Below are 87,194 nucleotides of genomic sequence, written 5' to 3' on the forward strand. Positions count from 1 at the left end.
GCTCTAACGAACTTTGGGGCAGAAATGAGCTAGAGCTACTACTCTAATGATTCATTAGAACGAATAGCAGCGTACCGATGCGATCGCTGCCATTTTAAGAGGATACTTTATTGCTTGCTACTCATGGAAACAGGAACGTAATACTTTCTTGGGCTATATAAGGGGTTAAAGGAACGTTTTTGTGCCCAAGCAGCGGCCAATGAATACCTAGTCTAGAATAAAGACATTTAACCCGTTCCTACTCTCTCGTACTGGCCTTATACCTGAAATTACATTCACTCTCGATGGATATCCTATGCCGAGACTAATATTTCCAGCCGTTAAATTGTAACGATTTAGGGATAGGGCTGTAGCAAGGGTATTCGGTTTGTAAGCCGTAGTTAATAATCATTGAAATATCAACGCCGAAGGACCCTGCATAGTTTGCTCGTCTGAACTTCTGCGGATCGTTTTTGGCGGTTTTCTCAAGTACCATCCAGATCATATCTTCAAGGAACTCAGGGTGGCGCCTTGGATCGAGCGCCATTGTATCGCGCATACAGAACCAACTGCCACCCCCTAGTCGTTTTTGATTATAGGCATTGTCAAAATACGCAGTATGCAAACCTTGTAGGTAGGCGTTTAAGCGTATGGACTCCACGGTGTCCGTTTCATCTATGTGCTGCAAGAAGTAAGGCAGTTTGGTGATGTCTGCCATATCTTTCTTATCTATGTTCATCAGCGTGGGACTATTGTACTGCTCGTGTATCTCGCTCAGCAGTTGAGTGAGCTCAGGAGAGTGGGGTTGAGCTTGCACGCTCGCACAGGTAAGCAGTAGCAATGGTAAGACTGTTTTCATGGTCATTCTCCCTTTAGATACCTGATCATAATACCAGTATTTAGGCGGTGCATAAAGTTCTTTTTTATGCACCTAGTTAAGTATTATTCTTTCGAGTTTTGTGTGTATCTTGGCACCGCAGGATAGGCTTGGTCGGAGGTGACGTATTCCGTCCTTTCGGGTCTAGTGATCTCCTTTTCTACCTGCGACTTGACGGTCATTTCAATCATCGGCTCAGGTTTGATGATGGGTTTCTGCGCTTCCTCTTGTTGAAGTTTTACATCATCGGTAACCCCATCAAAGCGCGCTTGATTAAAGAGTCCGCCCGTTCCCTTGGTATGCAGCATCTCGGTGCGGGTGTGTGCCACGGTATCGACGGTACTAGCCCATCCTTTCTCCATCGTGTTGTTTTGCTCGGGTGTCAGTTCTGGTTGTTGGGTTGGGGTGGTGGTTTCATGCGCTTTCTCCATTGTTGCCACAATCTTCGCCGTGTCACCATCGAGTCCCGCCATGGTGGCGAACGCTTCAGTGCGAGTAAATTTTTGCCAGCGTTCTTTCGCCTCAGCAATATCTTCCGGTTGGTAAGCGGTCATTAGACGTTGAACGTCTGGTTGGTTTAATCCTATGTCTTTTTCCAAGTAATTCTGGAAGCCTTGAATAGAATTGGCCGTAAAGCTGGCACTGCCAGAGTCTAGGCGCGTTTGAGTATTCGAGAGGGCGTTCAAGTCCGATTGGCTTTGCAATGCACTTGCACCAAGAGACTTGGTGTTGCTGGCGTTAATCGCAAAATCATGCGCAAACTGCTCAACCGACGTTCGGGTGTCTTTATTGTCCACCTGCGTGCCGGCACTGGTCACGGCATTGGCCCCTTCGGTGTATTGCTGCGTGGCTTGCTCAAGCTGCTGCTTTTGCTCGGCATTCATATTGCTGTAAGCCGTACGTTCATCATCAGACCATTTCACGCCGCCACTGGCGCCCAAATTGAATGGCGATGCCCCTTTACCGGTGCCTACGCCGCCCTCGAAGCCGCCATAGACACTTTGCAGGTAAGCTTTTGATTGGTCTTTCGTCCAACCCGTTTGTTGAATCACGCTGTCAACCGCCGTTTGCATGTCATTCATACCTTGGCTGACTTGAGTATTAAAGCCACTGGTGCTGCCTTCACTGTAAGCCAGGTTTTTACCCACACTATCATGCCAGCGGTCGCTCAGCGCCGCGCCTCCTTGGAGGGTTTGAGCCAGTTGGGTGCTAGTTTGAGCAAGGTTTTGCTGCGTTTGATTGCGGGCATTCGCCACACTCTCTTGCAGCATGCTTTGCGTATTGGCGCTGATGTTGCCGCGACTGGTGGTTTGTGAGCTGTCGTAGGTGGTGCGCCCATCTCCGTGTTGTGTGGTCACCGAGCCGTCTGGGTTTTGGGTGTAGCTGTGACCTTGGTTGGCGAGGGTATTGGTATCAAACTTATTGGCATGGGTGTTGTTCATGCTGTGGTTGTCAATCTGCATACTGCCAAAATCCAGATTACCCGTGGACGCTGCCGCGCTCGCTCTGGCATTGGTCGAGTTAATCATGCTCGAGAGCTGGTAGTTCATGCTCGACATGACTTCTTGACCGCCTTTTAAAATGCCTTTGGCTATCATAGGGACGCCTATCATCAATATACCCGTGATCCAGGCGAAGCGGCTGTGAAGCTCATCCGCGGCGTTCGCGTTGGAGAGGACGAGCCCTCCGAACTTACCCGAGACATCCGTAGACAGAGATTCCAATCCCCAAAGCTGAAAGCCGTTGATGATGGCAAACAAGGCTGGCCAGGTGGCCAAAAAGGCAAACGTCCCAAAATAGTTTTTTAACACCATCATGGTCAAGCCAGGAATGACCGCGGCACCTGCAACAAAGAAGCCTAGGCACGCGAACAACATAAACATCATCGTATGGAGCATCGGCAAGTATTCTCTTGCCATCAAACCTAATGACGCCCACATTGAGGTGGTTTGCAGTTTATTGGTGGTATAAGCGTAATTGAGCGCAGCTTGCGTTGGGTCAAGGCTATCAAGGTTGTAGCGTAGCTCGTTCATCAGCATGTTTTGTTTGATGGTGCTGGACGCGCTGGTACTCATTCTAAAAAATTTGTCGTAGCTGCGGGTGAGTGACTGCACCACTTGCGGCTTATAACGGTCCGCGTCTTTGCCAAGCAATTGATGCGCTAACAAGCTCATGTTTTTATTGGCGGCATCATCAAAGCGCTGCTTGATGATAGGGTAAGCTTCTTCACATCGCTTGTAGGTGCTTCGGCCGCCGCCTTCATCAAGATAAAGGGCGCGCAACGGGCTTTGCCTAACGCCGTCTAAAAAGGCAAAAATATCAGGGGCGGTAAAGAGTTCATCCCAGGTGTATTTCCCATTGATTCTCACATCCCCAATCATGCAGTTATGAAAGTAGTCTCGCCAGAGTTTTTGCAGCGCCAGCTCATTAATCCTGGATTGTCTTGAGAGCTGATACAGCTCAGAGCCAAACAACATCCCAGTACGACCATAACGCTCATCGTCGGAGGTGGTGAAAATGCCTTCCACACCTTCGGCCATCCCCACCATGATAGAAGAGAAAAAGTAAGTAGGCACGGCCACGAGGTAAGGGACATTATCCACCTTGTAAGCCTTACCCGGTTGCGTCTTATCAATGATGAGCATGTCGGCTTTCATGTTGATAAGAAACAGGGGTACGGCAAAGAACACCACCATCCATTTGATGAGGTCTTTGGGGTTACGTGACAGCATGAAGATAAACAAACTGGTGATAAGCCCCAGCATCATGCACATCTGTAAGTAATCCCCAAAGGTATTGGTTCTAAAAAAAGTGGCCAGCGCATTAAAGGCTTTGTTGACCACTTCGCCGGAAGTGTAAGTGTAATATTCGAGTATCATAGGTCAGTTCCCATAAGCCGGGGTAGGTTTGGTGGTCGTGCTGATTTCTTTTGTGCTTTGCTGCGTGGTCTTTCTTTGCGAGTCAATCAGTTGATTGCGGTTGTTGAGCGCCTCAATGGCGTTCTCAGCCAGCCCCGCGGTAAAGCGTTTGGCGTTATCGATATCACGAGTGATGAGGGCGATGTCATCCTGGCTGTTGTTGGTGTTGGCCAAGGATTGGCGGGCAACATTTAACATGCTCACGAGGTACTGATTAAGCAGCTCCACCGCTATCATTCGCGAGTAGTTGCTGGTATCGGGGGTTTGATTGGCGGATAAGTCGTCAATAAAGAACTTGAGTACCGGCGTTTGAATCAGCTCCAGAAAACCCTCTTGTTGACGCGTGAGTCTTTGGTCGGTGGCTATCTTTTGCAGTATCGATTCCAGTTGTTTGCGTATCTGGTTTTGTATGCCGTTAGTTTGACTTATGGATAAGTTATTGCGCTTGGTAATGGTAATGCACGCATCTGGGTCTGTTTTGCGACACTGATAAACGTCAGCCTTGCCCCCTTCGAGCAGCACGTTGACGAGGTTGTTGTTGTCGGTCAAAAGGCTAGGGTAATAACGCGGATTGCCGTCTTTGTCGTACACGTAAGAGCCTGACAAACTCATCATGAATTGCGCTAGATTTTTGTCGGAGGACAAAAAAGCGTTATTCATGATCGCAGACCAGACCACGTTGTGATTGGTTTGGGTCATGTCTTTCAGGGCTGGATCCTTTTTGGCGTCCTTTAGCTGACCCGCTGCTTTGCCTCCTGCGCCACATTCCTGCTGCCCTTGAACCCAATCTGAGAAGGCGTTGTTTTGTGTACCAAGCGTCGCGCAGACATGCTTTTTGGTAGCAGGAGCGGCAAAGGCGGCCAGTCTACCGATGGACGCTTGCGCGGCTTCACAAGAGTTCACCGATTGATTGAGATATTTGTCGAGCCTGGCTTGGAGATTATCCAGATTTTGCTTGAGCTGCGGTGCCCAGGTTTGCAGGGCTAAGTTGACAATAAAAGGAGGGGCATTATGAATAATGGCTTTGCCCAGTTTCACCAGTTGGTCTGAGCTGATGTGTGAAAATCCCCCCATAAACATATCAATGCCAGTGCACCCGGTACTGATGGAGGGGACAGTGACGCTGACCAACTGTGCATCGACAATTTGATTACGCACAAACAAACTGCCACCGGTGTAGTAGTTGGCCGATTGCCCTTGGTAAGCCGTCGGGGTTGAGACGTTGGCGTTGTACCCTGAGTTATCAAAAAAGCGGGCCAGCGAGTGGTTGGTGTCGGCGTGACTTACGCCTGATAAGCTGATGAGAAATAAAGGAATAACTCGCTTATTCACCGCAACGGTGGACAAGTGGTGGAAAAGTGAGCGCTTCATTGGAGAGCCTCCTGCACTCGCGGATCGTTAAGGGCGTTCTGAATGCTTTGGGCAAGCGTGCTTTCTGGTACGTCTCCAATGCTCAGACGTGAGAACTTACGGCTGTTCACGTTCATTAAGAAGGTCGCAGGCATGACCGTTTTTCCCTGGCCTGGGAAAAAGGTCTTGCCTATCTCTGGTGTGACAGGGATAGGGACCTCAAACCCTGGAAGGCCCGGCCCATCAACAGAGAAGGCGTAAACCGGCAATTGAAATCGCTCGCCAAGACGAGTGATTTTAGGGGCGGTCTTATGGCAGTACGGGCAGGTGCTTTCAAAAAAGAACACTAGGGCATATTGGTTTTGCATGGCAGCGTGTGCGCTGGCGGCATGAATCAAAAAAGCAAGCACAAGGGTACGAAGAAATGGCATAGCGCCTCCTTACGTTTGGGTGGTTTTACATGGATTGAGTGGCTTTAAAAATCCGATTGCTCAAAGTGGGTGGCGACGTTGTAAAAGCGCCCAATTAAATCATTTTGGCTTATCCAGCCGTACGCCAGTGGCTTCATCTCTCCAGTGCTTGGATGCACCAAAATCAAGGCGGGCGTAAAAGGCACCGTGACTTTTCCCTGGTTGTGGCGGTTTTCTTTGAGGTGAGTGATGAAGGTTTCATCATTACTGATCCCAAGGAGCTCAAAATGGTATTGGTCAGCAAACGCTTGAATGGACGGGGCGAGTTGCTGGCTTAGCGCATCTTTTCCTTCATAAACAAAGAAAAAGCCCCATCCGTCTTGTTTCATCTTTTCAACCGCGTCGGTCTTCTTCTTATCCTCCAGTGCTAAATACACCTGTCTTGCCGCTTGCTCTGTCGGATGGTCTTTGGTGTAAGAGAACTCAGGTCTTTCGAGCAGCAGCGCTTTAAAGGTCATGCCTAATTGGTCGGTTTGGTCCGTGATAAAATGATTTAACGCTAAAAACTTCGCGAGCTTGTCTTTATCTTTGGGATGAATGGCCGCGTCGTTTTGCGCTTCAATATGCACAGAGTGAAACCAGGCCATCTGTTCGGTCGCCGATAACGTTTTAGGGCTTGATACGGTGGTTTGAGTGTTGCTTGGTAGCGGCTTAGGTTTGGGCGTTACGGGCATTGCCTTTGGCTCGTTGTACCAGCGCCACCCAGGAGGGGTTTCTTGAGCAAGAGCTGGATGGAGGTGAGTCAGCAGCGCTAGGGTAATGACGCAAAGCAGAGGTTTTTTCATCATCATAGACCTTGATTCCGTGGAGGCGGTTATCCGCCCGTGGCACTTTGAAGTCGTTTCTTGATTTCATCAAAGTTGGGGAGGTTGGTGTTGGCACGCATTTCCGGGTAGAACTCTTTAAAATCAATGTATTCAAAATTGATTTGACCCAGTTCTTCGGGCGTAATGGCGGCGCAGGTGGGATTTTTAGCACTGCCTAACCGTTTACCCAGTTGCTGAAGAGACCCTTGCTCTTGGATGATTTTGGCCAGCTTGTTGTCGTAAACGCAGTAACTGCGCTTTTTACGGGTGCAGACACCCAGCACTTTCTTGGCGCAGTATTGCCCCACGTACAGGGTTAAGCCTTTCTCTTTGGCTTCCCCCAGCGCTTCTTCCGCTTCGCTGCATTTCGCTCCCAATCCTTGCCCCCATCCTGAGTCTTTACAACAATCGTTGAAGCCCGCGAGTTTCTTACTGCACTTCATCGGCTTTCCCGTGAATATTTTGGGTGGGTCGCCGATGTCTTTCACGGCTTCGGCAAGCCCTGCCAGTGCCGCAACGGACTTATCAAAATTGTTATTCAATTTGGGCGCCTCCTCGTAACACTCCCCGTCAAGACAGAAGGAGTGCTCCCCACATTGCAGATCAGTGGCTCGGCATGTCTTCTCAGCACAACGCTTTGTGACCTCTTGCTCGATGCACACCCCATTTTGCTTAAGGCTGCAATGTTGAGTTTGAGTCGTACAGTCTTTCGGGAGGTTTGCGCAGGTATTAGGGCGGTCACAATGATGGTCTATCCGATATTTCCAACAATTGAGCGTGGTGGGAATGCCATTAATGGTGCGGGTGGCTCGACCTTCAATACATTGCTGGCGAGTGATCTTGCACGAGTTCATCAGGCGGCATTGTGTTCGCCAGGTCATGGTGTTTTTGATGCAGTTCCCTCCGGATAAGGAGAATCCGTTTGAGCAGCTCAAGGTGGCTTTTTTCGTTTGTGTGGTGGGTCGACAAATCTCGTAGCGTTTATGCCAGTATGCGCTCCATTGCCAGTTTAAGTTGATGGTATATTTTAAATCGCCAAGCGTGTAGCCTTGGTTGGGAGAGACTATCTTTCCATCCCAAAAATACGTGGTTTCTGATCCCGAAAAACCTCTTCTAGTCCCTGATTGCCTCACGTAATTGTCATTATTGTATCGGCATTGTGGGAGGGGGTGTTGGCAATCCCTCCCTTGTTGTGTCCAACCGGATGGACAGCGGTAGCTCACCTCACCGGTGCTCACGGAGGCAAAGGGGACTTTTGTACAAGGCACATTGTTATTCGTTGGACGATGACACTGTTTAGGAATGTGTTCGATAAGGCACTGGGAGCCGCTATCACAATCCACATAGGCATTTGAGAGGCCGTGAGTGATTTCATACGCATTCTCTTGGCCAAGTAAGGCAAAGCGCATCGCTGGGTCGCTTTTAACATCGGGGCGCCCTTTATTAAAATGGGTGTTGATGTCTTGAGCCAATCCATTGGTCACAAACTCTGTCCCTTTTTGTGCATTGATATCACTGTCTGACAGTCTTGACTCTTTTGGACTGCGGATCTCTTTTCGACACGTGGCGTCTTTGCAATAGTCATCGACATTGAGTGGAAGCGCATGAGGCGTGAGAGCTTGGTTTGCCGTTTGCTTCGCCCAATTGACGCTCTCGGTAAAGGTGTGTTGTTCGCTGGCAAGAGCGAGAGTAGATAAAAAACTGAGCGTGAGCGCAGCCCAGAGGTCAATGCGCATAAGGAGCACCTCATCAAAAGTTGGGGTGAGAGAGGGTTATTGGGCATAGAGCGTGCGCAACAGTGGGTGGATGTTTTGCTGCGCATCCCCGGCCGCGAGGTAATCCAGAGCTTGGTAAAGTGAAATGTTGCCGTAAAGGATGTCGTAGTCACTGGCTTTGCAAGGCTGCTTAGGTAAGCAACGGTTTTGTTTGACCGAAACAAAGGCCGGTACGCGATGAATATCAAATTGCTTAAACCAATCAGGGCTGATGGAAAAGCCGCTTTGAATGGGCGCCTTATTGGGGGAGCGTATCAAGGCCTCGATCCGCTTGGCAGTGGCCGGAAAACCTTCAGGTAAGACACCGCGTATCACCAGTGGCACGCCTAAGTGCTCACTTTGCATCAGAAGCTGTTTGAGCGCGGTCTTGGGCATGGTGAGTGAAACAAACACCATTACCCCTTTTGGGGCTTGGTCAGGGTGGCGCGTGGGCTTTTGTCGCCCCAATAAGGGGGACAGGCTCTCCTCTTTTATCAAATCTTGAACCTTGCGGCTGAGAGTCAGCGCTTCTTCTCGATAAGCCTGGGCTTTATTTTGTATGTCGTCCGTAGGCCACGTCTTCGCCGCCTCCGGTTGTTGAGTCATTTTTTGCTCAAGCTTGGCAAAAGCTTTGAGCTCTTGCTCAGTGTAAGCCTGGGTGGGTAACGCAATAAAAAAACACAGAAAAACAAGAGAGCGTCCAAAGGCGCTCTCAAAAGATGGAATGGTCATAGTAACCTCTTCTTTATGGCCGCTGAAAGGGTGGGTAGAGGGTGTGAGCGTTTTGGAAGCTGATTGACAGCACCTTACGAGCCTTGAGATCGCGACAAAACGAGAAGCAAAACTGCGAGAGCGGGAAACAGCAGTAAATGTGCTTGTTGTTGGCGAGCTCTGTTTTTAAAAAATCGGTAAGGGAGTCAGGGTGACTGGCAATAAATAGGTCCGTTTCATTTTTGTGGGGAAGAATGGGCATCATCGCGTCACCTTATAAAAAGACACAGTTGCGCTTTCGCCATTGTACAAAACCAAAGTTATCCCCTGTCACCGGGTTGTCATGGCCGGCTTCCCAGAGTGTGGTTGTCGTGGTGTACGGGTGACACCAGGCGGCATCGGGAATAGGTCCCGACATTTGATACCGATAACGAGATTTTGGCAAAATAGGATCGGGATATTGATAACAAATCGCGCCATCTTCGCCGCGCGTCTCCCAGATGATCCCTTGCCGGTGCAGTTTGTAGTTCAGCTTTTCCATCAAGAGTGTCGCCGCCTGGATGGGCGTGTCTCGATAGTTGGTGGTGCCGGTGAGCGGATAGGCACTGCCCTGTGAGCCTAAACACCAAAATAAAGCATCAATAGGTAAGGCAGCGTTAGTGGAGGTCAACAGGGCTTCGGGCACGCAAGCAAGCTGCGCAACCAAGTTACCAAACAGTAACGCTTCGGGATTGAGAATGAGGGATAACTCATCGTCGTCCCAAAGTGGGTCAATTTCCGTCATGTAGGCCACATCAAAAACGTCCGTGGCCATGCAGGCGGTGGATTGCATCAGTTGCAGCCAATAAATGACGGGGTACTTATACCAATGGGCGTGATAAAAGCCTCCGTCACTGCTGTCACTCTCACGGGCGGTCACGCGCCCACCGATACGCTGAGTGTTAGCGCCGGACATTTGCACGCCCATGTTCACCATACAGTAAGGGACGCGCGTGATATCGGTTAAGGCATAAGGCTCCCAATAGCCAATGTTGATGCCTATTTGCACAAAGATAGGCGGTGGTTTAGGGCAATAAGAGATAGGCAGTGTGGGATTGGGCGTATCGGGGTACTTAGAGGGCATGACGGTGGCTGAGCCTATCGTCATCGGAAACAAGCAATCCCAACAAATATCGGTCATGGGGTTAATAAAACGGCTTTTACACGCCGCACTGGCTGCTAGGGTTGATGGGGCAATAAAAACCAATAGGCAGCACAACAGTAAACGAAAGTGTCGTTGTGTCATGGGGTGTCCTTTTTCCACGCCGAGCGTGGTACTCCTTTTGTCTCGACAAGAGGCTTCGCCCCATTATCGCCGCCAAAAGCGAGCTTGGTTAAGAGAAAAAAGCGTCATACTGGAAGCATGATCAAGGGAGGTGCGCACTTCCAATGCGATGTCATTGTTATTGCTCTATCGCCAAGGGGTGCAAACCCGATACGTTCACCTCATCGATGCGCCAGCGCGTGCCTTCTTGGTAGGCAATCGCTGGGACGTGAGTAATGTTAAGCGATTGGGTTAAGTGGCCTTGCTGCGCAAAATACATTCTTGCGTCCAATAAGGTCGCCATTTTATTCGGGCTGCCTCCTGTCAGTACCCACTTGATTGGCTTGGCGTTTTGATACTCGCTAGCGAACCTTCGTTGCTGCGCGTCTCTGGCATCAAAAAAGACCAGCACCTTACTTAACTCAAATCGTGGTAGAACGTTTTGACCGTCGACCTTTGGCCAAGTGCGGGGTTCAAAGGGGTTCACTCTGGTGCCCGCTTTGGCAATCACGGCTCCTGTAGTGGGGGCGATAATGTCTTTAGGGAGGGTGATGCTTGGGTCAACGTAAAAGGTGCGGGGGTTGATCGTGGTGGTTAAGCCTGCAACGGGCGGTGGGTTTTCAATGCTTTGCTTGGCACGCTCCGTGAACTCGTTTTGCATGTCCGCTAATTGACCACTGGCCTCAAACCCTTTCAGTCTTTGGTCAATCCACTCCAGCATGTCAATCTCACCGATGGGGAAGATAGGGGCCACTTGGCCCAAGTTCTTTCCAGCGGCATTTGTCGTTGCCAGTCCAGCGACCAAAAGAAAAAGGGGGGATTTAAGCGCTCGCCCCAATGGCTTGATTAAAGGCGTCAATGTCTTTGCCATAAAAGTGCCTGGAGGTTTGCTCAATGGCGCGCTCCAGTGAGTGGCCTTGTTTATAAAGATTTTCACAATACTCAAACTCCTTAGGCTCGGTTGAGAACATGGCGCGTTTCACCGGAGAGGCGAAAAAGCGGTGATAGGTGACATGGCCACCCGCTTTGATGCGCGCACTGCTGTATCCCGCTTCGGCAGACGGAGCGAAACTTTTAATGAGGCGCTGCTCAAACGGTGAGAAGGCATCCGGGTTTTGGATCAGATACTCATCAAACCCTTCCCCTTGACGAAGAATGATGTGGATATCGGAGTTGTTGTAGCAGGCTTTTGCTTCCTCGTTGCTAAAGAAGTCTTCAATCCCTTGAGTCACTGTACAAAAAGCGCCGCCGAACTTACGGGCGGTGCGATAACCGGTGTTGATGAACTCCCTCGCTTGCTCGTTTGTCCCAGAGAGGAGGCTCCAGGCTTCTTCAATGATGCACAGCTTTGGGGTAGAGCGAGAGCCAGCCAGGTACATCTGCTGGTTAATCGACACCATCAACGCAAAAATCACGGGTCTGAGCACAGCAGGCGGAAACCCATCCAGCTCCAGCGTGGTGATTTCCACACTGGGGTCGAGCATGGAGGGCTTGTTGAACACATCTTTGTACATGCCGTCGGTGCAGAACTTTTTCAGTTGCACCGCAATGTCTTTGATGCGTCGGTCGCTTTCTTCTCCAGCAATCTCAATCAAGGCGTCTCTGACATCATCCACCAAGGCTTGATTACCTTTACGCTCCCATGCCGTCACTATCGCATCGCCTAAGACGCTTTGTTGAAACGCCGTCAGTGGGACGTAGGGTGACGCGATGGTGGCAAACAACGCCGTAATATTATCGAGCGCTTCCATCATGGGGTCGACCGGTCTACCGTCATCATCCACAAACTCAAACTCAGCACTTTGCATGGCGCCTAAATGCGTGAAGGGATTTAAGAAGATGTTGGCGTGCGTCATGTACGTCCCCCCAAGGCTGAGCGTCAATTTTTTATAGCTGGCCCCTTTATCGAGGATCCACACTTTACCGCCCATGGCGTAAACCGTTTCGGCAATCTCTTGAACCAGAAAGCTTTTCCCTGCGCCTGAGCCGCCAGTCAGTGCGATATTTTGGTTATCACTGCCACAGGTGAAAGGGTTAAAGAAAGAAATTTGCTGGCGCATCGTGGGCAGCAATACGCCGCCTTTTAACTGACAAAAATCCATGATGAGAGGGAAGAGGTTCACCAGATTAGAGCTTTTTAACGTGCGAACTCGGCCGGCTTTTTTACAATCGCCCCACAACCCTTCGCTCATCATAAAAGGCAACGTTGAAAGCAGCGCTTGCGGCTGATTCATTTTCAGGGGAATGATATCAAGGCCAGCATGGCTGAATGACTCCTTCGCCGCTTGGGTGTCTTTTTTCTGGTGGGTCTTATCGGTAAACAGGGAGACCGTGAGGACCATAGACGCAATGGTAAACTCTTTAGACAACAGACCTTTTTGTAGGGCTTTTCGCTCTTTGAGCTCATCTTCCGCCGTTGGAGCCAGCAGCGCCATTTGGCTGTTCACCGTCTTGGTTAAGTCTTTTATCTTATTATCGTTATCCGCATTTTGCTTACCGGTTGGCTCATTACGAAAGCTCAACGTGACGCGGTGAGGGCAAGTGATATTACGAGAAACGTTGCGAAGAGAAGAAAAGGCCTCAGGTAAGGCGTACAAGCGATAATCCCCAGGCAGACGAGAAAGTCCCAAATTGACCAGCCGTGTACGCACCTCCTCCCCTTGGTCATTGGTATGACGGGTGGCGATATGACCACGATGCGTTAACGCTTCGGTATCGGGAGAGAGGGCTTGCAGGTTCAAAGGCTCTAACGGGTTGTAGCCTTTTTCCTTTGGCCGGTCTTGGCGTTTATCAAAGTTTAAGATATCACTCACATCGGTCAGCAACATCTCAGGCGTGACGGGCAGTAAATCAAAACCAAGCTGCGCCAGTCCTGTCTCTAGAGTCATTCGCGCATCAAGCAGCTCTTGTGGGTCTTTTTCCGTGGTGGAGACAAAAAAGAACGCGTCGTAATCGCGCAAATCAAAGCGATTGTTTTTTTGTCGGTGTAAAAAACCGTGCTGCGCGGCGTAGTGGGCGTAAATGGCGTCATCGTTAGCCAGCTTCTGGCAGATACCGCCTCGCTGACTGAGTAGAGCTTGGTTTCCTTCGAGATAGTGCGCCACTCGGTTGTGACCAAACAGCTGCACTTGATAGTCCCATTTATCCCCTGCAGGCAAATCCCCCATGAGGTGGCTTAACGACTGAATTAAATCGTCGTTAGCGCCCCCAAGGACACTGATTTTAAAGCCAAAACCGCGAGAGTGGGTATTGTCGAACACCCGCTCAATGGGATCGTAGTCTCGATACGGCAGTTCATGGTGAAGGTGGTTCTGGGCTTGCTTGGCCTCTTGAAATAAGGCGGATAAGCCACTGCGTGAGGAGGAAAACATGGGGGACCCCTTTTTCTATTTTAATGTTAGGGGGCGTGACACAATCTTGGACCGCTTGATGGATTCCCCCCCTCATTGAGAGAAGGCTGAGACTGAATGTCGCGCGCCCATGATAAAAATGATGTTTAAGCTTCGTTTCTTTTTTTCCTAATCAATCTTTCCAAATCGCGCGCGCAGGGCGCCCAGACCAACGGCTATCGTCTAAGACAAAGTAAACATCCATCGTATCGATGTAGTGATTGTCTTTGTCGATGAAAGGGAAGACGGTGAGTTTTTTAACGTCTTCTTGGCTTCGCTCTGGCTCCCCCTCTCGATTGCGCCTTGGCAGTAAGGTAAAGGCGGAAGGTGGGGCGAGACGCGCTTGAGAAGAGACCGTGGCGTTACCACTGCCTCCGGTATAACCGTATACGTTGTCTCGAACTTCGTTCATGGTGACGCAACCTGAAACGCCGCCGACCTGATCGCAACTGTATTCGCTCTCAAAGCCCGCGCTACAACCGGTCAGACCTAAGAGTATCGATAGTGAAAACAAAGCGTGCCTATTCATGGTGATTCCTCACGCCCAAAGCCCACGCGGCTTAACCCTTGTTGGGTGATTTTTTGCGCTAATGGGTTGATGGGGGCGGTTTGAGTGGTTGGTGGAAAAGAGGAGGCGTTGGTGATGACATCCAAGAGCTGATTGCTGTTGGAGACTTGCTCACGCTGCTCATTCATGCGCGTTTCGTATTCATCGGCCAGCAATGGATCTAATGGAAAGCCTTCCAAAAAGACAATATTGACGATGGCACCAGGATTGACTTCCACTATCGGATGATAGAGTTCGGCCAGTTTGATGTAGTAGTCCGCCAATTTGCTGCCAACGCTCTCCGTGGCGCCGCCAAGCAGATTCAAGCCAATTTTATCGCTGTTGATGCTTTGACTTGGGCCGAGCGCCGTCGGTGTCGTGGTTTGTGCCAGCGCTTTACCTGCATCCCCTACGCCTTGCAAGATCCCCGCAATGCCGGCCATTTGAACGATCTTACCGTTTTTCAAAATGGTGGTACCGCGAATACCATTGCGACCAAAGTTAAACACGGTCGCATTGACGGGGATATCGAGAATATCGCCATTGGGTTGTATGCAGCTCATTCTACTGGTGCGAGCGACGCCGCGGCTGGATGAGATCTCACCGTAGACGGCGCCGGTGATCGTGCAATCCTTCAATTTAGAGGCCTGACCGTTGGGTAAGACCCCCTGATTGACTGTCTGAAAGACAATCGGTGAGGTATCCCCTTGTCCAGAGACGCCCCCATTAGCATCAGCGCCGCCGGTAATTACGGCGGTCACAAAGGTGCCGGTTGGCACGTAGTTATCGGTCGTGCGACGGGATTGTTTCTCCTCGACACTGGCTTGCCAGTGAAATTCAAAGCTATCAAAGGCATCACCACTAAAGGCCACATCATCTTGCTCTTGGTACTGGAACTCATTCACCTTGGCGTTATCCATGTTGCTATTAATGGCCGGTCTTGGGGGCAGTTTGTATTGGCCAAAGGTGTCTCCCTGGTTGGTCTCGATGCCGTGTTGAGTCGAAGGATCGCCTGCCTTGAGGGTTGAGGCTAATTGCGTCTCGAGCTGCGCCTTGAGCGCGTCAACTTCATCGAGCTTTTGTTGCATCTGCTGCTCAAGCTCTGTCAGTTGCGATTTTGTATCGCGCTCATTGGCCTTTTTAATGTTCTCTAACTCAGAGGTTAAGCTTTGTCCAAAGCGACTTAATGTGCCTTCAAACCGCGCTAAGCTTTGTTCTATTTGGTTGATTTTGTCTTGTTGAAACGTCAGGGCGGACTGGTTGTCTTTGTCGGTAAAATCATCGGTGACGACAGCGCCAAATCCGACATCTTGAATGCCCTTGCTTGGCGCTTGGGGAGACAGTGTTAACCGCCAAACAACAAAAGCCAGGGCGGTCAATATCAGCAATACCGTGAGCGTAATGGTGCGATTGCGCTTTCTTGTCACGGCATTGATCGTGCCGCCGTCTTCAAAGTCCCCGTCGGTGTCTTTGAAGACGCGTTTCTTAAAACGGCCCAAGGCGTCTTTTTGTTTATCGAGCATGGGTGGCGCCTCCTCCAGTAATGAGATAGAGCGTGGTAGTTTGCTCAGGTTTTAATTGATAGGCATCGAGCGCGGCTGAGCGTGCGGAATAGCTGTAGAACTGCGCGGTGGTCAGCGCCATGTCACTGCGGCTTTGATTTTTGAGCTGATAAACCACCCCAGAATAATGACGGCCCACGAAGACCGTTTGAGGGATGATGGCCAGTGACGCTTCATCTTTGGGTAAGGTTTTGGGGTCAACGTCGTGACGTTTAAAACCAGCAATGGGAGCGCCATCATGGACAAAACGTATCATGGCTTTGGTGAGCGCTGTCATGGCGGCGGGATAATCCGCCGCCTGCTCAATCGGGCTTTGCTGCTCTTTGTAATTTTGCGACCAAACAAACTCCGTGACCAAAGATGGTGTAGCTTTGGGGGTAATAAACAGCGCAAACAATCGCCCTTTCTCTGTCGTCAGGTGCGCGGTAAACGGTAAGGGAAGGTTAATTCTTAAGGTGATGGAGCCGGAAGCGTCTTTTTGGTTGCCCGTTGAGGTGCAAAACCCTTTCGGGCAGACGATCGAAATAATACGGTCATTGTTGACCAGTAAACGGTTCACGTTAATGGAAGAGAGTGACAAGGGGATCGTGTCGCCTTCGTCAAACTCATAGCTCACCATGGCGGCATTTTCAGCCAGGGCAAAAGAGGGGATGAAAAAGACCACCCAAAGCGCGATGGATAAAAAATAAGGGTGCCATTGCTGCGATGGGGTGAATGATTGCTCATAAAGATTCATCGGTGTTGACCTCGACTTCTTCAATGGAGAGTAAACCTATGACGCCTTGGTCATAGCTAAAGTTGACTTGATACCACTTCATCTCCGGATCTAGTGCGCGTTGGCCTACGTGCTTTTGGAGTTTCCCGTAGAGTTGTACTTGGAGAGTGTCGAGAGAAATTCGGACCGACTCGACAGAAAATTGGCTGCTGATGTTATCTTTTTTAACCACCGTGGCTTCTCGAAGCAGCTTAGGTTGAACGTTGTACCAGCTTGTCTCGTCTAAATATTCAAGTAACTGACCAAACTGACGTCCAACGCTTGCCGGCGTGATGTTGAGTTTCAGGTAGAGAAGATAATCCGCCATTTGCTCAAGATAAGGTTCATCGACCGCGCCATCCGAAACCGTAAAGGCTTGAGAGAGGGTGGGCGGGACTAGGGTTCGGCTTTGATGGGTAAGGGCTTGATAACTGGTGTAACCCAACACCAGGTTAGTGATAAGCATAACAAGAAAGCCTGCACTCAAAAAAAGATTGAGGAGGCTTTTGACGGCCAGCTTATCCCGTTTAACAAACGGATCCATGATGAAGGGTCTCCTTAGAAAATCCAGTAACGACGACAGGCTGAGGGGGTACGCTTAAAGAGGGTGGGATGGACAAAGGAAGCCCCCCACCAATAAAATGACAGGGTAACGATGTTGTCACCGTATTGCGCTTTGATGTAACGTAATCCCCCAAACCAAGCCAGCGAGAACGTCAGCCCTATCATTTCGTGTTTAAGCCAGAATGAGAGGCCAAAAATGCAGAGGGCAGGCACGAGTTCATCAACTGGGAACCCGAGCCAGCGACGACCTTTGTTCATGTGTTTTGGAATAGAAAAAAACTGATGAGGGTCTTCCATTGTGACTCCTTAGCCTAAGCCGACGAGTGGTGCTCCAACATTCCACAAGACTGAGCCGCCAATGAACCCGCCAACGGCCGCAAACCAGTTACGGCTCATCAGTCCAGTGACGACCGCCCCCGCAAGCCCAGTCCCCAGCATCGCGGTTTCAACCGCAGAGCCTTTGCCCGCCGAGTCTTTCATGGCTTGTTTACCTGACGCGAAGATATCGGCAGCCAGAGCGGGCTGAGTGATAAGAAGTGTCGAGACAGCAACGCCAAGCCCGACAAGGAGGGTGCGCTGGGTGCGTTTTTTCATAATAAGTATCCTTATTGAGTGATAAAATTATCATGTGCGTGGTCATGATGGAGGAAAAGGGAGTGCTCCCTACCACCTCCTTGCCTGATAGGCAGGGAGGAATGCTTATGTTGTCCTAGGTAGACCGTGTAGTGGTCTAATGATCTTGGACACCGGGCGACGTGCCAATGAAAGGGAGCGTGGGGAGAGAGGTTAAAATCAACATAGGCACGCATCATAAAGAAAACAGACAAGATTTCGCGTACTTTAAACCACGATTACGGCTCACATGTTACAGTTGAGCCCCATTTCTTCCTGATTACATTAAAGGCAACAAGGAAGCGTTTACAGACTTCAAACCGCGATTGCGACTGACGTGTTGTTTCCAATTTTGAGGGGTCATAAGGGTGTTTTTGAGTTTACGATAATGTTTTTTGCGAGCATTCTTTGATGGTGGAGGCGTGAGATGACGGACTGATTGGGTTTGTTTTTGAACCGAAACGAAATGAACGCCCTTCCAATAGAAAGGAAAGGGGAGGCGGTCAGTAAAAGGCAACAAAGCAGCAAATGCCATGTATTCACGCCCGACCGAGCCCAGTTCTTTGAAGCTGACAAAATCCCCTTGTTCAACAAAGCGGTCTAATAAACTCACCGCCTCATCTTCACGACAATATCCGTATACAATTTGCATTATTTAAACTCCTTTTAAGGACATTGTTTTGCTCTTTTAAAAGAACAAAACAATGGGCTCTCTCTCAAGAGCCGTGCTACAAACTGGCTTGTGCATTCTTGTAGTAGAATACGCACATCCAAAGGATGTGGTGTCTGGTATTCCCAAGTAACTCTGTTTAACCAATCAACCAGCGTGCTTAATTGAATAGAAAAACAGCCTTGGACGTCGCCCCAGATAAGGCTCCTGAACTTTTTAGGCATATTACGCAGGCCTGCGCCCATCTGCGGCGCTTTTTGCAATAGTGAAGGCAGCCACTCTTACGGTGATGCGGGTGTTGGTATGCAGATGGAATAAAAAGCCGACGAATGTGTTTTTCGACTTTGATTTCAAAGACTGCGATATCAACGTGGTCAGTATGAATCAACATCAATGGGGAAGACAATGTTTGAAAACACCGGAAACGCACAATGGACTTGGTTTTCGACACTCTTCTTTATTCAAATCACTCTCGTTTGAGACTATCCAAGAAGTAAGACCAAACAGATTTACGTGAGTGGTAATAAGCTGACATTACGCTTTATTGTTCCGTCGATCTTAACATCTCTATGAACAGTGGAAATCTTTTAGGGTTGTCATTATTAGATATCGATTCCCATGAGGTTTTTACTTCAGTGAAGCTTGGAATTATTTTTGTTTCGAGCCTGTCTACGTTCATGGGTGAGGCAAGCGGATTGTAAGAACCGCGCTCTATACAATATGCAACGTTATTAAACGTTTGACACCGATCTCCCACATCGTTAACCTGTAACGACACTGGCAAAATCCAGTGTCGGGTTTAGGACCCCGCTTTTGTATAGGGCACATTAGTGTCAGCTTCTGCTGGCCTTTTTTATGTGCGGCTTCGGCACACCTGAACATAGTCGTTTTACTTAAAAAACGTACTATCAGCATTATGGTGGGCTGGGCGAGGCAGCTTCGGCTGGCCGTTCCTATGCGCGGTAGTCCTAACCTTGTTCAGTTCACCACCCGAAGTTTAGGACCTTCTTGTGGTGATTTAATTAAGTCGCATAGGGGGCCATCATGCCTAATCTAACTATCGTTAATAAAGACATCCGCACACTCGATAATTTGTATTCGCTAAACGATCTGCACAAAGCGAGTGGTGGATACAATCGACATCGTCCAAGTCTTTTTATCAAGAATCAGCAAACTCACGAACTGGTTAATGAAATTGAGCAAAGCAGTAATTCCTGCTTTGCTATAAACACCAAACGTGGAGGGTTGAATGCAGGCACTTGGGTATGCAAAGAACTTGTTTACTCTTATGCGATGTGGATTAGCCCAAAGTTCCACCTAAATGTCATTCGTGCGTTCGACAGTATGCCCACCGCTCCAGCACTTCCAACTTCAACCGTTCCGCAAGACCTCTCCTTAAACGACTTAATTTTTGAGTTGGCGAAGGTGAAAAACGTAACAAGCCAAAAAGTTCATGTGCACTACAATTCCGTCTTCAACACCAATACTTGGTTCCAAGAGCATGGATTCGAACATGCGCTGGCAAAAAGAATACTTAAACAAGACTTGGTAAATGAGCTGCGCAGTCAAACTCCTGAACTACAATTGCTCAAGCAGCAAGCTAGAGAGAATGGTTTAGCATTAGTGGATGAAAGTGAATACCAAAGCTTCCAAGGCCGAATGCAAATGCAGCAAAAGCAAATCGAGAAGTTGGTAGATGATGTGATGGCGTTAAGCCGAAATCATAATTCGTTGATGAACAGGGTTATGTAAAAGTGGCGGCAAAAATGGCGGCATTCATTGTAAAACAGTGTTGTTTATGGAGATAAAACGTCAATTATCACTGTTTTTATATACATTTAATTTTAATTAACCTATTGATTTATAATGTGTTGTGTTCGTTTTTTCTAAGTTCTATGGAATGTCGTCTCAGTCGGCTATGGACAAGCACTCAGGTGGTGTTGCTAAGTACCGTGCTGCGGAAGGTAAAACTGTTTTACTTCCATACCGTGGTTCAGTTCATTACACGATTTCTGACATCCTTGGTGGTGTACGTTCAACTTGTACATACGTAGGCGCAGCAAAGCTTAAAGAGCTAACTAAGCGTACGACTTTCATCCGTGTACAAGAGCAAGAGAACAACGTATTCGGTAAAGAGTAATCTGAACGAGTTCGAATAGTTTGAAAATCAAGAGCCGCTTTTTTGCGGCTCTTTTTGTTTAAGCGGTGAACCAATTTATTTAGAACCATATTTGAGATCTGAATCATCACCAATTCATTGATACTTAAGGGTTACAGCGACTTTTTTGGGTAATATTGTTTTTTTATTTGTATTGTGAATGTTTGTTGAAATTTTAATCACTGTTCTTAGGTCTATATTAATTGTATCTAAGGAATAGGAACTAACTTATGAAATGCAATCAACTAAACTGGAGAGTCGCTCTCTTATTGGCATCAAGTATTATAATTACTGCTTGCGGTGGTGGCTCAAGTGATTCTACGAATTCTTCTATTCCTGAAAGTGCAGTATCGTATAAAGTCACATTTTCGAGCAATTGGACTTCGACTAGCTTCCCGACAAATTACCCTTCAAACTCCCACTTCTCACCACTTATAGGAATGACACATAATACATCAGCAAGCTTGTTTCAAAGAGGTAGTCAATCTAGCCCTGGTGTTGAAGAAGTAGCTGAGACTGGCAGCACTAATGTCATCAAATCAGAAATTGGGGATATTCAAAATTTAGGTAACAGCCAATCCTTAATTGAAGGAGGTGGACTTCCTAATGGACAGAGTCAATTAGAATTAACATTCGATATCGATGAAGATTTCCCTTTAGTTAGCATAATTACTATGGTTGCTCCCAGTCCGGATTGGTTTGTCGGTGTTGATAGCTTGAACCTTTACCAAAATGGAACGTGGGTAGATCAAGTTCAAGTAGACCTTAAGGTTTATGACTCGGGGACTGATAGTGGAGTTACTTTTGGGTCTGCTAATTCAGATAGTTCCCCGAAAATGAATATAGAGCTTCTTACATCCAATATTTCTGATACCGATTTTGTTGATGGAATTCATCGAACTACGGGGGCGTATATCGGTACATTTACCTTTAAGCGTCAGTGATGGTTCCTTTTTCGTGTAACTTTTTTGTTTGACGAGAGATGTATATTTTGTCCATGTACGATTGGTATAAAGATCAAAGAGCCGATTTCATCGGCTCTTTTTGTTTGAGGCTTAGCTGTCACTTAGGAGAGTACTGAATCCCTAGCATCTTCTACTTCTCACAATTCGAAGGAAACAGTGCTCGTTTCGCTTCTTCATCACGTTCAGTTTTAAATTCAACGCAAAAAGCCTCTGATGGTATGTCAGAGGCTTGATGGTGTTCATTGTGTAAGGAAGGCTAGGGAGCCTTAATGTTTACCCTATTAGAAGCGGAATTCAGCGCTTAGTGCGTAGCTGTTGTCTACGATTTTTGCTTCGTACATTGTGTATTCCAGTGCAACACGAACAGGACCTAGAGTAACACCCGTACCCACACCGTAGTAAATGTCATCTGTATCACCTAGGTTACTTTGGAAGTGACCGATACCTAGACGACCGTATACGTCAAAAATCGTAATAGGTAGTGTTAGTTTTGTACTTGCTAACCATGCGTCTGAATAAATGTGTTCGAAATCTTTGTGTGTATCAACAAAATCCGCGTATCCAGCTTCAACCGATAGTAGGTCGTTAATCTGGTAGCCTAAGTAAAGGCTGTAGCCGCTATTCTCATCACTGAAATCTGTATTGTCGCTTTCAGCTTGGTACTCAGAATATAGGTAGCTAGCACCAATATATGGGTCAGCGCTTGCTTGAGTTACGAAGAAGATAGCAGCGATAGGAAGAATAAATTTGTTCAGTTTCATGGTTTAAAGCTCTTAATATAAAGGTTAACTAATGTTCCCTAATCCGTCAGCGGGTGATGTGTCTACATCAATTCTTATGTCCTTATTGCAAGTGACTACAGGGAACGTTATGCCTTTCTCTCGTTTGCATGTCGCCCCTCACTTGCGGTGTGGAGCTATCATGCAGATTTTGTGATTCGCTGACATAACGTAAAGCTCACCAGTTCATAAAGTTTCATAACTTCAATATCAAGAAAATATAAAGTTAATCATTACAGTCATTTAGGCTCTATTTTTATTGACAAAATTTTGGGATAACTCGTATTAATTTTTGCTTGTTCTAAGTTATTCAGAATAACCGCCGTGAATTTTATGGAAATGCTTCTGAATGATGTCGGCTGAAACGAAAATTGTGAAAAATCACACACAACAGGTCGAAATTATCAGAAAAATCATTGGATTGAAGCTATGTTTAGACGATAAGAAGAGCCATAAAGAGTGAGTGAACGTGAATGCTTGAGAAAAACATCAGTTTTATCGTAGATGAGTGGCAGTTTATGCCTAACGAAGGGCAAATTCAGTTTGCTGATTCGTGTATTACGATTGATAACCGCCTCACTAAGTTGCTTGAGTTCTTATGTTTGAACCCGGGTTTGACTCATACGCGTGATGAGTTAATTGAGGAGGTTTGGAATGGCAGTGTATTAACTGATCAAGTTGTCACTCAGGCGGTATTTGAACTACGAAAAGTTCTGAAAACACACAGTAAAAGGACAAGCAGTTATATTGTTACCGTTCCAAAGCGTGGCTACCGATTTGATGGTGAAGTGAAAGTTGAGAAAGTAGAGCTCCAAAAACCTGCTCTCCAAAAAACTGAGCAGCTTGATGTTAATGAACGCCAAGCAACGCTTGAAACCCAAGAGTTTGTCGAAAGAGAAGGTCGGGAAGAGAGATATGTAAAGCCATCAGAAAATTCTCCAAGAAGTAGAAAGTTGCATTACATACTGGCGCTTTTGGCGGTTGTCATTGTTTTACAATCATCATATATGTGGTTTTCTCAGAACAAACAAAGTCCTTCGCAAGTAGGCTCGGCTCACTCATTAAGTCATTATGAATTTCGTTATGTTGTATTGAATGTAACGGAAGAGGTTAAGGCGCAGCCAGAGCTCTATGGAATCGTAATTAAACTGATTGAACATATTGGTTTTTATAGCAATATCAGAGTGGTTAAGTCTGATGAGCATAAGAAGTTGGCCGCGATTGAGTTTAATATCTCAACGGCAAAAAGCAGTGACGGCAAGAAAACACGTTTATTGGTGAAGTATGTTAACCGAGCGTCGGGAGGCGTGCATTTAAATCGTCGTTATTCCACCAACTTTGCTCGTTTCCATGAGACGTTTCCAGCGATGATCGACGATCTATTGCGTGCTATGTATATCGATGTGCCTGAAGAAGAGTTACAGCGCAATATTTCTGTTTTTCCTCAGGATAAAGAATCGGTCAAGGCGTTGATGTCTGCGACCGGGGTTTCTTACAGCACCGTGGATTTTGATATGGCGCTTAAGCATTTTCGAGAGGCCAGAGCGCTGGCTCCAGATAACGCTTATGCTATTTCGGTGAGTTACATAAGTGAAGTGCTGGCGGTTTTCTCTAAAGATGAGGAAAATATTCAACCTAGAATTAAGGCGTTGAACGAGCAATATTCCTCGTCTTTGTCTGCCATTCTTAAGCGAGGAAACAATCCTCGTGTTTGTGAAGCGAACGCAATATTAGCGCTGTCTCAAAGTGATCCTGATAAGGCGTTACAGATTTTGTTGTCGATTCCTTACAATCAACATACCCCTCTGACTTATCTGTTAATGGCTAAAGCAGAAGAGGCGCGTGGCCACATCACGGGCGCCAAAGAGTTGTATTTACAAGCGACACAAAATACTTCTTCACCGATTGCATTGACGCTAGCCGGTCCGTTGTTCTTTGACAGTAATTTAGACAAACTGATTGAACAACTTCAGGGCGTCAAACTCGATGTTGACGGTAAATAGTGAAAGTTAAAAGCAGACAAAAGCGGTAGCACTAGAATTAGCAGCCGCACTGGAAATAGCAATCGCACTAGAAACAGCAACTGAAACCTAACTAATGCGTTTCGCTTCTCTATTACATGATAAGGCCTCGGTTACCGAGGCCTTTCTGTACGTGGAGAGTTCTTCTTTAATACCTTAGTTACGCTTTTCTGCAACAGCAGAGAATTTGGGTAAGCAATTAAGTTGCCGCTTGGGTGTTTGATTAGAGTATGAAACATCTTAATCTCAAGGATCTTTCCTTCGATATCATCACCATCTGCAACAATTATTGAATCGCCAATTCGGTAAGGGAATACGAAGAAGATCAGAAAGCTCGCGGTGATATTACTCAGAATTGACCATTGGGCGATGAAGGCGACACCAAAAACCGTCACCAAGGACGAGATGAAAATGGTGAAGTTCCCATAGCCAATTCCACTGACGATGATATAGGTCGCAAACAACAGTATGAACGAGAAAATGTTGAAGCAGCGAATGATGAACATTGTGCGTGTCGTCGCGACAGACTTTACTGTGCAAGGTTGATAACGGTCGTCGAAATAAAGCGCTTGAGAAGCCAATAGGCAAGAATAAATACAAGGGCAAGCAGCAAATCATATTGCTTTAGTGTATTAAAAATGTGGACTAGAAAGTTCGGCATAACGACCTCAATTGTGATGAGCCGTTATTGTGCATAGTTGCTTGAATGTGCGCATCATCAAACGATTATCGTTTTATAATACGAGAAATGAATAGAAGCCGTTTTTGATTTCAATAAACCTTGTCGATATGGATTTTAGTAACAAGCTATTGATAAGTAGTACTTTATTTTTTGTTTATATTTTTATAACTGATATGTAAGCCTTCTGTGATGTCTGATGTCATTCAATTTGTAGAATAAGCGCTCCTTTGTTCATCATCGAGTTAGTCATGACAATCATAGTTATAAAGTTAGTGTTTATTTATATCCATAAAAGGCGAAAAACCAAGCAGTCAAAGCCGTTAGAAATGAGGTTCTTTTAAGATGCTGACCTTACTCATTACTCAATTTATTATTTTCTGGACAGTGGTTGGTCGTATTCGCGCAACGTCTGTTTCTACACGTTTGAAATCGAGAGTCGGTACTGCTTCTAAAGGCTTTAAAGGAAATAGATAAGAATTGCTTTATAACAGGCGAGCTTTATAACAGGCGAACTTTATAACAGGCGAACTTGATTGAAGGACGAGCTTAACTCACCAATCAAGTTCAGTTTTGACAATACGGCTCAGCACGGAACTGAGCTTCGTATTCATGTTCTGAACGCTTAACTGGTGAGTGTCGGTAATAGAGTTCTTGTTACTGTTACTGCTATTCAGCGAAGTTAGACGGGAATAACGCTCTAAGTGCCTCTTCATCACGTTCGGTTTTAAACTCAATGCCTTTGCCGATTTCGCGAGCACGCAGTGCAGCAGGGCGGGCGTTGATTGCATCGAACCAGCGCTTCAAGTTCGGGTAAGGTTCTAGGCCTTCTTCACCAAGCACGAAAGGTGCTTTATCAATCCAACCCCATGCAGCGACATCGACGATGGTGTACTCATTTCCGACGAAAAACTCACGACCCTCCATGTGTTTCTCTAACACTTCGTAGTGACGTTGTGCTTCGCGAAGATAACGATTTACCGCGTAATCTAAGCCTGCTGGTGCAGCATGACGGAAGTGTACTGATTGGCCTGAGTATGGACCAAGTCCGCTGGCGACAAACATCATCCAAGATAATAGTTCAGCTCTGTCTTCTGGCTGACCAGCTAGTTTGCCTGTTTTCTCAGATAGGTACAGCAGGATAGCGTTAGAGTCGAATACACGTTGTCCTTCATCTTCAATCGCGGGCGTTTTGCCGTTTGGATTGATCAAACGATATTCCGGTGTGTGTTGTTCGCCTTTTAAGGTATCGACAGGAACAAGTTCAAAATCTAGGCCTGTCTCTTCTAAAAACAGAGCGATCTTCATTGGGTTGGGTGTTTGGTGAAAATAGAACTTAAGCATGGGGTAACTCCTTGTATTGGTCATTCATTAAAGCACCACTTGAACGACCGTTCAATAACTGATTTTTGAATTTTCTGTGAATTGATCGATTTGATATCAAACTCTGTGCCTTTTGAACTGGTCATGTGAGCGTGAATGAGCGTGGACTGGTAGGGGGGGCGCGTTTTAAGTTGCTGAAATAATGAACATAAAACGCACGTTTAGATTCGAGGCTGAGCTTCGAAGCTTACGGATTTAGATGGAATAGGCAGGTGGGATGCGAAGTTAAATATTCCAAAGTAATTAAAGGAGCTCCTCATAACTCGAAGCTATCTGGATATTTGAGCTTACTCTGGCACATAAAATCGTGATCTGCAGCCACACCTTATGCAACAAATGAATATTAACCTCGGAGATTCTGGTGTGGTTCACGGTTTTTTAATCTTAGGGACTTACATTGGTGAACAAATCTGATGTGAACACTTAACGACACAGGATCTTTCCATGAAAAAGAACATTATCGCCCTCGCTCTTGGTGGCATGCTAGCCTTTGGCGCAACACCTTATTCTTTTGCTGCTAACGATGGTGCTGTACAGGCTTCTGCGGACTACGCGCAGTTGGTGACTAAGCGACAAGTTGTCGACCAACTACTTCTTGATGCGTTGCAGGCGTTTAAGTCTCCGGCAAGAATTTCACACGCGGGCTTCACGGCTAAAATGCCAAGCAACATGGAAATTGTGACCAACCGATTGTTAGAAGCGTACCAGTTAGAACCTTACCGTACTGACTTGTTGATCTCGGCAGCGAACGCTCAGATCTACAACAAGAATGCAGAGCGCGCTATTGAGCTGTTTGAGCAAGCATTGACGGTTGCGCCAGACGATGTCGACTTACATGCGTATCTTGCTGTTTGGCAAAGATTTGAAGGCAATGACAGTGAATCCAACAAGCACATGGAGAAACTGGAAAACCTGAACAAGGGCAAAGCCGAAGACACCAAGCGTATTTTTGCTACGGTCGACCGCGTGTTAGAAACACCACTGAAAGAGTCGGCAGACAAAGGTTTATTGGATGACCACGGTGCCATCGTCACTTTGGGCTACGCGCTTAACCCTGATGGCTCTATGCATCAAATCCTGATTGAACGTCTTGAAACAACATTAGCAATGTCGAAAGCGAACCCTGATGCGATGATCGTCTTAACCGGCGGCGTGCCTAAGAACCATAAGACAGAAGGCAAGTTAATGGCGGATTGGCTTATCTCAAAAGGGGTAAGCAAAGACCGCATCATTGAAGAGAACTACGCGACCAGCACGGTAGGCAACGCCTTGTTCAGTAGCTATGCGCTTGCTCGTCATGATATTAAACATGCGACCATTATCAGCTCGGCAAGCCATGTTCGTCGTGGTCAAACTCTGTTTGAGATCGCGAGCTGGCAAACTGGCCCTCAGGGCATTACCTTCGATACGGTTTCTTACCCAGACAAGCCGCTAGAAGATCTTAAGAAAGCGAGCAGTGGTGAGCTATTAGGTATCTACCGTGATGCTCTAAGAACTTATGGCATGTGGAGCTACCGTTCTTACCCATTGGAATCTCGTTAAGCCCAAGCATTATTTGCGTTTGGGAAAAGCACAGTTCGCGTTAAACCAAAGCTTCACTTGCTAGTACAATCGAGCACAGCTAGATGGTATGCTGTGCTCCTACTTAATTTAGTGTTTCAAAGGCAAAAAAATGAACCCGATTTTAGCAATGTTGAAAGAGAACAATATTAGCGACGAGCAGATCAGCGAGATTTTCAAGACGTTGACAGAGAACCCTCTTGCAGCAATGGCGACAATCAGCCAACTTGGTTTACCTCAAGACAAACTTCAAATGCTGATGGGTCAGGTAATGCAAAACCCTGCGCTAATCAAAGAAGCAGTTGAAGAGCTTGGCCTAGATTTTTCTAAGGTTGAAGCGGCTAAAGAGCAACTTCAAAAATAAGTGAATTTGAATGAGCTAATATCGAATTAGCTTAATCCACATTCAATAAAAAGGTCGTTTAAGTTCAGCAACAGGCTGTCTTAACGGCCTTTTTTGATCTTGGTGGCGATTTTTGACTTTGATTTGATTGCATCCAATCATCCTCGCCGACCTTATACATACCGACCATTCCAACACAATTGACAGCAACCTTGCCAAATATGTGCGACTACTGACAATTTACTTACTAGACTTAATTAACCTATGTGCGACCTGAGATGTGCACCTTGATGAACAGAGTTTTTGGATGAAGACAGCCCTAAATAATAGGGCTAGCCGATTTGGGCCATAAGCGCGGTTTGTCTATGAGTCACATTAAGGAAAAGAATAAGAGGGCAACAAACTAAGCCCTTTATTGAGCAGTGATTTATAGGAAATTAGTTATGAAGTATTTAAAGGAAACCGCTTTAGCGAGCCTTGTGCTGGCTGGGCTTGTTGGTTGTGGCGGTGATTCAGGTTCATCAAGCAGCACGACACCCATTGCTTTGAGCGTGAGTGATGCGCCCATTGATGATGTTAAAGACGTAACTGTGACATTCAGTAAGGTCGCTTTACTTCCTCAAGGGGGAGGTTCGCCACTGATTTATGATGTGTATAAAACGGACGAAAACGGCGATTACGTTGATGAAAATGGCGATCCATTGCCAGATGGTGAGGATCCGATTCCATTAAGTGTGAATTTGCTGGATTACCAAGGCAGCGAGGCGCTTCCTTTGATTGAAAATGAGGTCATTCCGGTCGGCAGTTATAAGTTGTGCGTGTTTGCGAATGATGGCGATCACCCGACAGATCCATCTTACGTGATAGAAAACGATGATATGACCCGTGAGTTAACAGTGAAAGGTGAAGGCGCGTGCCCGCAAGGTGTGGGTAAAGAAGATAACGCTGGCGTACTTTACTTTAATAACTCATTTAATGTGAACCAGCAAAGTAACGATCTTGTTGTCGAGTTCGATCTTCGACGCGGCCTAAAGAACAGTTCGACTTTCCCTGATTACACTATTCAAAGAACGTCTGTAAGCCTTATCAATACGGTTGAGACCGGAAATATTGAAGGTACTGTTGCGAAGCAAACCTTTGATGCTTGTAGGCTTACAACCGATAACACCTTTGTTCAGGCGGTCTACTTGTATGAAGGCAACATCGACAAAGATGACATGACACCGATTGGTGGTAGTGAGGAAGTAAAACCCGTCACTTCAGCTTCCGTTGTGCTTGGTGAAGACCAAACTAATTTTGAATTCTCACTGGGCTTTATTGATCCAGGTACTTATTCATTAGGTTATACCTGTACTGCGCAGCATGACAGTGATGAAGACAATGCAGCGCCACTAGCCGCTGGGTTCGCAATATACGAAGCTGAAAATGGTGTGCAAGTCACTGTTGGTCAAGACAGCCAAGTGTCATTCTAACCTTTATGTGAATGACGCTTTTTAATCAAAACGGCCTCTTATTTGGAGGTCGTTTTTGATCATGTCACTTAGCTAGTATGAATTTGATGTGCATTGAGTGTGACTCTAGGGAAGTGATAATGTAACGTTGTATCTCTTACTTGAACCTAGCGAAATGTACTCCGGCGTTGCTCATGAAATCTAGCTTAAGCATTCGATCTTACACCAAGCAATTTAATACTCATGCTCATGATGACCATCATCAATTGGTATTGCCGATCCAAGGCAGTATCAATATCGAGATGGTGGGGTATGTCGGCAAAGTGGCCGTGGGCGAATGTGTCGTAATTCCGGTAACCACTGCGCATGCGTTTAAAGCGGATGAAGCCGCGCGGTTTATTGTCGCGGATATGGCGGAGTTGCCGCAGCACTTGTTGGAGCATGAGCTCTCGGTTTTCACGATAACGCCACCTTTGATGAGCTTCTTGTTGTTTGTTGAGAAGCAGCTGGAATATCAGGTCGATAGTGGTATTGAGTCATCAATCGTGGAGGTGTTCTCACTGCTGTTAGAGCAACAACAAGTGAGCAAGAGCATCGACCCAAGAATCCGGGCGGTACAAAGGTTGATAGCGGATAACTACACGCAACCGTTATCCATTTCACAGCTTGCAGAAACGGCCTGTTTGAGTCCCACTCAATTTAAAAAACGCTTCAAAGAATGTCTGGGTATCAGTGCGCTTAAATACATCACTCGCTATCGTATGGAGAAAGCCCAAGCCTTGTTAACTCATACCGATTTACCGGTTCAATTGATTGCTGAAAATGTGGGCTATAGTGATGTGTCTGCTTTCAGTCGTCGCTTCTCTCAGCACTTTGGCATGTCTCCAAGGGCGTTTCTAGGCTCAATGAAAGACAGTCTTTAGAAACAACAATAGCGTCCTTTCGGCAAACTAACTTTTATCAATCTTCACTATTATCTATTTCAGAACTGAAAATTGGGTAATAGAAATGAATCTTGCCATCAATCGCGTTAACGAATTCCAAACGGGCACTTTAGCCATCTTGTTTGCTTCTATTTTATGGGGCACGACAGGCACCGCCGCAAGTTTTGCTCCTGATCTAAGCCCATTAGCAATTGGTGCTTTTTCTATGGGCGTCGGTGGCCTAATGCAAGCGGGCTTGGCGTATCGAAAAATCCTATTCGCTTTCGACAAACTTTTGCAGAACAAGAGGCTGTTGGCAGTGAGCGCGTTGGCTTTGGCGGTCTATCCTTTAGCTTTCTATTCTTCAATGAAATTATCAGGCGTGGCGATTGGTACCGTGGTTTCGATTGCAACCGCACCTTTCTTTTCGGCATTGTTAGAGTGTCTGATTAGCAAAAAGAATAATATCAACAAACGTTGGCTCACTAGCTTTTCGATTGGTGTGGTAGGTATTGGGTTGTTGGTGTTTTCAGAATCTTCAACGACGAATGAATCCGGTGATGATCTCAAGCTATTAGGTATTGCTTTGGGTCTACTCGCAGGGGTGTGTTACGCCATTTATTCTTGGGCGACAAAAGCACTGATAGACAAGGACATTGAGTCTCAAGCGGCGATGGGCAGTATTTTTGGCCTTGGTGCGATGCTGTTGCTGCCAACGCTCTGGCTTACGGGGGAGAACCTGTTTTCCTCGCAGATTAACGTATTAGTCATCAGTTATCTGACGTTAATCCCACAATGCTTGGGTTATATCGCCTTCAGTTTTGGTTTACGCCATGTGACTGCGAGTAGCGCCAATCTACTTACTTTGTTTGAACCAGTAGTTGCAGCGGTGCTTGCCGTCTGCGTTGTCGGTGAGCTGATTCCTTTTATAGGTTGGCTAGGTATGTTTCTGATTGTGCTGTGCTTGTTGATACAGTCGAAGTCATCTAAAGGAACGTTATAAGTATTTTTTTTGTCACGCCTAATTGAGATTTATTCATGCGTAATTCTTATAATTGAATAAAATCAGTATCTCAGTTGTGAGAGTGCTGCTACTATCGCTATCAATAGTCGGGGGGCATATACCTTATTTGGTGTTTGCTGAGATCGTTAGTCGAGACCCGTTGAACCTGATTCAGTTAACACTGGCGTAGGGAACTATAAGCACTCGATCTACGTCTGCACTCATGAAAACTTTTCATGAATCCAATGCGACTTCTCCTTCGATCGGTGTTCGTTCTCCTACGTCTTGTAAGATAGTAGGAGCGACAATGACACACAGTTCTATTTCAAAAGATTTAACACCAAAAACCTCAGTTTCACAGCACTCTGCTGATGGTTCGATTCGAACGAACACTCCGATTGTATTGACGATCGCAGGCTCAGACAGTGGCGGCGGTGCGGGTATCCAAGCTGATATTAAAGCTATGTCTGCTACAGGTAGTTTCGCTTGTTCGGTAATTACCGCTATCACTTCCCAGAACACGCAAGGCGTTTCCGCCATTTTCCCTATTCCACTCGACCATGTTGCTAGCCAGTTAGATGCGGTTTTCACTGATCTGAATATCGTGGCAGTAAAAGTCGGCATGTTGGCTGATTCTCAAATCATCAAAGTCGTCGCGGACAAAATCAAACAATACCAACCTAAACACTTAGTGATTGACCCTGTAATGGTCGCGACAAGTGGTGACCTGCTGTTAGAAAACTCGGCTATCACGACGCTAAAGCAAGAACTGATTCCGCTGGCAGACATCATTACGCCTAATTTACCTGAAGGCGCAGCATTAACAGGCAAACCGGTACCTGAAAGCGAAGCTGAAATGCAGGGCATGATTGAAGATTTACGCGCACTAGGTGCTAAAGCCGTTCTTCTCAAAGGCGGTCATTTAGAGAAAGATGAAAACAGTAACGATCTACTGATTCTCCCGACGACGTCTGCCTTGATTAGCGCGAAGCGTTTTCCAACCAAAAACACGCACGGCACGGGTTGTACGCTTTCGTCTGCTATTGCTTCTTTCTTAGCGCAAGGTAACACGCTGGCAGAAGCTGTTGACCTAGGCAAACAATACATTTCTCAGGCGATTGCTCACGCTGATGAGTTACAAGTCGGTCAAGGTCATGGCCCGGTAAATCACTTCTTCGCTGGACACGGTAATGTCCGTTAATACCGTTGGTGTTCAGCTCAGCAATGCCTCCTTACGTTATAACGACAGTGAGCACGTAACCTTGTCTGGGTTGTCGCTTAGCTTAAACGCAGGTAAGTGGACAGTATTGCTGGGTCGAAGTGGCTGCGGGAAAACCACGGTATTGCGTTATCTGGCGGGCTTGCTGGACGACAAGGTGGAGTGGCAGGGCACATTGGCAACGTCCGATGAATTGCCTTTAACCGATCGCATCGCTTACATGGCGCAGCAAGATTTGTTACTGCCATGGCTATCGGTCATCGACAATGTTTGCCTGAGTCATCGTTTTCAAAGTCCAGTCTCTGATAAAACACTGCAAACTAATCAAGCACTAGAGTTGTTAGCTGCGGTTGGTTTGGCTGATCAGGCGTCTACTATGCCGGATCAATTGTCTGGTGGTATGCGCCAGCGTGTTGCTTTGGCTCGCACCTTAATGCAAGACAAGCCAGTGGTGCTGATGGATGAACCGTTCTCTGCGCTGGATGCGGTAACAAGACACAAACTACAGAGCTTAGCGTGTGAGCTGTTAAGAGACAAAACCGTTGTGTTGATCACCCATGATCCACAAGAAGCGGTGCGTTTGGCGGATAACTTGTATGTGTTGCAAGGCATACCTGCGAATGCTCAGTCTTTATCTGTGCCTCTCACATCAACACCACGAGTGTTAGACGGTGAATGCGCTGAGTTACAACAAGCGATCTTAGATCAGCTGGAGCGTGATTATGAATGATCTAACGCGAAGCGAAGCTACTGATAGCTCCAAGATAGAAAACTCAATGGAAGAAAGTTCAACTAACACACAGATCACGACTAAGCGCCCTCGTCAGATGAATCCCGTTATGCGTTTGCTGATCAGCAGTGCTGTGATTCTCGGTTTATGGCAAATGGTGGTCGTTATCTTCGAGATGCCGAGCTTCATTCTGCCAGCGCCTGCAGAAGTCTTTATTAAGCTAATCGAACGTTACGATGTGTTACTCAAGCACACTTGGGTGACTGCGCAGGAGATCTTACTTGGGCTGCTACTCGGTTTGTCGATGGGGCTGTTTTTCGCCTTGCAGATGTTGATGTTCGAACCACTAAAACGCTGGCTGTTACCCATCTTAATTGCCAGCCAAGCGATTCCTGTGTTTGCGATTGCTCCAGTATTGATGTTGTGGCTTGGCTATGGCATCGCCTCAAAAGTGGTGATGGCGGCGATCATTATCTTCTTCCCTGTGACGACTTGTTGTTACGACGGCTTACGTAATACTCCGACAGGCTATCTCGATCTTGCCAAAACGATGGGCGCATCGAAATGGCAATTGCTGCGTTATATCCAACTGCCTGCTGCGCTGCCAACACTGGCGTCTGGCATTCGTGTGGCGGTGGTTATTGCCCCAATTGGCGCGGTCGTCGGGGAGTGGGTTGGTTCGAGTGAAGGGCTGGGTTACCTAATGCTACAGGCCAACGCGCGAATGATCATTGATGAGATGTTTGCGGCCTTGTTTATCTTGGCGGTGCTGTCTATCTCGCTCTACTTCATCACAGACAAGTTACTCAAAAAAGCTATCCCTTGGGAGAACCAGTAATGGTTCGATAACACTTGTTTAATAAAGCTTCGCTCACGCTATTTATCTAAACAAAACTTCGTTAAAAATTAGCTCTATAAACACAATAATAATATTCAAAAGGAAAGGTTAACTATGAAAAATACCAAATTGGTAGGTGCAGTGGCACTGCTTGCTTCGCTAGTTTCAGGTCATGCATTAGCGGATTCTGAACAAAAGAAACTGACATTGATGTTGGATTGGTTTGTGAACCCGAACCACGGCCCGATTGTGATCGCTCAAGAGCGTGGCTACTTCGCTGACCAAGGCTTAGAGGTTGAAATCCAAGAACCAGCAGACCCAAGCACGCCAGCGAAACTGGTCGCAGCAGGTAAGGTCGATTTAGCGGTAACTTACCAACCAAGTTTAACCATGGATGTGGCAGCGGGCCTTCCTTTAGTTCGTGCATCAACCCTTATCGCGACGCCACTAAACACACTAATGGTACTGGATAACGGCAAGAACGATTCGCTAGCGGATCTGAAAGGCAAGAAGATCGGTATCGCGATTGCGGGTAACGAAGAAGCGACCATCGGCACCATGCTAGCGCAAGAAAATGTAGCGTTTACAGACGTGCAAACCATCAATGTGGGTTGGGCACTGTCGTCTTCATTGGCATCAGGCAAGGTAGATGCAATCTGGGGTGGTTTACGTAACTTCGAAACTAACCAATTAGCCCTTGAAGGCTTTAAAGCAAAAGCATTCTTCCCAGAAGAGCACGGTGTGCCAGCTTACGATGAGCTTATCTTTGTTGCGAACGCAAAGCAGCACGATGATGAAGCGATCAAAGCGTTCAACAAAGCATTAGAGCAAGCAACAACTTACATCGTGAACCACCCACAAGAATCATGGAGCGAGTTTGTTGCGTATTCACCAGATACGTTGAACAACGAACTTAACCAACGCGCATGGAATGATACGCTGACTCGTTTTGCACTTCGCCCTTCTGCTGTTGACCTGAAACGTTACGACGATTACGCACAGTTCATGTTCGACAAAGGCATCATCAAATCACTACCAAAAGCCGCTGACTACGTACCGACTTTTGACTAAGGAATCTCATGAATTACCAAGACTTAATCCAAGCCTGTCAACAAGATTGGCAAGACTACACCGAACATGATTTTGTTAAAACGCTGGCGAACGGCACACTAGCGCAACCGTGTTTTCTGCATTACCTAAAGCAAGATTTTTTGTTTTTGAAGCAGTATGCCCGCGCGTACGCGTTAGCAATATACAAGGCTAAAACCTTGGCTGATATGCGCCGTGCATTGCCAAGTGTTCATGCGCTGTTAGATTCTGAAATTTCACATCACGTAACTTACTGTGGTCAGTGGGGTTTAACCGAATCTGACTTGGAAAATGAACCGGAAGATTTTGGTACAGTTGCTTACACACGTTATGTTCTGGATGCCGGCATGACGGGTGATCTTGTCGATCTTTATGCGGCACTGGCTCCGTGTTCCATTGGTTACGCTGTGATCGGTAAAGCGTTGTTAGAAAGCAGCGATACTGTTTTAGAAGGCAACCCATACGCGAGCTGGCTTCAGCTTTACGGCGGAGAAGAGTTCCAGTCTGGCGTTGCAACGGGCGCAGAATACTTCAATCAGCTGCTTGCTGAAATTGATATCAACAGCGAGCGCGGTCAAAACATCGTTCATATTTTTAAAACGGCAACGCGTATGGAAGTGGCTTTTTGGCAGCAAGGGCTGAACGCTCTTAATGATTCAACAGCGGCTTAGAGCGACTTTCACGAATAAGGATTTATCCATGCTAACTGAACAAATCATCCAATCGTTGCGCGCATTAAGAGAGCAAAAGCCACTGGTGGTGAACATCACCAACTACGTCGTGATGAACAATACGGCCAATGCGTTATTAGCGATTGGCGCTTCGCCTATCATGGCGCACTCGCAGCAAGAACTGGCTGAGATGATGTCTTTCTCTGGCGCGCTTGTGATTAACATTGGCACGTTAGACAGTGTTTGGACACCAAGAATGCGTTTCGCGGTTGAACAAGCGAACGCGAACAGCAAGGTTGTGGTTCTTGACCCTGTGGGTTGTGGCGCAAGTACGCTGCGTACCGAGACTTCTCGTGAAATTGCACGTTTAGCCGATAAGCTAATCATTCGTGGTAATGCGTCTGAGATTATCGCGCTAGCGGGTGAGCAAGCGCAGAGCAAAGGCGTTGATGCGCTGGATAGCAGTGATGCCGCATTAGGCGCAGCGCAATGCTTAGTCGCTGAATACGGTGCGAATGTGGTGATTTCTGGTGAGACAGATTACGTTGTCACTAAAGACAGTGTTGTGACGTTAAACAACGGACATCCAATGATGCCGTATGTGACAGGCATGGGTTGTACCTTAACGGCATTGACGGGCGCTTTCGCTGCAGTCGGTGATGACAGTGGTTTGGCTGCTGCAGCTGTGTTGGGTGTGGTTGGCGAAATCGCGGCTGAGAACTCACGTGGCCCAGGTAGCTTGCAAATGAACTTACTTGATGAGCTGTATCAATTGGATGAAGAGACGTTGATTCAACGTTTGAAGGTTCAGTAGATTCAATCTAGATCTGCATTCGTAGATTATTAAAAAGCCCTCAGCATATATGTATTGAGGGCTTTTCTATTGGTGCTTCAAAACCGTATTAACTCGTCGTCGTGTTAGTTATCTCGTTATATGAGCAATTGGCTTCGTTAGGTTCTAAATCGATTTACTTGGCTCTCTAGGTGATGAGCAACCTCGGTTAAGTCACTCGCGGCACCAGAAATGCTGCTGACCGACTCTTGGTTGCTTTGTGCGATGGTGTTTGCACCTTGCGCGTTTTCACCCAACGACTTGGTTAAGCAATCTTGTTCGTCAACAGATACTGCGATCTGGCTGTTGGCTTGATTCAAATCTTGGATGTGTTGGTTAATCACATGTAAGTTCTGAGAAGCTTGCTGTGCCTGAGTTGAAGCATCGGAAACCGTGCTGTGGCTCTCTTTGATCGACTCTAACGCATCTTTAGCCCCACGCTGTAACGAGGTGATGAGTTCGTCAATCTGGCTCGCAGAATCTTGAGTACGCTTAGCTAGCGTTCTCACTTCATCGGCTACCACGGCAAACCCACGGCCTTGCTCACCCGCACGTGCGGCTTCAATGGCAGCGTTCAATGCCAGTAGGTTGGTTTGCTCAGAAACACCTTTTATTACTTCAAGAATGGCACCAATGTTCATCGACTCTTTGTGTAGGTCAGTCACTTTTTGGCTGCTCACCTGCATGCTTTCATCGGCGCTGCCAATTTCATGCAGTGTTTTGTCTACTTCTTTGAGTCCCATTGCCACATTCTCGGTTGCTTGGTTAGCAACTTGAGACGCGTGGTTAGCACTTGCAGCAATTTCTGAAGTGCTGGAAGCCAATTGATCAACGGCAGAAGAGATATTGATCATTTCACTGTTCAATTGTGTTGCGTTGGTCGAGCTGTTGTTTGTCACTTGATTGAGTGACTCCGACATCTCACCAATACGCACGCTAGAGCGGTTCACTTGGCCAACAATATCGCGCAGAGATTCAATGGTGATCTCCATATTAGTCAGCAGTTCACCAATCTCATTTTTGCTCTCAATGTTCACTTCCACATTCAGGTTGCCCTGAGAAAGCTCGTTGGTGATCTGTTTAACTTGTGCGATGCCTTTGGTGATAGAGCGAGTCACCAACACGGCGCTCGTCATGCCAATCACTAAGGCAACACCCGTTAGCAAGAAGATGATTTGAATTGAACGCTTTTCACTGGCTTGCAGTACTGGCGTGAGCGCTTGTTTCTGTTGCTCGAGAATACTTTGAGCATCCGCGACCGCAATCGCTAAGCTGTCACCAATAGAGGCGAGAGTAGCGGTTCTTTGCGTGTTCTCAATTATCTGTTGATGAACTTGCTCAAAGCCTTTTGCATACGCTTCGCGTTGGTTCGAGAAGTCCTCAATCAGCTCACTTTGATAAGGCGATGATTTTAGAGACTCAATGTCGCCTTCAATACCTGGTAGCGCGTATTCAAAGATATCTTTACCCGCCTCATAGGTTTTAAGGTCATTGTTGTTTGAATAACTGAGTACGGTGATCTTGGCTGCGAGGAAATTCTCCATCAACATGCCTGCGTATAAGCTCGCGTTTGGATCGTTGTTGTTGTACGACTCATACAACAAGCTCTGAGCCGCTTTCAGTGCGTTGGTTTCTCGTTGGACCATCTCAACGTTGACCAGTTGGTCTATGAGAAGCTCACTCTGTTTCATTGAACCATAAGCCACATCAAACGCCGCAACACTGTCTTGCACTAATTGCAGGCTAGCTAGGCTATCGGTTTTGGTGGTGGATTGGATTAAGTTGTTGAGCAGTTCATCAATCGCAAGTTTGCTTGATTGATAATTCGTTTCGTACTGTTCATCCAATGACTCTAAGTAACGTTCAGAGGCTAAACGCATCTGAAGAAAGTGCACTTGAATGTTGCTTGATAATGTCGCTTTTTGGCTGAGTTCACTGTATTGGCTAAAGCCGTTCGACAAGGTTTGGATACCTTTGTAACTCACAAAGCCTGAAATGACGAAAAAGAGCAAGCAGATGGCATAACCCAGCTTGATCTTGAGCGCTATAGAAAGGTGGCGCATAACTATCCCTATATTTACCTGATTCCTTCACAGCAGAGTATTTCATAAAACAGCGTTCTGGGCATGCTTGAAGTGAATACTTTGTGTAATAAGTAACGCTTTAGTTAAAAAGTTCAGGTTTTTCGGCATGCTTTCAACGAGTTGCGTATTTGATGGTGCGTGTGTAATTGAGCTAATTTAGTATTAACTTCCATGCACATGATGCGATTTGTCGGTAAAATAGTACAACGCCAATTTTAGACATCGACTCCAAAGGTACGATATGAACCCTTATAAGCTCTATTTAGTAACGGATGACCAGCAAGATTTAGAAACGCTTAAGTTTGTGGTTGAACAAGCGGTCGCGGGTGGCGTCACTATGGTTCAAGTAAGAGAGAAACATGGGGATGTAAGAGCCTTCATTGAACGAGCACAAGCCGTAAAGTCGATTTTGGTTGGCTCAGGTGTTCCGCTGATCATCAATGACCGAGTGGACGTTGCATTGGCTGTCGACGCCGATGGTTTGCACTTAGGGCAATCGGATATGCCTGCAGAGTTAGCACGTCAGTTGATTGGTTCGGATAAGATTCTTGGGTTATCGATTGAAACTGAACAACAGCTACAAGAAGCCGATAGCTTGCCGATCGATTACATTGGCCTCAGTGCGCTTTTTACCACACCGACCAAGACGAATCTAAAGAAACATTGGGGTTATGAAGGCATTCAAATGGCTTTGGAGACAACGAAGTTGCCGATTGTGGGTATCGGCGGAATTAACGAGTCGAACATTCCGCAGTTAGTTGAGAGCGGTATTCATGGGTTAGCACTGGTATCTGCGATATGTCACGCTGAAGATCCAAAACAAGCGACGCGGGATCTGTTGTCTCTGATGGGAGAGTGAAGGGGTTATAGACTAGAAAACAAATGAGGTTAACCATTTGTTTTCTAGTTAAAGAACAGGCTCATAGAAAGGCTAAATTGGCCTATCGCTTGAGCTTTTAAGACAATTTATTTAATACACAGTTTGGTTTACTGAGCGCATAAAGCAACAGTACCGATGATCATAAGAACGATCGCGGCATACCAGCCGTATTGTGCGGTCTTATCAGCAACAAACACCTTAATGTAGTTGAGCTCTTCATGAGCCATTGCGATGAAGTCCGTGTAGTTAATCGATAACTCACGGCTAGCTTCTTTCAAGTCTTGCTGAAGTTTGTTGAAAGCCTCATCGATGAAGCCTTTTGATTCTGAAACAGACGGAGTAGCAGCCAAAGTTAGGCTATTCCAAACCGCCATACGCGATTCATATTCGCTTTCACTGACACAATTAAGTACGCGTAAATCATACTCTCGTTTGTTACGCTCTTTACCCATTTTCTCAGGGCAAATATTTCTTAAAACGTTCACGACAAATTTTCCAAAAGGTTCATTTAGATATAAAAAAGCACTCGAAGAGCGCTCATAAACTGGGTGCGAATCAATATTCAAAAGTGATCTATTTGAAACCGGCATAAGCGACTGTAAGACAGAGCGTTTATCTGGGAGATTTGAAGTTGGGTCAGTGGTGTTAAAGAGCGATTTGGGTTTGTCGATATCAGTTTGATAAGACAAACCCTTTGGGATCGCATACTAGTTATGTCACTTTGGGATATCAACTAGGGTGTTTTATCCACACGACAAAGAAAATTATCGGCACGAAAAGCGGAAATGAGGTAGTGCTGGAGAAAACACCACCGTTATTGACTTAGGATTCAGTTGCTGAAATAGGCTGAACTCAAGAATTGGGGGAGGCTAGTTGGCTTGCCATTGATTGTTCTCTAATGAGTGGCCTTTTAGTTTTTCAAGTAAACTTGTTAACACTGGCCCATTGATGTGGCTGCGAGACACCAAACAACCCACTGGAGTAATCCAACCACCATGCTCGTGTGCCACTGGCAGTGCTACGAGATCGCCTTTTTGAATGCCTTCCATCACCATCATTTCAGGCACATTTGCCCAGCCAACGTTCTGTTCAACGAGATCGATGATCGTTTTGTGGTTGTTGGCATACCAAAGCATCGAGCTAATACCGTAGGTGAACCACAGTTCGCGCTGCTTTGAACTGCGATGCACACATTGGCGGTAACGCTTTAGATCTGAGTCTTGTACTACCGACATTTGGCTGAGTTCGTGAGTGGCGGAGCTAACTGTAAGAAAGCGGGCTTGGCCCAGTAAGAAGAAGTCCATATCCACTTTAAGTTCACCATCCGCATAGATGATGCCAATCTGCGCTTTGCCGCGTCTTACGAGGTCTTCCACATCGAAGGTTGAGGCCGTAATAATATCGAAGTGCGTGATTGGGAACTGATCGGCCAGTGAGCTGATTATCTTAATGAAATTCTTATCTATGATGCTTTCATCAACCGCAATGATCAGTTCGTGCTCATCTTCTTGTGTGAGCGATTCTACTTTTTGGTCGAAGTACTTTTGTTGGTCGAGAATCGACTTAGCGACAGGTAATAACGCTTTACCTGTGTTGGTCAAAACGGGGATGTTTTTCTCTCGGTTAAATAGCTCTTGGTCGATGGCAATTTCTAGGTTGGCGATCGACTGGCTGACTCCAGACTGAGCGCGTTTCAGTTTGCGAGCGGCGGCAGAGAAAGAGCCACTTTCACACACAGTGACGAAGACTTTTAATTGCTCAAAACTGTACATGTTATCTCTCGCTCAATACCAAAGGGGGTAATAACTCCTAGGCTATCACTATTCGTGATGGCTGTTAACTTTCTCTTATTATTTCAGGTGACATAATCTCGACCAATCCAGCACGTAATAGATTATTTAGAGGAATGTATGAGTACGTTAGAAAGAGTGTTTCACTCTGTGTTATTTGAAGTATTGGCCGTCACACTATCAATTATAGGCTTAGCGATATTTACCGATCATGATGTGAATGCCTTATCAGGAACCATGATAGTTGTTGCGACCATCGCGATGATTTGGAACTACTGTTTCAACCGCATTTTTGATCGCTACTTCACGGGTGAAAAATCAAAGCGTTCACTCAAGTTACGTGTTTTTCATGTTGTGCTATTTGAGGCAGGCTTGCTGGTGGCGACGATCCCAGTGATGGCTTACTTACTTGATGTGGGGATTTGGCAGGCATTTTTAATGGATATCGGCGTGACCATTTTTATTACCATTTACGCGTTTGTGTTTAATCTGATTTATGATCATATACGAGCATTCTGGGTACGCAGAGCGGACTTAGCCGTTCAGTAATCTACCAAGTCAGTAAACACGAGTTTGGCTACTAACCGTTTGTTTATTCGTTATTTTGACGGAGACATCCGGTTAGTAGGTCTAGGTAACGCGGCGTTTGTTCTGCTATCTTAAAAAAGGTGATAATTTGAGTTCGTGAACGAATAGATAAGGGAAAGGATGCCAAATACCCCTCAGATAATGACAGTTGTCGATAAGAAAGAAGTCGAATTGTTCGCGGAACTGTTCAAACATATTGATGGTGAAATCTACACCTTACTACGCAGTGCCCAAATCCCTAATGATATTCTCACCAGTAATGACCATTACGATTATCTCCCTGAGACAACGGTTAAGAACGTGGTCAAGATTATGGGGGAATCTGCGTCGAGAGAAGAGTTTTCGCTGTTTATGTGGAGTTTTTGCAAGCAAACCTATGTGCCAAGGTTTGTGGCTAAGCTAAGCCAGCAGGATTCATTGAAAAACGCGCTAGACCAATTTGGTGAGCAGTTGAAGCTCGTATCCAATGGTGCGAATGTCTATACCAAGCAATCCGGAGGCAAGTGGTGGTTGGTTCGCGAGAAGCCATTTACTAACGCACCTTGGTTTAAGTTCGCTGAACTGTTCTCTGTTATTTTCATCAACGAGCTACTTTCAGTATTAACGCAAGGTCGTTGGAAGCCGTCTGAGGTTGGCATTCAGAATGGCGATCTCGAATGCTTTCAATCTCTACCACAAATGGGCAGTGCTCAGTTTTATACGCATAGACCGGTCACTGCCTTTGAGATCCCTGAAGACATCATGCTTGCACCGATTGTTTTACCCAAAATTGCTCAAGTATCAGATCTCACTAAGCCTTTACCTAGCTCATTCCTGAGCGCTTTTAAGCTTGTTATTAAACCTTATCTCACGATGGGGAAACTCCCAATTAGCTTAGCTTCTGAGATTCTGAATATTCATGTCAGAACAATCCAGCGTCGATTGGAAAGTGAAGGGGTGGTCTACAAAACCTTGATTGAAGAGATGGTTCTTGAGCAGGTCTTGGAGTTGCTAGAGCAGTCCGATCTATCGATCACGCAAGTGGGCGCGAAGATGGGGTATTCCGATTCTTCCCACTTTACCCGTGCCTTCAAACGACAGATGAACATGACGCCAAGACAGTACCGAAAAGAGCACAGCTAACGTCGGTAAGCAGCAGTACCAAGCTACCAGTAAGAGCTTCGGCAATAACCGCTCCGCAGCGAAACTCTAGCCAGTAAGTAAAAATTCCAGCCAGTAAGCAGAAACCGTAGCCTGAACGCATAATTATTTATTGTCACCAAATGGCCATTTATCAACCTTGAACACTGGCAGTATCACTACTAAGTTATTGAATGTTGATGAGTTGTTTTTGCCTCGATTTTTTCCCGGAATTTTGATTAGATTTTTGTGATTATCGCGGCTAACAAAAACACCTTTGAAACCTCATGACACTCATTAGTAGTTACGGAATCGTTATGGGAAGTGGACGCCACTCATAAACGGAATCAAGGTGTATAAATGAAAAATGCAGGCTTAAAACTCTCTGTTGTTGCTCTTTCGTGTTCATTTGCTCTTTCTGCAAATGCCGCATCAACGCTATTTACTAACGTCGATGTATTCAATGGTACTGAAAACAAATTGTACGAAGACCATCATGTATTAGTCGAAGATAATCTTATCAAACAAATCTCTGCGAGCCCGATAGAGGCTGGCGAAGCTGTAGTGATTGACGGCGAAGGCAAAACGTTAATGCCGGGTCTGATCGATGGCCATGCTCACGTCATGATTAACTATAATTTTGGTGACATCGAAACTAATAAAGACCTCACTGACATTTCAATTCATGCGACTCAAGTGGCTAAGCGCTACTTAGATGATGGTTTTACCACTGTTCGTGATATGGGTGGTCCAGCCTTTGGTCTAACTCGTGAAATTGAGGCGGGTAACGTTGTCGGCCCTCGAATTTATCCTTCTGGTGCATTTATCTCTCAAACATCGGGGCATGGTGATTTCCGAGATCGAAGTGACCCAGGTTTTACTCCGAATTCTGTGGGTGACATTTCTAACTTTGAACGTATGGGGATTGGTGCGGTTGCCGATGGCGTACCAGAAGTGTTGAAAGCGACACGATTGAACCTACGAAATGGCGCGACTCAAATCAAGATCATGGCTGGTGGCGGTGGTTCATCTCGATTTGACCCAATAGATACGACTCAATACTCGGTTGATGAGACATGTGCGATTGTTGAAGCCGCTAAAGATTGGAATACCTATGTCGCGGCACACACTTTTAACGATCGATCGGTAAATCGATTATTGGATTGTGGCGTTAAAAGCTTTGAACATGGGTTCTTTATTAATGATGAAACGATGAAGAGAATTGCCAAAGAAGGCGGATATGTTGTTCCTCAAATGTGGGGATTATCGCCAGATTTAGCGAAAAACCCGTTAATGCCAGCTGAGAAATTGCCAATGGTCGCCCAACTTCAAGAAGAATACGGTGATTACGGTAAACGATTGTTAGAAAACAATGTGAAGGTCGTTTTCGCCTCTGACTATGTAGGAGCAGATTCCGATGCAGAGCGAGCTCGTCGTTACGAAATTTACTGGCGCACACAAGCTTTCGGCAGCAACTTTGAAGTATTGAAACAAATGACTTCAACGGCTGGTGAGATGTTGGCGATGTCAGGCCCTAGAGGCACCACACAAGGGAAATTAGGCGTTATTGAAAATGGAGCGGTTGCAGATATCTTATTGATTGATGGTAACCCATTGGAAGACATGGCAGTGATAGGCGCGACTCCGGAATGGTTTGACGCTGATCCTGAATACAAGACCATCGACACTATCAAATTGGTAATGAAAGATGGCGTTGTATACCGCAACGAAATGTAATTTCTGATTCGATTTTTAATCATTTGGTAGGGGAGCTTTTCCTCTACCTACTTCCTTTTTGTTGTGTTTGGTTGGAGTAGATTTTGATGGTTGATTTAAAATCAATATGCTCATTTTTGATGTTCTGTTGTTTGTCATTTTCATCATTGGCTAGTGAAATAAAAGTGACGTACTGGGATGAGTTAGTTCCGAATATGGAGTTAATGGAGGATCCATTTCAAAAGTTAGATAGAAATCAGATGTTTGACATGGCGACTATTGCTCGCTTTAAAGAGGCTCAGTCTAAAGACGGTTTTGTGGCAAGTGACGAAGCAACGCAAGAAATCGTTGAAGTGACAGAGAGGTTGAGAAAACAAAACGTCGATGTTGAAGCGTTATTTGTAGCTCGCGAACAGATTATGAAGCAACGAGAAGCGTTGGGTTCGAAACCCAATACTGAAGTGGTAGGTAGTAAACATCGCATCCCTGGTTACATCACGCCGATTGAAATGGATGGCACTAAGGTGACCAAGTTCTTTTTAGTACCTTCTGCTGGAGCCTGTATCCACACTCCACCACCTCCAGCGAATCAACTGGTGTTGATAGACTACCCGCAAGGCATTGAATTGGTGAGTTTAATGACACCGGTTTGGGTTGAGGGGCAGTTAACAGGGCACCAATCGAAAGAAAATGTGAATTACTCTGACGGCGCAGCCAACGTGCAGTCGGTCTATGCTATGAAAGCGGACGGTATAGAACAGTATCAACCCTAGCTAGTGCGTCTAGTTGAATACAATCTATTGTTGGAAGTATCTAAATCACTCAGTGTCATCAAATGACAATTTTCAATGTGAGTAATGAATAGAATAAAACTAACTTAAAAAGCACTGGTGACATGATGAACTCAAGATTCTCTAAAATAAGTATGGCTATTGTGATGGCGGCTAGCCCAATGAGCGGCGTTGTTTACGGCGCTAACTTTGAAGGCCCAGATTCTGTTGAAAATACAATTGCAGAGCAGAAAGCACAAAAGAAATCTTGGAGGGAGTCATTAGCTGAAGATGGTTTTACATTTGGTGCAGATTACTTTGCTTTGGGGCTGACCTCTGGGGATGGGGTTGGCGGCGATAGCGTTGATGCATCGTCGGGTGTGGCACGATTATACGGTTCATGGCATCTATTGGGAAAGGGCACACAGAACTCAGGTAGCCTGGTTTGGAAGGTGGAACATAGGCATGCTTATGGTGATACTGCGCCAAAAGACTATTCATTCGGCCCTCTTGGTTATGTCGGTGCAATTGGCCCTGCATACAGTGACCAAGGGTTCCGTGTTACGGACTTAAATTGGAAGCAAAAAATCAACGATGGCAAAGGCACTATTGTTGTTGGTTGGCAGGATGTAACGAACTATGCGGATGTTTACGCTCTAGCAAGCCCGTGGTCTGGTTTTACTAACTTGGCATTCTCGACAGGCTCTGGTGCGATGGGCTTACCTGATGACGGTGTATTGGCCCTTTCTGTTGGTCATATGCTAGGCGAAAACTTTTATGTGGTCGGTGGTATCGCTGATGCAAATGGTCAGTCAGATGATATTTTTGATGGCTTTGATAGCGCTTTTGGTAGTGATGCGTCTTACTTTACAACACTTGAATTAGGTTGGACGGCTTCACAAGAACTGATTTATACCGATAACTTCCATGTGACGTTCTGGGACTTTGGTGACGATACTCGCCACAGTAATAGCCTTGCTGCGGAAGGTGGCTCGGGCGTTAACTTCTCATGGAGTCAGTTCATGACTGATCAAGTTATGCCGTTTGTGCGAGGTGGTTTCTCAGAAGGGGATGTTGCCCTTTACGATAAATCGATTTCTGTTGGTATGGGTTACTTTGGATTAGGAAAACCAACCAACAATTTAGGCGTGGCACTTAATTGGGCAGAAGTGAATGGTGATTCTTTTGCGTCTGATGCGAAAGCAATAAGTGGTAATACAGAGCAATGGACGGCTGAAATTTACTACAACATGCAACTCAACGATTTCATCCAAGTGACACCTGATATTCAATACATTAAAGATCCTGCGTTCTCCAATGAAAGTAGCGCTTGGGTGTTTGGTGTTAGAGCGAGAGTCTTTATCTAACTTCTCTGTTTGTTAATCGCTGAAACGTAAAGAATAGATGTAAAAGTGAACCTGTTTGGCTCACTTTTTTGTCTTAGGTCTGTATCAAAAGCGGCTATGCTTTTTCGGCTTTGGGCGTGTCATCGAGTGCGAAGTAGATCTTTGAAACAATAATCTCTGCGACCAAAATCGTGAATACCACAGCGAAGAACGCTACGACACCATTCCATGGGCCTGTAAAGTCTACCTTGTCGCCAAACAAGATATTGATGGCTTCCAACATTACAAACTTAGAACCTACTAAGATGACGTAACTGGATAAACCACGATAAATCTTAGGCGCAGTGCCGGGTTTAGACTTGAAGTAATCTGCGAGCCTATGTTCTAAGCCAATAGACAGTTTGAGCAGGAGTTGTAGCAGAATCGCAGCTGCAAATGAGATAGTGAAAGACTCGATATTGACGAAGTCCCAGTATTCATCAAAAAAATTAAGAACGGTTAAATCAACGAGTACGGCGAGCGTGTAACCGACAAAGAGTCGTTGGGGCGTATTAAATCCATATACTTTTTCTATATTGCTCATCTACTTCTTCCTGAGTAAAGGGTTATAAAAAACTTAGGAGTTAACCCTATAATTTTCAACCACTTATTGTTTTATATGCGAAACAGGTCTTAAAGTCAGTTTGGCGCATTATGGTAAGTAAGGGTTTTAAGAATGATCCAAGATAAGACTCCAATTTAGGCAGAGGCGCATATGATTATTCATTTTAGAATCCAAGACGTAGAAGAACTTTGGGGAGCCATCGATTTAGCAACGCTCTTGCAGTTGGAACTGAGAGCAGTATCAACCACACCGTTAACTCTCTGATTGAATTAGTTAAGTTACTAATTACACTTAAAGCATAAGTTTGAATGGAGTCAACTTAATGCTTTCACCCCTATCGCACTATCCCCGTTCTATTATTCTGCTCTTAATGGGCCTCAGTTCTTCCTCGGCCTATGCATCCAATGAATTGATTCAGAACCGCTTAGAGAAGATATTTTCTGTATCAATTGCGCTGACTGACAGCGATGCCATTTCAATTGGCTTTGTGGATTTTGATCCTAATTCGTTTATCAACTTAAACGACAGTGGTTTTGGATCCGATAAAACCATCGATACTCGAAGCCAAGTGAGTGTGGGCTCCATCCCTTACTCTTCCGTGATTAAAACGGATGACCCTGACTTCGACCTTATTTGGTCTGTGCGAGGGTCTTATGCGCTTTCTGAACAGGATATTGAGATCTCATCAGATGTGACTCCTGACCGTCGTGTTAACCCAAATGAAGACTCGGTATTGGGCCTGTATGGCTTTTTCGGAGGGCAAAACCATTTAAACCAACATTGGTCTATCGCCTATGGCTTAGGCACTCACTTGCTCTATTACCGCAATAAATACGAATACAACAACAGCTACTCTCAAGCATCTCAATCTCAGCTAGACGGCTACGCGTTGAATACATCAGCATGGGCGCTTGTTGCAGAACCTTCAGTCAAACTTCAATACTTGCAACCAAAGGAGTGGGGCAGTTGGAATGTGTCTTCCAGAGTTCGTTACTTTTATGGAACAGGCTGGGGCGAAGCGAACGATGGCGATATCGGTAACCCAGAAGGGATGCGATTCATTAATGAACTCGAGTTTAGGCAAAATGTAGCGCTCGATGCTTGGTCGCTGAATAACCCTCAAATCCACTATAACTTAACAAGAATCGATGTCGCGGGTGATTTGACTGCTCCTTTAGATACGCACTATTACTATGAATTCGGGGCCGGATTAGTATTTGATGTGCCTTATGACTCTTACTTTTTTGACAACTTCGGAATTGGAATTAACTTCAATTATGGCAGCTCGTTGAGCGGTGGTAGCTTGTTGTTCTTACTCAATAATTAGTTGTTCCCGATTAATAACTAGCTCTTTCTATTAAAGAACTCGTTTCTTCTGATCAATAGTTAGTATAAGCCTATGCGCTTAATGTTCGACATGTAATTTGAATTTGTATGTGTCGTAAAATGGTAAATATCTTAGTGGAAACTTAGCCATCATAGTCATTCGCCCATCACTAGAGCAGACTATGAATAAGTTAAGTTTTGACCGAAAAATGCCGCTATACGTGGTGTCCACACTTGCCCTTAATATGGCAGTTAGCTTGTGGTTATTGAGTATGGCTTCTTCGGCAGTCATGGCTTTTTCTGTATGCGCGTTGTTTTTTCTCAGTACCCTCATTACTGCGCGCCTATATCGACATGAAATGGCTCAAAGCAAGAATAGCTTGTCGGAAGCGATCATTGATGGCGTCGCTGGTTTTATTGTCCTCGATAGTCAATTGAGGGTCATACAAGTGAATCAACAGTTCTCTCGGGTTTCAGGTTATGCCTTTAATCAAGTCGAGTCTCGCCCGATTTCTGATCTCTGTTTTATGAATAACAGTAGTTTAATATCGACCATTACTCGCTCACTCAAGGAAAACCAGAGATGGAAGGGTGAGTTGAGTGGAGTCAGTCGACTTGGTGAACATTTTACTGTGAATGTGGTTGTCGAAAAGTTAGTTGAAATACTGTCGCACAATAATAAATATGTGGTGACCTTTACGGATATTAGTCGACGTAAAGTATTAGAACGTCGATTAAGAATGTTGGTGGACACAGATTCTCTCACCGGGTGCTGGAACCGCCGCCGTTTTGATAAAGATCTTAATCATTATTCAAACTTAGCGGAGCGTTATGGTTACACGCACTCTTGTTTGGCGTTGATCGATTTAGATCATTTCAAGGCCATCAATGATAATCATGGTCATGACCAAGGTGATTCAGCGCTGAAAGAGGTCGCTGAACTGTTGAGAAATAACAGTCGAGACACTGACATCGTCGCGCGAGTCGGCGGAGAAGAGTTCGCTATCTTGATGCCTGAAACCAATTTAGCAGAAGCGTTTGAGGCGATGTATCGATTGAAAGAAGTGATTACCAAAGGAACAACATTGAACCTGACTGTGAGTAGTGGTGTGTCTGAAATACAGGCGCAAGCCGAAGCGACCTATCGCAGTGCAGATAAGGCACTTTATCGCGCCAAAGGTAACGGGCGAAATAGAGTGTGTAGCTCGAGCTCAGGCTGTGCTACTCCAATTGCCCTTGGTTAGATGCAGGCTGTGCTTGGTTGATCAATCGAGCGGAGTCTAAGCCGATATCGATCGTTGGTAAATCTTCGGCGTAAGACCAGACACCCGTTTAAAGGCTCTCGAGAAATGCGAGATGTTGGTGTAACCGAGCTGGCTAGAAATGTAGGTCAGCGTGTGACCTTCTTCCATCAGTTCACATGCTACTGAAAACATCAGGTTCTCTTTGATCTTTCGATATGTGGTGTTTTCATTTTTGAGTTTGCGTTGGAACGTTCGCACCGAAAAGTTGAGTAGCTCAGCGGCTTCTTCAAGAGAGAGATCTTGTTCTTTCATGTACGGCTTTAGAAGTTCATAAACGCTATCGGTAAAGCTGGTATGCCACTCAATCAGTGTCGGTTTAGCACTGAGTTCTTTAGAGGTTAGGCGAATTGGGAGTTGTAAGATTTCTTCAGGAATAAGTACAGCCGTCGACGACTGATCAACAAACAGTTGGCAGCTACTTGGTACCAGTGTTTTGACGACATCGATGTCATGTCCTTGCAGACGCACCTTATTAGGTAACCATGGGGATTGGGATAAAATGGTTATTAATTCAATGATATATGTAATCGCAAAAGCTTCCCCCCATTGAAACATAGGGGAATTGTCTTCGGGGGCGGTTCGACAAAACCAGCTCTGACCGTGTTCTTGAATAAACTCGACTTTGCTGCCTGGGGAGTCGTAGGCAAAGATTGAATTGATCTGTTTTAGTGCATCACCAATGGTTTCGAATTCGGTAAATTGATGCAAGACATTTGGGATGATTCGACGTCGAAATGCGAGTCCAAGAATATCGGTGAACCGAGATACGCCGAGTTGTGCCGATGTAAGATAAATCAAACGCTTAATGGATTCCGATGGCACAAAATCACTTTCTGATTCGATAAGGTCGGGTGGTAAACCGGAATCTTTAAGCAACAGATGTAAATCAAAACCATAGTCAGAAAAAACCTGAACCAGAATCTTGGCGTAGTTCGTTTGAATTACCGGGACTTGGTAGTGACTAGAGGTCATTGGAATACAATCCTGTATATATTGTTGCATTATTAGACGTGCATATCATTTGCAACGTTTTGTTTACTAAATCTAACCCTATTTACTTGAGTTTTCCATCGCTGGGTTTATTTTTAAAGTATTAATTTTGTTGATGTTAGTTATCTAGAAGGGAGTCCCATGTCAGAAACCAAAGGGAATAAGCAAGAAGCCAATGAAGAAGTTGGCCAGTAAGAAAATGGAAAAGACAAAGTAAGAAAGGTCACAAACTATCTATTGTTGTTTGTTGCATTCATGTTGATCTTCAGTGTCATTTCAGACCGAATCATCCCTATTACTGATAATGCTCGTGTAAAAGGTTATATCGTTCCAATCAAGCCAGAGGTGTCGGGTAAAGTACTCGATATACTGGTTCAACCTAACCAACTGGTTAATCAAGGCGATAAGTTAGCCATTTTAGATGAGTCTGATTACCAAATAGCCGTACAACAAGCCGAGCAAAATTTAGAGATTGCAGGCCAAAATGTCGGTGCTCAAACCGCGAGCATTGCTTCAGCTCAAGCAAAACTCACTTCAGCGATTGTTGAAAGACAAAACACCAAACTGCAAGCCAAGCGTGTCTTAGAGATGGCAGACAAAGGTGTGGTTTCTAAATCAGATGCAGATAAAGCGCGAGCAGCATTAGCGACCTCTCGAGCAGCTGTTGTGAATGCAGAGGCTGATCTTGAAGGTGCGAAGCAACAAATGGGTAAAGAAGGCCAAGAAAACAGTCAAGTGAAAGCGGCGTTGCTGGCACTTGAACAAGCTCAATTGAACCTAGAGCGCACCGTGATTACCGCGCCGACACAAGGTGGTGTTTCTAACTTTAGCCTCTCTGAAGGTTTCTATGCATCAGCAGGGCAAGCAATCATGACCTTTGTTTCAACCGAAGATATTTGGATTGAAGCTTATTATCGAGAGAACAGCCTAGGTAATGTAACGGTTGGTGATGAAGTTGAAGTGGCGTTAGATTTCGCACCGGGCAAAGTGGTAAAAGGGCGCGTAAGTAGTATCGATTGGGGTGTTGATTGGGGGCAAAATGACCAAGCAGGTAAGCTTGCTCAAGCTAGCCAACAAACGGGTTGGTTGCGCCAAACACAGATGCTTCCCATCACCATTGAATTTGATAATGAAGAAGTGACAGGCATGCTCCGAGTGGGTGGCCAAGCGGATGTGATTGTTTATAGCGGTGGCAACTTTGTGTTCAACGCGATAGGCAAAGTATGGATTCGTCTGATTAGCGTATTGTCTTATGTCCGATAAGCCGATTCCTGACCAACAAACACAGCAACGGATCCTGCGATTTACGGTCGGGGTCACGTTGGCTGTTTTCTTGGCGGCGTGGATAAACTGGCCACTTGCGTTTGTGGCGCCAGTGTTCACAGCTAAGTTCTTAATTGATAAACCAAATCTCCATAAGGAAACGGTCTACGAATTGCTTTTGGCCGTTGTGGTGACGATGGGGTTAGGTTTATTGCTGTCGCGAGGAATTACCCATTACCCAATCCCATTGCTGATTTTAGTGGGGTTAATGATGCTTTGGGGTTACTACTTGTTTGTCGACCCTAAATGGAACCTTTTCGCCACCATATTGTTGATTGCAGTCTTGATGTTGCCATTCATGGCGATTGATAACCCTGGCGTTTCGGTAATGCTGGCCTCTGGCTTAGCAACTTCTGGGGTGGTTTCAGTGATGATCTTTGCGTTAGTGCATGTATTTTTCCCTGAGCCTAAATCGGAGTTCTCAGGCTTCGCTGCTGTGCCACTCGAAAAGAAACAGCGTTGGTATGCAGCCTTTAGGGCGATGATTATCTCCTATCCAGTGGTATGTTTTTTCTTTATCTTTCAAATATCTGAAGCTTTATTGACAATGATGTTCATTGCGTTGTTATCGTTGATGATTACGTCAGAGAAGTCGATAAAGTTGAGTGCTTTTCTAGTGATAAGTAACGGTATCGGGGGATTGCTCGCGATAGCGGCTTTTTCAATCCTTTCGATTGTTCCTAATATTATCTTCTACTCTTTATTCATAGGCTTGGTCGCTATTGTGATCGCCAAGAAGATCTACACGGTTCCCGAAAAAGCGCCGATTTTCGCCACTGCATTTAGTACGTTGTTAGTACTTGTCGGTAGCACTTTGATGAGCTCAGGCGACATCGATAGCAACACTCTTATACGCATATTCCAATTAGTGTTAATTGGTATATATATGATTTTGGCTTCTTTATTCCTAGAAACTCGGAATTGGAAGTTCCTACAAAATCAGCCTTAATTATGTCTTACAAGGACGTCTCATGAAGTTAACCGATGATTTTTCAAAACAGGCGATAGACGCTGCCATCAAGATCGCAGCAATTGCCATGCTCGTGTATTGGTGTTTCTCGATTTTACGCCCATTTATTCTATTGGTTATTTGGGGGGCGATCATTGCGACTGCGCTCTATCCAGTTGCTGTCGCGATTTCAAATAAGACGGGAATGTCGAAAGGAAAAGCCAGCGCATTACTGAGCTTTATCGGAGTACTGTTACTGCTCATTCCTTTAGTTGCGCTCTCTTCCGGTATTTACACCAGTGCTTCGGACCTAATGACAGGGCTACAGGACGGAACCTTGTCTCTGCCGAAACCCAAAGAGTCCTTGCAAGATATCCCATTAGTTGGCGAAAGAGTTTATGCCGCCTTGGTCCATGCTTCTTCGAATATAGAGGGCGTGTTTATCACGTATGCAGACGAACTTAAGGTATTTGCTTCTAAAATGGCCTCGATCTTAGGCTCATTGGGCGGTGGTTTTGTCCAATTTATTATCTCAACCATCATTGCAGGTGCGTTCATGAGTAATGCCGAAAAATGTCAAACCGGTGTGACTCACTTAGTGGTTCGTTTAACGGATGGCAAAGGCGTAGAGCTTGTGCAGTTATCTAAATCGACTGTGCGCAGCGTTGTGCAAGGTGTGATTGGTGTTGCTGTGATTCAATCTATCATGTCGGCAATTGGTTTGGTCATCGCGGGTGTTCCAGCCGCGGCATTGTGGGCGCTAGCGGTGTTACTGGTCGCTATTATTCAGTTGCCGCCGATTCTTGCTTTGTTACCTGCCATTATTTACATGTTCAGTGTTGAATCGACACTGGCGGCGAGCTTATTCTTAGTGTGGTGTATTTTGGTAAGCGGCAGTGACGCTATCTTGAAGCCAGTACTATTAAGTCGAGGCTCTCACATTCCAATGTTGGTTATTTTACTCGGCGCACTGGGCGGAATGGCGATGTCAGGAATCGTCGGTCTGTTTGTTGGTGCTGTGATACTGAGTTTAAGCTATGAGCTGATGATGGCGTGGCTTGGGCTTGAAGAGAAAAACCAACAAGAAACTGAGAAAAAACCAGCAGAGGCAGAGGAAAAATAGATGAAGCCAGTCTCTAAAGACGACAACTTCTACTTCTTATTCTATGCACTGTTGGTGTTGTTTTTTGGTTGCGCGGTGATGCAGCAGTTTTATCCGCAAGGCCAGAAAACAATACTATTTCTCATCATCATTACTCTGGCGAGTTCAATTGTTGGTATCCATAAAGAGCGAGCTTTGTATCGCTCTTGGTATGGGCTGTTATTGATTACGGCATTAGTGTCTGGTGTGTTTTCGTTTTTGGAAGGCTATAACCTGTCGATAGTGACGCTATCAGCGTTGGCTGTGTTCTTGTTTTCACACATTTACTCGGCGTTGAAACAGGTGATGAAAGCCAAAACGGTAACACCCAATCACATTATCGGCTCGATCTGTATTTACTTGTTGTTGGGATTCGCTTGGTCGACCATCTACTTGTTGATTTTAGAAATATTCCCCAACGCCTTTAATGGGTTAGAAGAGCAAATCTGGCTAACCAATTTGTTTAATGCGATGTACTTTAGCTTTATCACGTTGACTACGGTTGGTTATGGTGACATATCACCGGCATTACCTATTGCTCAGTTCTTCGTGTTTATGGAATCCATTATCGGCAGTTTTTACTTGGCCATAATGGTGGCAAGTTTGGTGAGTATTCGGCTTACACAGTCTCAATCCCAATAGAGCGGATACAAATAATAGATCATATACAAACAAGCCCGGCAATTGCCGGGCTTGTTCTGTTTTACGCTTTTTAAAGTCAAACCTAGCTTTGAGATTGAACTCCCTATGGGCTACGAATCTTATGCCTTAGTGTGAGCTACAAACCTTAAGCTTCAGTGCCTTGTATCTTCTCTAATTCATCGATGGTCGTTTGTGACACAAGCTGACCATCCATGTAATAACTAACGTTTTGACCCTCTTTGATACCTGTCAGAGTTGCCGTTTCGCCAGAGGTATAGACGATGTCCATTTGAACCGTGTTTTCGTCAATCTTAATCATCTCACCCGTTTCAATCGTGCGATTATTTGAAATTGGGCCTACAGGGGCTTCTTTCAGGCTTGGGTCTAGGTCGTCGTTCACTTCGAAGTGTGTATCTGTTTTTGTATCAAATACGTGTGGCGAGCCACTGATTGGGTTTTTACCTGTCCAAAATTCAAGTGAGTTGAATACGACATAGTCGGCTGCGGTTGTAATACCGTACACAGGCGCTAATAAGAAGTTTACACCTGCACGAGCATAGCGGTTATCGACAACTTCAACGTTAAATTTCATCACTTTCCCTGTTACGGCGTTGCTGCCGATACAACCAGTTAGCGCAGAAGCCAAAACCGTTAGTCCTACAATTTTAAGTGCAATCTTTTTCATTTTAGTACCTGTATAAGTTAGAAGTCTGTTTTGTTGGAACAGGTGTAGTATGGTTTTTATTCGATTCAGAGTTTTACCATTTAACGCCACTGACGATAGAAAATTGGTTATGTACTTTAAGCATCACAAGCTAGATCTAGAAAACCAGACATAGAAAAGCTGGCTACAAAAATCGGAGCATAAAAAAAGCGCGACCTAATAGGGCGCGCTTTTGAGTATTTGGATAAGTCGTAATGAAAACAACGACTCCAATACAGAATTACTTCATCACATATGAATAGGCCGATACGACAAGCCAGCGGAAAAATCGAAATAAAAGGGTAGTGGCTTTAACGGTAAACTTGGCGATTGATACCGTTGCTTCTGCACCAACGCTAACGCACTTATGCAGATCGGATTCTTTGTATTCTGAATAGGTCATATGGTTTCTCATTTCTCGCTGTTGTCTTTCATATGTAAGTAATGACTCCTGTCTGGCGATATACCCTGTGCGACTAATGTACGAATATTCATCGATAGAAACTTACCATTTAATGCCAAGTAGTGTAAAAACTAGCCAAAAGATAACGTGTTGAGAGAAATTAAGTACGTACCTAGATGTAACCTATCAAGTTACCGAAAAAACGAGGTTATATAGTGGTATGATCGCGGGCTCAGCACCATAAGTGATAAAGAATAGGAAACAGAATGACTCACCTTACCGATCAGCAAGAAGCTGCAATGGCGACGTTTAAGGAAAACTTACACCTTCCAAATGGTGGTTTTCATAAGCTGATTATCGATCTAAGTAAGGAATATCAGCTGCCATTTCAAAAGGTGCGCGCCGTTTTAAAGAAAGCTCAAAAAGACGTGGAGCGACAGATACGAGAAGACTTTACCAGTGTTGATGACACGGTACTGAGCCAAGCCAATTGGGTAAATATCATTAAGTCGAAACTTGTTGAGCTAGCGGAAGAAAACCAAACAGTCATGGATAAGCTTCGACAAAACCTGAAGTATCAAAAAGTGTTGTCGGCAACCAATGGTTCAATCACAAGTGAAGATGAACGTGATGAGTTGATTGAAGAATTGATTCAAGCTTATGAAAAAGAGGTATTCAAACCTTTACTGGCTATGCTGCATACAACAAAGCTGTATTGGAAATTAATGCTGGTGGATGAGACATGTAAGATGAATGAGGAGAATCGTGAGAAATTCAGTGATTACCCTCAACACATGCAAGCTGCAGAACACTTATATACTCTTGATCAGAAGTTAAGGTCGATACCGTTAACGCAATGATAATGACTCATTGGTGATTCAGAGTTTGATATAAGTTGGTTTCAATAGAAGTACGATAACCTAGCTAGCGTTAGCCGCGTGTGAAATGCAAAAAGGGCTAGGTTTCTGTTCTGTTTTACTTCTACTCTATTTTGTTCTGCTAGAGCGAATTGAGGGTGACATCTTTTACATCTTTGGGACTAAACGGTGTTTCTTTTTGTAGCCTATGGGAAATGCTATAGGAGTGTGAAATGTCCTAGGGTGTTTCCGTTGCCTGAAACAATAGTTCCGATGCTTTCTCGTTCATTAAATTCAAAATCGATGAGATAACTGTGATGTTGTAGCTTGGGCAATATGTGGCGGTGGAGTATATCGCTATTGAGCTGTCGAATCTCTGTGACCCATGAAATTTCTTCTTTGTGTAAGTCTATTTTAATCTTGAGCATTTATTACCTTTTAGTTTATTGACTGATTTGTCGCGTGATAGTTGGTACCAATGGGTTTGTCGTGTTGTTCTGCGTGACATAACTGTGCCTTGTGTTTATTACATTTATATTTAAGTGATCGATCTATTTTGACTTCGCTAGCAAAAGAGCGAATGACGATAGATCGGTAGTGAGGATCGAATTTAAAAGCTATTGAATGACTATCTAGGTGAAAGCTGACGCAGAGATGGTGTAACGAGGAAATCGAGAACTGTCTTTGAGGAACTTGGACTTACTTTAGCATTAACAGCTCTATAGATTAGAGCCAAGTGGCGCACTATACGCCTAGTTTTTTGAATTGCAACTCTATTTTTAATTAAATATTAAAAATATTTTTGATTGATTTGCCGTCGCTTGTTGAGAGTTAAATGAGCGAAGGACCGATAATTCACCATGATACCTGACCGATGTTTGGCTTTGCACCGCTTTGTGTTCTTTGTCATTAGTGGTTTTATTTGTTCAGCTAATTTAGTGATGATTAAGTCTCTGTTATATATAATCTTTACATTGTAAATTTCAATTCGTGACTCTGAGATTTAGCGTTGTAATTACAGGGTTTTCGAGCACTTTTCCCCATCAGTTTATTCTTCAGATTGATGATCATTTTCCTCTTCGCGTCTTTTTGTTATTTCTGATCCCTAGTATCTCTCCTGACTACGCAAAATATGAATACTCACTTTTACGTTTCTGAATAATAAAGTTGTTGTGCCGCCAGTTTAACACAAATATAATTGATAATAGTTCTCAATTGCGTTACGGGTTTGTTATCAAAGCAATGACAGACTTTAAATTATCGTTATTTAGCCGTTGTGTACGCACCATACTCGCCTATGAGTAATGTGACTTTCATTGTCATGAGTGGTGGTTAGTATCAATGGCAAAGGAAGAAACATGAAGAAAACAATCAATTCAGTTCGCCAGTTGTTAAGCGGGCTTGCCATCGTTCTTGCATCATCATTACTGATGACCGCTCAAGCGAAAACCGTGACCATTGAACACGTAAAGGGCACGGCGCAGTTTACTGAAGTACCACAGCGCGTTGTGGTACTTGGCTTTGGTAGCTTGGATGTGCTTGATCAAATTGGTGTACAGCCAGTTGGTGCGCCTCATAGCTTGCTGCCCGATTACCTAGCTTCGTACAAAGAAACGACAGCAAATACAGGATCATTGAGTGAACCTGATTTTGAAGCTATCTACATGTTGAAGCCTGACATCATTATCGCGGAAAACCGCATGCTTAAGGTTTACGACAAGCTGGCACAAATCGCTCCAACGGTCATGTTCTCTATTGAAGGTGATAAATACTGGGCTGATGCTCAGCAAAACTGGCGCGCGCTAGGTGACATCTTTGGTAAGCAAGCTGAAGTAGAAGCGATCATCAAAGAGACTCAAGCGTCTATCACTGCGGTAAACGACAAAGTCGCGTCTGACGAAACTTCAGCAATGATGCTGATGAACAACGGCAACAACATTGCGATGTTCAATAAGGGCAGTCGCTTCTCGATCATTTTTGATGATTTTGGTTTCGAGGAGTCAAAGAGTGCGACAGTGGCTCCAATTAAAGGGACTCACGGCAACCTAATCTCGTTCGAATACATTGCTGACGCAAAACCTGAAGTGCTTTACGTTCTTGACCGCGAAAAAGCGATTGGCAAATCAGAAGGTCGCGCACAACAGCTGTTTGATAACCCATTAGTTGCGGCGACACCTGCAGCGCAGCAAGGCAACATCGTTTACCTTGATTCAAGTGCTTGGTATTTGGCGGGTGGTGGCGTGACAGCGATTCACAGAATGCTTGGCGACATTGAACGAACGATTCAATAGTCATCAATCATCAGATTTTTGGGCTTATAAGAGCGTTCTTATAAGCCCTTTTTCACTTTTCATACGGACTCAAAGAGCCCTACCTTTAGTATTATTTCTATGTTGAAACCCATTGCCGCTGCTGTATTTCTTGTTGTGTTATGCGTTATGTCATTGATGATTGGAGTCGCTGAGATCAGTTTTAGCGACTTCTTCAATGGCAACCAACACGCCAACTCTATTTATGTTGTCAGTCGAATCCCTCGACTGTTCGCGATTGTGCTTGCCGGTGCGGGCTTGAGTGTCGCTGGCTTGATCATGCAACAGATCGTGCAGAACAAGTTTGCCGCGCCTTCGACTATGGGCACCATTGACTGCGCCATGCTTGGGTACATAGTCGGTATTCTAGTGCTAGGCAATACAGCGCAATGGAGCTACTTAGGCTTTATCTTCGCGTTTGCAGTGTTTGGCACCATGCTATTGGTCCGCTTTCTACAACACCTTAAGTTTAAGAACGCGGTATTGGTGCCTTTGATTGGCATCATGTATGGCAACGTTGTTTCGTCTCTAACAACCTTTATTGCTTATAAGTACGACTTAGTACAAACCATGTCGGCATGGACAATGGCGAACTTTGCGAGTGTGTTGCAAGGCAGCTATGAAATTCTTTACCTCGCAGTGCCTGCTTGTGTGTTGGCTTACTACTTCGCGAGTCAGTTCAGTGCGGCGAGTATTGGCGAGAGCTTTGCGAAAAACATCGGCTTGAATTACCAGAAGATCGTCTTCATTGGTGTTGCATTGGTCGCTATCTGTGCCTCTTCTGTAGTGATGATCGTCGGTGTTATCCCATTCCTTGGCCTTATCGTGCCGAATATCGTGTCGCTGATGATGGGCGATAACATGAAGAAGATTCTGCCTTGGACAGCCTATTGGGGCGTGATCTTGGTATTGGCTTGTGACTTGTTAGCTCGAATCGTCATCTTCCCTTATGAGATTCCAATCTCGATGGTAATCAGCATCTTTGGTGGCTTGATTTTTATCTACCTAATCATGAGAGACAAGTCGAATGCGTGATTCAGTAAAAATTGCGATTCTGGCCATCGCGTCTTTGTGTATGGCGGCAGTATTTGTGGGGCAGGGACTTACGTGGGATAACTATGAGTTCTTCTTGTCTCTGCGACTACCTAAACTACTGTCAATTGTGTTGGCGGCGGTGGCGATTTCTGCATCGTCATTGGTGTTCCAAACCATTACTAATAATCGAATTCTAACCCCATCCATCTTGGGCTTTGATAGCTTGTATATGCTGGTTCAAACGGTACTTCTGTTTGTGTTTGGCAGTACCAGTTTCTGGGTGATTGATTCAATCGCAAACTTTTCGATGTCTGTAACTGTGATGATCTTGTTCTCGTTTGCTCTGTTCCATTTCTACTTTAAGAGCAAGCGAAATAACGTATTCACACTGCTTTTAATAGGCATCGTGTGTGGCAGCGTATTCTCGAGCTTAGCGAACTTCCTTGCGATGTTGATTGATCCCAATGAATTTGCGGTGCTGCAGAATGTGATGTTCGCAAGCTTCAATAACGTGAAAGGTGAACTGGTTTACCTCAGCCTTATTCCATTAGGTTTGAGCTTGCTTGGCCTGTGGTTGTTAGCGCCTAAGCTTGATGTACTTTGGCTTGGTGTTGATAACGCTACAAGCTTGGGTGTGAACACCAAACGACTGACTCAGATTACTTTGGTGATTGTGTCGGTAATGGTGGCAGTATCTACGGCTTTGGTTGGCCCAGTGCTGTTCTTTGGTTTAATCACCGTGAGTTTAGCTCGCCAGATATTCCGATCTTATCAGCATCGTGTGCTTATCATCGCAAGTAGTTTGTTAGCGGTAGTGCTCTTGGTTTCAGGCCAATGGTTTATCGAAAAAGTAATGGCGTTTGAAACCACAGTGAGTGTGATCATTAACTTAGTCGGTGGTTTGTATTTTATGTTCTTGTTGTTACGCACCAGAATTCAGTAAAGGTAGTAAGTAGTGATTAAATTAACAGGTTTAACTAAGAAGTATGGCAAGTCACTCGTGGTTGATGATGCCAGTGCTATGTTCCCTAAAGGAGAAGTGACTTCTATCATTGGCCCAAATGGTGCGGGTAAAAGTACGCTACTTTCAATGGCGAGCCGCTTAACCGAAAGTGATGCGGGCGAGGTCGTTATCGGCGATAAATTACTGGCTGAATGGGATACCAAAGAGCTAGCCAAGCACCTTGCCGTGTTAAGACAATCAAACAACATCAATATGCGATTTACGATTCGTGAGTTGGTCTGTTTTGGTCGTTTTCCGCATTCACAGGGTCGCTTGAAAGACGAAGATCATAAGATCGTCGATACAGCGCTAGAGCACCTTGGCATTACCGACATTCAAAACAAATACCTTGATGAATTGAGTGGCGGTCAGCGTCAAATGGCGTTTATCGCGATGGTTGTGGCGCAAGATACAGATTACGTGTTCTTAGATGAGCCTCTGAATAACCTAGATATTAAACACTCGGTTGAAATCATGCAGACGCTGCGTCGCTTAGCGCATGAGTTTAATAAAGCGGTGGTGATCGTGATTCACGACATCAACTTTGCTTCTTGTTACTCAGATAACATTGTGGCGATGAAGAAGGGCCAAGTGGTTAAGTCGGGTAAGGTTTCGGAAGTGGTTGAAAAATCAGTGATGGAGTCGATCTACGAGATCCCATTTGAGATTCGTGAGTTCGATGGTGTTCGAATCTGTATGTATTATTCTGGTCGTTAGGTTACTGGGTCTCTAGCCTGCTTAACCCCCTAGTTGCCGAAATGAAAAGAGCTCCCATATGAGGAGCTCTTTTCGTATGGTTCATATGTCCAAGACAGCATATTCCCTCTTGTGTTATACGCTAATCTCTGCCGTATTTTTGACATCAGACGAGGATCAAACCGTTAGTTTGATGTCACTCGAAGATCGACTCTTCATTTTTAACAATCATTTGTCATTTTCATGTTGAGAGGTACGAAAACCCATCTACACTATGTTTATAACTGTTTGATTTTTATACGAGGTGTCAATGAGTCGTAAACCTATAGTGTTAGTCGTGGATGACACCCCAAGTAACTTAGATGTGTTAACGGCAATCCTCAAAAATACCTATCAAGTTAAGGTCGCGATTAACGGTACTATCGGTATCAAAATAGCGAAGATGGTGCCGCAGCCAGATCTTATTCTCCTTGATATTATGATGCCTGACATCGATGGCTACGAAGTGTGCCGTCAATTAAAAGCTCAGCCAAATACTGCGCATATCCCCATTATATTCGTTACCGCGAAGATTGGCCCTGAAGCCGAAGTAAAAGGCTTGTCCTTAGGTGCTGTTGATTATTTAACGAAGCCAATTACACCTGAAATTGCACTACAACGTGTAAAAACCCATATTGCTCTTTATGACCAGCAACGCGCGTTGTTTAGTCAGGTGAAAGAGAAAACCCAAGAGATCAATCTCGGCAAACTGGAAACGCTCAACATATTGGGTAGAGCGGCTGAATTTAAAGATAACGAGACGGGCATGCACGTTATGCGCATGAGCCATTATTGCGAGATATTAGCCAAAGCCTTGGGCATGACAGACGAAGATGCCGAGACTTTGCGTGATGCAGCGCCAATGCATGATATTGGCAAGATTGGCATTCCTGACAGTGTGTTACTGAAACCAGGGAAATTGGATGCCGATGAATGGATTACCATGCAGAAACACGTCGAGTTCGGTGTTGAAATCCTTGGTAGGCAGGGCGATTCCAAACTGATGCGTATAGCCATTCAAGTCGCGCAGTATCACCATGAAAAGTGGGATGGCAGTGGCTACCCAAACCAGATAGCCGGCGAAGATATTCCATTGGTCGGACAAATTGCGGCCGTTGCTGACGTATTTGATGCCCTGACAGCAGAGCGTCCTTATAAGAAGGCTTGGAGTGTCGATGAGGCGCTGAGCTTGTTTGAAGAACAGAAAGGCAAGCATTTTGATCCGACTATCGTCGATATATTTTTTCTAAAGTTACCTGAGATTCTAGCAATTAAAGAGAAATTTAGAGATGAGTGATCGTTGGGTTGTACTGATTAGTCGTTACGTTAAATCCCTATTTTTGCTCATTGCCTTGGCGAGTTTTGTGACAAGCGTGAATGCAGAAACGGCACCCGATCAAGAAGAAAACCGATGGCAAGATACTAAACTTGAAGTGACATTCATTGCGCTGTCCAGCCATTATCCTTACTCATTTATCGGTGACGATGGAAAAGTTGATGGCATCATTCGTGACTGGGCTAATGATCTTGAAGAGCGATTTAAAGTCAAAGTTAATTTCATTAGCGTGGACTCTCACTCTGAAGCAAAGCAAGCTCTGTTAGACGGAAAGGGAAACGTATTTCCTTTTCAACAGTTTGATCCAAGTGCCGGAGGACGCTTCCTTCAAACCGACCCCTATATTTCATATCAAATTGCCGTCATTCTTCCTACCGAAGATCATCTCAATAATAAAATAGAGCAAGAGGCCAAAAGGCGAATTGCCATGGTACGAGAAAGTATCGACCTGGAGCGTTCTGGTGTGCAGCTTAGCTCTATTGAGGCGGTTGAGTTTGATACTTCCATTGATGCTATTCGAGCTTTGGAGGATGGTTCTGTTGATGGCCTGCTGGCTGAACCTGTGACCACAATGGATCTTGCTCATAAAAGTGGTGTAGAAAATCTAGCGGTTAATTACGTACTCGATCGTTGGAAAAATATAAAGGCGGCTATGGTTGTTCGTTCTAGCGACATTGAATTGCTTAGCTTATTGAATCAACAAATTGAGACGTTTGATATAAGTAAAAAGAACCGAATTCTATCTAAATGGTTAGATGGTTCGCCTTACCGCTCTCCAGTGAAAGGTGTATTTGGCTTCGGGAATCCACCTTACATGTACCCAGATAGCACGTCAGTAGGGCTAGAGCATGACCTGATGCAAAGAGCTTTGAATGATATGGGCTTTCGGCTTGGTGACGTTGTCACTCTTCCTCGAAGTGCTGCTAGGCAAGCTATCGATAACAACAACTCAATATCATTTGTTTCAGGCGTTCAACTTGACGACCCTTCGTTGCACTTCGTCAGTGATAAGGTTATGGATGTTGATTTTGTCCCTGTCTCATTAAAGAGGCGTAACTTGGATTTAAAGTCAGCAAAGAATCTGTCATTGGGTGCTTTGCTATTTGATGAAACATCACCAATTAAAAACTCGGTAGAAGTACTGAATAGCCAATTGAGTATTGAACGTACAGAAGATCTCGATAGCTTGGAATCAGCGTTCTCCCAATTGAGAGCTCAAAATGTAGACTTATTGATGGTAGAAAGACGCGTGTTAACTTGGTTTGTGACTAACACGCGGTTTATTGAAATGCGTGAAATTGAGCTGCATGAAGAATATAAAGTGAGCTACCCCATCTATGTTGATTTTAGAGGCTCTGAATTAAGAGATCGCTTTAATGCTGCATTGAGAAATCTCAAGAATGAAGATAGCGATTTCGAACAAATTCTTAGAACACAAGTTAAGAACGATTTGACTCCGGTTCTGAAGAAAGCCGATATTATCGCTCAGGTATCCGCTTATTTTATCGTAAATGACCGTTTTGAAGAGTTGCCTAAGATTTTTGATATATTTGATGCAGATAATACTTTCACTGTGATCACGGCGCTCGCAGACAATAATAAACGACCGCTTGAATCTTGGTTTTTAGGCGATGTATCAACGCCATCATTGGAGAGAAAAAACACGTCTAAGCTGTCATCGGTGACGAAAGGCGCTGGATATAAAACACAAACGGGTAGCAGCAATGCCGGGTTTATGACGTTCTATTTTGATGTGGATTCAGTGGAAGGAAACTATGTTTATTTTCCTGCGATTGAACAATTTAATACCTTTGGAGAAGGAGCACAGCGCTATATCTCAGATATTTACCAATCAAACAACTTGACTGGCGAACTTCTGAACCTCAACCAAAATGAACGTCAATGGGTAAAGTCTAATCCAGTTTTGAAAATCGGTATTGATCCTAACTCTTTGCCTTATGAGGCCGTGTCGGGCTCCGGGGAATACATCGGGATGATCGATGATTACCTTAAGCTGATTGAACAGAAAACAGGCTTACGCATGAAGCATGTCGATGTCGGCAGTTGGCAAGAGACTCGACGACTCGTGGATCACAGACAAGTGCACCTTGTCTCCGCTGCGGTGGAAAATCGTTCACTTGGCGAAAACGTGAAAGCGGGCAAACAGTTATTTTCTAGTCGTTTGGCCATTGCCTCTAGGCGAGATGTGAATAGCCTTGTCTTAGAAGAAGCTGCTGGTTGGAAAATCGGTATTTTAGAGGGAGGCGCCAACACAGAAGCCATCGTAGACAGTTACCCAGATATAAACTGGTCTCTTGTAGCAGCAACTAATGATGGCTTAGAACGGGTCGATTCTGGTGACCTTGACGCTATAATTGATACCGTTGACATCCTCAATTACTTGATCGATTCATTTGGCTATCGAGGGATTGGTATTATTGGTCGATTGGATTTCTTTTTGTCGCCAACGTTCCATGTCATCAAGTCAGAACCCTTACTCTTGTCTATTGTGAACAAAGCAATTGGCAGTATTTCCGCTGAAGATCACCAAAAAATATCCGCTAAATGGGCTGCGCCAAAATCGATCGAGAAAGTTGATTATGAGTTGGTTTATACCATTTCACTTTTTTCGTTGGTGATCGTCTTAATCATCGTATTTTGGAATAGAAAACTCACAAAGCAAATAGCGATTGCCAATGACGCGACAGAAGCGCTTCGCAAAGCACAACATCAGCTTTATAACATTTTGAACACTTCACCAATAGCAGCGAGTGTGGTTGTCGAGGAACAGGTTCGTTATGCGAATGATACTGCGAAGCGTCTGTTTGGAGTAGAACGGACAGAGTTGAACTCTATAAATGTTGAAACTATTTATAACTCTTTGTCTGATCGTGATTCGCTATACAAAGAGCTCAACCTCAAAGGTAAAGTAGTAAACCGAGAATTAGTGCTTAGGAAGTTTGGTGGAAGTAGTTTTGTGGCTCTTGTTAGTTACTACTTGCTTGAGCTTGATGGGGAAGTAGCAACACTATTTTGGGCATTCGATATTTCAGAAATGAAACGCCTAAACGAACAACTTGAAGAAGAGAAACAGAGAGCCGATCTAGCTAGCCAAGCTAAATCGGAATTCTTAGCCAATATGAGTCACGAAATTAGAACGCCAATGAACGCAATAATTGGTTTGTCTTATCTGGCCATTGGCGAAATATCTAATCCTGTTGCTCGAAACTATATTGAGAAAGTGCACCGTTCGGGGCATTCACTGTTAAGCATCATTAACGACATCCTCGACTTCTCTAAGATAGAGGCGGGACAGCTTGTCATTGATAGCATCCCATTTGATCCCGTGACGACATTCCAAGATGTCATTGAGTTGATGGAATCGAAAGCGGATGAGAAGCAACTTAAGTTGTCTATGTCGATAGATCCAGAGCTAGATACTCCGTTGATTGGCGACCCGTTAAGACTATTCCAAGTCATTCTTAACTTGATTGGTAATGCCATCAAATTTACATCGCATGGGAACGTGACTTTGAATGTTACTCATCTCGAATCCAATGATCGCAGCGTGAGTATGAAGGTGGTTGTTTCCGATACAGGGATTGGCATTTCAGAAGAAAATAGGCACAAGCTCTTTCAAGCATTCAGTCAGGCAGATAGTACTACCACGAGAAAGTTTGGAGGTACTGGCTTAGGGCTAAATATCAGTCAAAAGCTCGTGCAAGCCATGGGCAGTAAAATTTCAGTCGAAAGTGTTTTGGGTAAGGGCAGTGAGTTCTTTTTCGTTCTCACTTTGCCTAGGTCAGATTCAGAAGAACTGGCGCACTTTAAATCACAAGAGCTCAAGTTGGATTATCACATCGAGTTCAAAGGGCAAAAGGTATTACTGGTTGAAGACAATGAATTAAACCAAGACCTAGCATTGGCATTTTTAAAGCGATCGAAGTTGAACGCTGACTTGGCCGAGAACGGGAAAGAGGCGGTAGTGCTAGCCGAAAATAATGACTATGAAATGATTCTTATGGATCTTCAAATGCCCGTAATGGATGGCTTTGAAGCGACGCGTCAGATCCGTGAGTTTGATACGCAGGTTCCTATTATCGCGATGTCCGCCAATGTGTTTGCTGATGCGAAGCAAAGAGCAAGAGACGCAGGTGTAACGGACTTCTTAGACAAGCCGATTATCATCGATAAAGCGACTTCTTTGATCATCAAATACATCGTGCCGGAGGTGATGGTAGAAGGGAAAGTAGCGTCGTTAGATAGGCAGGCAGAACAACTCGAAGGTCTAACAAGTCAACCTAACAGCATTGATGTGATCAGTGTGTTTTCTCAGCAACGATTTGAACAGCTCACTCATCATGATGCGGAACTACAAAATAAACTGGTTGGGAAGTTCCATAGCAGTGCGCCAAGTATGATGGTTGATGCGTTTGATAATTTGGCACAAGACGATTGGATTACGCTTGAAAGAAACCTGCATACATTGAAAAGTATGGCAGCGTCGATTGGCGGCCTCCGGTTTGCTGATTTGATGGGAGAGTTAGAAGATAAAGCTCACAATCGTTTGTGTGATGAGCAAGCCCTCAGAGAAGGTGAGGCGAGGTTAGTTGAGCTTATTACAGCAACGGAAAGCCTGATTGTGAAGCCACAAGTAGAATACATGAGTGAAGCGAGTGCGATGGGAACCGTGGTCAAAGAAGATCAAAGGGTTAAGCTGCTCTCGCTGCTGGAAGCTTACGATAACGATGCAACGCAATACGTGGCCGAGTTACTTGCAGAGTATCCAAGTTCTGCTGCGCTTAACGATGTACAACGTGCGTTAGATAATTATGACTTCGAGCGAGCGTGTGAGGTTCTCCACACCTTGGAATAAGCCGCTTTGCTTCGTCGGTATATTACAGTTGCTGTCTTATCGCGATTACTGTCTGAATAACAAGCACTTCAGTATTAAAGCCTTTAACCTTTTGGGTTAAAGGCTTTAAATTGAATCAACTAATCAACGCTTCTAACCACTCACGTTTTGTTTGATAAGATCGATAACTGTATCGTATCGGTGCGGCAGTTTTCTGTTTCGTTTTTGAACCAGATACAGTATTTCCTCAACCTCTACTTTGGGTGGCACAACGTGCAACTTGTCTCTTTCTGGGAAGTGCTCAACGGCGCCAGCCGGTAAGACGGTAAAGCCTAACCCTTTCGATACTGGCAGCAAGATCTGGTGAAGCTGATTGATGTAGCCAGATCTTGGTATTTCATTAACGTTGATGTTCGCGAGATCCTTGTCTCCACACAGATCGAAATACAAAGACAGGTAGTGAGCAGAATCTGGGTGCGCAATCAGGCCAATGTCATGAAGTACTTGCGGCGTTATCTCTAAATCAACAAAGCTGTGATGGACAATAAGACACAGTGCTTCTTTACCAATGACTTGGCTCTGATAGTAACTGTCGTTTGGGGAGTGCCTAACAATGCCGATATCGGTGGTGCCTTGGATCAGGTCGTTCAATATCTTTTTGTTTGGAGCGGCTTCTAAGTTAATGCTCAGATCTTGGTGTTGCTGCTGAAGTTCAAGAAGCTTGGGATACAGACGTAAAGAGAGTGAACCAGAGCAAGACAGGTGACATTGCCCAGCATAAGGATTATCAAAACTCAGAGATTCGAATAAATCTTCTTGGTCTTTTTCTAGCTTGAGCGCATAGCGATACATAATCCGACCCTGTTCGGTCAGCTCGAAGCTTTTATTTTCTCTCGATAACAGGTCACAATTGCAAGCTTGTTCAAGCTTCTTGATGTGCTGGCTGACCCCTGGTTGTGTCATGTACAACTTTTCTGCGGTTTGGGTGAAATGTCCAACTTCAACCAGAGTCTTAAATGTATTGAGCCAAAGTGGATTGATCATACTCACCTTCAAATGCTAAAGCTTATAAATAACAGAAAATTATTATTATCTTAAGTAATGATAATTTCAACTCTAGCGTCTTAAGTAACGTTAATCAAAGTCATATGGTGGTAACTATTGATATTGCTCTATTGGCCGCTTTGTAGAGTTGCTATGAGTAACAAAGTGTTGCGACTTTGTTGATTATTTGGTCTATTGACCAACTGTGCTCATATTTAGGAACGAAGATGAATAGAAATGTTTGGCTGCTCTCACTGTGTCAGGCCTTGTTGATGACGGGTAACATATTACTGATCTCGGTGATTGGCTTGATCGGTAAGCAGATTGCGCCCAGTGTGAGCATGATTACCTTGCCGGTTGCGCTGCAGTTTTTGGGTTTAATGGCAGCCACTATTCCTGCGTCTTTAATTTCAGGCAAGTTAGGGAGAAAGCGAGGATTTAGCATTGGTAATGTGGTTGGCATTACAGGAGCTAGTCTTGCCACCTACGCACTGTCTCAGCAAAATTTCTATCTGTTTTGTTTCGCCACGTTCTTACTTGGAATAGGCATAGGTTTTGGCACGCTTTATCGTTTTGCTGCTATCGAAGTGTGTGACGAAAATGCACGCCACCGTGCGATTTCAATATCAATGGCTGGTGGCGTGTTGGCGGCGGTACTCGGGCCTAACTTAGCGATCATGTCTCAACAATGGTCAGCAGATGGCTTGTACATTGGTGCTTTTGCTTCTTTGATTGGGTTGAATATTCTTGCGTTACTCATCTTACAAACCATTCAGTTTCCTAAAGTCTCTTTTAATAGTCAGGCTCCCAAAGCCGATCCTTTAGGTGTGATCGTTAAAGCACCGAACTTTATTGGTGCGGTCTTTGCGGCCATGGTTGCTTACGCCGTAATGAACATTTTGATGACTGCAACACCATTGGCAATGATTGGCTGTGGTTTTGACTTTACGAAAGCTGCTGGCGTGATTGAGTGGCACGTGTTGGGCATGTTTGTACCTGCATTTTTTACCGGATCACTTATCGAGAGGTTTGGCTCAAGAATGATGATCTTGGCAGGCGGGATTCTGTTCGTCGTCTGTATCGCGATTAACATTCATGGCGAATCTATTTGGCACTTCAGAGCGGCTCTAGTTGTGCTTGGTGTGGGTTGGAACTTCATGTTTATCGCGGCAACAGGTTTGTTTAGTCAGTCCTACCAATCGCAGAATAAAGCTAAGGCACAAGCGTTTAATGAATTTATTGTCTTTGGCTGTGTGACTATTACAGCGATGCTCTCTGGTTGGCTAGAATCGACAGCAGGGTGGCAGAACCTCAATATCTACGTATTGCCATTCGTGTTAGCTGTTATCTTGCTGTTCGCATTTAGTGCTCGTAAATCGCGTATTCAAAAGCAGCCTGTGTAATGGCTCATCGAATGGTGGTTCAGTAAATTCGTTACTGTGATTAGAACCCTAGTATCTCGAACTACGACCAATAAAAAGCCCTACCAAATCGGTAGGGCTTTTGCTTACGGCTTAAATAATAACGTTTCCTTAAAACTGCTGTCTTGGCTCATGCTCGAAGACAACAGTGCTTAAGCTTGCTTGTAAGTACGCGTGATAGAGCCGCGTACTTATTTTGATGGTCTATCGTTTAAGACCTAAGACCTAAGACCTAAGACCCAAGATGAGCTACAGGTCGACCAAAATTGTCTTAGTTGTAATCCCACCTTGGTCATCGATTATCTTCAGTGTCACCTCGTGCTGTCCGTATGAAGGGAAGATTGAAGTGAATGTGCGACCTCGTTTCACCTTTCCGTTTGGAAGTGTCCACTCGGTATCAACAACACGACCATCGCTGTCTGAACTTGTAGACCACATGGTTACCCAGCGACCCAAGTGAATGTACTTTGCACTCGCTTCTGGAAGGGCGTTTGGAGATTCAACACTCACTACGGAGCTAAATGAATCGGTAGCGCCTTTGTCGTCAACAACAGTCAAGTTCACCGTGTATTCACCGGCTTGTTCGTAAGACCAAGTTGGTGCCACTTCGTTACTTGTTGTGCCGTTGCCAAAGTCCCATAAGTAACTGGTGATCTCACCGTCTTGATCAGAACTGAAGTTACGTGCAGAAACGTTCAGGCCAGTGACATTGAGCTCGAAGTTCGCAGTAGGGGCGACGTTGTGTTGGCTTACTTTCGATAAGCGAACCACGCCGTATTCGTTGTTGTCACTCTGATTCACAATATCAACGGCTAAGCCAAACTCCGTTAGAATACGCCCTGAATCAGGCGCTTGTGGAGAGGTGTAATCTTGGTCGTCAGAGAAGCTAGCATTGCCAACCAAACTGGTATCTTCAAGTACATCATCGTCGCTGTTCACAAGACGCATTGGGGTATGATCTTTGAGTGAAAACGCAGCATCACGAACTTGATAACGAGTTTGAGCGACTTCACCGGATTTTTCCCAAGTCATGGCATTCTGGTCTGCATCGACCACGCCTAACCAACCTTCACCTGGGTGTTTGCCTACCCAGTTATCAGTCAGCGACTCGTCTACGTACCAAATGATCAAACCTGGATCGAATGAGATGAGTTGGCCCATGCGTTTGATGTTGGCTAGGCCTTCATCAACGTCCATGTGGCTACGCCATTGCAGTAGGTAGTAGTGTTGCGCTTGGTGGAATCCATTACTTAGCTTGTAGCCATTTAGGGCGAAGGTGGAGTTGCTTTCTCCATCGTCTATTGAGGTTACTTCACCATCCACGACCACACTGAGGTTATCCAAATAGAAACCTTCCATAGCCAAGCCACCATCGGTGATGTACTCAAACGAAAGCTCTACTTCTTGGCCTACCCATTGTGATACGTCAAACTCAGCGTCAATCCACCCGCCAGATTCGCCGCCAATAGCAGGAACGAGGCCTGTATTGTATGGGTCATCCATTGAGGTGATGTTGCCAGCTATTGCTTGTCCGTTGATTAGTACGCGAGCGAAGTCGTAGTCTTTCTCTATTTCATACCACGCTTTGAACGAAAGCAATGCAGAATCACCCGCTGGAATCACCAACTTGCGAGTCATGCTGTTTTTCAGGTCATCGCCTTTTTGAGAGTGGAACGAATACTCACCAGCAAACGGTTTTAAACCTTCGATCTGTTTTTCTGGAAGATCCACTTTAATCATGTTCGGACGGCTGTTATCCGTGGTTTGGAACAGCGTATAAACCTGTGGGTTGTCTTCTAAATCAGCAATTGAGATCTGGTCATCGTTAACCCAGCGACCACCAATCGATTTTTGTAGGAAGTGCTTTGCCCAAGAGCTGAATGCCGTTGGTTGTGTGCCACCAATTTTGCCAGCCCAGCTGCCTGAAGACATGATTGACCAGTAAGATACTGGTTCACCCTTGCCTGTGTATTGCGTGTCGTACTCGTCTGGTAAGCCTAAATCATGGCCATACTCGTGAGCACAGACACCAGCTGCTGCATCAATCGGTTGAATGGTGTAATCAAATGCCGCGTATTGGCCACCAAAGCGGTCGGGAAGCGAGCTAGAGGTACCTTCAAGCACATGTGTGCGACCAAGGTTGAATCGGTGAGACCAGATAGCATCAGGGCCTAATACGCCACCACCGGCTTCTTCGCCAACAGATGCGTGGAATACCATTAGGTGATCAATCACACCATCCGGTTCACGGAAGTTTCCGTCACCGTCGTAATCGTAACGATCTTCGATGTCGTAATCGGATAGGTTGATATTCGGGTCTTGAGCCAATTGATTCAGTGCTTCACGAACCAGTTCTTGTGCGTTTAAGTCGTTGTCGGTCGTCGGGGAGTTACCACCATAGAATGACGCAGGCTTAGAGGCGCGATACCAACCTGCCGCTTGACCTGCAACGCTGTAACTATCACCTGATTCGCTTTGGTAATACTGACGCATCGAGATTAGGTTTTCGCCATTTGGCCCTGTGTAGCCAGAATTTGAAAACAACAACTCTTGATAATGTTCAGGGTTGTAGCTCTCGTAGAGCATTTGCGTGTGCTCTTCGGTCAGCTTGTTATTATCCCAGTTCAAATCAGGGAAATCGACCAACAGAGCGAGTACTTTATCGGTACGCTTGGTGCCGACTTCTAAAGCAAAGACACTCGCTTTTTTAACACCGGATCCTTTTTCGATGGCTTTGAGTATTTTCGCTCGTTGCTCAAGTGCTTTTTTACCGAATTGAGCGTCGCCTTTAAAACCGGAATTGATCTTATTTTTTAAGTAACGGTCAAGTGCGTCGTGTTTTGCCACATCGGTTGCATCTTGGTCGACTAAGCCTTGTCTAACTAGCATTTCAATAAGTTTGTCTTCATTAACAACGCCTAAATCAATAGGTGTTTTTGCATAACTACTGACGCTAAATAGAGTAAGCATTGCTGAAGCCAACAATGTTTTTCTCATCATTTTCATTATATTTCCTTTTTATATTTCCATGTCGATATCAGTATCAACTGCCTTATTCGAATCAGTTGTCCGAGTCTGGCCTAATACACTCTTGTGGTGTCTTATTTAACTGACGTGTGTTTGCTGTATGTTTCGTACTTTCCATCTTTTTTATACTTTCTATTTCTTTTGTATTGGTTGTCTCTTTTCTATTTTTTGAATCAAACTGAGTGCTCTTTACTTTTTTAGCGTTGAGATAGATACGCAAAGCTTCTTGATTGCCCTCATAGGTTAAGCCTGGACAGATAACGCCTCGTTCAATCAATGACTTCAGCAATAGTTCGTCGTTCTCAAAAGTGGAAGCCTGTGACAGTGAGGGAAAAATGAGAACCATTAAAGCCATTGTTTTTCTAGGTATTTTTGTAAGAGTCTCAGTTGTAACAGGCGCTGCTATAAGGAACATATTCATAAGAGCCATCAGTTTTGATTATGTAACAAAATATATTTATAAAATTGACCAATCAAATGGATAATTATTACAAGTAATTGTTCGTTCCGATTTCAACATTTAAAGTTAATATCAAATAAGGGGTGTTATTTATTTTATTATCAGCTATTTAGTGGGTTTTGTTGAATGAATAGTTGATAGTTTGGATTTTTAACAACATTAGTTGGGAAGTGGTTATTATCTTGAGAGCGCTTTATACAAGGTATGGAGTGATAATAATAATATATGTGTTTTATTATCTGTGTTTAAAAAATGAATTTAATAATTGAGTGTTTAGTAAATACTCATGCTGAAATTATTTTCACTCGAAATATCAATAATTGGGGTGTTGAGAATGATTTTCAGTGTTTCAAGGGCGTGAAATTTAACAATAGCGGAGGTGATAGGAGCACCAAGTCGTAAAAAAGAGCCCGTATTTGAGCTCTTTTCCTTTTATTCTCGTTGGCGCTTTACTTATGACTGAGAGACATCACGATAAAAATAACGTTCACAAGTACGTGGATTCATGCGCTTAATGACGTTTGATATTAAGGCGATAACCAGCACTGAGAATACTAACCTTCCCCAAAATATGGTGTAAAAATCAGCCCCAATTAACATGATCAAAAGTGTATCTTCAATCAAACTGTGGAGTAGATTGAGCAGCATGATTGCGGTGAATACATCCCTCGCCGAGATATGTCCCTTTTTAGCTTCATTGATCAATAAGCCGCCGCCAAACGAAAGACCAAGCGTGATTCCAATAATGGTTAGGTTAGTCGCGTCCTTGCTGATTCCGAGTAGTCTCAAGAATGGTCTTAACAATATTGCCATGAGCTTTTCAACGCCGAGAATCTTTAAAACCTTGAGTAGCAGTAATAGAGCTGAAATCACGATGAAGATAACGGCAAAGCTCTTTAGCTGCTCAATAGCCCATCCAAGATAGCTCGAGTCTCCAGATACTTCAGGCTGCCAAAGCACGGTTGCTGGGTAGTTGAGCAAATCCCCGTATTGATAACTGAGATTGAGTAACCATGCCAGCACCAAGCTACCACCGACTCTCACTGATAGCGTAGCCAGCCAACTCACACCCGCCTTTTTAGCTATTGCACCCTCAATCGGTAATGAATGCGCTAGTAGCATCATGCTGCCTAAAACCGAGGCTTGAGCAACCGTTAAGGGAGCATCGGAATTAATAAGAATAATCAGCCCCGCATAGATGTTAGTGAGTATGGTTGTTGCCCATACCAAGCCCATTTCTTTCGGTAATCCGACGCTTTCCATTATTGGGCTTAGCCATTCGCTAAGAATCACGACGCCGCCAAGCTCTTCAACGACCTTTATCACGATGATGATTGGAATCATGATTCGGAAAAGAGTCGAGGTGACATCGAAAATCTCTCTGAGGAGTTCTTTAAAAAATTGATAGATTGATTTCATAGTTACGACCATGGTTCGATTGTTTGGAATGAGAAGATCTTACCTTGATTATTGTGATGGTTATTTCAAAATCTACATCAATATTCGACTCAAATTTTTTATTTGTCGTAGTATTCGAAATTATTATTCACAAAATTAGAGTATTGAGAAATTATGGAAATTGATCGTATAGATAGAAATATTCTCGTTGAACTGCAGAAGAACAACCGAACCCCAAACCTCACATTGGCTGAGATGGTTGGGTTATCGCCTCCGGCTTGTTTAAAGCGAGTGAAACGATTGAGAGAGGAAGGCGTGATTGTGAGTGATGTGTCTATTATCAACCCAGAGCTTACAGGCAGCAAGATGACTTTGGTTGTGTCCGTAGAAATGGAACGAGACCGAGGGGATATTTATCAAATCTTTCGCCATTCTATTTCTAAGGCGTCAGAGGTCACGCAGTGCTATCAGATATCGGGCAGTTTTGACTTTATGTTGATTGTGACGGTCAAAGACATTCAAGCCTACGAAGATTTTGTTGAACGAGTACTGCGCAAAGATTTAAACATTCGCAAGTTCCATACCTCTGTTTCTATGAGAACCGTGAAATTTACCACTGCGGTTAACTTAGATGAGTCATGACCGTGAATTTGAGAAGAGAAAAGAAAAGGCGTGAAGCTTTGAGCTTTGTGAGGTGTCAGGCGTATTTTTGTATAAATAGCAGGCATTTACATAAAATGTGACGTTCACATTTTGTCATAACTTTAATAATTGTATATATTCCTCGCCTAAAACAATAATTAACAAAAGTTAATATAAATGACTGTCAGTTCATCTTCTCAATCTCGTGAAACGCTTCTAAGCGAAAACGAACAACTTGTCTCGACTACCGACCTTAAAGGTGTGATTACTTACAGTAATGATGCTTTTTGTCGCATCGCAGAATACAGCCAACAAGAGTTGCTAGGGCAACACCACAATATCGTGAGGCATAATGATATGCCGAAAGCGGCTTTTGCTGATATGTGGGTTAACCTAAAGCAAGGTAAAGCATGGCGCGGTATCGTAAAAAATAAAACCCAATCTGGTGGTTACTACTGGGTTGATGCTTACGTTACCCCTATTTATGATGGCGGGAAGGTGAGTGGCTACCAATCGGTTCGTGTTAAGCCTAAAAACGAATGGGTACAAGTCGCGGATAAGGCTTACCAAAGCTTATTGAAGGCTGAGAAGTCGGGTCGTCAATGGTCGTTGCAGATCAGTGACAGTGTTCGTTATGCAGTGTTACTCGGTTCTTTAGCCGCACCTTTGATTTCAAACCTAATCGAAGTAGGGCAAGTATCGCAATGGTTGTTGAGCCTACTTCCTGTTTCCGCATTAGCATTGCTTTTCCGACAAGAGCTCATTGATACTCCATTGCAGTTAAAAAAGCTGCAATCTAAATTCGATAGTGTCAGTCGCCTTGTCTATTCAGGTAATAGTCAGTTCTCTGTTGCCGATTTTCACTTAAAACTATTGTCTGCACGAATCCGCACGGTACTAGGTCGCATGACAGACTCAGCCAAGCCACTACAGGATTTGGCGGACAACCTGAATTCCACGTCATTTGAAGTATCTGAAGCTTTAGATCAACAAACAAAAGACATCCTTCAAGTACGAGAGGCGACTGAAGAGGTTGAAGTCACCGCGAACGAGGTCTCTTCTCGTACAGAAGAAGCGCACCAGATTGTTGATGTGACTTTGCAAACCTGTGCTGGTGCTAAAGAGAGCATTAATCAAACCCATCGAAATTTAGAAAGCTTAGCTTCACAGGCTGAAAAGGCGACTCAAACAACTTACCAATTGAGCGATCAAGCGCAGAGCGTAAGCAAGATAATGGAAGAGATTGGTGGAATCGCCGAACAAACCAATTTGTTGGCACTAAATGCAGCAATTGAAGCGGCTAGAGCGGGCGAGCAAGGACGAGGCTTTGCCGTTGTTGCCGACGAAGTACGTGCGCTATCGGGTCGTACGTCAAAGGCGACGGTTCAGATCAAAGAGAGTATCGACACCATGCTAGCGACGATTGAAGGCTGGCAAAAGGATATTCTAGCGAACCGAGAGCAAACGGACGCGTGTGGCGATGTTGCGAAGGTGAGTGCAGATCGCTTATCTGAAGTCGAAACTTTAATGCAATCGATGAACGATTTAATGCAGTCGGTTGAAAGCTCCGCGCATAAACAGCGTCAGCTATCGAGTGATGTAAACCTGCATATGCAGTCTATCGCGTCTACTGCAGAGCAAAATTTAGTGGCAACGCATTCCGTGAAAGACCACTCCACTGAGCTAAAAGAGCAAGTGAATGAGTTCTATCACTTGGCGAAGCGCTTCGAAGAGAAATAGCTGCCAAATTCAAACCCGAATGAGAAATTAAGAAACAAGAAAGAGCCTTGCGAAGCTAGCAGGGCTTTTTTGTGAGCCAAAAGAACAGATAACAGATTAACAGGCAATAGATACAAAAAAGCCCTACTCAAAAGAGTAGGGCTTTCTATTATGTGCTTAGAAATCAGCTAACGGATTAACAGACTAAGCAAGAATCTCTTTCGCTGTGTTTACTACGTTTTCAGTAGTGAAACCGAACATCTTGAATAGCTCGCCTGCTGGTGCAGATTCGCCGAACGTTGTCATGCCGATGATCTTGCCACCGAAGCCAACGTACTTGTACCAGAAGTCAGCGATGCCAGCTTCTACTGCGATACGTGCTGTAACGTCTGACGGAAGTACAGACTCACGGTATTCAGCGTCTTGCTTGTCGAATGCATCAGTTGCAGGCATAGATACTACGCGTACCGCTTTACCTTCAGCGGTTAGTTCAGCAGCAGCGCTAACCGCTAGCTCAACTTCAGAACCCGTTGCAATGATGATTAGCTCTGGCTTGCCAGCGCAATCTTTCAGGATGTAACCACCCTTAGCGATGTTTGCCACTTGCTCAGCGTCACGATCTTGTTGTGCAAGGTTTTGACGAGAGAAGATAAGTGCAGAAGGACCATCTTTACGCTCGATTGCCAGTTTCCAAGCAACAGCAGACTCAACTTGGTCACATGGACGCCATGTGCTCATGTTTGGAGTCAGACGTAGAGAAGCGATCTGCTCAACCGGTTGGTGAGTAGGACCATCTTCGCCTAGGCCGATAGAATCGTGCGTGTAAACTTGGATGTTCTGAGTTTTCATCAGAGCAGCCATACGCATAGCGTTACGCGCGTATTCCATGAACATTAGGAACGTTGCGCCGTATGGTACGAAACCACCGTGCAGAGCGATACCGTTCATGATAGCCGTCATACCGAATTCACGTACACCGTAGTGGATGTAGTTACCAGAGAAGTCATTTGCTTCAAGAGACTTAGAACCAGACCACATAGTCAGGTTAGAAGGCGCAAGGTCAGCAGAGCCGCCCATGAATTCAGGTAGCATAGCACCGAACGCTTCTAGTGCATTTTGAGATGCTTTACGTGATGCGATGTTTGCTGGGTTAGCTTGAAGATCAGCGATGATTGCCGATGCTTTCTCTTCCCATTCAGCAGGAAGATCACCGTTTACGCGGCGTTTGAATTCAGCTGCCAGCTCAGGGTATGCTGCTTCATAAGCTGCAAGTTTCTCGTTCCACGCTGCTTCCTTAGCTGCGCCTGCTTCTTTCGCATCCCACTCTGAGTAAACTTCCGACGGAATTTCAAAAGGACCGTGCTCCCAACCTAGTTGCTTACGAGTTGCTGCGATTTCATCAGCGCCTAATGGTGCACCGTGACAGTCGTGCGTACCTGCTTTGTTTGGAGAACCAAAGCCGATTACAGTTTTAGTACAGATTAGAGTCGGACGAGGATCCGCTTTAGCTGCTTCGATAGCCGCGTTGATAGCGTCAGCATCGTGACCATCAACTGCTGGGATTACGTGCCAGCCGTAAGCTTCAAAACGCTTAGGAGTATCGTCAGAGAACCAACCTTCCACTTCGCCATCGATAGAGATGCCGTTGTCATCCCAGAAAGCAACCAGCTTACCAAGACCTAGCGTACCCGCTAGAGAACATGCTTCGTGAGAAATACCTTCCATCAGACAGCCATCACCCATGAATGCATAAGTGTAGTGGTCTACGATGTCGTGGCCTTCTTTGTTGAACTGTGCCGCAAGAGCTTTTTCAGCCATCGCCATACCAACAGCGTTGGTGATGCCTTGACCTAGAGGACCAGTCGTTGTTTCGATACCTGGTGCGTAGCCGTACTCTGGGTGACCCGGAGTCTTAGAGTGCAGTTGACGGAAGTTCTTAAGGTCTTCAATTGAAAGCTCGTAACCTGCTAGGTGAAGCAGAGAGTAAATCAGCATTGAGCCGTGGCCGTTAGACAGGATAAAACGGTCTCGGTCAGCCCACTCTGGGTTTGACGGGTTGTGGTTTAGGTGAGAGCGCCAAAGTACTTCAGCGATGTCAGCCATGCCCATAGGTGCGCCAGGGTGACCAGAGTTTGCTTGTTGTACGCCGTCCATGCTTAGAGCACGGATCGCGTTAGCTAGATGTTTGCGGTTCATAATTGCTTCCAAAATTGATTCGAAATTAAAAATTCGTGGATAGATGTAAAAGAGGAACGAAATTCGTTCCTCTTATTTATTCGGTAGTGATTACAGCTTAGCTGCGATCATGTCTTCTAGTTTGCCTTGGTCTACGGCGAAGTTGCGGATGCCTTCAGCTAGCTTCTCTACAGCCATTGGGTCTTGGTTGTGATCCCATAGGAACTCAGCGTGAGTCATTGCAGCAGGACGCTCTTTAGTACCGTTAGAGTCGATTAGCTTCTCTACTACTTCGCCTTCAGCTGCTTCTAGGTCAGCTAGAAGTTGAGGAGCGATAGTTAGACGGTCACAGCCAGCAAGTTCAAGGATCTCGCCGATGTTACGGAAGCTTGCGCCCATAACAACAGTCTTGTAACCGTGCTCTTTGTAGTAGTTGTAGATGTCTGAAACAGAGATTACGCCTGGATCTTCTGAAGCTTCGAAATCACGACCTTCTTTCGCTTTGTACCAGTCCATGATGCGACCAACGAAAGGAGAGATAAGGAATACACCCGCTTCAGCACAAGCACGAGCTTGAGCGAAAGAGAATAGAAGCGTTAGGTTACAGTTGATGCCTTCTTTCTCTAGGATTTCAGCCGCACGGATGCCTTCCCAAGTAGAAGCCAACTTGATAAGGATGCGGTCGTTAGTGATGCCAGCGTCGTTGTACATTTTGATAAGTTGACGAGCTTTAGCAACGCTGCCTTCCATGTCGTAAGAAAGACGAGCATCTACTTCAGTAGAGATACGGCCAGGTACAACGTTAAGGATTTCTTTACCGATGTTCACGTTAAGCATGTCACAAGTGTCTTGAACTTGTTGTGCTTTATCAGCGCTTTGCGCTTTAGCGTATTCGATAGAAGCATCGATTAGAGGTGCGTACTCAGCAATTTGAGCGGCTTTAAGAATTAGAGATGGGTTAGTTGTTGCATCTTCCGGAGTGTACTTGCTGATAGCTTCGATATCGCCAGTGTCAGCTACAACAGTTGTTAGTTTACGAAGTTGCTCTAATTTATTGCTCATTTTGATCATCCTATGTATCGCAGAACACCCCTTTAATGGGAGAGGTGTGGGCATTTGCAAGCGAACTAATGAAGTTCCTCATGGTTGTACCAGTGAGCCTAACTTACATTAATTTAAATTTTTCTCCGAACGAACATTTGCACAGAACATTTGTTCGCTCGATGAGTAAATGATGTAGCCATATTTATCCGATCTAGCCCCAAAGTCAACGGTAAATAGTGCTGTATGGTGACTTCAGTCAAATATATTTCGCTCTAGTAATCATGGGGTATGCAAGCAAACGTTTAACGAACAAAGTGAGGTGAATTAATCAACAACAAAACTATGGTTATGATGCTGAGCAAATGTTCCTTGTTGTTACATATGTTCAGGGTGTAAGCTTGTGTATCACTTACTGAGCTCTCCTATATTAGGAAGTACAGCAGGTAAAATAATTGTTAAATATTGGTTGAGTGGTATATGAGTAAGAATATCCAAGATGTTTCCGAAGAAAACACTGATCTCCTCACTGAAGTAGCCGTTGCTTACTATCAAGATGGCGCCACACAAGAAGAGATCTCTAAAAAGTTCTCTATCTCTCGTGCAAAGGTTGGTCGAATGCTCAAGCAAGCCCGCGATGAAGGGATTGTCGAGATCACCGTGAAATACCACCCAGTATTCAGCGCGAAGATCGAACAACGTCTCATCGAAAGGTTTGGTGTTAAGCGTGCACTGGTTGCATTAGACCAACCGAATGAAGAGAAGCAACGACTACAAGTGGCTGGTTTAGTATCTAACTATCTGACTAGCACCTTGAAAAACGGCATGGTAGTCACGGTTGGCCAAGGTCGAAACGTATCGTCTGTTGCTCACCATACTGGCGTAATTACCCCACGTGACTGTAAATTCGTATGCGGTATCGGCGGTATTCACCCAAGAGGCGGTATGTTTAACGCCGACCATATATGCAGACAACTAGCGAAAAAGTACGGCGGATCTTCTGAAACCTTGTACGCGCCTGCTTATGCTGAAAACAAAGCACAAAAATCCGCGTTCATGGAAAACAGTACTGTTAAGCAAACACTCGATCTAGCTCGTAAAGCGGATGTCGCATTAGTGGGTATCGGTGATATGAGTGAAAACAGCTATATGGTCGACTTAGGCTGGTTTACCGCGGGTGAGGTAGTACAGTCTCGTTTACTACAAGGTGTCGTCGGTGACTTTGCTGGCTATGACTTTTTCGACGTTCACGGTAAAGCTGCAAATACAGTAATGAGTGACCGTGTGATTGGTTTGGCCTTGGAAGAGTTCCGCCCTATCGCTGATGTAATCGCCATCGCTGCCGAGAACAGTAAACCATTAGCTTTATTAGGCGCGTTAAGAACTGGCGTAGTTGATGTGATTGCGACTAGTGTAAGTAATGCTTTAACGGTACTTAACTTAGATGAGCAAATAAAGTAAAGGTTTCAATAACCTATTCCTTACGCGTTCGATATTTTGAATATTAAATATGTCTAATTAAACTATCTAGTAGTAGATGATTATTTATATCCACCTATTATAACTATATTTTATTTGGTTATAAAGTATGGTTATAATTTATTTTAGTATAAATAATATTTATGGGTTTAGTTAGAAAGTTAATTGGTTAATATTATTTTATATTGATAAGGTCTCGTTTCATTTAACGAATGAATTGTCTATTTCTGAGACATTCGACTAACGAGATTACCCTAATGAGGACAAAATTAATTTGTATATTTATTACAGCACTTATTGCTGTTTTCTCTGTACAAGCAACGACTTTACCTGCGCCGACCTGGCATACGATGACCTTTATTGATGGTAGTACAAAAGAGCTGCGACTAATGGGTTCCCAGTATATGTTCTGGTACCAAGACTATGATGGTTACATATATGTTCAGAGTACTGATAATCAATGGTATTTTGCCAAATATGAAACAAGTAATGGCGGGGCTGGCAGAGTCGTTTCTACTGGGGTGTTGGCTTCGGGTGAAGCTGACGTACCAGTTGAGTCAAACATAAAAAATCTGAAAATTGATCCAATACACATCAATGAATCTTTTGACTCACCTGCTGCAAACCTTAAAAGATTCAGCCCAATAGAAAATCAACGCTCACTTCTAAAAAATCCTTCGAAAAAAAGAATCACTGAGCAAGCTTTGTTGGTAATACAAGTTAGCTTTTCAAACGAACAGATAGAAAATGACTTTCAGTCGACGATATTTGGAGAAAACCAACAAAGTGTTCAAGATTATTTCCTTAAAAATAGTTATGGGAATTATAAAGTTGTTCCGGCCAAAGAAAACGAAGGAACAAAAAATGATGGCGTTATTAATGTCATGTTGGATATAGAACATCCAAATTGTCACTCTAAGTCTGATAGTAATTGCCAAAGTAAACTTAATGATGTGTTCGCAAAGGCGTATGAAGCGTTAGATGTTAATTTTAACCTTTCTCAATACGACTACAACAATGACGATAGTATCTCCCCACAAGAACTGTCCGTAATGTTTGTGTTTGCGGGCAATGACAAATCTAGTGGGACACGTAAAACCCCCACTATTTGGCCGCACAAGTTTGTTCACCGAACTGTCGAGATAGACGGGAAGCGTATTAGCACGTACTGCCTATTCGCAGATTATCAAGATGACCACCAATCAACCATGGGGGTTATTGCTCACGAGCTTGGACACTTGATGTTAGGGCTGCCGGATCTATATTCTTATAAGCATGATGCTTCGATTGGACATTGGGGACTAATGGGAGGTGGCAGTTGGGGCAGTAAACCCAGTGACCAGTATGCTGGCGAAACTCCCGTTAACATGTTGGCGTGGAGTAAAGAGGCCTCAGGTTTTTTAAAGCCGAAAGTACTCTCTAATAACGGCAATGTCGAAATAGACACAATCAAGGGCGAAAGCGTTATTCATCTTGACCCTTACCTCAAGCAATTTGGCCCCCGCGCTTACGTTGAAAATAGGCGCAAAAATAATTACGACCAGGCGCTTCGTGGAGAGGGATTGTTAATAACATCTGTGAATATAGATAACCAATTCAACAGTTCGGGTCCAATGCAAGTGCAGGTTTTCCAAGCCGATGGAGAGGGGTTACTCGAAAGTGGCCTTTCATCTGGAGATAATGGTGATGTTTTCCCAGGTAGAGAATCGGTTGCTAATCTCTCTGATGAGTCCGAACCTTCCTTAATGACGATTACTGCTGGAAGAAAGACTGATATCTCAATAACCAATATTGTCAGTGATGATACCAAAGCGAGTTTCTCTTTATTAGTGCCTAACTCAAACAATAAATCATCTTGGGTAACTTCTTTTGGAAGAACTTACCCACGTTACAACGCGAATAGCAATGTTCTAGGTTTTTCCATTGATGTGGTTAACAGCAAGCAAGACATTGCGGGGATTCATTTCTACGCAAAAGCAACGAGCGTCGCGATGCCTATGTTCTATCGCTTGCTGGAATATCCATATCAATCAAGATTCGGTAAGGCAGTTATTGATGAGAATGCCGCTCGATTGCTACACCGAGGCGTCGCTCAGCAAGGTGGCGGACAAATCATATTTGACGAGAAAATTAAGCTTGGTCTGGGTGCTAAATTAATTGTCTTAGAGATTGAAAATGGAACTCCTGAATACTCAACACAGTTTTTAGATGCGTATTTGGGTGACGGACAAAGAAAAAGACAGTTTTCGGGGACCATTTCTGATTACAAAACTCGAGGTTTGAGCCGTGGGTTTGGTCAGAATTTCCCTTTTGCAGTACTTTTTAAACTGCCGATACAAGACAAACCTATTGCCGTCGACGATAGGATATCGACCGATGAAGACATCCCTTTTATGCTCAATCTGTTGGCGAATGATATCAATCTACCGAAGCCCAATAATTATGTTGTAGAACTAGGGCGGAAGCCGATCAAAGGTGTGATAAAAGATGGAACTTACTTCCCGCTAGCAGATCAGTTTGGTCGCGACAGCTTTACATATCGCTTGGTAGGTGGACTTGGGGATAAGACGGACTTTGTTTATGTGGACGTTGATATCAAACCTGTGAATGATGCTCCTCAGTTAACGCTCGATAGGTTAAATGCAAAGTCTGAACCTGGCGAAACCGTGACATTTACAGTGACCAATATTACCGATATTGATTCTTCGGAGCATCAAATCACGTGGTCTCAAGTAAAAGGCCCAAGGTTATTGTTAAATGGCGCCCAATCTAAAGCCCTAAAAGTGACGGTACCGAGTGATACTTTGGAAGGAGAGCAATACATATTTGTTGTTCTGGTGGAGGACGCATCAGGAGGTTACGTAAAGCAGTCCGTAACGGTTGATGTGCGAAGAAAGCAAGTATCACTCTTGGGCGTTAAATCTCTACAAGTAAAATATGGCGATAAAATCGATTTGGTTCCCAATATTAGCGGTGAGGTTGATATATTATTTATTTTTGAATCCCCGCGTAATGGCATTGCAAAAGTTGTCGATAATAAGATCATTTATAATGCGCCTACTCAACGTAAGTTGGCATTATACGACACTATTAAATACAAGGCTTTATCAGCCGATGGTGGTGAATGGATTGGTTCGTTTGATATAGAAGTTTTACCAAATCTTTCAAATGATTCCTCTGTGTCAATAACTCAAAGCGATTCATCAGGAGGAAGTTCCTCATTACCTATTCTTTTAATTCTGTGTTTACTCTTCCGATTGAGAGTACAGCGATAGAATAAAGTGACAAAAAAAGAACTATATTGATTAGCTATTTTTTGTCCAGTTTTAAATTTTGACTCCAAAAAATGAAACAAACTGTCGTATTTGTGAATCAAGGTTTACATTTGTAGGTATTTAGTTTTACTTGAGTGCAATCTCGATCACAAAAATGGACAATGCTTAGTTTGGGCAACTTTTGAACTTTAGTATTATAAATGTTAATTATTTACATAAGTTTCAAATCTTTTATGCACTACTAAGGTTGCGAGTACATAGGTCTTGGTTAAAATTTTTTGATTATTACTTTCCCTAGAGCGGGTGTTGTGCAAGGGCCTGTGGTACACGAATGATAAGTGAGATATGTTGTTTGTAAAAGTATATAAGGATTTGAGAATTAGTTGTTGGTAAGAAAAGTGTATTTATAATTTAGATGAATATAAGAATTATTTGTGATGACATAGATAATGTTACTGTATCTGAATGACACTATTGTTATTTTTACACTGATTGTTAATAATTCAAATTTATTTTTTGGGCCGCGATGCTAAGCGGTGTATAAAGGAAAGGGAGCCCGTTTGGGCTCCATTTTTGATTTATCGTGTTATTTGGTATCTAGGTAGAACAACCAACCGCTTACACTGTTGGTTCAGGTAGTGGCTTTGTTACGTAATTAAATTTAGAGATAGAGCTACCCCGTTTCGTGTATTTCTTAGTCAATACGACAAATTTCAGGCATACCTAACCCAGTAAGCTTGTTCAACGCTTTTATCATCGCGTAAGTTTCACCCTCCTGGGCATTGTAATTTCTTA

General features: G+C 44.7%; 70 protein-coding genes, 5 pseudogenes and 1 riboswitch. Of the genes and pseudogenes, 40 read left to right on the top strand and 35 right to left on the bottom strand.

Annotated features, from left to right (window positions below; translation table 11 throughout):
- Nucleotides 1-304 precede the first annotated feature (304 nt).
- From AACT19_RS17790 to AACT19_RS17870, 17 genes are all read right to left on the bottom strand, one after another.
- Nucleotides 305-838, bottom strand: coding sequence for a hypothetical protein (locus AACT19_RS17790; RefSeq protein WP_076647784.1), 534 nt, complete (start codon nucleotides 836-838; stop codon nucleotides 305-307).
- Between the two features lie 83 nt (nucleotides 839-921).
- On the bottom strand, nucleotides 922-3,735 hold the full coding sequence (gene traG, locus AACT19_RS17795; protein ID WP_076647787.1) for a conjugal transfer mating-pair stabilization protein TraG: 2,814 nt from the start codon (nucleotides 3,733-3,735) through the stop codon (nucleotides 922-924).
- Nucleotides 3,736-3,738: 3 nt separating this feature from the next.
- Nucleotides 3,739-5,145: a conjugal transfer protein TraH gene (locus tag AACT19_RS17800; RefSeq protein WP_076647789.1), complete on the bottom strand. Its 1,407-nt coding sequence runs from the start codon at nucleotides 5,143-5,145 to the stop codon at nucleotides 3,739-3,741.
- A complete protein-coding gene (gene trbB / locus AACT19_RS17805; RefSeq protein ID WP_016800100.1) occupies nucleotides 5,142-5,555 on the bottom strand; it encodes a type-F conjugative transfer system pilin assembly thiol-disulfide isomerase TrbB in 414 nt (137 codons plus the stop codon). The genes AACT19_RS17800 and trbB overlap by 4 nt, the downstream gene beginning before the upstream one ends.
- A gap of 44 nt (nucleotides 5,556-5,599) precedes the next feature.
- Nucleotides 5,600-6,385: a type-F conjugative transfer system pilin assembly protein TraF gene (gene traF, locus AACT19_RS17810; RefSeq protein WP_083717893.1), complete on the bottom strand. Its 786-nt coding sequence runs from the start codon at nucleotides 6,383-6,385 to the stop codon at nucleotides 5,600-5,602.
- Nucleotides 6,386-6,408: 23 nt separating this feature from the next.
- On the bottom strand, nucleotides 6,409-8,136 hold the full coding sequence (gene traN, locus AACT19_RS17815; RefSeq protein WP_076647791.1) for a type-F conjugative transfer system mating-pair stabilization protein TraN: 1,728 nt from the start codon (nucleotides 8,134-8,136) through the stop codon (nucleotides 6,409-6,411).
- 36 nt (nucleotides 8,137-8,172) lie between these two features.
- Nucleotides 8,173-8,886, bottom strand: coding sequence for a type-F conjugative transfer system pilin assembly protein TrbC (trbC, locus tag AACT19_RS17820; protein WP_076647794.1), 714 nt, complete (start codon nucleotides 8,884-8,886; stop codon nucleotides 8,173-8,175).
- Nucleotides 8,887-9,139: 253 nt separating this feature from the next.
- The gene (traU, locus tag AACT19_RS17825; RefSeq protein WP_016800096.1) at nucleotides 9,140-10,150 is read right to left on the bottom strand and encodes a conjugal transfer pilus assembly protein TraU; all 1,011 of its coding nucleotides are present in this window, start codon (nucleotides 10,148-10,150) and stop codon (nucleotides 9,140-9,142) included.
- A 157-nt stretch (nucleotides 10,151-10,307) separates the two neighbouring features.
- The gene (gene traW / locus AACT19_RS17830; RefSeq protein ID WP_076647800.1) at nucleotides 10,308-11,039 is read right to left on the bottom strand and encodes a type-F conjugative transfer system protein TraW; all 732 of its coding nucleotides are present in this window, start codon (nucleotides 11,037-11,039) and stop codon (nucleotides 10,308-10,310) included.
- A complete protein-coding gene (gene traC / locus AACT19_RS17835; protein WP_076647803.1) occupies nucleotides 10,990-13,539 on the bottom strand; it encodes a type IV secretion system protein TraC in 2,550 nt (849 codons plus the stop codon). The genes traW and traC overlap by 50 nt, the downstream gene beginning before the upstream one ends.
- Nucleotides 13,540-13,690: 151 nt before the next feature.
- Nucleotides 13,691-14,086 (bottom strand): type IV conjugative transfer system lipoprotein TraV, encoded by a 396-nt coding sequence (gene traV / locus AACT19_RS17840; RefSeq protein ID WP_016800093.1) that lies wholly within the window; start codon nucleotides 14,084-14,086, stop codon nucleotides 13,691-13,693.
- On the bottom strand, nucleotides 14,083-15,627 hold the full coding sequence (locus tag AACT19_RS17845; RefSeq protein ID WP_076647806.1) for a TrbI/VirB10 family protein: 1,545 nt from the start codon (nucleotides 15,625-15,627) through the stop codon (nucleotides 14,083-14,085). The genes traV and AACT19_RS17845 overlap by 4 nt, the downstream gene beginning before the upstream one ends.
- Complete coding sequence (traK, locus tag AACT19_RS17850; protein ID WP_083717894.1) at nucleotides 15,617-16,402, bottom strand: type-F conjugative transfer system secretin TraK; 786 nt, start codon at nucleotides 16,400-16,402, stop codon at nucleotides 15,617-15,619. The genes AACT19_RS17845 and traK overlap by 11 nt, the downstream gene beginning before the upstream one ends.
- Nucleotides 16,389-16,964: a type IV conjugative transfer system protein TraE gene (gene traE / locus AACT19_RS17855; protein WP_057623490.1), complete on the bottom strand. Its 576-nt coding sequence runs from the start codon at nucleotides 16,962-16,964 to the stop codon at nucleotides 16,389-16,391. Before traE ends, traK begins: the two co-directional genes overlap by 14 nt.
- Nucleotides 16,965-16,978: 14 nt before the next feature.
- Complete coding sequence (gene traL / locus AACT19_RS17860; protein WP_076647809.1) at nucleotides 16,979-17,281, bottom strand: type IV conjugative transfer system protein TraL; 303 nt, start codon at nucleotides 17,279-17,281, stop codon at nucleotides 16,979-16,981.
- 9 nt (nucleotides 17,282-17,290) lie between these two features.
- Nucleotides 17,291-17,578 (bottom strand): type IV conjugative transfer system pilin TraA, encoded by a 288-nt coding sequence (gene traA / locus AACT19_RS17865; protein ID WP_016800088.1) that lies wholly within the window; start codon nucleotides 17,576-17,578, stop codon nucleotides 17,291-17,293.
- 298 nt (nucleotides 17,579-17,876) lie between these two features.
- Nucleotides 17,877-18,248, bottom strand: a complete 372-nt coding sequence (locus tag AACT19_RS17870) for a hypothetical protein (RefSeq protein ID WP_076647812.1) — start codon at nucleotides 18,246-18,248, stop codon at nucleotides 17,877-17,879.
- 1,062 nt (nucleotides 18,249-19,310) lie between these two features.
- Between AACT19_RS17870 and AACT19_RS17875 the strand changes: the two genes are divergently transcribed.
- From AACT19_RS17875 to AACT19_RS17885, 3 genes and pseudogenes are all read left to right on the top strand, one after another.
- Complete coding sequence (locus AACT19_RS17875; RefSeq protein WP_017101260.1) at nucleotides 19,311-20,018, top strand: KilA-N domain-containing protein; 708 nt, start codon at nucleotides 19,311-19,313, stop codon at nucleotides 20,016-20,018.
- A 130-nt stretch (nucleotides 20,019-20,148) separates the two neighbouring features.
- Nucleotides 20,149-20,406, top strand: a pseudogene (locus AACT19_RS17880) (IMP dehydrogenase); the annotation flags it as partial.
- A 248-nt stretch (nucleotides 20,407-20,654) separates the two neighbouring features.
- On the top strand, nucleotides 20,655-21,368 hold the full coding sequence (locus tag AACT19_RS17885; protein WP_019350644.1) for a spondin domain-containing protein: 714 nt from the start codon (nucleotides 20,655-20,657) through the stop codon (nucleotides 21,366-21,368).
- A 302-nt stretch (nucleotides 21,369-21,670) separates the two neighbouring features.
- On the opposite strand, the gene AACT19_RS17890 is transcribed toward AACT19_RS17885, so the two are convergent.
- Nucleotides 21,671-22,150, bottom strand: coding sequence for a porin (locus AACT19_RS17890; RefSeq protein ID WP_017094086.1), 480 nt, complete (start codon nucleotides 22,148-22,150; stop codon nucleotides 21,671-21,673).
- 491 nt (nucleotides 22,151-22,641) lie between these two features.
- Here AACT19_RS17890 and AACT19_RS17895 point away from each other — a divergent pair, with 491 nt between their 5' ends.
- Nucleotides 22,642-24,171 (top strand): winged helix-turn-helix domain-containing protein, encoded by a 1,530-nt coding sequence (locus tag AACT19_RS17895; protein ID WP_076647818.1) that lies wholly within the window; start codon nucleotides 22,642-22,644, stop codon nucleotides 24,169-24,171.
- 131 nt (nucleotides 24,172-24,302) lie between these two features.
- Here the strand turns inward: AACT19_RS17895 and AACT19_RS17900 are convergent.
- Nucleotides 24,303-24,850, bottom strand: a pseudogene (locus AACT19_RS17900) (mechanosensitive ion channel domain-containing protein).
- A 363-nt stretch (nucleotides 24,851-25,213) separates the two neighbouring features.
- Here AACT19_RS17900 and AACT19_RS17905 point away from each other — a divergent pair.
- Nucleotides 25,214-25,345, top strand: coding sequence for a hypothetical protein (locus AACT19_RS17905; RefSeq protein ID WP_267240634.1), 132 nt, complete (start codon nucleotides 25,214-25,216; stop codon nucleotides 25,343-25,345).
- 192 nt (nucleotides 25,346-25,537) lie between these two features.
- Here AACT19_RS17905 and AACT19_RS17910 read toward each other — a convergent pair whose 3' ends face one another.
- Entirely contained in the window at nucleotides 25,538-26,212 is a 675-nt protein-coding gene (locus tag AACT19_RS17910) for a glutathione S-transferase family protein (protein ID WP_076647821.1), read from the bottom strand.
- 483 nt (nucleotides 26,213-26,695) lie between these two features.
- Between AACT19_RS17910 and AACT19_RS17915 the strand changes: the two genes are divergently transcribed.
- The 11 genes and pseudogenes from AACT19_RS17915 (at nucleotide 26,696) to thiM (ending at nucleotide 36,892) form a co-directional block, all read left to right on the top strand.
- On the top strand, nucleotides 26,696-27,793 hold the full coding sequence (locus AACT19_RS17915; protein ID WP_076647823.1) for a YdcF family protein: 1,098 nt from the start codon (nucleotides 26,696-26,698) through the stop codon (nucleotides 27,791-27,793).
- Nucleotides 27,794-27,923: 130 nt separating this feature from the next.
- A complete protein-coding gene (locus tag AACT19_RS17920; protein ID WP_009844829.1) occupies nucleotides 27,924-28,175 on the top strand; it encodes a DUF2999 family protein in 252 nt (83 codons plus the stop codon).
- Between the two features lie 422 nt (nucleotides 28,176-28,597).
- Entirely contained in the window at nucleotides 28,598-29,626 is a 1,029-nt protein-coding gene (locus AACT19_RS17925; protein ID WP_076647826.1) for a DUF4382 domain-containing protein, read from the top strand.
- A 173-nt stretch (nucleotides 29,627-29,799) separates the two neighbouring features.
- On the top strand, nucleotides 29,800-30,528 hold the full coding sequence (locus AACT19_RS17930) for a helix-turn-helix domain-containing protein (protein WP_076647829.1): 729 nt from the start codon (nucleotides 29,800-29,802) through the stop codon (nucleotides 30,526-30,528).
- An 85-nt stretch (nucleotides 30,529-30,613) separates the two neighbouring features.
- Nucleotides 30,614-31,531 carry a DMT family transporter gene (locus AACT19_RS17935; protein WP_076647831.1) on the top strand — a complete coding sequence of 306 codons (918 nt, stop codon included), beginning with the start codon at nucleotides 30,614-30,616 and terminating at the stop codon, nucleotides 31,529-31,531.
- Between the two features lie 98 nt (nucleotides 31,532-31,629).
- Nucleotides 31,630-31,741: riboswitch (TPP riboswitch) on the top strand.
- A 97-nt stretch (nucleotides 31,742-31,838) separates the two neighbouring features.
- Nucleotides 31,839-32,732: a bifunctional hydroxymethylpyrimidine kinase/phosphomethylpyrimidine kinase gene (gene thiD / locus AACT19_RS17940; protein WP_076647834.1), complete on the top strand. Its 894-nt coding sequence runs from the start codon at nucleotides 31,839-31,841 to the stop codon at nucleotides 32,730-32,732.
- Complete coding sequence (locus tag AACT19_RS17945; protein WP_076647837.1) at nucleotides 32,722-33,480, top strand: ABC transporter ATP-binding protein; 759 nt, start codon at nucleotides 32,722-32,724, stop codon at nucleotides 33,478-33,480. The genes thiD and AACT19_RS17945 overlap by 11 nt, the downstream gene beginning before the upstream one ends.
- Nucleotides 33,481-33,583: 103 nt before the next feature.
- Nucleotides 33,584-34,318: pseudogene (locus tag AACT19_RS17950) on the top strand (ABC transporter permease); the annotation flags it as partial.
- Nucleotides 34,319-34,432: 114 nt separating this feature from the next.
- The gene (locus AACT19_RS17955; RefSeq protein ID WP_017081987.1) at nucleotides 34,433-35,389 is read left to right on the top strand and encodes an ABC transporter substrate-binding protein; all 957 of its coding nucleotides are present in this window, start codon (nucleotides 34,433-34,435) and stop codon (nucleotides 35,387-35,389) included.
- Nucleotides 35,390-35,397: 8 nt separating this feature from the next.
- A complete protein-coding gene (gene tenA / locus AACT19_RS17960; protein ID WP_076647843.1) occupies nucleotides 35,398-36,078 on the top strand; it encodes a thiaminase II in 681 nt (226 codons plus the stop codon).
- Between the two features lie 28 nt (nucleotides 36,079-36,106).
- Nucleotides 36,107-36,892: a hydroxyethylthiazole kinase gene (gene thiM / locus AACT19_RS17965; RefSeq protein ID WP_076647846.1), complete on the top strand. Its 786-nt coding sequence runs from the start codon at nucleotides 36,107-36,109 to the stop codon at nucleotides 36,890-36,892.
- Between the two features lie 137 nt (nucleotides 36,893-37,029).
- Here thiM and AACT19_RS17970 read toward each other — a convergent pair whose 3' ends face one another.
- Entirely contained in the window at nucleotides 37,030-38,973 is a 1,944-nt protein-coding gene (locus AACT19_RS17970; RefSeq protein ID WP_076647849.1) for a methyl-accepting chemotaxis protein, read from the bottom strand.
- 262 nt (nucleotides 38,974-39,235) lie between these two features.
- On the opposite strand from AACT19_RS17970, the gene thiE reads away from it, so the two are divergent.
- On the top strand, nucleotides 39,236-39,853 hold the full coding sequence (gene thiE / locus AACT19_RS17975; protein WP_076647852.1) for a thiamine phosphate synthase: 618 nt from the start codon (nucleotides 39,236-39,238) through the stop codon (nucleotides 39,851-39,853).
- Between the two features lie 128 nt (nucleotides 39,854-39,981).
- Here thiE and AACT19_RS17980 read toward each other — a convergent pair whose 3' ends face one another.
- Nucleotides 39,982-40,326, bottom strand: coding sequence for a thiamine-phosphate diphosphorylase (locus tag AACT19_RS17980; protein ID WP_076647855.1), 345 nt, complete (start codon nucleotides 40,324-40,326; stop codon nucleotides 39,982-39,984).
- A 417-nt stretch (nucleotides 40,327-40,743) separates the two neighbouring features.
- Nucleotides 40,744-41,646 carry a LysR family transcriptional regulator gene (locus tag AACT19_RS17985; RefSeq protein ID WP_076647858.1) on the bottom strand — a complete coding sequence of 301 codons (903 nt, stop codon included), beginning with the start codon at nucleotides 41,644-41,646 and terminating at the stop codon, nucleotides 40,744-40,746.
- Nucleotides 41,647-41,784: 138 nt separating this feature from the next.
- Between AACT19_RS17985 and AACT19_RS17990 the strand changes: the two genes are divergently transcribed.
- From AACT19_RS17990 to AACT19_RS18010, 5 genes are all read left to right on the top strand, one after another.
- Nucleotides 41,785-42,213, top strand: a complete 429-nt coding sequence (locus AACT19_RS17990) for a PACE efflux transporter (RefSeq protein ID WP_017077482.1) — start codon at nucleotides 41,785-41,787, stop codon at nucleotides 42,211-42,213.
- 180 nt (nucleotides 42,214-42,393) lie between these two features.
- The gene (locus tag AACT19_RS17995) at nucleotides 42,394-43,374 is read left to right on the top strand and encodes a helix-turn-helix domain-containing protein (RefSeq protein WP_004731624.1); all 981 of its coding nucleotides are present in this window, start codon (nucleotides 42,394-42,396) and stop codon (nucleotides 43,372-43,374) included.
- A gap of 357 nt (nucleotides 43,375-43,731) precedes the next feature.
- Complete coding sequence (locus AACT19_RS18000; protein ID WP_076647861.1) at nucleotides 43,732-45,108, top strand: metal-dependent hydrolase family protein; 1,377 nt, start codon at nucleotides 43,732-43,734, stop codon at nucleotides 45,106-45,108.
- An 86-nt stretch (nucleotides 45,109-45,194) separates the two neighbouring features.
- The gene (locus tag AACT19_RS18005; RefSeq protein ID WP_054542561.1) at nucleotides 45,195-45,860 is read left to right on the top strand and encodes a DUF3299 domain-containing protein; all 666 of its coding nucleotides are present in this window, start codon (nucleotides 45,195-45,197) and stop codon (nucleotides 45,858-45,860) included.
- A 164-nt stretch (nucleotides 45,861-46,024) separates the two neighbouring features.
- Nucleotides 46,025-47,224: a carbohydrate porin gene (locus AACT19_RS18010; protein WP_017086380.1), complete on the top strand. Its 1,200-nt coding sequence runs from the start codon at nucleotides 46,025-46,027 to the stop codon at nucleotides 47,222-47,224.
- A 94-nt stretch (nucleotides 47,225-47,318) separates the two neighbouring features.
- Here AACT19_RS18010 and AACT19_RS18015 read toward each other — a convergent pair whose 3' ends face one another.
- Nucleotides 47,319-47,786 carry a hypothetical protein gene (locus tag AACT19_RS18015; RefSeq protein ID WP_017086381.1) on the bottom strand — a complete coding sequence of 156 codons (468 nt, stop codon included), beginning with the start codon at nucleotides 47,784-47,786 and terminating at the stop codon, nucleotides 47,319-47,321.
- 343 nt (nucleotides 47,787-48,129) lie between these two features.
- Between AACT19_RS18015 and AACT19_RS18020 the strand changes: the two genes are divergently transcribed.
- Entirely contained in the window at nucleotides 48,130-49,134 is a 1,005-nt protein-coding gene (locus AACT19_RS18020) for a Solitary outer membrane autotransporter beta-barrel domain (RefSeq protein ID WP_076647863.1), read from the top strand.
- Between the two features lie 181 nt (nucleotides 49,135-49,315).
- The gene (locus AACT19_RS18025) at nucleotides 49,316-50,377 is read left to right on the top strand and encodes a sensor domain-containing diguanylate cyclase (RefSeq protein ID WP_076647866.1); all 1,062 of its coding nucleotides are present in this window, start codon (nucleotides 49,316-49,318) and stop codon (nucleotides 50,375-50,377) included.
- Between the two features lie 36 nt (nucleotides 50,378-50,413).
- On the opposite strand, the gene AACT19_RS18030 is transcribed toward AACT19_RS18025, so the two are convergent.
- Entirely contained in the window at nucleotides 50,414-51,409 is a 996-nt protein-coding gene (locus tag AACT19_RS18030) for a helix-turn-helix domain-containing protein (RefSeq protein WP_076647869.1), read from the bottom strand.
- A 159-nt stretch (nucleotides 51,410-51,568) separates the two neighbouring features.
- Between AACT19_RS18030 and AACT19_RS18035 the strand changes: the two are divergent.
- The 4 genes and pseudogenes from AACT19_RS18035 to AACT19_RS18050 all read left to right on the top strand — a co-directional run bounded on the left by AACT19_RS18035 (nucleotide 51,569) and on the right by AACT19_RS18050 (nucleotide 55,482).
- A pseudogene (locus AACT19_RS18035) lies at nucleotides 51,569-52,690 on the top strand (HlyD family secretion protein).
- On the top strand, nucleotides 52,680-53,699 hold the full coding sequence (locus AACT19_RS18040; protein ID WP_076647872.1) for a DUF2955 domain-containing protein: 1,020 nt from the start codon (nucleotides 52,680-52,682) through the stop codon (nucleotides 53,697-53,699). The pseudogene AACT19_RS18035 and the gene AACT19_RS18040 overlap by 11 nt, the downstream one beginning before the upstream one ends.
- Nucleotides 53,700-53,721: 22 nt before the next feature.
- Nucleotides 53,722-54,822 carry an AI-2E family transporter gene (locus AACT19_RS18045; protein ID WP_017090544.1) on the top strand — a complete coding sequence of 367 codons (1,101 nt, stop codon included), beginning with the start codon at nucleotides 53,722-53,724 and terminating at the stop codon, nucleotides 54,820-54,822.
- The gene (locus AACT19_RS18050) at nucleotides 54,823-55,482 is read left to right on the top strand and encodes a potassium channel family protein (protein WP_004731606.1); all 660 of its coding nucleotides are present in this window, start codon (nucleotides 54,823-54,825) and stop codon (nucleotides 55,480-55,482) included.
- A gap of 145 nt (nucleotides 55,483-55,627) precedes the next feature.
- Here AACT19_RS18050 and AACT19_RS18055 read toward each other — a convergent pair whose 3' ends face one another.
- Nucleotides 55,628-56,167: a DUF3332 domain-containing protein gene (locus tag AACT19_RS18055; RefSeq protein ID WP_076647875.1), complete on the bottom strand. Its 540-nt coding sequence runs from the start codon at nucleotides 56,165-56,167 to the stop codon at nucleotides 55,628-55,630.
- 259 nt (nucleotides 56,168-56,426) lie between these two features.
- On the bottom strand, nucleotides 56,427-56,588 hold the full coding sequence (locus AACT19_RS18060) for a hypothetical protein (protein ID WP_162838714.1): 162 nt from the start codon (nucleotides 56,586-56,588) through the stop codon (nucleotides 56,427-56,429).
- Between the two features lie 266 nt (nucleotides 56,589-56,854).
- On the opposite strand from AACT19_RS18060, the gene AACT19_RS18065 reads away from it, so the two are divergent.
- Complete coding sequence (locus AACT19_RS18065; protein ID WP_076647878.1) at nucleotides 56,855-57,448, top strand: hypothetical protein; 594 nt, start codon at nucleotides 56,855-56,857, stop codon at nucleotides 57,446-57,448.
- Between the two features lie 215 nt (nucleotides 57,449-57,663).
- Here the strand turns inward: AACT19_RS18065 and AACT19_RS18070 are convergent, their stop codons facing one another.
- Nucleotides 57,664-57,873 (bottom strand): hypothetical protein, encoded by a 210-nt coding sequence (locus AACT19_RS18070; protein ID WP_004731601.1) that lies wholly within the window; start codon nucleotides 57,871-57,873, stop codon nucleotides 57,664-57,666.
- Nucleotides 57,874-58,803: 930 nt separating this feature from the next.
- Between AACT19_RS18070 and AACT19_RS18075 the strand changes: the two genes are divergently transcribed.
- The 6 genes from AACT19_RS18075 (at nucleotide 58,804) to AACT19_RS18100 (ending at nucleotide 68,739) form a co-directional block, all read left to right on the top strand.
- Nucleotides 58,804-59,736, top strand: a complete 933-nt coding sequence (locus AACT19_RS18075) for a siderophore ABC transporter substrate-binding protein (protein ID WP_004731599.1) — start codon at nucleotides 58,804-58,806, stop codon at nucleotides 59,734-59,736.
- A 99-nt stretch (nucleotides 59,737-59,835) separates the two neighbouring features.
- Complete coding sequence (locus AACT19_RS18080; RefSeq protein WP_076647881.1) at nucleotides 59,836-60,789, top strand: ABC transporter permease; 954 nt, start codon at nucleotides 59,836-59,838, stop codon at nucleotides 60,787-60,789.
- Nucleotides 60,782-61,732 carry an iron chelate uptake ABC transporter family permease subunit gene (locus AACT19_RS18085; protein WP_076647883.1) on the top strand — a complete coding sequence of 317 codons (951 nt, stop codon included), beginning with the start codon at nucleotides 60,782-60,784 and terminating at the stop codon, nucleotides 61,730-61,732. The genes AACT19_RS18080 and AACT19_RS18085 overlap by 8 nt, the downstream gene beginning before the upstream one ends.
- A 12-nt stretch (nucleotides 61,733-61,744) precedes the next feature.
- On the top strand, nucleotides 61,745-62,509 hold the full coding sequence (locus AACT19_RS18090) for an iron ABC transporter ATP-binding protein (protein WP_017094730.1): 765 nt from the start codon (nucleotides 61,745-61,747) through the stop codon (nucleotides 62,507-62,509).
- A gap of 289 nt (nucleotides 62,510-62,798) precedes the next feature.
- On the top strand, nucleotides 62,799-63,824 hold the full coding sequence (locus tag AACT19_RS18095; RefSeq protein ID WP_076647886.1) for an HD-GYP domain-containing protein: 1,026 nt from the start codon (nucleotides 62,799-62,801) through the stop codon (nucleotides 63,822-63,824).
- A complete protein-coding gene (locus AACT19_RS18100; RefSeq protein ID WP_076647889.1) occupies nucleotides 63,817-68,739 on the top strand; it encodes an ATP-binding protein in 4,923 nt (1,640 codons plus the stop codon). Before AACT19_RS18095 ends, AACT19_RS18100 begins: the two co-directional genes overlap by 8 nt.
- Before the next feature lie 132 nt (nucleotides 68,740-68,871).
- On the opposite strand, the gene AACT19_RS18105 is transcribed toward AACT19_RS18100, so the two are convergent.
- The gene (locus AACT19_RS18105; protein ID WP_017094732.1) at nucleotides 68,872-69,762 is read right to left on the bottom strand and encodes a LysR family transcriptional regulator; all 891 of its coding nucleotides are present in this window, start codon (nucleotides 69,760-69,762) and stop codon (nucleotides 68,872-68,874) included.
- A gap of 227 nt (nucleotides 69,763-69,989) precedes the next feature.
- On the opposite strand from AACT19_RS18105, the gene AACT19_RS18110 reads away from it, so the two are divergent.
- On the top strand, nucleotides 69,990-71,165 hold the full coding sequence (locus AACT19_RS18110; RefSeq protein WP_054545657.1) for an MFS transporter: 1,176 nt from the start codon (nucleotides 69,990-69,992) through the stop codon (nucleotides 71,163-71,165).
- 267 nt (nucleotides 71,166-71,432) lie between these two features.
- Here the strand turns inward: AACT19_RS18110 and AACT19_RS18115 are convergent, their stop codons facing one another.
- From AACT19_RS18115 to AACT19_RS18125, 3 genes are all read right to left on the bottom strand, one after another.
- The gene (locus AACT19_RS18115) at nucleotides 71,433-74,189 is read right to left on the bottom strand and encodes an immune inhibitor A domain-containing protein (RefSeq protein WP_076647892.1); all 2,757 of its coding nucleotides are present in this window, start codon (nucleotides 74,187-74,189) and stop codon (nucleotides 71,433-71,435) included.
- Nucleotides 74,190-74,244: 55 nt separating this feature from the next.
- A complete protein-coding gene (locus AACT19_RS18120) occupies nucleotides 74,245-74,580 on the bottom strand; it encodes a hypothetical protein (RefSeq protein ID WP_106408126.1) in 336 nt (111 codons plus the stop codon).
- A 543-nt stretch (nucleotides 74,581-75,123) separates the two neighbouring features.
- The gene (locus AACT19_RS18125) at nucleotides 75,124-76,089 is read right to left on the bottom strand and encodes a hypothetical protein (RefSeq protein WP_029222432.1); all 966 of its coding nucleotides are present in this window, start codon (nucleotides 76,087-76,089) and stop codon (nucleotides 75,124-75,126) included.
- Between the two features lie 153 nt (nucleotides 76,090-76,242).
- Between AACT19_RS18125 and AACT19_RS18130 the strand changes: the two genes are divergently transcribed.
- Nucleotides 76,243-76,710 carry an Lrp/AsnC family transcriptional regulator gene (locus tag AACT19_RS18130; RefSeq protein ID WP_076647895.1) on the top strand — a complete coding sequence of 156 codons (468 nt, stop codon included), beginning with the start codon at nucleotides 76,243-76,245 and terminating at the stop codon, nucleotides 76,708-76,710.
- A gap of 177 nt (nucleotides 76,711-76,887) precedes the next feature.
- Nucleotides 76,888-78,450, top strand: a complete 1,563-nt coding sequence (locus AACT19_RS18135) for a methyl-accepting chemotaxis protein (RefSeq protein ID WP_076647898.1) — start codon at nucleotides 76,888-76,890, stop codon at nucleotides 78,448-78,450.
- A 183-nt stretch (nucleotides 78,451-78,633) separates the two neighbouring features.
- Here the strand turns inward: AACT19_RS18135 and tkt are convergent, their stop codons facing one another.
- A complete protein-coding gene (gene tkt / locus AACT19_RS18140; protein ID WP_004731573.1) occupies nucleotides 78,634-80,625 on the bottom strand; it encodes a transketolase in 1,992 nt (663 codons plus the stop codon).
- A gap of 90 nt (nucleotides 80,626-80,715) precedes the next feature.
- The gene (tal, locus tag AACT19_RS18145) at nucleotides 80,716-81,666 is read right to left on the bottom strand and encodes a transaldolase (protein ID WP_029224345.1); all 951 of its coding nucleotides are present in this window, start codon (nucleotides 81,664-81,666) and stop codon (nucleotides 80,716-80,718) included.
- Nucleotides 81,667-82,125: 459 nt separating this feature from the next.
- Here tal and AACT19_RS18150 point away from each other — a divergent pair, with 459 nt between their 5' ends.
- Nucleotides 82,126-83,106 carry a sugar-binding transcriptional regulator gene (locus AACT19_RS18150; RefSeq protein WP_004731570.1) on the top strand — a complete coding sequence of 327 codons (981 nt, stop codon included), beginning with the start codon at nucleotides 82,126-82,128 and terminating at the stop codon, nucleotides 83,104-83,106.
- 275 nt (nucleotides 83,107-83,381) lie between these two features.
- Entirely contained in the window at nucleotides 83,382-86,399 is a 3,018-nt protein-coding gene (locus tag AACT19_RS18155) for a M6 family metalloprotease domain-containing protein (RefSeq protein ID WP_076647901.1), read from the top strand.
- A gap of 694 nt (nucleotides 86,400-87,093) precedes the next feature.
- Here the strand turns inward: AACT19_RS18155 and AACT19_RS18160 are convergent.
- A pseudogene (locus AACT19_RS18160) lies at nucleotides 87,094-87,194 on the bottom strand (IS5/IS1182 family transposase); the annotation flags it as partial.

It is taken from the genome of Vibrio sp. 10N.222.47.A9, assembly GCF_963872585.1.
Taxonomy (GTDB): domain Bacteria; phylum Pseudomonadota; class Gammaproteobacteria; order Enterobacterales; family Vibrionaceae; genus Vibrio; species Vibrio splendidus.

Excerpts from the sequence above, each read along its gene's own strand:
- trbC (WP_076647794.1), bottom strand. The coding sequence starts at position 8,886 with ATGACCATTCCATCTTTTGAGAGCGCCTTTGGACGCTCTCTTGTTTTT.
- AACT19_RS18025 (WP_076647866.1), top strand. The coding sequence starts at position 49,316 with ATGAATAAGTTAAGTTTTGACCGAAAAATGCCGCTATACGTGGTGTCC.
- AACT19_RS17945 (WP_076647837.1), top strand. The coding sequence starts at position 32,722 with ATGTCCGTTAATACCGTTGGTGTTCAGCTCAGCAATGCCTCCTTACGT.
- AACT19_RS17935 (WP_076647831.1), top strand. The coding sequence starts at position 30,614 with ATGAATCTTGCCATCAATCGCGTTAACGAATTCCAAACGGGCACTTTA.
- traG (WP_076647787.1), bottom strand. The coding sequence starts at position 3,735 with ATGATACTCGAATATTACACTTACACTTCCGGCGAAGTGGTCAACAAA.
- AACT19_RS17970 (WP_076647849.1), bottom strand. The coding sequence starts at position 38,973 with ATGCGCCACCTTTCTATAGCGCTCAAGATCAAGCTGGGTTATGCCATC.
- AACT19_RS18010 (WP_017086380.1), top strand. The coding sequence starts at position 46,025 with ATGGCGGCTAGCCCAATGAGCGGCGTTGTTTACGGCGCTAACTTTGAA.
- AACT19_RS18060 (WP_162838714.1), bottom strand. The coding sequence starts at position 56,588 with ATGACCTATTCAGAATACAAAGAATCCGATCTGCATAAGTGCGTTAGC.
- AACT19_RS18080 (WP_076647881.1), top strand. The coding sequence starts at position 59,836 with ATGTTGAAACCCATTGCCGCTGCTGTATTTCTTGTTGTGTTATGCGTT.
- AACT19_RS18020 (WP_076647863.1), top strand. The coding sequence starts at position 48,130 with ATGCTTTCACCCCTATCGCACTATCCCCGTTCTATTATTCTGCTCTTA.
- AACT19_RS18135 (WP_076647898.1), top strand. The coding sequence starts at position 76,888 with ATGACTGTCAGTTCATCTTCTCAATCTCGTGAAACGCTTCTAAGCGAA.
- traK (WP_083717894.1), bottom strand. The coding sequence starts at position 16,402 with ATGAATCTTTATGAGCAATCATTCACCCCATCGCAGCAATGGCACCCT.
- AACT19_RS17905 (WP_267240634.1), top strand. The coding sequence starts at position 25,214 with ATGCTGACCTTACTCATTACTCAATTTATTATTTTCTGGACAGTGGTT.
- AACT19_RS17885 (WP_019350644.1), top strand. The coding sequence starts at position 20,655 with ATGAAATGCAATCAACTAAACTGGAGAGTCGCTCTCTTATTGGCATCA.
- traA (WP_016800088.1), bottom strand. The coding sequence starts at position 17,578 with ATGAAAAAACGCACCCAGCGCACCCTCCTTGTCGGGCTTGGCGTTGCT.
- traF (WP_083717893.1), bottom strand. The coding sequence starts at position 6,385 with ATGATGATGAAAAAACCTCTGCTTTGCGTCATTACCCTAGCGCTGCTG.
- tkt (WP_004731573.1), bottom strand. The coding sequence starts at position 80,625 with ATGAACCGCAAACATCTAGCTAACGCGATCCGTGCTCTAAGCATGGAC.
- AACT19_RS17890 (WP_017094086.1), bottom strand. The coding sequence starts at position 22,150 with ATGAAACTGAACAAATTTATTCTTCCTATCGCTGCTATCTTCTTCGTA.
- traC (WP_076647803.1), bottom strand. The coding sequence starts at position 13,539 with ATGTTTTCCTCCTCACGCAGTGGCTTATCCGCCTTATTTCAAGAGGCC.
- thiM (WP_076647846.1), top strand. The coding sequence starts at position 36,107 with ATGCTAACTGAACAAATCATCCAATCGTTGCGCGCATTAAGAGAGCAA.
- AACT19_RS17930 (WP_076647829.1), top strand. The coding sequence starts at position 29,800 with ATGAAATCTAGCTTAAGCATTCGATCTTACACCAAGCAATTTAATACT.
- AACT19_RS17985 (WP_076647858.1), bottom strand. The coding sequence starts at position 41,646 with ATGTACAGTTTTGAGCAATTAAAAGTCTTCGTCACTGTGTGTGAAAGT.
- AACT19_RS17995 (WP_004731624.1), top strand. The coding sequence starts at position 42,394 with ATGACAGTTGTCGATAAGAAAGAAGTCGAATTGTTCGCGGAACTGTTC.
- traE (WP_057623490.1), bottom strand. The coding sequence starts at position 16,964 with ATGGATCCGTTTGTTAAACGGGATAAGCTGGCCGTCAAAAGCCTCCTC.
- AACT19_RS17790 (WP_076647784.1), bottom strand. The coding sequence starts at position 838 with ATGAAAACAGTCTTACCATTGCTACTGCTTACCTGTGCGAGCGTGCAA.
- AACT19_RS18030 (WP_076647869.1), bottom strand. The coding sequence starts at position 51,409 with ATGACCTCTAGTCACTACCAAGTCCCGGTAATTCAAACGAACTACGCC.
- tal (WP_029224345.1), bottom strand. The coding sequence starts at position 81,666 with ATGAGCAATAAATTAGAGCAACTTCGTAAACTAACAACTGTTGTAGCT.
- thiD (WP_076647834.1), top strand. The coding sequence starts at position 31,839 with ATGACACACAGTTCTATTTCAAAAGATTTAACACCAAAAACCTCAGTT.
- trbB (WP_016800100.1), bottom strand. The coding sequence starts at position 5,555 with ATGCCATTTCTTCGTACCCTTGTGCTTGCTTTTTTGATTCATGCCGCC.
- traW (WP_076647800.1), bottom strand. The coding sequence starts at position 11,039 with ATGGCAAAGACATTGACGCCTTTAATCAAGCCATTGGGGCGAGCGCTT.
- AACT19_RS17870 (WP_076647812.1), bottom strand. The coding sequence starts at position 18,248 with ATGCAAATTGTATACGGATATTGTCGTGAAGATGAGGCGGTGAGTTTA.
- AACT19_RS18115 (WP_076647892.1), bottom strand. The coding sequence starts at position 74,189 with ATGAAAATGATGAGAAAAACATTGTTGGCTTCAGCAATGCTTACTCTA.
- AACT19_RS17875 (WP_017101260.1), top strand. The coding sequence starts at position 19,311 with ATGCCTAATCTAACTATCGTTAATAAAGACATCCGCACACTCGATAAT.
- AACT19_RS18055 (WP_076647875.1), bottom strand. The coding sequence starts at position 56,167 with ATGAAAAAGATTGCACTTAAAATTGTAGGACTAACGGTTTTGGCTTCT.
- traV (WP_016800093.1), bottom strand. The coding sequence starts at position 14,086 with ATGAATAGGCACGCTTTGTTTTCACTATCGATACTCTTAGGTCTGACC.
- AACT19_RS18085 (WP_076647883.1), top strand. The coding sequence starts at position 60,782 with ATGCGTGATTCAGTAAAAATTGCGATTCTGGCCATCGCGTCTTTGTGT.
- AACT19_RS18015 (WP_017086381.1), bottom strand. The coding sequence starts at position 47,786 with ATGAGCAATATAGAAAAAGTATATGGATTTAATACGCCCCAACGACTC.
- AACT19_RS18105 (WP_017094732.1), bottom strand. The coding sequence starts at position 69,762 with ATGATCAATCCACTTTGGCTCAATACATTTAAGACTCTGGTTGAAGTT.
- AACT19_RS18040 (WP_076647872.1), top strand. The coding sequence starts at position 52,680 with ATGTCCGATAAGCCGATTCCTGACCAACAAACACAGCAACGGATCCTG.
- AACT19_RS17800 (WP_076647789.1), bottom strand. The coding sequence starts at position 5,145 with ATGAAGCGCTCACTTTTCCACCACTTGTCCACCGTTGCGGTGAATAAG.
- AACT19_RS18005 (WP_054542561.1), top strand. The coding sequence starts at position 45,195 with ATGGTTGATTTAAAATCAATATGCTCATTTTTGATGTTCTGTTGTTTG.
- AACT19_RS17990 (WP_017077482.1), top strand. The coding sequence starts at position 41,785 with ATGAGTACGTTAGAAAGAGTGTTTCACTCTGTGTTATTTGAAGTATTG.
- AACT19_RS17955 (WP_017081987.1), top strand. The coding sequence starts at position 34,433 with ATGAAAAATACCAAATTGGTAGGTGCAGTGGCACTGCTTGCTTCGCTA.
- traN (WP_076647791.1), bottom strand. The coding sequence starts at position 8,136 with ATGCGCATTGACCTCTGGGCTGCGCTCACGCTCAGTTTTTTATCTACT.
- AACT19_RS18130 (WP_076647895.1), top strand. The coding sequence starts at position 76,243 with ATGGAAATTGATCGTATAGATAGAAATATTCTCGTTGAACTGCAGAAG.
- AACT19_RS18155 (WP_076647901.1), top strand. The coding sequence starts at position 83,382 with ATGAGGACAAAATTAATTTGTATATTTATTACAGCACTTATTGCTGTT.
- AACT19_RS17920 (WP_009844829.1), top strand. The coding sequence starts at position 27,924 with ATGAACCCGATTTTAGCAATGTTGAAAGAGAACAATATTAGCGACGAG.
- AACT19_RS17925 (WP_076647826.1), top strand. The coding sequence starts at position 28,598 with ATGAAGTATTTAAAGGAAACCGCTTTAGCGAGCCTTGTGCTGGCTGGG.
- AACT19_RS18095 (WP_076647886.1), top strand. The coding sequence starts at position 62,799 with ATGAGTCGTAAACCTATAGTGTTAGTCGTGGATGACACCCCAAGTAAC.
- AACT19_RS18125 (WP_029222432.1), bottom strand. The coding sequence starts at position 76,089 with ATGAAATCAATCTATCAATTTTTTAAAGAACTCCTCAGAGAGATTTTC.
- AACT19_RS17980 (WP_076647855.1), bottom strand. The coding sequence starts at position 40,326 with ATGGGTAAAGAGCGTAACAAACGAGAGTATGATTTACGCGTACTTAAT.
- AACT19_RS18050 (WP_004731606.1), top strand. The coding sequence starts at position 54,823 with ATGAAGCCAGTCTCTAAAGACGACAACTTCTACTTCTTATTCTATGCA.
- AACT19_RS18075 (WP_004731599.1), top strand. The coding sequence starts at position 58,804 with ATGAAGAAAACAATCAATTCAGTTCGCCAGTTGTTAAGCGGGCTTGCC.
- AACT19_RS18110 (WP_054545657.1), top strand. The coding sequence starts at position 69,990 with ATGAATAGAAATGTTTGGCTGCTCTCACTGTGTCAGGCCTTGTTGATG.
- traL (WP_076647809.1), bottom strand. The coding sequence starts at position 17,281 with ATGGAAGACCCTCATCAGTTTTTTTCTATTCCAAAACACATGAACAAA.
- AACT19_RS17915 (WP_076647823.1), top strand. The coding sequence starts at position 26,696 with ATGAAAAAGAACATTATCGCCCTCGCTCTTGGTGGCATGCTAGCCTTT.
- AACT19_RS17845 (WP_076647806.1), bottom strand. The coding sequence starts at position 15,627 with ATGCTCGATAAACAAAAAGACGCCTTGGGCCGTTTTAAGAAACGCGTC.
- AACT19_RS17910 (WP_076647821.1), bottom strand. The coding sequence starts at position 26,212 with ATGCTTAAGTTCTATTTTCACCAAACACCCAACCCAATGAAGATCGCT.
- AACT19_RS18000 (WP_076647861.1), top strand. The coding sequence starts at position 43,732 with ATGAAAAATGCAGGCTTAAAACTCTCTGTTGTTGCTCTTTCGTGTTCA.
- traU (WP_016800096.1), bottom strand. The coding sequence starts at position 10,150 with ATGACACAACGACACTTTCGTTTACTGTTGTGCTGCCTATTGGTTTTT.
- AACT19_RS18065 (WP_076647878.1), top strand. The coding sequence starts at position 56,855 with ATGACTCACCTTACCGATCAGCAAGAAGCTGCAATGGCGACGTTTAAG.
- AACT19_RS18070 (WP_004731601.1), bottom strand. The coding sequence starts at position 57,873 with ATGCTCAAGATTAAAATAGACTTACACAAAGAAGAAATTTCATGGGTC.
- AACT19_RS18100 (WP_076647889.1), top strand. The coding sequence starts at position 63,817 with ATGAGTGATCGTTGGGTTGTACTGATTAGTCGTTACGTTAAATCCCTA.
- AACT19_RS18150 (WP_004731570.1), top strand. The coding sequence starts at position 82,126 with ATGAGTAAGAATATCCAAGATGTTTCCGAAGAAAACACTGATCTCCTC.
- tenA (WP_076647843.1), top strand. The coding sequence starts at position 35,398 with ATGAATTACCAAGACTTAATCCAAGCCTGTCAACAAGATTGGCAAGAC.
- AACT19_RS17895 (WP_076647818.1), top strand. The coding sequence starts at position 22,642 with ATGCTTGAGAAAAACATCAGTTTTATCGTAGATGAGTGGCAGTTTATG.
- AACT19_RS18045 (WP_017090544.1), top strand. The coding sequence starts at position 53,722 with ATGAAGTTAACCGATGATTTTTCAAAACAGGCGATAGACGCTGCCATC.
- thiE (WP_076647852.1), top strand. The coding sequence starts at position 39,236 with ATGAACCCTTATAAGCTCTATTTAGTAACGGATGACCAGCAAGATTTA.